Here is a 102,415-nt window from a genome sequence, read left to right on the forward strand (position 1 = left end):
ATTTTACGGGCCGGCGCACCGCCTTTCCCAGGGCGACAGGGCGCACGGGCAGGGAACCAACCGTCCGTCGCACCTTCGGCATATCCGCTTGAGTTCTTCCGCGGCGGGTCACCGGACCTACGGCGACCGCCTGAACGGGAGATCGGGGGTGCCACTCGTGCGGATCGGACTGGTCACGGAAGGTGGTTATCCGTATGCGGCGGGCGAGGCGAGGCTGTGGTGCGACCGGCTCGTGCGCGGGCTCCCGCAGCACGAGTTCGAGCTGTACGCGCTGAGCCTCAGCGCCGAGCAAGAGCGCGTACGGGTCCCGCTGCCCGACCACGTCACCCGGGTCCGCACGGCGTCGCTGTGGGCCCCGGCGGACGACGGGAGGACCTACTCACGGCGGGAGCGGCGGCGGTTCGCCGCCTGCTTCGGCGAACTGGTCCGGGGTATCTGCGCGGACGAGGCCGGGCCGTTCGCCGACGGACTCTACGGCCTGGCCGAACTGGCCTCGGGGCGCGGCGGGTTGCCCGCGGCGCTGCGGTCGGAGACCGCCGTCCGGGTGCTGGAGTCAGCCTGTCGGGCGCCGGGCGCGGGCCGCACCGTACAGGCCGCGCGGGTGGCGGACCTGCTGCACTGCGTGGACGGGCTGGAGCGCCTGCTGCGCCCGCTGTCCCTCGACTGGTACGAGGAGCTCGGCGGGGCCGACGTCTGCCACGCCGCGGCGGGCGGGGCGGCGGCGCTCCCCGGACTGCTGGCCAAACGCTTCTTCGGGGTGCCGCTGCTGGTCACCGAGTACGGGGTGCGGCTGCGGGCGCACTACCTCGCCGGCCAGGACGTAGGGCAGGAGGGGCCCGTGCGGCCCGCCGTACGGGCCCTGCTCGCGGCCTTCCACCACCGGCTGGCCGGCGAGACCTACGACCGGGCCGACCTCCTGACCCCCGGGAACGCGCACGCCCGGCGCTGGCAGGAGCGGTGCGGGGCCGCGCGGGAGCGGATCCGGACCGTCCACCCCGGGATGGAGGCGGACCGATTCGCCACCGTCGGGGAGGCCGGGGAATGCGGGGACCCCGACACCCTGGTGTGGGCCGGCCGGATAGAGCCCGCCAAGGACCTCATCGCCCTGCTGCACGCCTTCGCCGAGGTCCGCAGGGCCGCACCGCAGACGCGGCTGCGGATCTTCGCCAAGGGAGCCGAGCCGCGCTACCTCGCCGACTGCCGCTCCCTGGCCGCGCAGCTCTTCCCGGACGAGGCCGCCGACGCCGTCACCGCCGGGGAGAACCCGGTCACCTTCGAGGAGATCGGCGGACCCGAGGCCCCGTCCCCGGCCGAGGCCTACGGCGCCGGGCGGATCGTCGTGCTGTCCTCCGTGATCGAGGGCTTCCCGCTCACCCTGGCCGAGGCGATGTTCTGCGGCCGGGCCACCGTCTCCACCGACGTCGGCGCGGTGTGCGAGGTCATCGGCGGCACCGGGCTGGTCGTCCCGCCCCGCAATCCGAGGGCGCTGGCCGAGGCGTGCCTGTCGCTGCTGCGCGACCCCGAACGCGCGCAGCGCCTCGGAGCCGCCGCCCGGGCGCGGGCCCTGGAGCTCTTCACCGTCGAGCAGAACATCGCCGCCTTCCGGGAGATCTACCTCCAACTGCTCGCCCGCGGCTCCGCCCGGCCCGAGGGGGAGGTCCCCTTCGCCCGGCCCGCGGAGGCCCGCGTCCCCGGCCACTGGACCACTCCCACCTGGGCCCCCGTCCCCACCTCGGAGGCATCGGTATGACCGTCGACGAGGCCGCCCCGGCGGCTGGCGCCACCGCTCCCGCGGCCAGCGCCCCAGCCGCCCTGTCTGCGGGGCCCGCCGTACCTGCGGGGCCCGCCGCACCCGCCGGGCTCCGCCGCCGAGCCGGCGGGGATCCCGTCAAGGCACTGCTCCACCGCCACCGGGACCTGTGCGCCCGCGCCGTGGACCCGCTGGAGATCGCCGCCGGGCTGGAGGCGCACGGCCTCACCGACCGCACGGCCGCGCGGTTCAGGCACCGGGACGTCTTCTCCCTCGCCGAGGAGCTCTACGCGCGGACCCCCCGCGGGGAAGCCCCGGCCGTCCCGCCCGACGGCGGGCTGCTGCCAGGGGACGCGGGCTCCGGCCGCCGCGCCCTGCGCGGCTTCGGCTACGCGCTGCTGCCCGGAGCCCTCGCGTGCGGCGCGGAGGCCGCCGGGATCCCGTACGCGGGGGCGCTCGCCGCGCTCGTCACCGTCGCCGCCCTGGTGTGGCCCGGGCGAGCCGCCGCACGCCGCTTCCCCTGGCTCGTGCACCTGCTCGCCGCGGCCGCCGTCGGCTGGGCCGTCCACCGGCACGGAGCCACCCTCGGGACCGGCCTCGCGCTGGCCGTGGCCCCCGGGCACCTGGTCGCGGCCGCCTTCGCCGCCCGGGCGCGGCGCGGGCTCGCCCGGAGCCGGGCGCTCACGGACTTCGCGGAGCGGGCCCGGCCGCTGCTGCTCGGGGCCACCGCCCTGTTCACCGCCTGCGCCGCGGGGGCCACGGCCGTCGCCGGAGCGCCGCTCGCGGTGGCCGTACCGCTCGCCGTGGTGCTGTTCCTGACCCGGCTGCTGCTGCGGCACGGCGCCCGGCGCGGGCCCGCCGCCGCGGCCCTGGCCCTCGCCCTGGTCCCCATCCCGGCGGTGGTCCTGGCCACCGCGGCGGGACTGCTCGTACACGCCGTCCTCGCGCTGTCGCGCGCCTGCGCGCACGCGCGGCCCTGAAACGCCGGCCGGCTCCCGCCCGCTTCGCGCGGAGCCGTGTCCGCGGCGCCGCACCGTACCCCGCCCCATCCACTCACCCACAAGGAGAAACAGGACATGACCGGCCAGCCAACCGACCGAGGGGCCACGCGATGAGGGTGCTGCTGATCGGAGCCAACGGCTACCTCGGCCGCTACGTCGCCGACCGCCTGCTCGCGGACCCCGCCGTCCAGCTCACGGCGCTCGGCCGCGGTGACGACGCCGACGTCCGCTTCGACCTCGCCACCGGCAGTCCCGGCGCGCTCACCCGGTTCCTGGACGCCGTCCATCCGGGCGTCGTCATCAACTGCGCCGGCGCCACCCGGGGCGGGGCCCGGGAGCTCACCCGGCACAACACGGTCGCCGTGGCCACCATCTGCGAATCCCTGCGCCGCAGCGGCTGCGGCGCCCGGCTGGTCCAGCTCGGCTGCGCCGCGGAGTACGGGCCCAGCCAGCCCGGATCGTCGACGGCCGAGGACGCCGTGCCGAGACCGGGCGGGCCGTACGGAGTCAGCAAGCTGGCCGCCACCGAGCTCGTGCTCGGCTCGGGGCTGGACGCCGTCGTGCTGCGGATCTTCTCGCCCGTCGGCCCCGGCACGCCCGCCGGATCCCCCCTCGGCCGGCTCGCCGAGGCCATGCGCCGCGCGATGCAGTCCGGGGACGGCGAGCTCAAGCTCAGCGGGCTCGGCGTCCAGCGGGACTTCGTGGACGTACGGGACGTGGCGCGGGCCGTGCACGCCGCATCCCTCTCCGCCGCCCAGGGAGTCGTCAACATCGGCACCGGCCGCGCCGTCCGGCTGCGGGAGGCCGCCGCCGTGCTGGCCCGCGTCGCCGGGTACGGGGGCTCCCTGCACGAGCTCGACCTGCCCCAGCAGCCGCACGGGCACCCGGGCCGCCCGCCAGGCCTCGCCGCCATCGGCTCGCCCCGCGCCGAGGCCACGGCCGAACAGATCGCCGCCGCGGGCCCGCAGCCGTACCCCTACCCAGACGGCTGCGGAGCCTGGCAGCAGGCCGACGTCCGCACCGCCCGGGACCGGCTCGGCTGGCGGCCCCGCATCAACCTGGAGGAATCCCTCGCGGACATCTGGATGGAGGCGGCGTGTCGTATCTGACCACCCCGCCGGAGGTCTCGGCGGCCACGGAGGCCGACCGTCTCGGCCTCGGCATCCCGGGCTACGCGCATCCGCTGCTCGCGCCCGTCGAATGGGCCGAGCTGACCCGCCCCGGCACCCCGCTGCACTGGGCCGTGCTCAATGTCACGGACGGCCCCGGCGGGCGGCCGGACCCGCACTGCACGGAGGCCGCCGCGAGGCTGCGGGCCACGGGCGGCACCGTGCTCGGGCATCTCGCGATGCGAGACGGCGCCCGCTCATTCGGTGAACTGGTATCCGACGCCCACCGCTTCCGCGACTGGTACGGGGTGGGCGGCTTCTACCTCGCCGACGCCCCGGCCGACCGGGCGGACCTGCCCGCGGTGCGGCGGGTGGTGGAGACCCTGCGCGGCCTCGGCGAGGGCCTGCGGATCGTCCTCGGCCACGGCACCCACCCGTACGAGGGCTACGCCGAGACCGCCGACCAGCTGGTCACCTTCTCCGGGGCCTGGGCCGACTACCGTTGGTCACAGGTGGCGGAATGGACGGCCGATCATCCGGCGCGGCGGTTCTGCCACCTCGTCCACGGAGTGCCGCGCACGCACCTGGAGGAAGCGGTCCGGATCGCCCGCTGGCAGGGCGCCGGCACCATCTGGTTCACGGACCGGCTGGGGGCCGGGGACCGCGACCCGTGGGCGTCGATGCCCGGCTACTGGGACGAAATCGTCTCGCGCATCGGACCGGGTGTCTCGGAATGAAGAGGGGCGTGGCAGTGTTACGCGGAGAACCACCGTTTGAGACGTCACCATTACGGAGTCCCCGTGTCGCTGCCACCCCTGGTCGAGCCAGCTGCTGAGCTCACCGTTGACGAGGTCCGTCGGTACTCCCGCCACCTGATCATCCCGGATGTCGGGATGGACGGCCAGAAGCGCCTGAAGAACGCCAAGGTGCTGGCCGTGGGCGCGGGCGGCCTCGGCTCGCCCGCCCTCATGTACCTGGCCGCGGCCGGTGTCGGCACGCTCGGCATCGTGGAGTTCGACGAGGTGGACGAGTCGAACCTGCAGCGCCAGATCATCCACAGCCAGGCGGACATCGGCCGTTCCAAGGCCGAGTCGGCCCGCGACAGCGTGCTGGGCATCAACCCGTACGTGAACGTGGTCCTTCACGAAGAGCGGCTTGAGGCCGAGAACGTGATGGAGATCTTCAGCCAGTACGACCTCATCGTCGACGGCACGGACAACTTCGCCACGCGCTACCTGGTCAACGACGCCTGCGTGCTGCTGAACAAGCCGTACGTGTGGGGCTCGATCTACCGCTTCGACGGCCAGGCCTCGGTCTTCTGGTCCGAGCACGGCCCGTGCTACCGCTGCCTCTACCCGGAGCCCCCGCCGCCGGGCATGGTCCCGAGCTGCGCCGAGGGCGGCGTGCTGGGCGTGCTGTGCGCGTCCATCGGGTCCATCCAGGTCACCGAGGCCATCAAGGTCCTCACCGGCGTCGGCGAGCCGCTGGTCGGCCGCTTGATGATCTACGACGCCCTGGAGATGCAGTACCGCCAGGTCAAGGTCCGCAAGGACCCCGACTGCGCGGTCTGCGGTCCGAACGCGACCGTCACCGAGCTCATCGACTATGAGGCCTTCTGCGGCGTCGTGTCGGAGGAGGCCCAGGAGGCGGCGGCCGGTTCGACGATCACTCCCAAGCAGCTCAAGGAGTGGATCGACGAAGGCGAGAAGATCGAGATCATCGACGTCCGCGAGATCAACGAGTACGAGATCGTCTCGATCCCCGGCGCGAAGCTGATCCCGAAGGGGGAGTTCCTGATGGGTACCGCCCTCCAGGACCTCCCGCAGGACAAGCGGATCGTCTTGCACTGCAAGACGGGTGTCCGCAGTGCGGAAGTCCTGGCGGTCCTGAAGTCCGCGGGCTTCTCCGACGCGGTGCACCTCGGCGGCGGCGTGATCGGCTGGGTCCACCAGATCGAGCCCGGCAAGCCGGTCTACTAGCCGGCACCGGGCAGCGAACCGAAGGGGCCGTACCGCGCGAGCGGTACGGCCCCTTTCGCATGGCCCGCGGTGGCGGCGGGGTCACGTTGCGGTACAGACCGTGCCGCCGCCGGGCACCTTCCCGTCCAGCAGGTAGCCGTTCACCGCCTGCTGCACGCACGGGTCCCCGCTGTTGTAGGCGCCGTGCCCCTCGCCACGGTACGTGAGCTCCACGCCGACGCCGGGGCCGAGCCGCTCCACCATCCTGCGCGCGCCCTCGTACGGGGTCGCCGGGTCGCCCGTATTGCCGATCACCACGATCGGGGCGGCTCCCGGGGCGGACACGTCGGGGGTCTCCCACTGGCCCGGGACCGGCCAGTCGGTGCAGCTCATCATCGCCCAGCCGAGGAACTCCCCGAAGACGGGCGAGGCCGAACGGAAGGCGCCCAGCCTCGACTTGGTCTCCCGCAGGGTGTAACGCTCCTTGGAGTCGGCGCAGTTGATGGCCGTGTTGGCGGCGCCGATGTTGCTGTACCGGCCGTTGCGGTCCCGGCCGTTGAGCGCGTCGGACAAAGCCAGCAGCAGCTGCCCCTGGCCGCCCTCCGCCTCGTCGAGCCCCTGCTCCAGCAGCGGCCACAGCTCCTGCGAGTACAGCGCCTGCGCGATGCCGTTGGTCGCGGCGGTCTCGGTGAGCTGCCGGGGCCCGATACCGGCGATGGGTTTCGCGGCCAGCTGCTTCTGGAGGCTGATCACGTTCGCCTCGATCTCCTTGGGGGTACTGCCCTGGAGCTGGCAGGCGTCACCCCGCTCCACGCAGTCCTCGGCGAAGTTGCCGAGTGCGAGCTGGAAGCCCTTGGCCTGGCCGAGGGCGCCCTGCTCGGCGTTCTTGGTGGGGTCCACGACGGCGTCGAAGACGGCCCGGCCGACGTTCTTCGGGAAGAGGTGGGCGTAGACCCCGCCGAGTTCGGTGCCGTAGGAGATCCCGAAGTAGTGCAGCTTCTCGTCGCCCAGGGCCTGGCGGACGCGGTCGAGGTCGCGGGCCGCATTGGAGGTGCCGACGTGGGGGAGGAGCTTGCCGGAGTTCCGGCGGCAGGCCTGGTGGTAGTCCTTGATGTTCTCCAGGAACGCCTTCTCCTGCTCCGGGGTCGCCGGGGTCGCGTCCTGCGCGTAGTACGCGTCGAGCTCCTTGTCGCTCTCGCAGCGCACGGGCGCGCTGCGGCCCACCCCGCGGGGATCGAAGCTCACCAGGTCGTACCGGGCGCGCAGGGCCTCGTACTCCTTGGCGGCGCCGGGCAGGGTGGTCACGCCGGAACCGCCGGGGCCGCCGAAGTTGAAGACGAGGGATCCGATGCGCGCGTCCTGGTCGCGGGCCTTCGCGCGGATCAGGCCGAGCGGGAGGGTCTCGCCCTCCGGCTTCGCGTAGTCGAGCGGGACGTCGAGGGTGGCGCACTGCCAGTCCTTGCCGGGGGCTTGTCCGCCGCCCTCCAGGGGCGTGGGCGCCGGGCACTCGCGCCACTTGAGCGGCTTGACCCTGTCGGACTCGCCCGCCTTCGGCTCCTTCCCGCCGCCTTCGTCCGTACAGGCGCTCGTGGTGAGCAGCGCGGCGGCGAGTGCGGCGGCAGCGGTGACCCGCAGTGCGTTTCTCGGCATGCGTCCCATCCTGTGGGCGGTCGGACCGGGCCGCCCGCGCGATGACCCGAACGGGTGTCGCGCGTCCGGCGGCGTCACGTGTTCACCTGGTCTCATGAACGAGCGATTCGTCACGACCGGGGCGGCGGCCGCACTGACCGGAACCACTGCGCGCACCCTTCGCCACTACCACGAGGCCGGACTGCTGCCCGAGCCCGAGCGGGGCCCGGACGGGCACAGGCGCTACGCGTACGACGACATCGTGCGGATCCTGTGGGTACGGCGGATGGCGGAACTGGGGATGAGGACGCGGGACCTGGGGGAGGCGCTCGCGGGCAAGGGCGACCGCGGGGCGCTGCTCGCGGAGCTGGAGGCCTCGCTGGTGCGGCAGGAGGCCGAGGTACGGGCACGGCGCAACGCGGTGCGGCGGCTGCGGGAAGCGGGCGGTGACCTGCGGCTGCTCCCCCCGGAGGCGGCGCAGGCGCTGGCACCGGGCGCGCCGGGGCGGCGCGCGCTGGACTCCGTACTGGGCACCCAGCACGTGTCACTGCCGGGCACGCACACGGCGCCGGGCACGGAGACGGCCGCGCACGAGGGCTTCGGCGATCACGTGCTGGCGCTGCACCCGCGACTGCGGGCCGAGCAGGAACGGCTGGACCTGGAGATGGAGGCGCTGGCGGGCGTGGCGCCGCAGGATCCGCGGGTGGAGCGGCTGGCGCACGCGTACTTCGTCCACGTGCTGGCGATGGAGGCGGCGGAGCGTGCGGCCGGCTTCCCGGAGCCGGACTTCGACGAATCGGTCCCGGCCGAGCCGCCCGCCGCCGCGCCGGCCGGTGGGCGGGCCCCTGTCGGCCTCCCGGGGGACATCTCCCCGGCGCAGGCCCGCTGCGCCGCGCTGCTGGGGGAGATGTTCGCCGCCCAGTGGGAGCAGCAGAACGCCTAGCTAGGGCGGGTCTTTCGGATCTTGTCGGCCTGAGCCCCGCTCCGCAACACCGGGGCGGATGGCCGCGCCCGGCCGGGGGCCCGCCTCGTTCCGGATCGTTAGATGGCTTCCTTGCGCGTCAGGAAGTTGAACGAGATCCAGCCCGGCAGCACCGGCAGCCAGAACGTCATCAGGCGGAACAGCAGCACCGCCGAGATCGCGACCTCCTTCTCCAGGCCGGCCGCGATCAGGCCCAGGGTCAGGGTGGTCTCCACCGCGCCCATGCCGCCCGGCGTCGGCGCCGCCGACCCCAGCGCGTTGCCCGCGAGGAACACCACCGCGATGCTCGCGTAGCTGATGGCCTCGCCGCCCCCGAAGGCCCGGATCGAGGCGTCCAGGCACATCACGAAGCAGCCCGTCAGCAGCAGCATCCCGCCGATGCCGGTCACCAGCTTCTGCGGTCGCTGGAGCACGTCCAGCATGCGCGGCACGACGCCCGCGAACAGGGCCCGTACCCGCGTCACCACGAACTTCCGCATGAACGGGACGGCCGTCACCACCAGCACCAGCACCGCCACCGTCAGCAGACCGGCGATGACCGTCCTGGACGGGGTCATCTCCGGGGTCTTCTCGGTTCCGGTCAGATAGCCGAAGGAGAGCAGCAGCAGGATGTGGCTGGCCAGCCCGAACAGCTGGGAGGCGCCGACGCTCGCGACCGCGAGCCCCGGCCGGACCCCGGCCCGCTGGAGGAACCGCGTGTTCAGCGCGACACCGCCGACCGCCGCCGGAGCGACCAGCTTCACGAAGGAGCCGGCCACCTGCGCGCAGACGGTCCGCATGAAGGGCACCCGCTCCGGTACGAAGCCGAGCAGGCTCATCGCCGCCGCGAAGTAGCTGAGCGCCGAGAAGGCCAGGGCCGCGCCGACCCAGCCCCACTGGGCCTCGGCGATGATCGTCCCGAAGTCCACGTGGGCGAGCTGCGTGAGCAGGAAGTACGCGCCGAACGCGCCCGCGATGAAGGAGACGAGCGTGCGCGGCCGGATCCGCTCCAGCCGGGCCGGTTCCACCGGCGCCTGCGGGCGGATCAGCAGCACCTGCTGGCGGATCTGGCTCAGCAGATCCTCCTCGCGGGCCCCCTCCAGGGCGTCGTCCAGTGCCTTCTTCTCGGCCTTGCGGTCGGCGGCCGTGGCGGCGCTGGTCACGGGCGCGCCCGCGTCGGCGAGATCCCCTTCCGGAGCCGCCTTCGCCGACCGCGAGGACTCCAGTACGGCTTCCCGCTGCCGGTCGGCCCGCTCCCGGGCCAGCTTGCGCAGCGTCGCCCGCGTGGACCGGCTCAGCGCGATCGGCTGGAGCAGCGGCAGGCAGTCCGCCACCGCGTCCGGCCCGAGCACGGACACCGCCGAGGCCACCGCCCGCTGCGCGCCGACCCGCAGGCCGAGCGTGGTGAGCAGCTGCGCGATGTCCATCCGCAGGACGAGGTCGCCCGCGGCGATCTCACCGCCGCGCAGGTCGGTGAGGATGACGTTGCCGGAACGATCCACCACCAGGGCGTCCCCGGTCAGGCGGCGGTGCGCGATCCGGCGGGACTGCAGGGCCCGTACCTGCTCCCACGCGTTGCGGGTCAGCTGGTCGGTGATCTCCTCGTCGGACAGGGAGTCCAGGGTCCGGCCGCCCAGGTGCTCGTACACCAGCATCACGGCGTCCGGACCGAGCTCGGAAGTGGCGATCAGCTTCGGCGCGTTGGCCCCGGCCGCGATGGCGGCGTACGCGAGGAGCGCCTCCTGCTCCAGCGCCTGGCGCAGGGACTGCAGGCTGCGCCGGGTGGTGATCCCGCGCAGGGTGAGCCGGCGCCAGACCCGGTAGAAGAAGCCCTGCGCCTGCTGCTCGCGGTCGACGACGGTGACGTCGAGCGGTGGGCCGTCCTCCAGGGTGACGTAGTAGCGCCGCCCCCGGTCGCTGACCTCGGGCGCCTCGTGGCTCTCGGGACCTTCGGCGCGCCGCGCGCCGACCGGCTGGAAGCCGACCCGGCGCAGTCCGGCGAGGAGGGTCTGCACGGTGGGGCGCACGTTGGGCGAACCGACGGCGTACAGAGTGCCGTAGGCGACGCTCCACCCGATGAGGACGGTCAGGATGATCGAGAAGGGAGTGGTGTAGCCGCCGACCAGCATGGTGAAGGCGTCGAGCAGCAGAACCACCCAGAGGGCGACCCGCCAGCGCGGTCTGCGGGTCATCCCGACGGCGGTCATGTACGCGATGACGGGCGCGAGGTAGCCGTGCACCGGGTCGGTGAGGGGCCCGCCGGCGCCGGTGGAGCGGGTGAGGGCCTCCTGGATGGTCTGCGGCGCCGCCTGGGAGACCCACAGGTCGGTCGCGAGGGTCACGCCGTGCGCGAGGACGGCGGCGAGCACGCCGTCGGCGATGCGCAGCCCGTCACGCTTGATCAGCCGCTCGATGGCGAAGGCGACGGGAAGCAGCAGCACGGCGATGCTGGACACCAGGGCGGCGACCTTGATCAGCAGGTCCGGCGCCTGGCCGGTGCCCTTGCTGATGTCGGACTGCAGGCCCACGGTGGTGCCGTGGGCGAAGGCGGCGATGCCGAGCACGACGGCGATGCCGAGGAGGCCGACGAGGAGGCGTACGAGGTCGGACGGCCGGTGCACGCGGGCGGCGAGGAGCGGTTCGTCGGCCTCCACCTGGGCGGCGGCGCCGTTGCCCGTGCCGTCGGCGGTGCTCTGGCCCGTGCCGTCGGCGCCGTTGCCTGTGCCGTCGCCGTCTGGGCGTCGACGGTCCGGGAGCTGGGCGGGGCCGTCGTCCGGGCGGGGGGCGGGGCCGTCGTCTGGGCGCGCGCCGTCGTCGGCGGCCGCGCCGTCCGGAGGGCTCACACCCTGCTCCTTCGTCGTCACTTCCGTCTCTTCTTGATCACGTATCACCAGTCACCGCCCGGAAGATGGTGGCACGGACTGGCGGGCGGGGAGGGCAGCAGGGTGCGCGCCGGTGCGGAACACCGGTTTCCGTCGACCGGTGGCCGACGTGCTGCACCATGTCCTGAATGAGTGAGGAACTGCCCGCCTACGCGGAGCGCGTGCTGGAGGTCGCCGAGCGCATTCCGCCCGGCCGGGTGATGACGTACGGGGACGTCGCCGAATGGCTCGGCGAAGGCGGACCGCGCCAAGTCGGCCGTGTCATGGCCCTGTACGGGGCCGCCGTGCCCTGGTGGCGCGTGGTGCGGGCGGACGGCGTACCGCTGCCCGGCAGCGAGCCGCGCGCCCTGGCGCACTACCGGGCCGAGGCCACTCCGCTGCGGCTGACCGGCGGCGGCGAGCCGCGGCTGAACATGCGGCGGGCGCGCTGGGACGGGTCCGGGGCGGGCGACGGGGATCCCGGCGGGGGCGATGCGCGCGACGAGGCTCACACCTGACAGCTTCCGCCATGCGCGGCTTGAACGGGCGGTCGAGCGCCGGTGCGAAGGCCCGTACGGGGGACCTGGGGGAACTGCGAAGGGGCGTCGGGTTGCCGTAGCGTTGCCTCTTCGGCCTCGGCCTCCCCGGGCGCGGCCTGCCGTACGGCTCCGGCCGACGCGGCCCGATCCGTACCGTCCGTACGATCCGTACCGCTCGTACCACCCGCACGATCCGTACCGCTCGCACCACCCGCACACCTCGCAGACCCACCAGGACCGGCATTCCACGTGATCACCTCTTCCTCCGGCCGCTCCGAGCGGCGGCGTACGCGGACCCCTGACGCGTACCGCCTCGTACGCGGCGGACCGGTGCGGGTGGAGCCCCCTGTTCTGGACGCAGCGCAGCAGGCCGTGGTTGACCACACCGCCGGGCCCTTGCTGGTCCTGGCCGGACCGGGCACCGGAAAGACGACCACGCTGGTCGAGGCCGCCGCCGCCCGCGTCGAGGCGGGCACCGACCCGGCCCGGATCCTCATCCTCACCTTCAGCCGCAAGGCCGCGGTGGAACTCCGCGACCGCGCGGCCCTGCGCCTCGGCGGCGCGCGGGCTCCGCAGGCCACCACCTTCCACTCGTTCTGCTACGGACTGGTCCGCGCGCACCAGGACGCCGACCTGTTCACCGACCCGCTGCGGCTGCTGTCCGGGCCGGAGCAGGACGTGATGGTCCGCACCCTCCTGGAGGGGCAGCGGCGGCTGGGCTCCATCCGCTGGCCGGACGACCTGCGGGCCGCGCTGACCACGCGCGGCTTCGCGGACGAGGTACGGGCCGTGCTCGCCCGCGCCCGGGAACTCGGGCTCGGCCCGCAGGCCCTGGCCGACTTCGCCACGCGCATCGGCCGCCCGGACTGGAAGGCGGCGGCGGCCTTCCTCTCCGAGTACCTGGACGTCCTGGACCTGCAGGGCACGCTGGACTACGCGGAGCTCGTCCACCGCGCGGTGCTGCTGGCGGAGCGCACCCCGTCGCTCTCCGCCACGTACGACGTGATCTTCGTGGACGAGTACCAGGACACCGACGCCTCGCAGCTGCGGCTGCTGCGGGCGCTGACCGGCCCGGGCGGCACGCTTGTCGCCTTCGGCGACCCGGACCAGTCGATCTACGCCTTCCGCGGCGCCGACATCAACAACATCCTGGACTTCGAGTCGTCCTTCCCGGGGGCGCGGGTACGGGCCCTGACGGTCGGCCGCCGCTCCGGCGCCGCCCTGCTGGCCGCCACCCGGCTCCTCACGGCCCGCATGCCGGTGCCGCGCCTGCCCGCGGCGGCCGTACGAGCCCACCGCGACCTCGCCGCCACCCGGCCGGGAGGCAGCGTGGAGGTGTTCACGTACCCGACGGCGGGCGCGGAGCTGGACAACATCGCGGACATCCTGCGGCGGGCCCACCTGGAGGACGGCGTGCCCTGGCGGGACATGGCCGTCCTGGTCCGCTCCGGCGGGCGCACCCTTCCGGCGATGCGCCGCGCCCTGATCGCGGCGGGCGTCCCGGCGGAGACGGACGCCGCGGTCATCCCCCTCCGCCACGAACCGGCGGTGACCCCCCTCCTCACGGCCCTGCGCACCACGGCCACAGCGGCCGCCACCTCCCCCCCGACCGGCGCGACCGTGCCCGCCGAACTGGCCGATGCGGCCAAGCCCGCCGCAGCCGTCCCGGCAGACGCCGCCGCAGCCTCGGCCAAGCCCGGGGCAGCCACCGTGTCCGACCTGCCCGCCGACTCCGGCACCCGGGCTCATGCCGCCCAGCGCGGCGCGGCCGACGTGGCCGGTCCGGTCGCAGACTCGGCCGAGCCCGGCGCAGCCGGGGCGCCCGCCTCGGCGGATGTCGCCGCAGGCGACGGCCTGATCGACCCCGCCCCAGCCGCCCCGGCTGATGCCGCCGAGTCCGGCGAGCCGGGCGCAGCCCCGGCCGAGCTGCCCGAGCCCGGCGCAGCCGAGTCCGCCGAGCTGCCCCACCCCGCCGAGCCCGGCGCAGCCGAGTCCGCCGGAGGCGCCGGGTGGATCGGGGTGGAGGCGGCTCTCGCGTTGCTCGTGTCGCCGCTCGGGGGGATGGACTCCGCCGATCTGCGGCGGCTCGGCCGGGCGCTGCGCGACGAGGAGCGGGCCGCCGGCGTCAAGGTGCCCGCGCCCTCCGACGTCCTGCTCGCCCGCGCCCTCGCCGAGCCCGAGCGGCTCGTCGCGCACGATCCCGCCTACGCCCGCGGCGCGCAGCGCCTCGGCCTGCTCCTGCGCAAGGCCCGCGAGCTGCTCCAGGGCGGCGGCACTGCCGAAGAGGCCCTCTGGACGCTCTGGGACGGCACCCCCTGGCCCCAGCGGCTGGAGCGCAACGCCCGCCGCGGCGGCACGGCGGGCCGTAACGCCGACCGGGATCTCGATGCCGTCTGCGCCCTCTTCGACACCGCCGCCCGCGCCGAGGAACGTACCGGCGGCCGGGGCGCGCTGAACTTCCTCGAACAACTGGAGGCGGAGGACATCGCCGCCGACACGTTGACGACCCGGGCCGTCCGCACGGACGCCGTCCGGCTCATGACCGCCCACCGCTCCAAGGGCCTGGAGTGGTCCCTCGTCGTCGTCGCCGGGGTCCAGGAGGGCCTCTGGCCCGACCTGCGCCGCCGCGGATCCCTCCTGGAGGCCGACCGGATCGGCCGCGACGGCCTCGCCGAGCCCCTCACCCCCGGCGCGCTCCTGGCCGAGGAGAGAAGGCTCTTCTACGTCGCCGCCACCCGCGCCCGCGACCGCCTCGTCATCACCGCCGTGAAGGCTCCCGCCGAGGACGGCGACCAGCCCTCCCGCTTCCTCACCGAGCTCGGCGTCCCCCCGCGCGATGTCACCGGCCGCCCCCGCCGCCCCCTGGCCGTCCCCGCGCTGGTGGCCGAGCTGCGCGCCACCACCGTCGATCCGCAGGCACCACCGGCGCTGCGCGACGCCGCCGCCCGCCGCCTGGCCCGCCTCGCCGCGCTCACCGACGACGAGGACCGGCCGCTGGTTCCCGCCGCGCACCCGCAGCGCTGGTGGGGCCTGTACGAGCCCACCCGCAGCAGCGTCCCGCTGCGCGACCGGGAGCGGCCCGTCGCCCTGTCCGGCAGCGCCCTGGAGCAGCTCGCCAACACCTGCTCCCTCCAGTGGTTCCTGGGCCGTGAGGTCAAGGCCGACGCCCCCTCCACCGCCGCGCAGGGCTTCGGCAACGTCGTCCACGTCCTCGCCGACGAGGTCGCCTCCGGGCGCACCCCCGCCGACCTGGCCGTCCTGATGGAGCGCCTCGACTCCGTCTGGGACGCCCTCGCCTTCGACGCGCCCTGGAAGTCCCGCCAGGAGAAGGACAACGCCCGCGCCGCCCTGGAGCGCTTCCTGCGCTGGCACACCACCGACCGCGGTGGCCGGGCGGCCGTGGCCACGGAGCACGAATTCGACGTCACGCTCGAAGCGGGCGAGTACGCCGTGCGGATCCGGGGCTCCATGGACCGGGTCGAGGCGGACCCGCAGGGGCGTGCGTACGTCGTCGACTTCAAGACCGGCAAGGCCGCGCCCACGAAGGACGAGGTCGCACGCCACCCGCAGCTCGCCGTGTACCAGCTCGCCGTGCGCGAGGGCGCCGTCGACGCGGTCTTCGACGGTCTGCGCCCCCCGGCCGGCGGCGCCGAGCTCGTCCAGCTCCGCCAGGGCGCCGCCCAGCGTGACGGCGGCGACGTCGTGCCCAAGGTGCAGGCGCAGCAGCCGCTCGACGGGGAGTGGGTCGGCGACCTGCTCGCGACCGCCGCCGGCCGGGTCCTGGACGAACGGTTCGCGCCCGCCGCGGGCAAGCACTGCGACCACTGCTCCTTCCGCAGCTCGTGCAGCGCCCGCCCGGAGGGGCGCCAGACCGTGGAGTGAGCGGGTGAGCGGGTGAGCGGGTGAACGGGTGAGCGGGCCCCGGCCGGCAGACCGGCGGCGAGCGGAGGAGAGCGGGAAGCGTCACAGGCGGCCGCAGCCCGGTCCGGCCGGGACTGTCAGCGGGGGCGGCTAGCCTCTTCACGTGTCCGCGCGTCCGTCCGTCCTCACCGACCCCGAGCAGCTCAAAGAGCTCCTCGGCATCCCCTTCACGCCCGAACAGATGGCCTGCGTCACAGCGCCGCCCGCCCCCCAGGTCATCGTCGCCGGCGCCGGCTCCGGCAAGACCACGGTCATGGCCGCACGCGTCGTCTGGCTCGTCGGCACCGGAGCGGTCGCGCCCGAACAGGTCCTCGGTCTGACCTTCACCAACAAGGCCGCCGGGGAGCTGTCGGAGCGCGTGCGCAAGGCCCTCGCCCGGGCCGGCATCACCGACCCGGACCCCTCCCCGGCCGAGGCCGGCACGGGCGGCGGCGAGCCGCGCATCTCGACGTACCACGCCTTCGCGGGCCAGCTGCTGAAGGACCACGGCCTGCGCATCGGTCTGGAACCCAGCTCGCGCCTCCTCGCCGACGCCACCCGCTTCCAGCTCGCCGCGAAGGTGCTGCGGGAGGCCCCCGGCCCCTACCCGGCGCTCACCAAGTCGATCCCCGCTCTGGTCAGCGACCTGCTCGCGCTCGACGGTGAGCTCTCGGAGCACCTGGTCGATCCGGACGAGCTGCGTCAGTACGACACCGCCCTGCTGAACCTCCTCGGCGGCACCCGGCTCACCAATGACGACCTGCGCAAGGTCCCCGAAGCCGTCCGCGGCCGCCTCGAACTGCTGGAGCTGGTCGGCCGCTACCGCGCCGCCAAACGCTCCCGGGACCTCCTCGACTTCAGCGACCAGATAGCCCTCTCGGCGCGGCTCGCCACCACCCGGCCCGAGGTGGGGGCGCTGCTGCGCGAGGAGTTCGGGGTGGTCCTGCTGGACGAGTACCAGGACACCTCGGTGGCGCAGCGGCAGCTGCTGTCCGGCCTCTTCGGCGCGGGCAGCGGGCACGCGGTCACGGCCGTCGGCGACCCCTGCCAGGCGATCTACGGCTGGCGCGGTGCGTCCGTGGCCAACCTGGACGATTTCCCCGAGCACTTCCCGTACGCCGACGGCCGCCCGGCCACCCGCTACTCGCTCAGCGAGAACCGGCGCAGCGGCGGCCGCCTCCTGGACCTGGCCAACGGGCTCGCCGCCCCGCTGCGCGCCCTGCACGAGGGGGTGGAGGCACTGCGTCCGGCGCCCGGCGAGGAGCGGGCCGGCTGGGTGCGCTGCGCGCTGCTGCCGACGCACGCCGAGGAACTGCGGTGGATCGCCGACTCCGTCGCCCACCTGGTCCGCACCGGGACCGAACCGCGGGAAATCGCGGTGCTGTGCCGCTCCGCCGCGGACTTCGCGCAGATCCAGGCCGTTCTGGTGGACCGGGACGTGCCGGTGGAGGTCGTCGGGCTCTCGGGGCTGTTGCACCTGCCGGAGGTCGCGGACCTCGTCGCCGTCTGCGAGGTGCTCCAGGACCCGGGGGCCAATGCCGCCCTCGTCCGGCTCCTCATCGGCCCGCGCTGGCGCATCGGGGCGCGCGACCTGGCGCTGCTGGGCCGTCGCGCGCGGATGCTCGTCGGCCGCAGCGCCACCGGTGCGGCGGACGATCCGGACGAGCGGCTCGCGGCGGCGGTCGAAGGGGTCGACCCGGCCGAGATCGTTTCGCTCGCCGACGCCCTGGAGACCTTCCTCGACGGCGCGGGGCATGCCCAGGCCCCGGACGACCTGCCCTTCTCGGCGGAGGCCCGGGTCCGCTTCGCCCACCTCGCCCAGGAACTGCGCGACCTGCGCCGCTCGCTGGCGGACCCTCTGATGGACGTACTGCACCGCGTGCTGGCGGTGACCGGCCTGGAGGTGGAGCTGTCCGCGTCCCCGCACGCGCTGGCGGCCCGCCGCCGCGAGACGCTCTCCGCCTTCATGGACGTGGCGGCCGGCTTCGCGGCGCTCGACGGCGAAGCCTCGCTGCTGGCCTTCCTGGCCTTCCTGCGCACCGCCGCCCAGTACGAGAAGGGCCTCGACCACGCCCTGCCGGGCGGGGAGAACACGGTCAAGGTGCTCACGGCCCACAAGTCCAAGGGGCTGGAGTGGGACGTGGTGGTGGTCCCGGACCTGTGCGCGGGGGCCTTCCCGAAGGAGAAGGCGCCGGAGGCCTGGACCTCGTACGCGAAGGTGCTGCCCTACGCCCTGCGCGGCGACGCGCCCACCCTGCCCGCCGACCCGGAGTGGACCTCGGCCGGTCTGAAGGCCTTCAAGGCGGCGCTGAAGGACCACAAGGCCACGGAGGAACTGCGCCTGGGGTACGTGACCTTCACGCGCCCCCGTTCGCTCCTCCTGGCCTCGGGCCACTGGTGGGGTCCGAGCCAGAAGAAGCGCCGCGGCCCGTCCGCGTTCCTGACCGCCCTGTACGAGCACTGCGCGGCCGGTGCCGGCGAGATCGAGGCCTGGGCGGCCGAACCGGAGCCGTCCGACGAGAATCCCGTCCTCTCCACGGCCGAGGACACGGGCGATCACTCCTGGCCGCTCCCGCTGGATCCGGAATCCCTCGCGCTACGCCGGGCGGCGGCAGCCCTGGTGGAGTCCTACCTCGCGGCCCCGCCTCCGCCGGCAGCGGCAGCGGCACCAGCAGCGGCTGCGGTTTCGGCTCAGGATCCGGCGGAGGACGACCCCTACCTCTGGCCCCCGCACTGCGAGGAGCCGTCCGACGCCGAGGAGCCGTGGCCGTACGAGGCGCTGGCGGAGGAGCCGTCTCCCGTCCGCGCGGAGCCCCCGCGTCCCCTTGCTGATGCCGATGCCGATGCCGATGTCGATGCCGGTGCCGACGCCGATGCAGAGCCGGCGCCGCAGGCCCCGTACCCCGACGACCTCTGGCCGGAAGACCTCTGGGCCCCCGACGGGCTCCCTTCCGGCGACGGCGCCGCCGCCCCGGCGGTCGATTCCGGGGCCGGGGCCGGCCACAGCGGCCGCCCCAGCGGTGCGCCTGGCGATGGCGGCCTCACCCCCGAGGAGGCGCGGGCCGTCGCCTCCTGGGACCGGGACCTCGACGCCCTGGAGGGCGAGCTGCGCCGTGCCCGCGCGGCCGTCCGCGACGTCGAGCTCCCCGCCTCGCTGTCCGCCAGCCAGCTGCTCCGGCTCGCCGCCGACGAGCAGGGCTTCGTACGGGACCTCGCCCGCCCGATGCCCAAGCCGCCCCAGCCCGCGGCGCGCCAGGGGACCCGGTTCCACGCGTGGGTGGAGTCCCGATTCGACGAGCTCCCGCTTCCGCTGCTGGACGTCCTCGACCCCGCCACCGAGCTCCCCGGTTCCGACCAGGAGATCGCCGACGAGGCCGATCTCGACTTCCTCAAGGCCGCCTTCGAGCGGAGTCCGTACGCCGAGCGGACCCCGTACCGCATGGAGGCCCCGGTACAGCTCACGCTCGCCGGCCGGGTCGTCCGGGGGCGGATCGACGCCGTGTACAAGAACGACGACGGTTCGTACGAGGTCGTGGACTGGAAGACCGGCCGCACCACCGAGGCGGACCCCCTCCAGCTCGCCGTCTACCGCCTGGCCTGGGCGGAAGCCACCGGCACCCCCCTGGACCGGGTCACGGGCGCCTTCCTGCACGTCCGCAGCGGGCGCGTCATCCGCCCCCGCGACCTCCCGGGCCGTGCCCGTCTTGAGCGGATCCTCCAAGGGGAAACGGGCCGGGAGAGTGCCGCTCAGGCGGACGGATAGGCTCGTGGGCATGAGCGACAGCCAGCCGGACAGCGTCGTCCGCACGTACATCGAGACCCACCGCGCGGCCTTCCTCGACGACCTCGCCGAGTGGCTGCGGATCCCGTCCGTGTCGGCGCAGCCCGAGCACGCGGGTGACGTGCGCCGCAGCGCCGAATGGCTGGCCGCGAAGCTGAAGGAGACCGGTTTCCCGGTGGCCGAGGTGTGGGAGACGCCCGGCGCGCCCGCGGTCTTCGCCCACTGGCCGAGCGCGGACCCGGACGCTCCGACCGTCCTCGTGTACGGGCACCACGACGTGCAGCCCGCCGCCCTCGCCGACGGCTGGCACACCGACCCCTTCGAGCCGGTCGTCAAGGACGGCCGGATGTACGCGCGGGGCGCCGCCGACGACAAGGGGCAGGTCTTCTTCCACACCCTGGGCGTCCGGGCCCACCTGGCGGCCACCGGGGCCGCCGCCCCCGCCGTGCACCTCAAGCTCCTCATCGAGGGCGAGGAGGAGTCGGGCTCCACCCACTTCCGCCCGCTGGTCGAGGCGCGCGCCGCCGAGCTCGCCGCCGATGTCGTGATCGTCTCCGACACCGGCATGTGGTCCGGGACCACCCCCACCGTCTGTACGGGCATGCGCGGCGTCGCCGACTGCGAGATCGACTTCCACGGTCCGGACCAGGACATCCACTCCGGTGCCTTCGGCGGAGCCGTGCCCAATCCGGCCGCCGTAGCCGCGCGCCTGGTCGCGGCCCTGCACGACGCCGACGGCCGGGTCACCATCCCCGGCTTCTACGACGGCGTCGCCGAGCTCACGGACGAGGAGCGGGCGCTGATCGCCGAGCTCCCCTTCGACGAGGAGGAGTGGCTGCGTACGGCCAAGTCCCACGCGGCTTCCGGCGAGGCGGGCTACTCCACCCTGGAGCGGGTCTGGGCCCGGCCGACGGCCGAGGTCAACGGCATCGGAGGCGGCTACCAGGGCCCCGGCGGCAAGACCATCGTGCCCTCCTCCGCCCACCTGAAGCTGTCGTTCCGCCTGGTGTCCGGGCAGGATCCGTACGAGGTGGAGGCGGCCGTCAGGGAGTGGGTCAGCGCGCGCGTCCCGGCCGGAATCCGGCACTCCATCATCTTCGGCGCCCCGACCCGGCCCTGCTTGACGCCGCTGGACCACCCGGCCCTGCGGTCCGTCGTACGGGCCATGGGCCGCGCCTTCGGCCAGAAGATCCGTTTCACCCGGGAGGGCGGCTCCGGACCCGCCGCGGACCTCCAGGACGTCCTGGGGGCGCCTGTCCTCTTCCTCGGCATCTCCGTCCCGTCCGACGGCTGGCACGCGCCCAACGAGAAGGTCGAGCTGGACCTCCTGCTCAAGGGCGTCGAGGCGACCGCCTACCTCTGGAGCGACCTGGCCGCCACCGCCACGGCCACCCGCGGCCGGGGCGACACCACCTGATCCCAACGCCACACGCGGCATGCCAGGCCGCGAGCCCATCGAGCACCTGCCTTGTCCCACACCGGGGGAGTTGGAAGTACCTGTGAGCACCTACACCGAGCGCCCTGTCTCGCTCACCGCGCCCAGCGGAATCGACCGCGCCGCGCACCACCGCCTGGACGAGGCGTGGCTCGCCGCGGCCTGGAGCCACCCGACGACCCGTGTCTTCGTCGTCTCCGGCGGCCAGGTCCTGATCGACGACACCCCCGACGGAGGCACCGGGATCGTGATGACCCCGGCCTTCGAGGCCCCGGTGACCGAGACGCACCGCTACTTCCTGGGCACCGACGAGGACGGCGTACGGTACTTCGCCCTGCAGAAGGACTCGCTGCCGGGCCGGATGGACCAGTCGGCCCGCCCGGCCGGACTGCGCGAGGCCGGACTGCTGCTGCCCCCGCGCGACGCCGGGCTGATGGTGCACGCCGTGGCGCTGGAGAACTGGCAGCGGATGCACCGTTTCTGCTCCCGCTGCGGAGAGCGCACGGTGGTCGCGGCCGCCGGGCACATCCGCCGCTGCCCGGGCTGCGGCGCCGAGCACTACCCGCGTACCGACCCGGCCGTGATCATGCTGGTCACGGACGAGCAGGACCGCGCGCTGCTCGGGCGCCAGGTGCACTGGCCGGAGGGGCGCTTCTCGACGCTGGCCGGGTTCGTGGAGCCGGGCGAGTCGATCGAGCAGTCCGTCATCCGGGAGGTGTGGGAGGAGGCCGGCGTCAAGGTCGGCGAGGTCGAGTACGTCGCCAGCCAGCCGTGGCCCTTCCCGTACAGCCTGATGCTGGGCTTCACCGCCCGCGCCGTGACCTCCGAGATCACGGTGGACGGCGAGGAGATCGAGGAGGCCCGCTGGTTCTCCCGCGAGGACCTGCGCGCGGCGATCGAGGCGGGCGAGGTGCTGCCGCCCTCGGGCGGGATCTCCATCGCGGCCCGGCTGGTCGAGCGCTGGTACGGAAAGCCGCTGCCGCGGCCGAACGCGTGACGCGTCGCACACGAGCCGGCCGCCCGGGCCGCACGCCGGGTCACCAGGTCACGCGGATCACGCGAGCGTGAGCGCACGCCGGTCCCCGCGCCGGTCACAGCAGAAGGCCCCCTCGGCGGGGGCCTTTCTGTACGCGCGGCCGGCGCGTGCCGCGTCTGAAGACATCCGCGACATCCGGGACACCCCAGATGTCAGAGCCGCCGTCCGAGGGATCCGGACGACGTCCGGGATCAGACGGCGAGGGCCTGCTTGACCTGGGCCAGGCTCGGGTTCGTCATGACCGACTCGCTGCCGGCGGGGGAGACCACGAGGACGGTCGGAACCGTCTGGTTGCCGCCGTTCGCCTTCTCGACGAACGCCGCGGACTCGGCGTCCAGCTCGATGTTGATCTCGTTGTAGGCGATGCCTTCCCGGTCCAGCTGGGTCTTCAGCCGGCGGCAGTAGCCGCACCAGGTCGTGCTGTACATCGTCACGGAACCCGTGTCCTGCATGCTGCGGTCTCCTCTGTGAGGGGTCGAGTGAGGCGTCGAGTGAGGTCTCGGTCGTCCGAGTACCCGAACGTACGGGACCCCGCCGCCATTCCCGTACGGCCGGTGCCGCGGGTCCATCAGGTGTGGTGTGACAAGTACGACGGACAGGGGCGGTCTGTGGACAACTTTCCCGGCCGACCCACCAGACCTGGCAGCATGGCGGGGTGACAGCAGCAACGCACTCCTCATCCTTCCCCGCCGCCGCCGACTCGGCCGACGCGGTGCTCCTGGGCCTCGATCCGGAGCAGCGCGAGGTCGCGACGACCCTGCGCGGGCCGGTGTGCGTGCTGGCGGGCGCCGGCACCGGCAAGACCCGGGCGATCACCCACCGCATCGCCTACGGCGTCCAGTCCGGCCAGCTCATGCCGGCCAGCGTGCTGGCCGTCACCTTCACCAACCGGGCCGCCGGAGAGATGCGCGGCCGCCTGCGCTCCCTCGGCGCGGGCGGTGTCCAGGCGCGGACCTTCCACTCCGCCGCCCTGCGCCAGCTCCAGTACTTCTGGCCCAAGGCGGTCGGCGGGGAGGTGCCGCGGCTGCTGGAGCGCAAGATCCAGTTCGTCGCCGAGGCAGGCGCGCGGTGCCGGGTCCGCCTCGACCGCAATGAGCTGCGCGATGTCACCGGTGAGATCGAGTGGGCCAAGGTCACCCAGACCGTGCCCGCCGACTATCCGGCGGCCGCCCTCAAGTCGGGCCGCGAGGCCCCTCGGGATCTGGCGGAAATCGCTCAGATCTACGGCACGTACGAGCAGCTCAAGCGCGACCGCGGCATGATCGACTTCGAGGACGTGCTGCTCCTCACCGTCGGCATCCTCCAGGACCGCCACGACATCGCCGAGCAGATCCGCGCCCAGTACCAGCACTTCGTCGTGGACGAGTACCAGGACGTCAGCCCGCTCCAGCAGCGGCTGCTGGACCTGTGGCTCGGCGAGCGCGACAGCCTCTGCGTCGTCGGCGACGCCAGCCAGACCATCTACTCCTTCACCGGCGCCACCCCCGACCACCTGCTGAACTTCCGCGTCCGCTACCCGCAGGCCACGGTCGTCAAGCTGGTCCGCGACTACCGCTCCACCCCCCAGGTCGTGCACCTGGCCAACGGCCTCCTCAACCAGGCCAAAGGCCGGGCCGCCGAACACCGGCTGGAGCTGATCTCCCAGCGCGAGACCGGTCCCGACCCGGTCTATGCCGAGTACCCGGACGAGCCCGCCGAGGCCGAGGGCGTCGCCGGCCGGATCCGCGATCTGATCGCCGCCGGCGTCCCGGCCGGGGAGATCGCCGTCCTCTACCGCATCAACGCCCAGTCCGAGGTCTACGAGCAGGCACTCGCCGACGCGGGAGTCCCCTACCAGCTGCGCGGAGCCGAGCGGTTCTTCGAGCGCCAGGAGGTGCAGAAGGCGATCCTCGCGCTGCGCGGAGCCGCCCGGTCCGGCGGCAACGACCCGCTCCTGGACGACGTGGTCGAGCTCGGCTCCCAGGTGCGGGCCGTGCTCAGCTCCATCGGCTGGACCGGCGAGCCGCCCGCCGGCTCCGGCGCCGTCCGCGACCAGTGGGAATCGCTCGCCGCGCTGGTCCGCCTCGCCGAGGACTTCGCCAGGACCCGGCCGGGCGCCACCCTGGGGGACCTCACGGTCGAGCTGGAAGAGCGCAAGGCCGCACAGCACGCCCCGACCGTGCAGGGCGTCACCCTGGCCTCACTGCACGCGGCGAAGGGCCTGGAGTGGGACGCGGTCTTCCTCGTCGGGCTCACCGACGGCATGATGCCGATCACGTACGCCAAGACGGACGAGCAGGTCGAGGAGGAGCGCCGGCTGCTCTATGTCGGGGTCACCCGTGCGCGGCTGCACCTGACGCTCTCCTGGGCGCTCTCCCGTGCTCCGGGCGGCCGGGCCTCCCGACGCCCCAGCCGCTTCCTGAACGGCCTGCGGCCGGGCTCCGCGGCCCCGGGCAGCACGGCGGGCGGCGCGGCCGAGCGGGGGGCCCGCAAGCGCGGCCGCCGCGGACCGGTGCTGTGCCGGGTCTGCGGCAAGACGCTGACCGAGGCCGGCGAGCTGAAGCTGATGCGCTGCGAGGACTGCCCGTCCGACATGGACGAGGGGCTGTACGAGCGGCTGCGCGACTGGCGCTCGGCCCAGTCGAAGGAGCAGGGCCTGCCGGCGTACTGCGTCTTCACGGACAAGACGCTGATGGCGATCGCGGAGGCCGCGCCGTCCGAGGAGGGCGAGCTGTCGATGATCTCCGGCGTGGGAGGCCGGAAGCTTGAGCGGTACGGAGCCGACGTCCTGGCCATCTGCGCAGGTCAAGAGCCGGGCACCGAAGATTCTGACGACGCGTAGAAACTCGTCGGAAAAATAGTTTGCGCATGCCCGGCGAATCCCCATAGGTTCTTAGCAACGGAAACGGTGGCTTCTCCGAAGCCCTGGATCCGTGCTGTACTTATCCGAATACGCATGGGACAGGCCCCCGGGCCCGGTCCCCGAGACGCCGAGAGGAGGCGAGACCCCGTGACCAGCTTCATGACCATCACCAAAATGACCGATCACTCGGTTGCCGCCTCCTGCCCGCTCGGCTCCTCCTCGCTCCTGGCGATTCCGGGTACCGGTCTGTCCGCGCTGTGCGCTGACAGCTCCGCCCTGCTGGTCGCTCTTCCCGTGAGCGAGCGCAATGAGCGACCGACCCAGGCACCGGTGGCAGTACTGGAAGCCCAGGCGCATGGCGCCTATGGCTTCGCGGCCGCAGCCGGTGCCGGATCCCAGAAGCAGACGAAGAACCAGACGAAGCAGCAGCACCACCTGATGTGGGCCTTCCGCGGGCTCGAACCCTGGAGTGATCCAGCCTGATCGCATGATCAGGCCGGCGCCTTCAGGGCCGCGGAACCCCACCCGGGATCCGCGGCCCTTCTGTTTGTCCCCGTACGGGGACGACAGCGCGAAGGGGCCTCGGGACTGGCAGAACCAGTCGGTGTGAGAACGCAGCCCAGCCGACCCGGCCGACCGGCCGGAACGACTAGCCGACCAGACGAGGAAGAAACCACCGTGCAACTCGAAGCGCACGCCCCGTCCGTACCGCAGACCCAAAAGCTCTCCCCGCCCGCAGTCCCGGAGGACTCCGCCTTGACCCCGCTCACCGCGCTCACCGCGCTCGACGACGCCATCGAGAACCTCGGCGTACCCGTCCCCTGCCGCACCTACGACCCCGAGGTCTTCTTCGCCGAGTCCCCGGCCGACGTGGAGTACGCCAAGTCCCTCTGCCGGACCTGCCCGCTGGTCGAGGCCTGCCTCGCCGGGGCGGTCGAGCGCCGGGAGCCCTGGGGCGTCTGGGGTGGCGAGCTCTTCGTCCAGGGTGTGGTCGTCGCCCGCAAGCGGCCGCGTGGCCGCCCGCGCAAGAACCCGGTAGCGGTATGAACGCCATCGGAACCATCGACCGCCCCCTCACGCACGACCCCCTGAAGCAGGCCCTCATGACCCCGCACACCACGAGCGAGCAGCCGCACGGTGCCGCCACCGCAGACTTCATCACCGCCGGCGCGAACACCTCGCGTCAGAACAGGACCCGTGAAATGCAACTCATCCCAGAAGCCCTGGCTCGTGCCCATATGGACGACCGCATGCGTGAGGCCGACGCCGAGCGTCAGGCCCTGCGCCTGGTCGCCGCCCGCCGCATGCAGCGGCGAGCCGAGCGCGTCTCGCTGCGCGCCCGGCGGGCGCTGGCCATGGCCGTCATGCAGTAAGAACTGACGGCCGCCGAATAACACTCTCGGGGGGACCGGTCCGAACGGACCGGTCCCCCCGGTGCGTTGCGGAGCGCTGTCCGGCCCGGCGGCGATATCGTCGGGAGGTGGACCAGCCGACTCCCCACCCCGCCCACCCTCCGGGCAGCGAGGACCAGCCCGTCGTCTGCGCGCGCTGCGGCGCACGGGCCCCGGACGGTGCCCCGCCCACCTGGACCTGCTCCGTGGAGAACGGCAGCAGGCAGTACTTCTGCCACGACTGCGCCCGGGCCAACATCCGGGCGATCGAGGGCAGGCTCGACTCCTCCTGGTGGTGACGGGCCCGGCGCCCGGGGTCCGCTACTCCGCGGGCAGGAACCCCGGTAGCCAGGACTCCAGTTCCTCCCGCAGCCGCACCGTCGCGCCCAGCTGGCACAGCACCCCGATGGTGCTCAGCGTGACCCGGTGGATCAGCAGGTAGGAAGGGGGCAGGTTGATCTGCCGCCCCAACTGGTGCGCCGGGGAGCGTGGATCGGCTATCCGCGCCGCTTGGCCGCGCAGCCACGGACGGGTGAAGGTGAACTCCTCCGCCTCGGCGGGCTCGATGATGGGCTTGAGGTAGTCCAGCACGGCGTCGGGATCCAGTTCGATGGACTTCTTCACGAACCCCTCGGCGCACAGGTGCCCATAGACGCCGTCGGCGTCCCCGTCCAGCGTCAGCCGCAGCGACCTGCCGATGGGCTTGGGCCAGCCGCCCGGCAACCGGTCGACCGTGCCGAAGTCCAGTACGCCCAGCCGCATCCGTCCGTCCGGACCCGATATCAGCCTGAAGTTGCCGGGGTGCGGATCGGCATGCAGCAGTCCGGTGCGGGCCGGTCCGGAGAAGAGGAACCGGGCCAGCAACTGCCCGGCGCGGTCGCGTTCCTCCTGACTGCCGTCGGCTATCACCTCCGACAGCGGCGTCCCTTCCACCCACTCGGTCACCAGCACCTGGTCGCCCTGGTGCACGACATCCGGTACGACGACATCCGCATCGCCCTCGAACGCGTCCGCGTGCGTCCGCTGGGCCTCCGCCTCCAGCTCGTAGTCCAGCTCCTCCGAGACCCGGTCCCGCAACTCGCTGATCAGCGGCTTGATGTCCATGCCGGGGACCAGCGGTCCCAGCAGTCCCGCGAACCGGCCCAGCTGCTTGAGGTCCGACAACAGCGCCTCACCGGCCCCGGGGTACTGGACCTTGACCGCCACCTGCCGGCCGTCGTGCCACACCGCCCGGTGCACCTGCCCGATCGAGGCCGCCGCGGCCGGCTTGTCCTCGAACTCCTCGAACAGATCCCGCCAGTCCGCGCCCAGCCGCTCCGCCAGCACCTGGTGCACCGTCGCCGCCGGCAGGGGCGGGGCCGCTTCCTGAAGCTTGGTCAGCGCCGCCCGGTAGGGGCCCGCGACCTCCTCCGGCAGGGCGGATTCGAAGACCGACAGGGCCTGCCCGAACTTCATGGCTCCGCCCTTGAGCTCACCCAGGGTGCGGAAAAGGTGTTCGGCGGTGCGCTGTTGGAGCTCGCGTGCCACGATCTCCGCCGACTTGCCGCCGATCCGCTTGCCCAGCCCCCAAGTGGCCCGGCCCGCGATGCCGAGCGGCAGCGCGGCCAGCTTGACGGTACGGGTGACCGCCTTCCGGGGAAGATCAGACATACGCCCCTCCATTTCCCAGACAGCTGCGCCGCAAGCGGCGGTTCATGAGGGCAAGGTGCCTCTCGGACGAAACGCATCCTGTCATGGCCCCGCTCCGCCCCCGGAGCCCGATCCTCCCCCCGCCCGCTCCATGACCACTCGACGGCCCCCTTCCCGGGCGGTGGCGCCCCCGGCTTCGAGGTCCGCCTCCGGAAGAACGGCCGCGCCGCAGGGGCAGTCGGGGTGCGGGGAGACCGCGCAGGGCTCCCAGTGGAGTGCGGGCAGGGCCGCCTCCCAGCGGGAGCCGGCCGACGCGGGCAGCTCCCCGTCGAGGAAGGACAGCGCGTGGGCCGCGGCCAGCCCGGCCACCGCCGTGGACAGTCCCAGGTCGCAGGCCGCGCTCGCCCGGCGGCGGTGGGCCGATCGCCACTGGACGAGCATCCTGGGCCACGCCTGGTCCCGGTCCACGCGCTCGCGCTCCATGCACCCCGCGCACGCCGTGGCACCCGGCAGCACCAGCGGCCCGACCACCCCGGTAGCTTCCAGCACCCCCGCATACAGGTGGGGGACGCCAGTGGCCACCCAGTCGGCGGCCGTGTCCGGGTCGGGCGCCCACGCGTGCAGTCCGTCCCGCGGGGCGACGACCACCAGGGCCAGCCCCGCCTCCGGCCCCTCGCCCTCCCCGGCCCGCGGGGCCCGCACCGGGGCGGCCTCGCGCATCAGCCTGCCCGCGGCCTCCGCCCGCAGTCGGCCCACACTCCCGGGCCCCAGCCCGCCCGGCGCCACATCCGCCGGCTCCACCCGGCCGCCGTCGAGCACCTCCACCCGGCCGACGCCCGCTCCCGCCAGGACCGCCGCGATCACCCCGCCCACCCGGCCGCTGCCGCGCACCTGGACCCGTATCGCCCGGCGCGCGGCGACCGCCCGTAAGTCCCCGCCCGGCTCCCGGCGGACGAGGGAGAGCGAGCCCAGATCGGGCCCCAGCCGCTCCAGGGTCCCGGGACGGGCGCGCACGGCCTGCGCCCGCGGCCCGCCGGCCGTGGCGTCGTCGAGCAGCCCGGCCGAGGCCAGCCGCCGGACCAGTTCGTCCGCCAAGCCGGCCGGCAGTCCCATCCCGGCGGCTTCGGCCCGCAACAGCTCCATCCCCCTCGTCCCGTCGATCCGGTCGATGAGCGAACCGGTCGCCGTGTCAACCGGTCCGAGCACCACCGCGTGGGCGGGGGTCACCCCGAACTGCACGGTCTGCAGATCGCGCCAGGCCCGTGCCAGCGCGGGCTTCACCTTCGGATACATCGCCAGTCCCCCTCGATCCCCGTGCCTCTTCTTTCTCCCTCTCGCGCCACATTGCCCGCCCGTCGCGATCCGTGCGGAATTTTGTCCACAGGCGGGGCATATCCGTCATATGAGATGAGGAATGCGCGCCCGCTGGCAGCCCGTCGTTAACCGGTCACATTCGAAGCGTGGAGGGGCGCGACTTCCGCCACGGCTTGCGGGTACCGTCGTCGCGTGTCCGCCGACCCATCGCAACGCGCCGTCGAAGTCCGCCGGAGCGCACGCCGCCGCAGGACCGTATCCGCCTACCGCGAGGGTGACCGTACGGTCGTGCTCATCCCTGCCCGGATGTCCGAGGCCGAGGAGCAGCGCTGGATCGGGGTCATGCTGGACAAGCTGGCCGCGCAGGAGAGCAGACGCACCATCGGGGACGCGGAACTCACCGAGCGCGCCGAGCGTCTGTCCGAGCAGTACTTCAGTGGCCGCGCGCGCCCCCGCTCGGTCCGCTGGGTCACCAACCAAAACACCCGCTGGGGCTCCTGCACCCCGGCCGAAGGCAGCATCCGCCTCTCGCACCGCCTCCAGGGAATGCCCGAGTACGTCGTCGACTACGTGCTCCTGCACGAGCTGGCCCACCTCCTCGTGCCCGGCCACGGCGCCCGTTTCTGGCAGCTGCTGGAGGCGTATCCCCGGACCGAGCGGGCCCGCGGCTACCTGGAGGGAGTGGTCGCCGCCGAGCGCCTCCCGAAGGTCCCCGCCGCCCGCGACGAATGACGGTGCCGGGGCCCCCGGTCGCCGACCGCGGGGTCACGCACCGTGTTGTGTACCGGGTCGGTACCGACTTGGCCGGATGTCGGCAGTTGCCGTTAGCCTGAGCGGCACGGATTCACAGTCGGGATGGGGGACGGTCGTTACGTATGGCCAGGGAATTCCAACGCGGCCACAAGGCCAAGATCAGTGATCTGACGGCGGGCACCGATCTGTACGTAGGCGTCCAGATCGCCGGGCCCGGACTCGCCTTCGACATCAGCTGCTTCGGCCTCGACGCGAACGAGCAGCTGTCGGACGACCGCTACTTCATCTTCTTCAACCAGCCCAAATCGCCGGAGGAGTCGATCCAGCAGCTCGGCGCGCAAGCCGGTGACACCGAATCCTTCCGGGTGACCCTGGACCGCATCCCGGCGGGCATCCACAAGCTGTCCTTCACCGCCACCATCGACGGCGCCGGACAGATGTCGCAGATCGGTCCGGGTTACATCCGGATCGTGGCGGGTGGCGAGGAGGTCGTCCGGTACGCCTTCACCGGTGCGGAGTTCACCACCGAGCGCGCGGTGATGCTCGGTGACTTCTACCTCAAGGACGTATGGCGCTTCGCCGCCGTCGGCCAGGGCTTCGACGGCGGACTCGCCGCCCTGCTGAAGAACTTCGGCGGCGAGGTCGCCGAGGAAACGCAGCCTGAGCAGCAGCCCGCCGCTCAGGCCGGCGCTGCACCCGGGTTCGCTCCACCGCCCCAGGCCGCCGCCCCGCAGCTGCCCGCGCCGTCCTTCGGCGCCCCGGCACCCGCGCCCCCGGCCCCGCAGATGCCGGCGCCATCCTTCGGCGGCCCCGCACCCGCACCCGCACCCGCCCCCGCTCCAGTACCCGCACCCGCACCGGCGCCGGTCCCGCAACCCCAGCCGCAGGCGTACCAGCAGCCCGCCGCGGCGGCGCCGACGCACCCGGCGCCGATGCACGCCGCGCCCACCATGGCGGCGCCGTTCGCCCCGCCGGCCGCCGCGCCCTACGGCCAGCCGCAGCAGCCTCCGCAGCAGCCCGCGTACGGCCAGGTCCCCGGCCAGTACCCGGCCCAGGTCCCCCCGCACGCCCCCGCCCCGTACGGCCAGCAGCCCGGCTACGGCCAGGCGCCCGGCCAGCTTCCCGGCCAGCACGCCGGTTACGCCCCGCAGGCGGCCCCCGCCGCCGCCCCCGGGCTCGCCGCCGCGCTCCAGCCGTACAAGGAAGCCCCCACGGGCGCCCGCTGGACCCCGCAGAACCAGCAGCTCATGCGGGTCGACCTGGCCCTGGGCGGCCAGGCCGTCCTCGCCCGCCAGGGCAGCATGGTCCTCTACCAGGGCAAGGTCGACTTCAGCTACAAGGGCGCGGGCTTCGCCGGACGCGTCGTCGGCAACGCCACCGGCCAGGAGATGCAGCTGATGCGCTGCACCGGCCGCGGCCAGGTCTTCCTCGCGGAGAACAACGCCCACCTGCACGCCATCGAGCTCCAGGGCGACGGAATCTGCGTCTCCGCCGAGGCGGTCCTCGCCTTCGACGAGTCGCTCCAGCATGAGGTGCGCCGCATCGAGGGCCATGGAATCCCCGGCGGCGCCCTGTTCACCATGCAGTTCCAGGGCTCGGGCACGGTGATCGTGAAGACGCACGGCGTCCCGGTCGTCCTGCCCGTCACCCCGACCACCTTCGCGGACAGCAACGCCGTCGTCGCGTGGTCGTCCGCCTCGCAGGTGATCCTTTCCAGCCAGGTCCGGCTCCGGCGCAACGCCTACCCCGGTCACAGCGGGGAGACCGTGAACCTCCAATTCCGCGGTGCTCCCGGCAACTTCATCGTCGTCCAGCCGTACGAGGTCTGAGGGAGCCCGACATGAACGCAATGAACCAGCAGCTCGCGGGCTACGCCCCGACCCCCGTCACGGCCCGCATGGAGAACCACGGCCGGGCCATGCTCAAGGTCGCCATGCAGAGCGGCCAGGAGCTCTTCGCACGCACGGGCTCGATGGTCGCCTACGAGGGCTTCGTACAGTACGAACCCAATCCGCCGGCCGTGCGCCAGATGGCCTCGCAGTGGATCAGCGGCGAAGGCGCGCCCCTGATGAAGTGCACCGGCGACGGCCTTCTCTACCTCGCCGACTACGGCGCCGACGTCGTCGTCATCAACCTCAACAACGACTCGCTCTCGGTCAACGGCACCAACCTGCTCGCCTTCGACGCGCACCTCCAGTGGGGCGTCGAGCGGGTCAAGGGCCTCGCCAAGTTCGCCGGCCAGGGCCTGTTCAACGTCCAGATCTCCGGCAACGGCTGGGTGGCCCTCACCTCCCGGGGCACCCCGATCGTGGTGGACTGCGGCCGCGGCGAGGACGAGACGTACGTCGATCCGGATGCGCTCGTCGCCTGGTCGCCCAACCTGAAGGTCAAGGGCAAGCGCAGTTTCAAGGCCTCGTCGATGATCGGCCGGGGCAGCGGGGAGGCCTACCAGATGGCCTTCTCCGGCCAGGGCATCGTCGTCGTACAGCCCAGCGAGGACAGCACCGACCGGCTCCGGGCCCGGGGCTGAGGGGGAGCGGACACATCATGCAGAGCGCACTTTTCGCCCACACCGAGAGCCAGTCCCAGGACCGGTACACCGTGCAGAACCCGCAGCTGCTGCGGGTCTCGCTGACCGGCACCGACGACGTCCTCGCGCGCAAGGGCGCGATGGTCGCCTACCAGGGGCTCATCGACTTCGACGGCGAATACCAGACCACCGGGCAGCGCAACGCCCGACGCAACACGGGCGAGGGCCTGGACCTGATGCGCTGCTCCGGGCAGGGCACGGTCTACTTCGCCAACCTCGCCCAGTACGTGCACGTCGTGGACGTGGACCAGGAGGGACTGACCGTCGACAGCGGCTACGTCCTGGCTCTGGACTCCACCCTGCACACCGAGGTCATCGCGGTGGACAGCCAGTACGGAATCTCCGGATCCGGCAAGTACCAGCTCAACATCACAGGCCGCGGCAAGGTCGCCCTCATGACCTCCGGGCAGCCGCTGATGATGCACGTGACGCCCGACAAGTACGTCAACGCCGACGCGGACGCGATCGTCGCCTGGTCGACCTCGCTGCGCGTGCAGATGCAGGCGCAGACCCACTCCAGCGGCGTGTGGCGGCGCCGCGGGAACACCGGCGAGGGCTGGGAGCTGAGCTTCCTCGGCACCGGCTTCGCGCTGGTCCAGCCCAGCGAGGTGCTGCCCCCGCAGAACGCCCAGCTCGGGCAAGGGGTCGCTGCCCAGTTCGGCATGGGCCAGCAGGGCGCCCACGCCCAGAACCAGAACAACGCCTGGAACTGACCGAACCAGAAGAAGAACCCTGGAACTGACGCAAGGGGCGTCCCCCGGCCACCCGCGGTGGCCGGGGGACGCCCCTTGCCCTGCCGGTACGGTCAGATCCGCGCCCGGGTCGCCTCCACGAGCCGCACCACCGAGGTGTCGGCCACCGCCGCCACCTCCTCGTACGGGAACCAGCGCAGGTCGAGCGACTCATCGCTGATCTCCGCCACGGCGTCGGCCGGCGCGAGCGCCGCGTACTGCACGTCCAGGTGCCAGTTGCACGGCGCCGGAATGGGGTGCCGGTCCAGCCGCACCGGGCCACCGGGCAGGAGCGTCAGCCCGGCCGCGATGCCCGATTCCTCGCCGGCCTCGCGCAGCGCCGCCTGCGCGAGCGTGGCGTCACCCGGCTCGCAGTGGCCGCCCATCTGCAGCCACATGCCGAGCTTCTTGTGCAGGGTCAGCAGCACGCGCCCGCGCGCCGGGTCCACGACCAGCGCGCTCGCGGTGATGTGCCCGGCCGTGCACGGCTTGTAGACCCCGTCCGGATGCGCCGCCAGGTGCTCCAGGTAAAGATCACCCAGCTCGCTCTGGCCCGCCTCGCCGTTCCCCTCGTAGCCCTTCAGCACGAGGACCGCATCGTCGTACAGGCTCACTTCGGCTCGTCGCCGTCCTGGTCGTCACGCTTGCGGGCGGCCTCGCCGAGCATCTTGTCGATCTCGGAGAAATCGAGCTGCTCGCGGTGGACGAAGCCGTCCGGGTCGTCCAGGTCGGAGGCGGTCGGAAGCATGTCCGGGTGCTCCCACAGCCCGTCGCGGCCGTCCACACCACGCGCGTCGGTGAGCGAGGCCCACAGCCGCGAGGCGTCGCGCAGCCGGCGCGGGCGCAGCTCCAGGCCGATCAGCGTCGCGAAGGTCTGCTCCGCCGGGCCACCCGAGGCACGGCGCCGGCGCATGGTCTCGCGCATCGCGTCGGCCGAGGTCAGCCGGGGCTTGGCCGCCTCGTGCACCACCGCGTCGACCCAGCCCTCAACCAGGGCGAGCGCCGTCTCCAGGCGGGCCAGCGCCGCCTTCTGCTCGGGCGTGTCCTGCGGCTGGAACATGCCGCCCTGCAGAGCCTCCTGCAGCTGCTCCGGATTGGACGGGTCGAGCTGGCCGACGACGTCCTCCAGCTTGGAGGTGTCGACCTTGATGCCGCGGGCGTACCCCTCGACCGCGCCGAACAGGTGCGAGCGAAGCCACGGCACGTGCGCGAAGAGCCGGGCGTGCGCGGCCTCGCGCAGCGCCAGGTACAGCCGGACCTCCTCCGCGGGGACGCCGAGGTCCTTGCCGAAGCTCGCGATGTTCAGCGGCAGCAGGGCGGCCTTGCCGACCGGCCCCAGCGGCAGCCCGATGTCGGTCGAGCCGACGACCTCGCCGGCGAGCACGCCCACGGCCTGGCCGATCTGCTGGCCGAACATGGCCCCGCCCATGGAGCGCATCATGCCGAGCAGCGGGCCCGCCATAGCCTGCATCTCCTCGGGCAGCACCCCGCCCATGGCCGCGCCGACCCGCTCGGCGACCGGGTCCACGAGCTCCTTCCACACCGGAAGGGTCGCCTCCACCCACTCGGCCCGGCTCCAGGCCACCGCCGTGGCCGCTCCGGAGGGCAGCGAGGTGGCGCCGTCCAGCCACAGGTCCGCGAGCCGCAGCGCCTCCTCGACGGCGGACTTCTCGGCCACCCCGACGCTGATGTCCTTCACGCCGTCCGCCGTGCCCTGCGAGACGGTCTGGCGGGCGATGTCCTTGGCCATGTCCCAGTTCACGGGACCGCCCTCGTAGCTGAGCATCTGCCCGAGCTGCTGGAACGCCGCGCCGAGGTCGTTGGGGTTCATCGAGCCGAACATCGCGGCGAACGGATTCTCCGCGCCGCCCTGGCCGCCGGCGCCGCCCGGCAGGCCCATGCCGGAGAACCCGAACGGATTCGCCGGGCCGCCCTGACCGCCCTGATTGCCCTTCTTCTTGCCTTCGTCGCCGTCTTCCGGCTCCTCCGGCGGAAGGCCGAATCCGAATGGGGTGTCGCTCACGGGTTTCCTCGGCTCGTAGGGCCGCCGGCGGGTGCCGACGGGCAATGGTCCGACAACACCTCTCAGCGTAGACACCACACCCGCATACGGGCTCGGTGCTCCGCCGACTCCTGGGCTGCGGCAGGATGGACATCACCTGGTAGGTACGCGTCACGGCGCGTCCCTACTGAAGACAACCGCTGGAGACGCCCGGTGAGTTCCCCAGATCCGCAGGTTCGCCCGACGCCCGACCCCGAAGACCGCCCTGAATACGGTGACAGCGCCCACGGCGTTCGCCAGCCGCGAAACCCGGCCGTGCGAGGCCCGGTGATCGCCGTGACCGGCGCCGCGTCGGGTGTCGGCGCGGCATTGGCGGCCCGGCTGGCCGCCTCCGACGAGGTCAGGCAGGTCGTCGCGATCGACGAGCGGCGCGGGGACTGCGCAGCCGCCCAGTGGCACGTCCTGGACGTACGAGACCCGGCGATCGCCGAGAAGCTGCGCGGCGCCGACGTGGTGGTCCACCTCGCGCTGGACCTCGATCTGGAGACGGACCCGGCGGCGCGTACGGCGTACAACGTGCGCGGGACCCAGACCGTGCTGACGGCCGCCGCCGCGGCCGGCGTCCACCGGGTCGTGCTGTGCACCTCGGCGATGGTCTACGGAGCCCTGCCGGACAACGACATCCCGCTGTCGGAGGATTCCGAGCTGCGGGCCACCGCGGAGGCGACCGGCGTCGGCGACCTGCTGGAGATCGAGCGCCTCGGCCGCCGAGCCCCCCGGGCGCACCCCGGCCTGAACGTGACGGTGGTCCGCCCCGCCGTCCTCGTCGGCGGCACCGACACCGCGCTGACCCGGTACTTCGAGTCCCCCCGGCTCCTCGTCGTGGCCGGGTCCCGTCCCACCTGGCAGTTCTGTCACGTGGAGGACCTCGTCAGCGCCCTGGAGTACGCGGCGCTGGAGAAGGTCGAAGGCGAGCTGGCCGTGGGCTGCGAGGGCTGGCTGGAGCAGGAGGAGGTCGAGGAGCTGAGCGGCATCCGCCGCATGGAGCTCCCGTCGGCCGTGGCGCTGGGCGCGGCGGCCCGCCTGCACCGGATCGGCCTGACGCCGTCCCCGGCCGGGGACCTCGCGTACACGATGCACCCCTGGGTGGTCAGCGTCAGCCGGCTGCACACGGCGGGCTGGCGGCCCCGCTGGACCAACGAGGAGGTGCTGGCCGAGCTGCTCCAGGAGGTCGCCGGCCGGCACACGGTCGCGGGCCGCCGGCTGGGCCGCAAGGACGCGGCCACGGCCGCCGGAGCCGCCGGTGCGACGGTGGCCCTGCTGGGCGCCGCCGCCGCCGTCCGCCGTGCCCGCAAACGCCGCGGCATCTGACCGGTTCCGGCCGGGCGGCGGCGCGGCCCCCGCCCGGCCGCCCGCCGCCACCAGCGGTTTTCTGTAGGAGGCTCCCAAGGCGGTTGCCGGCGCCCGGGCGTTTCGGCTATTCCGCCGCGCCGGCGGCTAGGGCACGATGGACCGTATGGCACCGCACTTCGACCACCCCGGCGAGCAGGCCGCTCCGGACCCGATCCGGCTGCTCGAAATCCGCGAGACCCCGCTGTCGATCGACGAGGTCTTCCAGGCCGTCGGCGACGACGCGACGGGCGGCACGACGCTGTTCGTCGGCACGGTGCGCAACCACGACAGCGGGGCGGACGTCGACTCGCTCGGCTACTCCTGCCACCCGACGGCCGAGGCCGAGATGCGCCGCGTGGCCGAGCGCGTCGTGGCGAAGTACCCGGTCCGCGCCCTGGCCGCGGTGCACCGCGTGGGCGATCTGTCCGTGGGTGACCTGGCCGTCGTCGTCGCCGTGTCCTGTCCGCACCGCGGCGAGGCCTTCGAGGCCTGCCGGATGCTCATCGACGACCTCAAGCACGAGGTCCCCATCTGGAAGCACCAGACCTTCGCGGACGGCACGGACGAGTGGGTCGGCGCCTGCTGAGGCACGCTCGGCGCCTGTTGATCAGCCGGTCGAACGCCTGCCGGGAGGCGGTTGGACGCCGTCGAACCCCCGGGTCGGAGAGTCCCCTCGAAAGGGGGTAGCCTCGCACCCGTTCGGCCGCGCAAAACGCCCTCGATTTGCGTAACCCCTTCCCGGGCATGAGCGTTGAAGCCACCAACGGACATGTACATAGAGGGGTAGGGAGGCAGGCCCATGGCGTCTCTGGCGTGGTTGCTCATTCCACTGTTCGCGGCGATCGGAGCGGCGATATGGGGCAGCTGGGCGGCGCGCGACCGCACCCAAGGTGACATATCCGAGCTCGCGGGCTACGCGAGATTCCGTGAGGCCATGGGCAGGGCCGACGAGGCCAAGGTGAAGGCAGAGGCGCACTCCGGTTCCGACGCCGTCTGAGGCGTCCCGTGAGGATCCCCTGAGTCTCGGACTGAGGCGTCCCGCGAGGATCCCCTGAGCCTCGGACTTGTGAGAATCCCCTGAGACTTCCGCGTACGGGCCCGCACGGAGCGGCCCAGAGGGCCGCCCGCCGAGGCCGTCCCGTACTGTCGGATTCATGCCACGCCGCACTGCGACGATGCTCGCTTCCACCCTCGTGCTGTTCACTCTCCTCATCGCAGGGCTGTTCCTCCCGGTCCCGTATTCCGAGATGAGCCCCGGTCCGACCGTGAACACCCTCGGGGACTCGCGCGGCGAGCCCGTTCTCAGCATCTCGGGTCGCAAGACGTACCCGACCAGCGGCCACCTCAACATGACCACGGTGCGCGTCACGAGCGCGGACTACGACATGAACCTGCTGGAAGCCGTGTACGGGTGGCTGGCCGACGACAACATCGTCGTGCCGCACGAGAACCTCTACCCGGACGGCAAGACGGAGGAGCAGTCCACCCAGGAGAACGCCGAGGAATTCAGCCAGTCGCAGGAGACCGCGAAGGTGGCGGCGCTCAAGCAGCTCGGCATCCCGGTCTCCGCCCGCGTGATCGTATCCTCCGTGGTCAAGGCCAGCCCGGCCGACGGCAAGCTGCACGCCGGTGACGTCATCCGGGCCGTGGACGGCAACCCCGTCACCGCCCCGGAGGACGTGGCCAAGCTCGTCACCCGGCACAAGCCCGGCGAACCCGTCCGGTTCACCGTCGTACCGGCCGCGGAGGCGGCCGAGGCGGAGAAGGCGCAGCGCGAGCCCACCGACACCACTGAGGTCACGATCACCACGGCCAAGGCGGAGGGAGCCGGGCACGCCATCGTCGGCATCCGGGCGGGCACCGACCACACCTTCCCCTTCACCATCGACATCAAGCTCGCCGATGTCGGCGGCCCCAGCGCCGGGCTGATGTTCGCCCTCGGCATCGTGGACAAGCTCACCCCGCAGGACCTCACCGGCGGCAAGTTCGTCGCGGGCACCGGCACCATCGACGACGCGGGCAAGGTCGGACCGATCGGCGGCATCCCGATGAAGACGATCGCCGCCCGCGAGGCGGGCGCCGAGTACTTCCTGACGCCCGCCGAGAACTGCGCCGCCGCTGCCGCCGACGTGCCGGACGGGCTGACCCTGGTGAAGGTCTCCACCATGGACGACGCCATGCGGGCGCTGGAGAAGATCAGCAAGGGGGACACGGCCGGGCTGCCGCAGTGCCCCGCCAAGCCCTGACCGGTCCGCCTCCGGCCGAGGTCCTGCTCGGAAGACCTACGAGTAGGAGCTACGAGAAGGACCTACGAGCAGGACCTACGAGCAGGACCCACGAAGAAGACCTACGAGAAGGTCGCGGCCAGCGCCTCCGCCAGCCCGGGCACCAGCCCCCCGCCGGTGAGGACCTCGGTCGAGGAGTCCTTCTCCCGCAGCCGTACGGCCGACTCGCGCGAGCCGTCGCGCAGTACGGCCACGGTCAGCCGGACCTCCTGGCGCTCGGGGTGTCCGGCCACCCACTTCGCCAGCTGCTTGTCGTTCAGCCCCTCCGGTACGGAAGCCTCCGCGGACGGCGGCAGCATCAGCCGCTCCACCGTCAGCGCGCATCCGACGACCGCGTCGGGCCAGGCGATGGTGCCCAGGAACTTGTCGAGGGCGGTCCCGGCCGGCAGCTCCTCCTGCTCGACCGGGGTGAGGGAGGTCTTGCCGGCGTCGTCCTGGTCGAGGCCGAGCTGGCCGGCGAGGCGCGGCTCCTGCTTCTTCAGCTTGGCGGTGTCGACGAGGGCGAACAGCCGGGCGGGCTGGTCCCAGCCCAGGCCGGCCGCGTACTCGTCGATCTCAAGGCAGGCACGGGTCAGCGGGCTGGCCGCCATCGGCGTGCCGGGGGAAGGGGAAACGTTGGACATGGACAACATCCTGCCTCCTTTCTCCCCGATACCGGGAACTGACTAAAGCCTCAGTAAGTTGCATGAGTGGGCTCTACGATCGGGTCCCCCGTTCCATACAGACACAGCGACTTTCGAGGTGCGCACGTTGGCTTTCCAGATGCCGGACCGCGGCGGAGGCCCTTCCGGGCCACGGATGAGAGTCGGCCGCCCGTCCCGGCGGGCCCGCACTCTCCTTATGACCTTGGGCGTGCTGGCCGTCCTGGCCATGCTCTTCATCATGTTCGCGGGCTTCTGGACCGACTGGCTCTGGTTCCGCTCCGTGAAGTACTCGACCGTCTTCACCACCACCCTGTGGACCAAGATCGGGCTGTTCGCCGTCTTCGGTCTGCTGATGGCGGGTGCCGTCGGGCTGAACATCTGGCTGGCACACCGGCTGCGGCCGCCGCTCAGCGCGATGTCGCTGGAGCAGCAGAGCCTCGACCGCTACCGGATGAGCATCGCCCCGTACAAGAAGTGGCTGCTCCTGGGCATCGCCGTGCTCGTCGGCCTCATCGCGGGCGCCTCGGCGGCGGGCCAGTGGAAGACCTGGCTGATGTATGTGAACGGGGTGGCCTTCGGACAGAAGGACCCCCAGTTCAACCTGGACGTGTCGTTCTACACCTTCGACCTGCCCTGGTACCGCTTCCTGCTCGGCTTCGGCTTCGCAGCGGTCGTGCTGTCGGTGATCGCCGCGGCCGTCGTGCACTACCTGTACGGCGGACTGCGCGTGACCAGCCCGGGCGCCCGGGCCACCGCCGCGGCGACCGGGCACCTGTCGGTGCTGCTCGGCCTGTTCGTGACGCTCAAGGCCATCGCGTACTGGCTCGACCGGTACGGCCTGGCCGTGAAGTCCAGCGACTTCAAGGCGGCGGACAACTGGACCGGTCTGCGGTACGTCGACGCGAACGCGTACCTGCCGGCGAAGACGATCCTCGTCGCCATCGCCGCGATCTGCGCCCTGCTCTTCTTCGCGACGCTGTGGCGCCGCACCTGGCAGCTGCCGGTCATCGGCTTCGGCCTGATGGTGCTCTCGGCGATCCTGATCGGCGGGCTGTATCCGGCGATCGTGCAGAAGTTCCAGGTCCAGCCCAATGAGCAGGCCAAGGAATCGCCGTACGTCCAGAAGAACATCAAGGCGACGCGCGATGCCTACGGGATCTCCGGCGTGGAGGTCAAGGACTATCCGGGCGCCCCGCAGACGGAGGACCGCGCCAAGCTGCGGCCGGTGGTCGACGCCACCGCCAGCGTCCGGCTGCTCGACCCGAACATCGTCTCGCCGGCGTTCCAGCAGCTCCAGCAGGTCAAGGGCTACTACGCCTTCCCGTCGACGCTCGCCGTGGACCGCTACAGCGGCCAGGACACCGTGATAGGGCTCCGCGAGCTGAACATCGGCGGCATTCCGAAGAACAACTGGATCAACGACCACTTCAAGTACACCCACGGTTACGGTGTCGTCTCGGCCAAGGGCACGACGGTCGGCGACCAGGGTGCTCCGGACTTCACCCAGTCCGACCTCCCCTCCAAGGGGATGTTCGGCACGGACTTCGAGCAGCGGATCTACTACGGCGAGCAGACGAAGCAGTACTCGATCGTCGGCGGGCCGCAGAAGGAGCTCGACTACTCGGACGACAAGGGCGAGAAGGAGACCAGCTACGAGGGCGACTCCGGCGTCAACCTCGACAACCCGGTCAACCGGGCGGCGTACGCGCTGTCCTTCAGCGAGCCGCAGATCCTGTACTCCGGGGCCATCGGCGAGGGCTCGCGGATCCTCTACAACCGCACCCCCAAGGAGCGCGTCGAGGCCGTGGCCCCGTGGCTGACCATCGACGGCGCCCCCTACCCGGCGGTCATCGACGGCCGGGTCAAGTGGATCGTCGACGCCTACACGACGACCAACGGCTACCCGTACGCCTCGCGCACCACGCTGGGCCAGAGCACCGCGGACTCGCTGACCAACAGCCAGCGCGCGGTGGTGGCGCAGGAGAACCGGGTCAACTACATCCGGAACTCGGTGAAGGCCACCGTCGACGCGTACGACGGCACGGTCAGCCTCTACCAGTGGGACACCCAGGACCCGGTCCTGAAGACCTGGATGAAGGCGTTCCCGGGCACGGTGCAGCCCAAGAGCGAGATCTCCAAGCCGCTCATGGACCACCTGCGCTACCCGCAGGACCTCTTCAAGGTCCAGCGCGAGCTGCTGACCCGGTACCACGTCACGGACCCGCAGACCTTCCTCAGCGGCAGTGAGGCCTGGGCCGTCCCCGACGACCCGACGACCAAGGCCGGTACGGCGGTTCCGCCGTACTACCTGTCGATGAAGATGCCGGACCAGAAGGAGAAGGACCAGGTCTTCTCGCTCACGACGACCTTCACGCCGAACGAGCGGCCCAACCTGAGCGCCTTCATGGCGGTCAACGCGGATCCGGGCACCGCGGGCTACGGCAAGATCAGCATTCTGAAGATGCCGACCAGCAAGCCGCCGGACGGCCCCGGGCAGGTACAGAGCAAGTTCCAGTCCGAGCCGAAGATCGCGGAGACGATCCGCCTGCTGCGCGGTGGCGACTCCGAGATCGAGTACGGAAACCTGCTCGCCGTGCCGCTCGACGGCGGGATGCTCTACGTCGAGCCGGTGTACGTGCGCAGCTCCGGGCTGAAGTACCCGCTGCTGCGCAAGGTCCTGGTGACCTACGCCGGAGCGACCGCCTTCGAGGACACGCTGGAGAAGGCGCTGAACGTGGTCTTCGGGGCCGACGCCCCGACCGCGCCCGTCCCGCCGGCCCAGCCGCCGGGCGAGGGCACCACCACACCGCCCACCGGCCAGAACCCGACGGTGAAGGCGGCGCTGGCCGACGCTCAGAAGGCCATCGACGACGCCGAGAAGGCCCGGCAGGCGGGCGACTGGGCGGCCTTCGGCAAGGCACAGGAGGAGATCAAGGCAGCGCTGCAGCGGGCGATCGACGCGGAGGCGAAGCTGACCGCGCCCAGCCCCGGCGGCTAGCGCGGAGACCGTCGGTACGGCTCCGTCCCGCGTCCGTGATACTGTGGTTTCACCGACGCGGGGTGGAGCAGCTCGGTAGCTCGCTGGGCTCATAACCCAGAGGTCGCAGGTTCAAATCCTGTCCCCGCTACTGAAGATGAAGGCCCGGATCCATGGGATCCGGGCCTTCGTCATGTCCGGCCGTGTACACGAGGTAGCTGGTAGGGGTGAGTTGGGTCAGGAGGTGTTTGACTTGTCTCCCTGTGGGCATGTCGACAAAACGCTGTAGTGACCTCACAGGCTGCGACATACCAGGTGTACGCGGGTAGCAGGTGATGCGACGATGGGATTTATGGGGGACAGGTCAACTCTGCTGGAGACAGGGCGGTTTGTGAGGGCGGGGGCCGAATCGGGCACAGAAGCCAAGGGGGCGGCTCCAGCCGTGAACGCGCAGACCGCATTGACCGATGCGGATTTCGCGGAAGAGGTCTTCGCCGAGACGGACGCGGCGAGCGACGCCGAGCTAGAAGCACGCCACCGGGCGGCCGCGGACAAGGGCGACCCCGGTGCCATGAGCGTGCTCGGGGCGCTGCTGCTGCGCCGCGGTGACCTGGACCGGGCCGAGCCGTACCTGCGGGCGGCGACCGCCGAGGGGGACCGAGCCGCCGCGAACAACCTGGGCGTACTGCTGCACCAGCGGGGCTACCCGGAGGAGGCGGCGGGCTGGTGGCGGGTCGCCGCCGTGGCCGGATCCGCACCCGCCGCACACGCCCTGGGGCGCTACTTCCGCGAGCGCGGGGACGAGCCGGCCGCCGAGTACTGGCTCCGGCAGGCGGCGGAATCCGGCCATGCCCTGGGCGCGTACGCACTGGCCGACCTGCTGGAGCACCGCGGTGACAAGGGTGTGGAGCGGTGGCTGCGCGCCGCCGCGGAACAGGGCCACCGCGAAGCCGCGTACCGGCTGGCCCGGCACCTGAGGAAGGGCGACCCGGCCGAGGCCGAGCAGTGGTACCGCCAGGCCGCCGCCCGCGGGCACCGCCGCGCCGCGCTGCACCTGGGTGCGCTGCTGGAGGCCCGGGGGGAGCTCAAGGAGGCCGGGCGCTGGTACCTGACCTCCGCCAAGCAGGGCGAGGCCCGGGCCGCGTGCGCGCTCGGCTTCCTGCTGCGCGACGCCGGGGACGAGGACAGCGCGGCCGCGTGGTGGCACCGCGCCGCGCAGGACGGCGACGGCAACGCCGCGAACGCGCTCGGCGCGCTGCACGCGGCGCGGGGCGAGACGCAGACCGCGGAGCGCTGGTACCGGGCCGCCATGGACGCGGGCGATCAAAACGGGGCGTACAACCTTGCTCTGCTGTGCGTCGCACAGGACCGGACCGCTCAGGCCGAGCAGTGGTACCGCCGGGCGGCCTACGCCGGACACCGCGAGGCGGCCAACGCGCTCGCCATCCTGCTGCTCCAGGGCGGCGACGCCGAGGGCGCCGAGCCGTGGTTCTCGAAGGCCGCGGAGGCGGGGAGCGTCGACGCCGCCTTCAACCTCGGCATCCTCTACGCCAGCCGGGACGACGACCGCACCGCGCTGAAGTGGTACGAGCGGGCGGCGTCGGCCGGGCACACGGACGCGGCGCTCCAGGTGGGCATCGCCCTGGTACGGGACGGCGAGGAGCGGGCGGCCGAGCGCCACCTGCGCTGCGCGGCGGGAGGCGGCAGCGCGGAGGCGGCGTTCCGGCTGGCCGCGCTGCTGGAGTCGCTGGCTCCGCCGCCGGAGCCGGTGGCTCTGGGCGAGCCGCTGGGCGGCGCCGAGCGGACCGAGAGCGAGGAGTGGTACGAGCGGGCCGCCGAGCTGGGCCACCGGCGGGCGCAGGTACGGGTGGGCATGCTGGCCGCGGCCCGCGGGGACATGGAGGCCGCCGCGCGGTGGTACCGGGAGGCGGCGGAGGCCGGGTCCCGCAACGGCGCCTTCAACCTCGGGCTGCTGCTGGCCCGCGAGGGCAGCGAGCCGGAGGCGGCGCTGTGGTGGACGCGGGCGGCGGTGGCCGGCCACGGCCGTGCGGCGCTGCGGCTGGGGCTGCTGGCGGCGCGCCACGGCGATCTCGCGGAGGGCCAGAAGTGGTGCGTGCGGGCCATGGAGCTGGGCCCGGCGGAGGTCTCGGAGCGGGCGGCCCGCCTGCGCGAGGCGCTGGCCGAGGAACTCTCGGCCTGAGGCCTCCGGCGGGCGGGCGCGGGCGTGGGCCGTAGCCCGTTCAACGGATTTGCATGTGCCGGGCGGCTTCACGTAAAGTCAGGTTTACCGACGCGGGGTGGAGCAGCTCGGTAGCTCGCTGGGCTCATAACCCAGAGGTCGCAGGTTCAAATCCTGTCCCCGCTACTGAAAGTCTCAGGGCCCGGAACTGATGGATTATCCATCGGTTCCGGGCCCTGAGTCGTTTCCGGGTGCCAAGCTGTGGCCATGGCGCGAGCGGCGGATAGGGCGGAAGGCCCGGGAGCAGGGCTCCCGGGCCTTCCGGCTGTCCGTATCCGCGTCCGTATCGGCGTCGGCGGTCCCATGGGCCACCGCGTCGGCTTTCGCCTCCGCCGGTCAGGCGCCGGTGCAGTTGGGGCACACGCCGCGGTACGTCACCTCGACCGCCGACACCACGAAGCCGAAGCGCTCGCTGTCGGGCAGGTCGGCCAGCGGGTTGCCCGCCGGGTGGACGTCGCGGATCGCGCCGCACTGGGCGCAGACCAGGTGGTGGTGGGGGCGGTGGGCGTTCGGGTCGTACCGCTTGGCGCGGCGGTCCGTCGAGACTTCCAGGATCTCGCCGAGCGTGACGAGCTCGCCCAGCGTGTTGTAGACGGTCGCCCGGGAGATCTCCGGCAGTTTGGCCGCAGCGCGCGCGTGCACCTCGTCGGCCGTCAGGTGAACGTGGTCACCATCGAGCACCTCGGCCACGACACGCCGCTGCGCCGTCATGCGCCAGCCGCGTCCGCGAAGTCGTTCCAGCAGGTCACTCATAGACGCCAGCCTAACAGCGAGGGGATTCGGTGTAACTCCCGAACCGGTGTTGACTTAGATGTTTGCTTGACTTAGACAATGTCCATTGTAGGATCGAGTACGGCAAACGCCAAGGACAGGACATGCAGGAATGACGCAGGAGGCGCACGTGACGCAGGGACCGCTCACCACGGAGGCCGGGGCCCCGGTCGCCGACAACCAGAACAGCGAGACCGCTGGCGTCGGCGGTCCCGTGCTGGTCCAGGACCAGCTGCTGCTGGAGAAGCTCGCGCACTTCAACCGCGAGCGCATCCCGGAGCGCGTGGTCCACGCCCGCGGCGCCGGCGCGTACGGCACCTTCACGCTGACCCGTGACGTCTCGCAGTGGACCCGCGCCAAGTTCCTGTCCGAGGTGGGCAAGCAGACCGAGACCTTCCTGCGCTTCTCCACGGTGGCCGGCAGCCTCGGTTCCGCGGACGCGGTGCGCGACCCCCGCGGCTGGGCGCTGAAGTTCTACACCGAAGAGGGCAACTACGACCTCGTCGGCAACAACACCCCGGTGTTCTTCATCAAGGACGCCATCAAGTTCCCCGACTTCATCCACACCCAGAAGCGCGACCCGTACACGGGCTCGCAGGAGGCGGACAACGTCTGGGACTTCTGGGGTCTGTCGCCCGAGTCGACCCACCAGGTGACCTGGCTGTTCGGTGACCGCGGCATCCCGGCGTCCTACCGCCACATGAACGGGTACGGCTCCCACACCTACCAGTGGAACAACGAGGCCGGCGAAGTCTTCTGGGTCAAGTACCACTTCAAGACCGACCAGGGGATCAAGAACCTCACCCAGGCCGAGGCCAACCAGCTCGCCGGTGAGGACCCGGACTCCCACCAGCGCGACCTGCGCGAGGCCATCGAGCGCGGCGACTTCCCGAGCTGGACCCTCCAGGTCCAGATCATGCCGGCGGCCGAGGCGGCCGAGTACCGCTTCAACCCGTTCGACCTCACCAAGGTGTGGCCGCACGACGACTACCCGCCGATCGAGATCGGAAAGCTGGAGCTCAACCGGAACCCGGAGAACGTCTTCGCGGAGGTCGAGCAGTCGATCTTCTCCCCGGCGCACTTCGTCCCCGGCATCGGTCCGTCCCCGGACAAGATGCTCCAGGGCCGCCTCTTCGGCTACGGCGACGCCCACCGCTACCGCGTCGGCATCAACGCCGACCACCTGCCGGTGAACCGTCCGCGCGCCACCGAGGCCCGCACCCACTCCCGTGACGGCTACCTGTACGACGGCCGCCACAAGGGTGCGAAGAACTACGAGCCGAACAGCTTCGGCGGCCCGCACCAGATCGACCGCCCGCTGTGGCAGTCCACCTCGGTGACCGGGGGTACGGGCAACCACGCCGCGCCGATCCACCGCGAGGACAACGACTTCGTCCAGGCGGGCAACCTCTACCGCCTCTTCTCCGAGGACGAGAAGGCCCGTCTGATCGAGAACCTGTCCGGCTTCATCGCCAAGGTCTCCCGTGACGACATCGTCGAGCGGGCGATCAACAACTTCCGCCAGGCGGACGGCGACTTCGGCAAGCGGCTCGAAGCCGCGGTCCAGGCCCTGCGCGGCTGACGGACGCTTGTCGTGGCAAGACGACGGGCCGGCACCCCCACCGGGGCGCCGGCCCGTCGGCTTTGCGTGCCGCCACGCGCCCCTTAGGCGCTGACCGGGGCGCCGACCTGGGCCGGAACGGCGCCGCGGCGCGCCGGTACCCAGCAGCGGATGATGTCGCGTACGGAGACGATGCCCACCGGGCCGCCGTCCTCCAGCACGATCAGATGCCGGAAGCCGCCGTGGACCATGGCCTCGGCGGCTTCCTGCAAGGTGGCCTCCGGGGTGCAGAACACCACGTTGTTCGTGGTGTGCGCGCCCACGGACTCGCGGTCGGGATCCTGGCCGGCGCCTATCGAGTTGAGGATGTCGCGTTCGGTCAGGATGCCGATCCCGCTGTGGTCGGTGTCGAGGACGACGGCCGCGCCGACGCGCCGGGCGGACATCAGGCAGGCCGCCTGCCGGAGGGTGTGCGCGGGTCCTAGGGTGAGGATCACGGTACTCATGGCGTCACGGACGAGCATGAAGAGAGCCACCTCCTGGATGAGTCCCTCCGCTGGGCGGGTGCGCCCGTGGCCGCGGCACAAGAGAACGGCTTCACAAGCGCACAAGCGGAGGAGTCTCAGATTCCCACGGGCACGCGAGGCGAGCAAGAGGGTACGCAGCGGCGCGCGTTGGGCCCGCTCCGTGCGCAGGACGCGCCGGCGCCGGGGGACGCGCCGGCCCCGGACGCACCCGCCCGGCCCGCAGGCGCAGGACCCTCAGGCGCACGGGTGTCAGGCGCACGGCCCTCCAGACGCCGGAGGGTCAGGAGCGCGGGCGCAGGAAGTTCAGCATCTCCTCGTGCAGCAGCCCGTTCGACGCCGCCGCGTTCCCGCCGTGCACCCCGTCGACCCCGTCCAGGCTGGTGAAGCGGCCGCCCGCCTCCTCGACCACGACGGCGATCGCCGCCATGTCCCAGAGGTTCAGCTCCGGCTCCGCGCACAGGTCCACCGAGCCCTCCGCGACCATCATGTACGGCCAGAAGTCGCCGTAGCCCCGGGTGCGCCAGCACGCCCGGGTCAGGTCCAGGAACCCGGCCAGGCGGCCCTGCTCCTCCCAGCCGCTCAGTGAGGAGTACGCGAAGGAGGCGTCGCCCAGCGCGCCCACCTTCGACACGCCGATCCGGCCGGTCTCGCCCAGCGCACCGCCCGCATGGGCGCCGCCGCCGCGCACCGCCCACCAGCGCCGGCCCAGCGCGGGCGCGGAGACCACGCCCACCACGGGCCGGAAGACGCCGTCCGGATCCTGCGCCATCAGCGAGATCAGCGTCGCCCAGACGGGGACACCGCGCACGTAGTTCTTCGTACCGTCGATCGGGTCCACGACCCAGCGGCGCGGGCCGCTGCCCTTGAGCCCGTACTCCTCGCCCAGGATCGCGTCATCGGGCCGGGCGGCCTCGATGCCCGCCCGGATGACCTCCTCGGCGGCCTTGTCCGCCTCGCTCACCGGCGTCATGTCCGGCTTCGTCTCCACCACCAGATCGAGGGCGCGGAACCGCTGCATCGTGGCGGCGTCCGCGGCGTCGGCGAGTTCGAGGGCAAGGCGCAGGTCATCGTCATACTCGGGCATGGCCGAACAGTATCGAGACTCCCGCACCCCGGCCAACGACGTCCACCGTGCGGCCGGACGCGCCCTTGACCCAAGACCTGCCCTTGACCGGGACGCGCCCTTGACAGGACCTGTCACCCCGTCAACTCTGGCGGGGAAGCCCGGCCGGGACCCACAGGGGGAGGCGATGATGCCGGCAGCCCGCGAATCCTTGCTGGAAGCGGCGGGGGCGGCGCTCGCGGCGCGCCCCTGGCCCGCCGTGCGGATGGTGGAGGTGGCAGCCATCGCCGGAGTGTCGCGCCAGACCCTCTACAACGAGTTCGGCGGCAAGGCGGGTCTGGGCCGCGCCCTGGTCCGGCGCGAGGCCGACTGGTACCTCGACGGCGTGGACCGCGCCCTCGGCCACCCGGCCGCGAGCGCCGAGCGCCTCGCCGCGGTCGCGGAGTGGACCGTACGGGCGGCCCGCGCCCATCCCGTCGTACGCGCCCTGCTCACCGGCTGCTGGGACGCGGGCCTGCCCGCTCCGGGGCCGGCGCGGGGGCCGGGCGCCGGGCCGCCCGGGCCGGGCGCGCTGGCCCGCGCCGTCAGTGAGCGGGCCGCGGCCGCGCTGGCGCCGGGCGAGGGCGGCCAGCGGTGCGAGGGCGCGCTGCGGTGCGAGCTCGCCGTACGGCTCGCGCTCTCCTACGTGATAGCCCCCGCGGAGGATCCGGCGCAGCCCGCTCTGGCCGAGCTGCTGCGGCTGCTCAGTGCGCCGAGCCCGACAGCTGGAGTCCGATGACCCCCAGGATCACCAGCGAGATCGAGACGAGTTTGAGGGTGGAGACCACGTCGCCGAGGAAGACCATGCCGTAGATCGCCGTCCCGGCCGCCCCGATCCCCGTCCACACCGCGTACGCCGGGCCCACGTCCAGCTTCTTGAGCGCCAGCGTCAGAAGGCCGAAGCTGCCGAGTGCGAACACCGCGAAGCCGATGGTCGGCCACAGCCGGGTGAACCCGTGGGACAGCTTCAGACAGACCGCGAAACCGGTCTCCAGTAGGCCGGCGACCACGACCAGCAGCCACGCCATGTCGAATGCCTCCCCGCGTCACGTGACACGGTCTGGGCCTGAGCCTGGCCTGAACCCGCGCGCCACTCGGTGCGATTATGCATTTGTCCAGACGGGTCCCTCGGCAAACGCGGCCAGACGCGGCCGGACGAGCCGTGAGCGGTCGGATGAGCCGTGCGCGGCCGGACGGTCAGTCTCCCTCGCGGCGCTCCCGCGTTTCCAGCAGCCGCCGCAGCGAATACAGCCGCGCCGGGTCCGCGTGGCCGTCCTCCACCCACGTGTCGAGCGCGCAGTCCGGCTCGTCGTGGCTGCACGCGCGCGGGCAGCCCTCCGTACCGGGCACCAGGTCCGGGAAGGCGAGGATCACCCGGGACGGGTCCACGTGGTGCAGGCCGAAGGAGCGTACGCCCGGAGTGTCGATGACCCAGCCGTCGCCCGAGGGCAGCGGCAGCGCGAGCGCCGAGGTGGTGGTGTGGCGGCCGCGGCCGGTGACCGCGTTGACATGGCCGACCGCGCGCTGGCGGCCCTCCGCGACCAGCGAGTTGACCAGCGTGGTCTTGCCGACGCCCGAGTGGCCGACGAACGCCGTGATCCGGCCGTTCAACCGCTCCCGGACCCGGTCGGCCGCGTCGCCCGTCGCCAGCTCCTCGCGGTTGGTCACGACGTAGTTCACGCCGAGGGTGGAGTAGATCTCCAGGATCTTGTCGGGCGAGGTGAGGTCCGACTTGGTGAGCACCAGCAGCGGTTCCAGCCCGGCGTCGTACGCGGCCACCAGGCAGCGGTCGATCATCCGGGGGCGCGGCTCCGGGTCCGCGAGGGCCGTGACGATGGCCAGTTGGTCGGCATTGGCGACGACCACGCGCTCGTACGGATCGTCGTCGTCGGCGGTGCGCCGCAGGACGGACTTGCGCTCCTCGATCCGGACGATCCTGGCGAGGGTGTCCTTCTTGCCGGACAGGTCGCCCACGATCCAGACCCGGTCGCCGACCACCGCCGCCTTGCGGCCCAGCTCCCTGGACTTCATGGCGTGGACCGTGTGGTCACCGACCAGGCAGGTCAGCCGGCCGCGGTCGACCGTGAGGACGAAGCCCTCGGAGGCGTCCTCGTGCTTGGGCCGGATGTTCGTCCGCGGCCGGTTGCCCTTGGGGTTGGGGCGGGAGCGGATGTCGTCCTCATCGGTGTGCTTGCCGTACCTGCGCATGACGGCCCTACGCCCCCGCACCCGCTTCGGCGCCCGGCGCCGCGGAGCTCGCCGAGCCGCCCGACGCGCCGGAGAGCATGTCCGCCCACATCTGCGGGAAGTCCGGCAGGGTCTTGGCGGTGGTCGCCACGTTCTCGATGCGTACGCCCTCCACCGCCAGGCCGATCACCGCGCCAGCGGTGGCCATCCGGTGGTCGTCGTACGTGTGGAACACGCCGCCGTGCAGGGGGCGCGGGCGGATGTGCAGACCGTCCGCGGTCTCGGTGACATCGCCGCCCAGAGCGTTGATCTCCTTGGTCAGCGCGGCCAGCCGGTCCGTCTCGTGCATCCGCAGGTGCTGGACGCCGCGCAGGACCGACTCGGAGTCGGCCAGGGCCGCCACCGCGGCGATGCCCGGGGTGAGCTCGCCGACCTCGCCCAGGTCCACGTCGATGCCGTGGATCTTACCGGTGCCGGTGAAGACCAGTCCCGCGTCGGTCAGTTCGCAGGAACCGCCCATCTCGGTGAAGATCCGGCGCAGCGCGTCACCCGGCTGCGTAGTGCGGCGCGGCCAGTCGGGGATGGTGACCGTGCCGCCGGTGATCAGGGCCGCGGCCAGGAAGGGCTGGGCGTTGGAGAGGTCCGGTTCCACGACCATGTCGCGGCCGAGCATCGCGCCGGGGGAGACGCGCCACACGTTCTTCTCCCCGCCCGCCTCGGGGGTGTCGACCTGGGCGCCCGCCGCGCGCAGCATCTCCACGGTCATCCGGATGTGCGGCATCGACGGCAGGTTGGTGCCCACGTGCCGTACCTCGACGCCCTGGTTGAAGCGGGGGGCGGAGAGCAGCAGCGCGGAGACGAACTGCGAGGAGTTCGTGGCGTCGATCTCGACGACGCCGCCCTCCAGCGCCCCGCCGCCGTGGACGGTCATGGGCAGGGCGCCCCGGCCGTCGTCGTCGATGCGGGCGCCCAGCGTGCGCAGGGCGCTGATGACCTGGCCGAGCGGACGCTCGTAGGAGCGCGGGTCGCCGTCGAAGCGGATGTCGCCGTCGGCGAGGGTCGCGACGGGCGGCAGGAAGCGCATGACCGTGCCCGCGTTGCCGACGTCGACGGTGGCGGGGCCGTGCAGGGCGGCCGGGATGATCCGCCAGGCCTCGCCGCTCTCGCCCTGCCCGGCGGAGCTGGAGGAGACCGTCTCCTCGATGCCAACGCCCAGGGCGCGCAGGGCGTCGGACATCAGCTGGGAGTCGCGCGAGCGCAGCGGGCGGCGTACCCAGCCGGGCTCGGAGGCGAGCGCGGCGAGCACGAGGGCCCGGTTGGTGACCGACTTGGACCCCGGCACGGTGACCGTGGCGTGGACGGTGCCGTCGGCGACGGGGGCGGGCCAGAGGGCGGGGAGCGCGGGGGTCTCGGTCATGGCCACCACTTTAATGGCTTCCCCCGGCCTCAGATCTTGATCGCGGCCCCAGTCTCAGAGGTCGAGCAGCCAGCGCGCGCCACCGGTGAGCGAGCACAGTGCGACGACGTGGAAGAGGAGGAGCCACACCACCGGAGGGACGTGGGTGAGCCGGCCCAGCTGGTCCGCGTCGGAATCCGGCGCTCCGCCGTTCCTGCGCTTGGCCCCCAGTTCGAAGACGGGCCGCACCCCGCCGAGGAGGAGGAACCACACCACGCCGTACGCGAAGACCGCCTGCACGTCGGCCGGGGAGAGCCAGGACACCAGCACGAACGTCCCGCCGGTCAGTACGACCGTCACGGCCCCGTACGCGTTGCGGATCATCACCAGCATCGCCAGCAGCAGGGCGGTGGCCGCCCACAGCAGCAGGGTGATCCGGTGCGCCGACAGCAGGACCGCCCCGCCGAGCCCGAGCAGCGAGGGCGCCGTATATCCGGCGGCGGCGGTGAGGACCATCCCCAGGCCGGTCGGGCGGCCCCGGCTGACGGTGACGCCGCTGGTGTCGGAGTGCAGCCGTATCCCGTCGAGGCGCCGCCCGGTGAGCAATGCCAGCAGGCCGTGCCCGCCCTCGTGCGCGATGGTGACGGCGTTGCGCGACAGCCGCCACAGCGGGCGTGGGCCGACGGCGGTCAGCGCGACCAGGCCGGTCGCTATCACCAGCCACCGGTCGGGCGCGGTCTGTATGCCGGTGAGCCGGTCCCACAGGGCGGCCGTGGTGCTGGTGTCCATGAAGTGACGGGCTCCTAGCGGTGGTGGTCCGGGGGTACCTCCCGGCGGTGGCCGGGCGGCGCCATGGCAGTCTGACAGCCATGTGCGGAAGGTATGCGGCGGGTCGTCGGGCAGAGGACCTGGTGGAGGCGTTCGGGATCGAGAAGTGGGAGCCGGAGGAGTCTTTGGCACCCGACTGGAACGTCGCGCCGACGAAGGAGGTCCACGTCGTCCTCGACCGTCCTCTGAAGGACGCCGCCGATCCCCGTCCGGTTCGCCAGCTGCGCGTCCTGAAGTGGGGGCTCGTCCCCGCCTGGGCCCAGAACCCCGACGGCGCCGCCCGGATGATCAACGCCCGGTCCGAGACCCTGCACGAGAAGCCGTCCTTCCGGCGGCCCTTCGCACAGCGCCGCTGCATCGTCCCCGCCGACGGCTACTACGAATGGGTCACCGCCCACGACGAACGGCAGCTGGAGGTGGAGGGGAAGAAGAAGCGGGCCCGCAAGCAGCCGTACTTCGTGCTCCCCGCCGACGGCTCCTTCCTCGCCATAGCCGGGATATACGAGTTCTGGCGCGACCGGACGCTGCCCGACGGGCACCCGCACGCCTGGTGGGCCACCTGTTCGGTGATCACCACGGAGGCCGAGACGGGCCCGCTGGCCGTGGCTCCGGAGGAGGGGCCGCGCTCCCTCGCCGACATCCACCCCCGGATGCCGCTCATGCTCACCCCGGACCGCTGGGACGCCTGGCTCGACCCCGCCCGGACCGATACCGAGGGCGAGCTGCGGGAACTGCTTTCACCCCCGCCGGGCGGGCTGATGCGGGCCTACGCCGTGTCCACCGCGGTGAGCAACGTGCGCAACAACGGGCCGGAGCTGCTGGAGGAGCTCGCCGCGCCGGAGGAGTCGACCCTCTTCTAGGCCGCGCGCATCCGCTCGCCGGCCCCTCCCAGACCAGCCGGTCGGCGCTTCAGGCGCCCCTTCGACGGCAACGCCGGGCGCGCGCCGGCCCGCCCCGCGCGCCCCGCGTGCACGATGGGGGCATGACCACGTGTACCGACAGTGTCGACACCCCGGCCGGCGAAGCCCGTATCACCTGGCACCCCGCCCGCCGCGCGAAGCTCGTGCTGGCCCTCGGCCACGGCGCGGGCGGCGGAATCGAGGCCCGGGACCTCCAGGCGCTGGCCGCCGCCCTGCCCGCCCGCGGGACCACCGTCGCGCTGGTGGAGCAGCCCTGGCGGGTCGCCGGGAAGAAGGTCGCCGCCGCGCCGAAGGTGCTGGACGAGGGCTGGCGCGGGCTGTGGCCGGCCCTCGCGAAGCCCGGGCTGCCGGTGGTCGCCGGCGGACGCAGCGCCGGGGCCCGCGTGGCCTGCCGGACCGCGGCCGCTCTGGACGCCGCCGGGGTGCTCGCGCTGGCGTTCCCGCTGCACCCGCCGGGCCGGCCGGAGAAGTCCCGCGCCGAGGAGCTCACCGGGGCCGGGCGGCCCACCCTGGTGGTGCAGGGCGCCCGCGACCCCTTCGGGCGTCCGCAGGAGTTCCCGCCGCCGGGCGCGGGGAATCCGTACGAGCTCGTGGAGGTTCCGTACGGGGACCACGGCTTCGCGGTGCCCAAGAAGGCGGAGCTCCCTCAGGAGGACGCCCTGGCGCTGATCACCCGGTCGGTGGGGGAGTGGCTGGCGCGCCTCGCCGTATGACCGGCCGTACGGCTCCCCGTACGGCTCCACATGCGCCCGCGACCTGACAGAGTCCGACCGCCTTCCGGCGACGGTCGCGGCCGGGGCCGCGCGGGAGCGGGCCGCCCGCTGGCCGCCCGCGGCCAGCCGAGCCGAAAACCCCTCCCTGCCGGGGAATGTGCCGCACGGCCCTTCTGTTGTCCCGGATGTCGGAACGTACGGAACTTCGTCGGAGGAGAGGCAGCGCATGACCCAGGTCATCAGCCATAACCGCCCGCAGGCCGCTGACCTGGACTGGACGGTGCTGCCCGGGCCCAAGCGCGGCCCGCTTCGGGCGGCGGAGGGCCGTGAGGGTCGACTATTCTCCGATTCGAGCGGGTCCGCTTTCGGAGTCGCCACGCAGTCGGAGGAGGTGGGTCCTGTCGCTGGGACCGACGAAGGCCACGCGGAGGAGACGACCCCGGAGCGCAACGCGCGCTTCGAGAGGGACGCCCTCGGCTACCTCGACCAGATGTACTCGGCCGCGCTGCGCATGACGCGCAACCCGGCCGACGCCGAGGACCTGGTCCAGGAGACGTACGCGAAGGCATACGCGTCCTTCCACCAGTTCCGCGAGGGCACCAACCTGAAGGCGTGGCTGTACCGCATTCTGACCAACACCTTCATCAACTCCTACCGCAAGAAGCAGCGCGAGCCCCAGCGCAGTGCGGCGGAGGAGATCGAGGACTGGCAGCTGGCGCGCGCCGAGTCGCACATGTCGACCGGACTGCGGTCGGCCGAGTCGCAGGCGCTCGACCACCTGCCCGATTCGGATGTGAAGGAGGCGCTCCAGGCCATTCCGGAGGAGTTCCGCATCGCGGTCTACCTTGCCGACGTAGAGGGCTTTGCGTACAAGGAGATCGCGGACATCATGGGTACACCCATCGGTACGGTCATGTCGCGACTGCACCGTGGCCGCCGTCAACTCCGCGGAATGCTGGAGGACTATGCCCGTGAGCGCGGGCTGGTGCCCGCCGGCGCGGGAGAGTCGAACGACCGGAAAGGCTCGGGCTCATGAGTTGCGGAGAGCCGCACGAGACGGAGTGCTCTGAGGTCCTGGACCACCTTTACGAGTTCCTCGACCATGAGATGCCCGACAGCGACTGCACGAAGTTCGAGACCCACTTCGGCGAGTGCAGCCCCTGTCTGGAGAAGTACGGTCTGGAACAGGCCGTGAAGAAGCTGGTGAAGCGGTGCTGCGGCTCGGACGACGTGCCGAGCGACCTGCGGTCGAAGGTGATGGGGCGCATCGAGCTGATCCGGTCGGGCCAGGCCGTACCTGACCACGACGTCACCGCCGACCACCCCGCCCCGGCCGACCATCCCGCCCCCGGCTGACACCGGACGGAAACCGCTTGAACGACCGCCCCCGGAACGGCACTTCCTTCACCCGAAGGTGCTAATCCGGGGGCGTCCGCATGCCGCGATGTGAAATTGCGGCCCGCGCCGACTGGCACCCCACCTATCCTCCCCATTCGGTACTGGTTTCCTGCGGTACCGGCTTGCACAGCACAGGGGAGGAGAGCGCCATGCGGGCACTTCCGCCGGTGGCGCGGGGATACATCCTGTGCGCCGTCCTCGCCGCGTCCGCGTGCGCCGCCCCGGCCTTCCGGGATCCGGACACACCCCGGACGGCCGTGGCCCTGCTCGCCGCCCTCTACCTCGGTTGCGAACTCCTCAGGGCCCGCCCGCTTCCGGGCCGCCGGGCGCCCGAGGACATCGGGTCCTTCTTCCCCGTGCTGCTCGCCGCCGTCTTCCTGCTGCCTCCCGCCGCCGCCGCGCTCGTGGCGGTGCCCGGAGGCCTCGCCGGCGCCGTGGCGCAGTCGCCAGCCCTGGTCCGCCGGGTCTGGCACGGCGCGCAGCAGGCGATAGCCGCCTGGGCCGCGGGGCAGGCGTACGCGGCCCTGCGCGGCCCGGCCGCGCTCGGCGGGGGCGCCTTTGCCGGTTCCGGGCCCCCCGGCTGGGTGGCCGACTTCCCGTACGCACTGCTCCCCGCGGTCCTCGCGGCCACCGTCTTCTGCCTGGTGCTCACCGCCCTCGACGGGGGAGTCCTGGCCGCCGCCGAACGCCGGCCCGCCGCCACGGCCTGGAGCGGACTGCTCACCCGGTCCCTCGCCCCGCACTGCCTGCACGGCCTCGCCGGCCTGATGATGGCCGTCATGTGGCGCAGCCCCTACGGGCTCCCGGCCGCGCTGCTGGTGCTGCTTCCGATGTACATCTCCTGCTGGCTCTTCGCCCAGTACCACCGCGAGCGCACCGCCCACCGGGCCACCATCCGCGCCCTCGTGCAGGCCGTCGACATCAAGGACCGCTACACGCGCGGCCACAGCGAACGCGTCGGGCAGGCCTCCGCGATGATCGCCCGCGAGCTGGGCATGGCCGAGGACCGGCTGGAAGTCGTCCGCATCGCCGGGATCCTGCACGACGTGGGCAAACTCGGCGTCCCCACCCGGCTGCTGCGCAAGGACGGGCCGCTCACCCCCGACGAGCGCCGGATCGTCGAACTGCACCCCGAGTACGGGCACGAGATCGTCCGCGGCATCGGCTTCCTGGGGGAGGCCCGCTCCGCGATCCTGCACCACCACGAGCGGGTCGACGGCTGCGGCTACCCGTACGGGCTGACCGGTGAGCAGATCCCGGTGCTCGCCCGGGTGGTGGCCGTGGCCGACGCCTTCGACGCGATGACCTCGACCCGTTCGTACAGCCGCGCCCGGCCGGTGGGGACGGCCCTCGCCGAGCTGGAGCGCTGCGCCGGGGCCCAGTTCGACCCGGGCATGGTCGGCGCGCTGGTCCGGGCCGTCAGGCGGCACGGCTGGCACCCCGTGGTCACCTCCGACGAAGACCTCCAGGTGATCAGCGGTTCCGCTCCCGCCGGGGGCGGGCCTGGACTGCCGTCCGCGACCGGGCTGCCCGCGCGGGGCACGCAGCCGGTGGAAGGCCCGGTGGAGGGCCCGGCGGCCGGGCCGAGCGGGCGGGCCCCGGCCCGGGCCGGGCAGGCCGGGCCCGGCGGGGGCGCCACCGCCCCGCCCGGCAACAGGCCCGGGGAGGAGGGCCCGTGAGGGGCGAGGCCGTGTGGGCGGTGCGGGGCGCCGCCGCGGCGCTCACCGCGGCCGGGCTCGGGCACACCCTGTGGAACGGCCTCGTCGCACCCGGCACCGCCCTGGTCTTCGGAGCCCTGATCGCCGTCGGCGAGCTCGCCCGCCGGGACCCCCCGGACGCGGGCGGCCACCTCCAGGCCGAGGAGCGCCAGCCCGCACCGCTCGGCTCCGCCGGAGCCCTCGCCTACGCCCTCCTCGGCCAGAACGCGGGACAGCCCACGCACCACGGGGTGCTCCAGATCGTCGCCGTCGTCGTCGCGGCCGCCCTCGCCGGGATCGTCCCCCACGTCGCCCGGGGCCGCGGCCCCGCCCTCGACCACCTCGCTCGCCGGGTCCTCACCGTCGCCTTCGCCGCGGTCTGCTTCCAGCCGCTCTACAACTCCGGCCGCCTGGAGCACTGGGTCGGCCAGGGCCCGTACCTCGTGCTCTTCCTGATCCTCCTGCTCGGCCTGACCGCCCTGTGCGACGCTGTGCTCGCGGCGGCGCTCGCCGGGGCCCGCACCGGCTGGCCGTACGGTCCCCTGCTGCGCGACGAGCTGCGGGCGCAGGCCGGGATCGGCTCGGCCATCTGCGCCACCGGGGCCGTGATGGCCCTGGGCGTGGCCGTCGCCGGCCTGTGGGCCCTGCCCGTCTTCAGCGTGCCCCTGCTGTTGACCCAGCTGTCCTTCCACCGCATCGCCGCGATCCGCACCACCTACCGCCAGACCATCACCTCCCTGGCCCGGGCCACGGAGATCGCCGGTTACACCGCGCCGGGCCACGCCCGCCGGGTGGCCGCCCTCAGCTGCTCGGTGGGCCGGGAGCTGGGGCTCTCGGAGCGGGAGCTCACGGTGCTGGAGTACGCCGCCCTCATGCACGACATCGGCCAGCTCGCCCTGGTCGATCCGGTCCCGGCCGGGGCCACCGCCGAGCTGCCCGCCGCCGAAGCGCGCCGGATCGCCGAGCTGGGCGGGGAGGTGGCCCGGCGGACGGGGGTGCCCGCGGAGGTCGCCGTGGTGGTGGAGCGGCAGGCGGACCCGTACCGGGAGCAGCCCGTCACCGCCCGCATCGTGCGCGCGGTGAACGCGTACGAAGACCTCGTCGGCGGGAGCCGTCACCCGGGTGGCTCACTGGCGGCTCTGGAGCAGCTGCGCCTGGGAACCGGCCACGACTACCAGCCGGAGGTGGTGGAATGCCTCGCGAGGGTTCTGGGCAGGGGCGGACGTGACAGAGTTGTTCCCGCCCGACGTGGGTAACCCATGGGTAATGAGCGGCCGTCCGAGTGGACATGGTTGGATGCCAGTAAGAGTGTCGTGAGAGTGTCCGCAAGGCTGCACCGTTGTCCCAGCCACCGCTGGGAGGTGCCCCCAGGCAGGCGGGAATCGTGAGGATCTTCGGGAAGGTACGGCATCGGCCCTCCGCCTCGTGGCGGCAGGCCACCGACCGCGCGTTCACGCTGATCGGCGACGGTCGGTACGAGGACGCGGGCGCACTCCTGACCAGAGCCGCGGACCTGGAGCCATGGCTGTCGGAGTCCTGGTTCAACTTGGCGCTGCTGCACAAGTTCCGGCACGACTGGGAGCAGGCGCGGGCCGCGGGGCTGCGGGCCGTCGCCCTGCTGGACCGGGAGACCGGCGCCCCGGACTGGTGGAACGTCGGGATCGCCGCCACCGCGCTGCAGGACTGGCCGCTGGCCCGGCGGGCCTGGCAGGCGTACGGGCTGAAGGTGCCCGGAGACCCCCACGGCGGGGGCGCGGGCGGCAAGTCCAACGGCGAACCGGTCGGTATGGAGCTCGGCAGCGCCGCCGTCCGGCTGTCGCCCGAGGGGGAGGCGGAGGTGGTCTGGGGCCGCCGGCTGGACCCGGCCCGCATGGAGGTGCTGTCCATCCCGCTGCCCTCCTCGGGGCGGCGCTGGGGCGAGGTCGTCCTGCACGACGGCGTACCGCACGGCGAGCGGGTCACCGCGGCCGGGCCCTCGTACCCCGTCTTCGACGAGATCGAGCTGTGGGCGCCGTCGCCGGTGCCGACCTGGGTGGTGCTGCTGGAGGCGGCCACCGAGGCGGACCGCGACGCGCTGGAGCAGCTGGCCTCGGACGCGGGCTTCGCCGCCGAGGACTGGTCTTCCTCGGTGCGGCTGCTGTGCCGGACCTGCTCGGAGAGCGAGATGCCGAGCGACGAGGGCGACGGGGAGCACCTGGATCCGCACGACCACAGCGAACCGGGGCATCCCGGGCCGCTGGGGCACCGTACGGCCGGTTCCGGTTCCCTGTGGGTGGCCGAGCGCGAATGCGGCATCGCGGCGCCGGCGGGTCTGGTGCGCGGGCTGCTCGACGGCTGGGTGGCCGACAGCCCCGACAGCCGTGAGTGGCGGGATCTCGAAGAAGTCTGCTGAGCCCGGGCCGTAGGCTGTACGGGCACATCGGTGGCCGTCGGCAGTCATCGATGACCGGGACTTACGGAAGGCGTACGGCGGACATGGCGCAGCAGGAGAACGAGGTGGCCGAGGTCGAGACCCGGACCGGGGTGAGCGACGACGGGTACGTCGTGGACACCGAGGACTGTGCGGAGCGCGAGCTCGCCCACCGCCAGCGCGGCACCGCCCGCCCCATCACGGTGGTCGGCAACCCGGTCCTGCACCGGGAGTGCAAGGACGTCACCGAGTTCGGCGACGAGCTGGCGCGGCTGATCGACGACATGTTCGCCAGCCAGAAGGCCGCCGAGGGCGTGGGCCTGGCCGCGAACCAGATCGGCGTGGACGCCAAGGTCTTCGTCTACGACTGCCCGGACGACGACGGCAAGCGGCACACCGGTGTCGTGGTCAACCCGAAGCTCGTGGAACTGCCGGCGGCCGCGCGGGTGCTGGACGACTCCAACGAGGGCTGCCTGTCCGTGCCGACCGCGTACGCCTCGCTGGCCCGCCCGGACTACGCCGAGGTCGAGGGCCAGGACGCGCAGGGCAACCCGATCAAGGTGCGCGGCACCGGCTACTTCGCGCGCTGCCTCCAGCACGAGACGGACCACCTGTACGGGTACCTGTACATCGACCGGCTCTCGAAGCGGGACCGCAAGGACGCCCTGCGCCAGATGGCGGAGGGCACCCCGCGCTACGAGACGGTCCCGAACGACTGACCCGGCCGGCCCGCTCGACGCGGTGGCCCGGCCGGCCTCGCGCACCACGCGCAAAGGCCCCGCTCCACAACCGGAGCGGGGCCTTCGCGCGTGCCCGGAGGCTACGGCCGGCTGCCGTCGGCCGGCGCGGTGTCCGACTCGCTGCCGCCGGTGGTGGCAGGAGCGGTGTTCCGGCCGTTGTCGGCCGGCGGGGCACCCCATCCGCTGTCCGCGGAAGCGGTGGCGCCGGCGCCGCCGACGAGCAGGGCGGCGAACGCGGCGGCGGTGATGATACGGGCGGTACGGGACATACAGGCTCCCCTGGGCTGGTGAGAGGTGCGCGACCCGAGCGTCGTGCGGTGCGGTCGGGGCGAACCCCATCACGGTACGACACCAACCGGTTACGCAGGGGGTTGGTTTGGGACAAGTGTTCTACGGTTCTCGGCCAATGGCGGGGCACCGGGGCAACGGCTCGACGCACAGGTCGGGCCGCTGCCCCCGGCGGTCATCGGCAACCGGAGTCAGAAGTCCTCGTCCAGGTCGACCGTGCCCTCGACGGCGACCTGGTAGGCCGACGGGCGGCGCTCGAAGAAGTTGGTCAGCTCCTGGACCCCCTGCAGCTCCATGAAGGAGAACGGGTTCTGCGAGCCGTACACCGGCGGGAAGCCGAGCCGGATCAGGCGCTGGTCCGCGACGCACTCCAGGTACTCGCGCATCGACTCGGTGTTCATGCCCGGCAGGCCCTCACCGCACAGGTCGCGGCCGAACTGCAGCTCCGCCTCGACGGCCTCCCTCAGCATGTCGGTGACCTGCTGCTGGAGGGCGTCGTCGAAGAGCTCCGGCTGCTCCTTGCGGACCGTGTCCACGACCTCGAAGGCGAAGTTCATGTGCATGGTCTCGTCGCGGAAGACCCAGTTGGTGCCGGTGGCCAGGCCGTGCAGGAGCCCGCGGGAGCGGAACCAGTACACGTACGCGAAGGCGCCGTAGAAGAACAGCCCCTCGATGCAGGCGGCGAAGCAGATCAGGTTCAGCAGGAAGCGGCGACGGTCCGCGGCCGTCTCCAGGCGCTCGATCTTCTCGACCGAGTCCATCCACTTGAAGCAGAACTGCGCCTTCTCACGGATGGAGGGGATCTCCTCGACGGCGTCGAAGGCGGCCGCGCGGTCGGCCGGGTCGGGCAGGTAGGTGTCGAGCAGCGTCAGATAGAACTGGACGTGCACGGCCTCCTCGAACAGCTGGCGCGACAGGTACAGGCGCGCCTCCGGGGAGTTGATGTGCTTGTAGAGCGTCAGCACCAGGTTGTTGGAGACGATCGAGTCGCCCGTCGCGAAGAAGGCGACCAGCCGGCCGATCATGTGCTGCTCGGAAGGCGTCAGCTTCGCCAGGTCGGCGACGTCCGAGTGGAGGTCGACCTCCTCCACCGTCCACGTGTTCTTGATCGCGTCCCGGTAGCGCTCGTAGAAATCGGGGTAGCGCATCGGACGCAGCGTCAGTTCGAAGCCCGGGTCGAGCAGGTTCTTGGTGATGCCGGGGTCGGTGGTGCTCATTACTGGCAGGCCTCGCAGGACTCGGGGTTCTCAAGGGAGCAGGCGAGCGCGTCCGCGTCGGCGACAGCCTGCGGGAGCGCTACGGGGGCAGAGGTCGCGGCGGCGGTGGTGGTGCCGCCCTGCGCGGCGCGGGCGATCTTCGTCGCCGGGCGGGAGCGCAGGTAGTAGGTGGTCTTCAGGCCCTGCTTCCAGGCGTACGCGTACATCGAGCTCAGCTTGCCGATGGTCGGCGTCTCCAGGAACAGGTTCAGCGACTGCGACTGGTCGAGGTACGGCGTACGGGCCGCCGCCATGTCGATCAGTCCGCGCTGCGGGATCTCCCACGCCGTGCGGTACAGCTCGCGGACCTCGGCCGGGATCCAGCCGAAGCCCTGGACCGAGCCGCTGGCGTCGCGCAGCGCCTCGCGGGTCTGGGCGTCCCACACGCCGAGCTTCTTCAACTCGTCCACCAGATAGGCGTTGACCTGGAGGAACTCACCGCTCAGCGTCTCGCGCTTGAACAGGTTGGAGACCTGCGGCTCGATGCACTCGTACACGCCCGCGATCGAGGCGATCGTCGCGGTCGGGGCGATGGCCAGCAGCAGCGAATTGCGCATGCCGGTCTTCGCGATGCGGGCGCGCAGCGCGTCCCAGCGCTCGGGCCAGTGCTGCTCGGCGCCCTCGTAGTGGTCGGGGTGCAGGACGCCGCGTGCGGTACGGGTACGCTCCCACGCCGGAAGCGGGCCGCTGCGCTCGGCGAGTTCCGCGGAGGCCTCGTAGGCGGCGAGCATGATGCGCTCGGCGATCTTCGTGGACAGGGCCTTCGCCTCGGCGGAGTCGAAGGGCAGCCGCAGCTTGAAGAAGACGTCCTGCAGGCCCATCGCGCCCAGGCCCACCGGGCGCCAGCGGGCGTTGGAGCGGCCGGCCTGCTCGGTCGGGTAGAAGTTGATGTCCACGACCCGGTCGAGGAAGGTCACGGCGGTGCGGACGGTCTCGTCCAGGCGCTCCCAGTCCATCACCTCCCGCCCGTCCCCGGCTCCCGTCAGCACGAAGGCCCCGAGATTGACCGAGCCGAGGTTGCATACGGCCGTCTCGCCGTCGTCGGTGACCTCCAGGATCTCGGTGCAGAGGTTCGAGGAGTGCACGACCGCGCCCGGCTCGGCGGTCTGGTTCGCCGTACGGTTGGAGGCGTCCTTGAAGGTCATCCAGCCCTGGCCGGTCTGCGCGAGGGTGCGCATCATCCGGCCGTACAGGTCGCGGGCGGGCATGGTCTTGCGGGCCAGTCCGGCGGCCTCGGCCTTGCGGTAGGCGGCGTCGAACTCGTCACCCCACAGGTCGACCAGCTCGGGCACGTCGGCCGGGGAGAAGAGCGACCACTGGGCGTCGGCGTTGACGCGGCGCATGAACTCGTCCGGCACCCAGTGGGCCAGGTTGAGGTTGTGCGTACGGCGCTGGTCCTCACCCGTGTTGTCGCGGAGCTCCAGGAACTCCTCGATGTCCGCGTGCCACGTCTCCAGGTAGACGGCGGCGGCGCCCTTGCGGCGGCCGCCCTGGTTCACGGCGGCCACGGAGGCGTCGAGGGTCTTCAGGAACGGCACGATGCCGTTGGAGTGGCCGTTGGTGCCGCGGATCAGCGAACCGCGGGCGCGGATGCGGGAGTACGAGAGGCCGATGCCGCCCGCGTGCTTGGAGAGGCGCGCGACCTGGTGGTAGCGGTCGTAGATCGAGTCGAGCTCGTCCAGCGGGGAGTCCAGCAGGTAGCAGGAGGACATCTGCGGGTGCCGGGTACCGGAGTTGAAGAGCGTGGGGGAGGACGGCAGATAGTCCAGGCGGCTCATCAGCCGGTACAGCGAGGCAACTTCCTCCACGGCGGCCACGCTGTCGTCCGCGGCGAGGCCGCAGGCCACGCGCAGCATGAAGTACTGCGGGGTCTCGATGACCTGACGGGTCAGGGGGTGGCGCAGCAGGTAGCGGCTGTGCAGGGTGCGCAGGCCGAAGAAGCCGAAGCGGTCGTCGGCGCCCTCGGCGAGGGTGTGCTCGACCAGGGAGTCGAGGCGGCCGGCATGGGTCCGTACGAACGCGGCCGTGCGGTCGGCGATGAGCCCCTCGCGGTGGCCGACCGCGACCGAGGCCGAGAAGGAGGTGGCGCCCTGGCCGACGGCCTCGTCGGCGACGGCCAGCGTCAGCAGGCGGGCGGCGAGCCGGGAATAGGCCGGGTCCTCGGAGATCAGGCCAGCGGCGGCCTCGGTGGCCAGAGCGCGCAGTTCGGCCTCGTCGGCGACGGAGCTGCGGCCCCGCAGCGCGGCGGCGGCGACGCGGCCCGGGTCGGTGTCGGGGAGGTCGGCCGTCAGCTCGGTGAGGGTGCGCAGCAGCGCGGCCCCGGGACCTTGCGGCGCGGACGGGTCGGACTCGGCGCGCGGTGCGGTGGGCGCGATGGTCACGGGGGAGCTCTCCCTCACTCGGCCCGGTCATCGGCGGGGCGGGGCGGGGCGCAGCGCATGCGGGCGTGCCGGATACGCGCACACCGCACGGCGTCCACCGGCCCAACCGCGAGGCCCGGACGTATCGGCACCCGGTTCGGTCGAGCCGGGCGCGCTGTCGGCAGGTCCTCGGACTTGCGGTGCACGAACGAGTGCACTTCATACCGTTGCGGGACAGTTCCGGATTCGCACCGGATTCCCCTGCGGCGACAGCAGCCCTGAGCATACATGTGGGGGCGGCCCCCGGCGGTAGCCCCCACATGTTGTGTCGTGTGCGACGCGCCGTCCCTGTGGCGTACCTCTCCGCTATCGTCGGAGAGAGCACCGTCGAGGAAGGCGAGCGAGGCATGACCGTGATGACTGACCGTCCCCTGATGCTGCCCGAAGAGTTCGAGGCCCTGGCGCGCATAGGCGCCCGCGAGATCGAGGGGCTGAGACTGGAATTCATCGACGGGAAGCTGGGGGCCAAGGCCGTGCCGGACGGGGACCATGACCGGATCGTTCTGTGGCTGGCCCGCCTGTGCATGCAGCACCGGCCGGAGCTGTGGCTTCATGTCGAGCGGGGGCTGAAGGTCCAGGAATATCGCTCGGGCAGAGTCCGGCCCGACGGGTGCTTGGCCCCGGATGACGCGTTTGTCGGCCAGGGAGAGTGGGCCGATCCCGCCCCTGTTCTCATGGTGGTCGAGGTCACCTCGTACGACTCCGACACGGATTCGCGTGACAGGAACGAGAAGCCCCGCGCGTATGCCGAAACCGCTATCCCCGTCTACTTGCTGATCGACCGGGACGCGTGCGAGGTCGTGGTACACAGCGAGCCCAATGGGCGGCGGTACGAGATGGTCCACACCGTTCACTTCGGCAAGGACGTCGAGCTTCCCGAGCCCGTCGGTATCACCCTCCCGACCGAGCCCCTCAAGGACTGGGTGCGCTGAACGCGAGGAAGGGCCCGCCGAATACGGCGGGCCCCCCGTACGTGTTCAGCAGCAGCGGAAGCCCTCGCGGGGGTCCGCCTCGCGGGCGTCCGTGCGGGCGCGTTCGAAGGCGCGGCGGGTCATGACCTCCGCGTCCGGGTCGTGGGAGCGGGCGTGGGTGACGTACCGGTCGTAGGCCGCCTCGCCCGAGAACTCCCGTACGTAGAACCGCACCCGCGCCAGCGTGCCGCGCAGGCTCATGACGCCGCGGGCTCCTTGACGCGGCCGCCGTTCGAGTCGAGCCCCGCGGCGGCGAGTTCCGCCTTCTCCTCGGCGGTCGCGATCAGCCCCGCCGGTGCGATGATCTTCGACTCGGTCCACGGCGCCTCGGAGAGCTTCACGGACTCCGGAGCGCTGATGGCCTTGAAGCAGGTCCGGGCCGCCTCCACCAGCACGACGATGATCAGGACCGCGAACAGCACCGACAGCACGCCGTCCACGGTGGCGTTGGTGACCACGGTGTGCATCTCGTCCATGGTCTTCGCCGGCGCCAGGACCTTGCCAGCCTCGATGCCCTCCTGGTACTTGTCGCGCTGCGCGAAGAAGCCGACCCGCACGTCCTGCGAGAAGATCTTCTGGTAGCTGGCGGTGAGGGTGACGGCCACGTCCCACGCGAGTGGAACACCCGTCACCCAGGCCCACTTCAGGCGCCCCGACTTGATCAGCAGCGTGGTGCAGACGGCCAGGGCGACCGCCGCGAGCAGCTGGTTCGCGATGCCGAACAGCGGGAAGAGCTGGTTGATGCCACCCAGCGGGTCCTTGACGCCGACCCACAGGAAGTAACCCCAGCCGCCGACGACGATGGCACTCGCGAGCCACACGCCCGGCTTCCAGCTGACGTCCTTGAAGGACTTGTGCACGTTGCCCAGGGTGTCCTGGAGCATGAACCGGCCGACCCGGGTGCCCGCGTCGACCGTCGTCAGGATGAACAGGGCCTCGAACATGATGGCGAAGTGGTACCAGAAGGCCTTCATCCCGGCGCCGCCGATCACGGCCGAAAAGATTTCCGCCATTCCGAGTGCGAAGGTCGGCGCGCCGCCCGTACGGGAGAGCAGGCTCGTCTCCTCGATGTCCTTCGCGGCCTGCGCGAGGGCCTCCGGGCTGATGGCGAAGCCGAAGTTCGTCACCGCCTGCGAGGCGCTCTCGACGGTGGTGCCGACGACGCCGCCGGGGGAGTTGACCGCGAAGAACAGGCCGGGCTCGATGATGCAGGCGGCGATCATCGCCATGACGGCGACGAAGGACTCGGTCAGCATCGCGCCGTAGCCGATGACCCGGACCTGGGTCTCCTTCTGGATCATCTTCGGGGTGGTGCCCGAGGAGACCAGCGAGTGGAAGCCGGACAGGGCTCCGCAGGCGATGGTGATGAAGACGAAGGGGAACATGGAGCCCGCGAAGACGGGGCCGTCGCCGCGGGTCGCGAAGTCGGTGACCGCGGGCATCTTCAGGGTCGGCATGGCGACGACCACGCCCACCGCGAGCAGCGCGATGGTGCCGACCTTCATGAAGGTGGAGAGGTAGTCGCGGGGCGCGAGCAGCATCCACACCGGCAGCACCGACGCGACGAAGCCGTACACGATCATCCATATGACCAGCGTCTCCTTCTCCAGCGTGAAGGTGCCGGCCAGCGAGGACTCGGCGACCCAGCCGCCCGCCACGATCGCGAGGAGCAGCAGCGCGACGCCGATGGCCGAGACCTCGGTGACCCGGCCGGGACGCAGCACGCGGAGGTAGAAGCCCATGAAGAGGGCGATCGGGATGGTCATCGCGATGGAGAAGACACCCCAGGGGGAGTGCGCCAGCGCGTTGACGATGACCAGGGCCAGCACCGCCAGCAGGATGATCATGATGGCGAACACGGCGATCAGGGCGGCGGCTCCGCCGACGGGTCCGATCTCGTCACGGGCCATCTGACCGAGGGAACGCCCGTCGCGGCGGGTGGAGAAGAACAGCGTGACCATGTCCTGGACGGCGCCGGCGAAGATGACGCCCACGACGATCCAGATGGTGCCCGGCAGGTAGCCCATCTGAGCGGCGAGCACGGGGCCCACGAGCGGGCCGGCGCCGGCGACGGCGGCGAAGTGGTGGCCGAAGAGCACCCGCCGGTCGGTGGGGTGGAAGTCGACACCGTTGTCGAGGCGTTCCGCGGGGGTGGCGCGGGTGCGGTCCACCTTCAGGACGCGGTGCGCGATGAAGCGGGCGTAGAAGCGGTAGCCGATCGCGTACGTGCCCAGCGCGGCGGCGAGCAGCCAGGCGGCCGAGACCTCCTCGCCGCGCGAGAGGGCCAGTACGCCCCAGCCGGCGGCGCCGATGAGGCCCACGAGCACCCACACGGCGACCGACTGCGGGGAAAGCCTCCCCGACGGGCGCGGGGAAGGCGAGTCCGGGCCCGTACCCGGACTCGCCGCGGCCCGTTCTGTTCCAGTTGCTTCCGGTTCCGGCATGGTCCTCGTCCCCTCGTCGATCACCTGCGTAAGCGCAGGGAATCTACGGGGGGTTGCCCGCTGAACGTAAGCCCCCGTCCGTATACCGGTACGAAACTGCGATGCGTGGTTCCGGTAGGGGGACCGGCTCCGGCCGCGCGGTGCGGGGCGCGGGGCGGGCGGGCCGGGCGGGCTGAGGCGGGGCGAAGGCCGGGCGCCGGGGGCCGGTTGGCGGGATCAGACGGCGGGGCGCTTGAGGCGGGCGACGAACTTGTAGCGGTCCCCCCGGTACACCGAGCGCACCCACTCGACCGGTTCCCCGTCGGCGTCCAGGGAGTGCCGCGAGAGCATCAGCATCGGCAGGCCCACGTCGGTGCCGAGCAGACCGGCTTCGCGCGGGCTCGCCAGCGAGGTCTCGATGGTCTCCTCGGCCTCGGCGAGGTGGACGTTGTACACCTCGGCGAGGGCGGTGTAGAGAGAGGTGTACTTGACGAGCGAGCGGCGCAGGGCGGGGAAGCGCTTCGCCGAGAGGTGAGTGGTCTCGATGGCCATCGGCTCACCGCTGGCCAGACGCAGCCGCTCGATGCGCAGGACGCGTCCGCCCGTGGTGATCTTGAGCAGTCCGGCGAGGGTGTCGTCGGCCGTCACGTACCCGATGTCCAGGAGCTGGGACGTCGGTTCCAGCCCCTGGGCCCGCATGTCCTCGGTGTAAGAGGTCAGTTGGAGCGCTTGCGAGACCTTGGGCTTGGCGACGAAGGTGCCCTTGCCCTGGATCCGTTCGAGCCGGCCCTCGACGACGAGCTCCTGGAGTGCCTGGCGGACGGTGGTCCGAGAGGTGTCGAATTCGGCAGCGAGCGTGCGCTCCGGGGGGACGGGCGTGCCGGGCGGCAGCGTCTCGGTCATGTCGAGCAAGTGCCGCTTGAGTCGGTAGTACTTGGGTACACGCGCCGTGCGGGTGGCTGGCCCGCCTTCCGGCTCCGTGATCGCCCCTTCGGTGGCCATCGCCGCCCGCCTTCCCGACTCCAGTTTCGCTGCCGTCACCGGCTCCTCCGATATGTGCGGTCACATCGTGACACGTATGGGGGGACAGGCCTTCTCTCTCCCCAGGTGTCGGTCCGATAACGGACCGATCACCCGCTCATTAGACCCTTGACACCCCTAAAGGTCTAGGCCAAGCTCCGGTTACTGGTCTAAACCAATATGGATCAGATCCCGGCCCCACGGGCAGTACTTGGTACGTACGTCACCGCGGTGGGCGAGGGAAGTTGCAGGCAGCATCCCTGAGGAGGGTGGCGTGAAGCGCAAGCTCATCGCGGCGGTCAGTGTCGCAGGCATGATGGCCGCAGTCGCGGCGTGCGGCAACGGCGGCGACGACAAGGGTAAGACCGACGCGGGCGGCGCCAAGGAGATCACCGTCTGGGTGATGGACGGCTCCGCGCCCAAGGCCTGGATCGACGAGGTCAACAAGGAGTTCTCGGCCAAGCACCCCGGTGTCACGGTCAAGGTCGAGGAGCAGAAGTGGACCGGCATCCAGGAGAAGGTCACCACCGCCCTCTCCGAGGACACCCCGCCCGACGTCCTTGAGCTCGGCAACACCCAGACCGCCGGCTACGCGGTCACCGGCGGTCTCGCCGACCTGACCGGCGACAAGGCCAAGCTCGGTGCCGACGCCTGGCAGAAGAGCATGCTCGCCTCGGCCGAGGTCGACGGCAAGCTCTACTCCGCCCCCTGGTACGCCGCCAACCGCGTCGTCATCTACGACAAGAAGGCCTTCGAGAAGGCCGGCGTCACCCCGCCGAAGACCCGCGACGAGTGGATCGCCGGGCTGGAGAAGCTGAAGGCGGCCGACCCGGCCTCGCAGCCGATCTACCTGCCCGGCCAGAGCTGGTACGTCCTCGCCGGCTTCATATGGGACGAGGGCGGCGACCTGGCCGTCAAGGACGGCGGCAAGTGGAAGGGCGGGCTGGGCACGCCGCAGGCCGCCTCCGCCATGGACTTCTACAAGAAGCTCCAGTCCTTCTCCACCGCCCCCAAGGACAAGGACGAGGCCAACCCGCAGCAGTCCACCGACGTCATCCCCAAGGGCGGCGTCGCCTCCTGGATCGGACTCGGCTGGGAGGCCGGCGGTGCGGAGAAGGCGCTGAAGGACGCGGGCAAGGAAGCCGACTTCGGCTACTTCCCGATCCCGGGTAAGACGGCCGACAAGACCAGCACCGTCTTCCTCGGCGGCTCGAACCTCGCGGTCGCCGAGCGCTCCAAGAACAAGGAGCTCGCCAAGGAGTGGCTGGCCCTCGCCGCCGGCAAGGACCAGATGACCAAGTACGCCGCCGAGACCAAGGGCGCGCTGCTCCCGAACCAGGCGGGTGCCAACTTCACCCCCGCCGCGGGCTCGTTCGCCGAGGCCATGGGCAAGGCCGGGGTCAACGGCAGGATCACCCCCGTCACCGCGGGCTGGGCGAACGTCGAGACCGAGCCGAACCCCATCAAGGAGTTCATGACCAAGGTCCTGAAGGGTGAGGACGCCGCCAAGGCGGGCGCGGACGCGGACAAGGAAATCGCGAACCGCATCAACAAGTAACCCCGCCCCGGGGGAGCACGCCCCGGGGGAGCACGCCCCGGGTCAGCACGGTGCGGGGAACCGCACACCGCAGTACCCGCACGACCCAGCAGTGTGAACGCACCGGGGGGTGCGGCAGGCACCCGGACGCCTGCCGCGCCCCCGGTCGCGCATTTGACTCCACAGTCAACCGCGAGGAAGCCAAGCCATGACCGTGCACTCCCAGGGAGCGACGACCCGCGCTCCACAGGACGCACCACACCAGTCCGCCGGACGGCCCCCGACGAAGGAGCCCGCCTCCGCGACCGGCCCCGAGCGGGGCCGTACGTCTCCTCGCGGCGGCAGAAGGCCGCTCCCCTCGGGGTGGCTGCCCTACCTGCTGGTCGGGCCCGCGGTGCTCAGCCTCGCGGTCCTGCTGCTGTACCCGCTGATCAAAAACGTGATCCTGTCCTTCCAGGACATCAACAAGATCGAGTTCATCCAGCGGAAGTACCCCTTCGCGGGATTCGGCAACTACACCCAGCTGCTGGGGGATCCGGACTTCTGGACCGTCGTCGTCCGCAGCTTCGCCTTCACCCTGGCCAACGTCGCGCTGATCATGGTGCTGGGCAGCCTGATCGGCATCCTGCTGAACCGGCTCGGCACGTGGATGCGCCTGGTCCTGTCCATGGCGCTCGTGATGGCCTGGGCCATGCCGATCGTCGCCTCGGTGCAGGTCTTCCACTGGCTGTTCGACGAGCAGTTCGGCGTCATGAACTGGGTGATGCGCACCGCCGGTTTCACCGGCTACGAGCAGCACAACTGGTTCGAGACCGGCCTCTCCACCCTGACGATCGTCACGGTCCTGGTGACCTGGGGCTCCATCCCCTTCGTCGCCCTCAACATGTACGCCGGCCTCACCACGGTCGGCGCCGAGCTGTACGAGGCCGCCCGGATGGACGGGGCCAACGGCTGGCAGACCTTCTGGAAGGTCGTCTTCCCCAGCCTGAAGCCCTTCTTCCTCGTCACCACCTTCCTTGAGGTGATCTGGGTCTTCAAGGCCTTCACCCAGGTCTACGCGATGAACAAGGGCGGCCCCGACCGCGCCTCCGAGATCCTGCCGGTGTTCGCGTACGTCGAGGGCCAGAGCCAGGCCCACTACGGCCTCGCCGCCGCCATCTCCGTCCTGACGATCCTCATCCTCGTGATCGTCATGTCCTTCTACTTCCGCCTGATCCTGAAGCAGGAGGAGGAGCAGTGAGCACGAGCACCGCCCCGAAGGCAGCGCCGCCCGCGCCGCCCGCCCCGTCCTCGAAGCCCGCGCAGCGGCTGCGCACCCGCCGGCCCGTCCGCCCCGCAGCGGTCGCCAAGAACCTCGGCGCGCTCCTCTTGGCCGTCCTCTTCGTCTTCCCCGTGTACTGGATGTTCTCCTCGGCCCTCAAGCCGTCGAGCGAGATCCTCGCCAAGGATCCCGTCTTCGCCTTCACCCCGACCCTGGACAACTTCACCAAGGCCACCGGGGTCGACCACTTCTGGACGTACGTCACCAACAGCGTCCTGGTCACCGTCGGCGCCGTGCTGCTGGCCCTGCTCGTCGCCCTCGCCGCGAGCTTCGCCATCGCCCGCATGAGGTTCAAGGGCCGCAAGGGCCTCGTCCTCGCCGTGATGATGGCCCAGATGGCGCCGTGGGAGGTCATGGTCATCGCGATGTACATGATCGCCCGCGACGGCGAGATGCTGAACAGCCTCCCGCTGCTCACCGCCATCTACTTCGTGATGGTCCTCCCCTTCACCATATGGACCCTGCGCGGCTTCATCGCCGCCGTCCCGGTGACGCTGGAGGAGGCCGCCCAGATCGACGGCTGCACCCGCGGCCAGGCCTTCCGCAAGGTGATCTTCCCCCTGCTGGCGCCCGGCCTGATGTCCACCTCGCTCTTCGGCTTCATCACGGCCTGGAACGAGTTCGCGATGGTCCTGATCCTGAACAAGGAGAAGACCGCGCAGACCCTGCCGCTCTGGCTGACCCAGTTCATGTCGGCCTTCGGCAACGACTGGGGCGCCACCATGGCCGCGTCCTCGCTCTTCGCGCTCCCGGTCCTGCTGATCTTCATCTTCCTCCAGCGCAAGGCCGTCGGCGGCATGACCGCCGGCGCCGTGAAGGGATAACGGCCGCCATGACTGTCCTTGCGCACCGCACCGACACCCTCACCAGGGACGCCCTCGCGGTCCTCCAGCCCGGCTTCGAAGGCACCACCGCCCCCGCCTGGCTGCTGCGCCGGGTCGGCGAAGGCCTCACCGCCGTCGGCCTCTTCGGCCGCAACATCGCCTCCCCCGGGCAGCTCGCCGCGCTCACCGCGCAGCTGCGCGCCGAGCGGGACGACGTACTGGTCGCCATCGACGAGGAGGGCGGCGACGTGACCCGCCTGGAGGTGCGGGGCGGTTCCTCCTTCCCCGGCAACCTCGCCCTGGGCGCCGTCGACGACACCGCCCTGACCCGGGACGTCGCCCGCGAGCTGGGCCGGCGCCTCGCCGACTGCGGGGTCAACCTCAACTGGGCCCCGTCCGCGGACGTCAATTCCAACCCGGACAATCCGGTGATCGGCGTACGGTCCTTCGGCGCGGACACCCGCCTCGCCGCCCGGCACACCGCCGCGTACGTCGAAGGCCTCCAGGCAGCCGGCGTCGCGGCGTGCACCAAGCACTTCCCGGGCCACGGCGACACCAACGTGGACTCGCACCACGCGATGCCGCGCATCGACGTGGACCTGGAGACGCTCCGCGCCCGCGAGTTCATCCCCTTCAAGGCGGCCATCGAGGCCGGCACCAAGGCCGTGATGAGCGCGCACATCCTGGTGCCCGCCCTCGATGCGACCCGGCCGGCCACCCTCAGCCCGCGGATCCTGACCGGTCTGCTGCGCGAGGAGCTCGGCTACCAGGGCCTGATCGTCACCGACGGCATGGAGATGAACGCCATCGCCGGAACGTACGGCATCGAGCGCGGCTCGGTCCTGGCCATCGCGGCCGGCGCCGACGCGATCTGCGTCGGCGGCGGACTCGCCGACGAGGCCACCGTGGTGCGGCTGCGCGACGCGCTGGTCGGGGCCGTACGCGAGGGCGCCCTCCCCGAGGAGCGGCTCGCCGACGCGGCGGCCCGGGTGCGGGCGCTGGCCGAGTGGACCCACCGGGCCGGCCGGGCCCGCCGGCCGCTGCCGGACGCTTCGGCGGGGGCGGGCGGCGCCGGCGGCATCGGGCTGACGGCGGCCCGCCGCGCGGTGGCCGTGACCGGCACCGCGTCGCCGGTCCCCCGCCCGTACGTGGCCACCCTGACCCCGGTCGCGAACATCGCGGTGGGCGACGAGACCCCCTGGGGCGTGGCCGGTGAACTGGCCGCGCTGGTGCCCGGCACCACCGCGGGCGATTACCCCGAGGGCGCCTCGGCCGCGGACATCCTGGCGGCCGCGGGGGACCGTACCGTCGTCGCGGTGGTACGCGACGCGCACCGGCACCCCTGGATGACGCGGGCCCTGGCGGCCTTGGTCTCGGCCCGGCCGGACACGGTCGTGGTCGAGATGGGCCTGCCGCGCGCGGAGCCGCGGGGGGCGTTGCACATCGCGACGCACGGCGCGTCCCGCGTGTGCGGCCGGGCGGCGGCGGAGGTCATCGCCGGGGTGTGAGCCCCGGGCCGCCGTCCACCGGCTCCGCCCGGCGCGGACATGCGAGAGGCCGGGCCTCCCCAGCGGGGGAGCGCCCGGCCTTTCGCCGTACGGGGTGAGGGCCTACAGGCCCTGCCAGGCCGGCTTGTTGGCGTAGGTGTGGCGGAAGTAGTCGGCCAGCTTCAGCTTCGAGGCGGCCGCCTCGTCCACGACCACGGTCGCGTGCGGGTGCAGTTGCAGCGCGGAGGCAGGCACCAGGGCGGACAGCGGGCCCTCGACGGTCTGCGCGACGGCATCGGCCTTGCCCTCGCCGGTGGCCAGCAGGACCAGGTGGCGGGCGTCGAGGATGGTGCCGATGCCCTGGGTGATGACGTGGTGCGGAACCTGGTCCATGTCGTTGTCGAAGAAGCGCGCGTTGTCCACGCGGGTCCGCTGCGTCAGCGTCTTGATGCGGGTGCGGGAGGCGAGGGAGGAGCAGGGCTCGTTGAAGCCGATGTGGCCGTCCGTACCGATGCCCAGCAGCTGGAGGTCGACGCCGCCGGCCATGGCGAGGGCCTGGTCGTACGCCTCGCACGCGCCCACGATGTCCTCGGCGCAGCCGTCCGGGCCGATGAAGGAGGCCTCGGAGAGGCCGAGGGGCTCGACGACCTCGCGCAGGACGACGGCGCGGTAGGACTCGGGGTGGCCGGGCGGCAGGCCGACGTACTCGTCCAGCTGGCATATCCGGGCCCGGGAGGCGTCCACCTGGCCGGACCTGACCTTGGCGGCGAGGGCCTCGTAGACGGGCAGCGGGGTAGAGCCGGTCGCCACGCCGAGCAGGGCGTCGGGCTTGCGGCGGACCAGGGCGGCCATGGCCTCCGCGATGAGCTCGCCGCCTGCCTTGGCGTCCGGGACGATGACAACTTCCACGGGGGCCTGCCGATCTGAGAGGGCGTTGTGGTATAGACCAATCTAGCAGAGCCCTTGTCTGTGGGCGGGGGTCTCTCCCCTGTCCATGGTGATCCGTTTTCCGGCGCCCGGCCTCCCGTCGGGGCGGCCGTTCCGGCCCGTAGGCGGGAGATGTGCGGGGGTCGCGGCATGGGGTTCGGGCGGCGCCAGGCAGTCAGCCAGGGGGTGGCCATTCTTGAAGGCCCACAAGACCGCCGGGGAATGCCGCGAGGGCTCCGCTCGGGCAGATCCGGCCCGGTGGCTCCGCCCAAAATTCCGCCCCGAAAATTCCTCTGGGCCACGGTGCAGGACGGGACCCTCAGCCCGCCCGGCACCGTAGCCCGGAGTACTTACGGCCGACGGGTGTGCGGTTCCCGGCGGCCGGTGGGAGGGGCCTGCGCGGTCAGGGCAGAGCGCGCGGCTTCCTCGATCCGTCCTCCTGTGCGGGGAGGGCGGAAGCTTAAGTCAATTCTGGACTAGACCAATCTGTTCTGTCCATCCATGAGGGACACTGCGGTCCCGTCACTTCCTCCAACAGTACGCGGCCATCGGCCCTCCTGGATACTCCTGAGTACCCCGGTGCGCAAAGTGATGAGCCGTACCCGGGGTACGCTCGCCACGTGCCCTCCATGAACGACCTCGTACGCCAGCACACCGCTCTCAGTGAAACCGACCTGGAGTGGCTGCACCTGCTGGTCTCGGAGTGGCAGCTGCTCTCCGACCTCTCCTTCGCCGACCTCGTGCTGTGGGTGCCCACCCTGGACGGCTCCCGGTACGTCTCGGTCGCGCAGATGCGGCCCAACACCGGGCCCACCTCCTACCAGGACGACATGGTCGGCCACCTGATTCCGCGCGGCCGCCGCCCGCTGCTCGACGCCGCCCTGGACGAGGGCCGGATCGTACGCGAGGGGGACCCGGAGTGGCGCGAGGAGGTCCCCGTCCGCGTCGAGTCGATCCCCGTGCGCCGCGAGGGACGGGTCCTGGGCGTCATCGCCCGCAACACCAACCTGCTGACCGTGCGGACACCGAGCCGGCTGGAGCTGACCTACCTCCAGTCCGCCTCCGACCTCGCCCAGATGATCGCGGCGGGTTCCTTCCCCTTCCCCGGCCAGCAGGTCGACATGGACGCCTCGCCGCGCGTCGGGGACGGCCTGATCCGGCTCGATGCCGAAGGCGTGGTGACGTACGCCTCGCCCAACGCGCTTTCCGCGTACCACCGGCTGGGCCTCGCCTCCGACCTGGTGGGCCAGCACCTGGGCGACACCACCACCGAACTGGCCCCCTCCCGCGGCCCGGTCGACGAGGCCCTGGTCAAACTCGCCAGTGGCTGGGCCCCCCGCGAGACGGAGGTCGAGGGCAACGGCGGAGTCATCCAGCTGCGCGCCATTCCCCTCAAGCCGAAGGGGACCCGGATCGGTTCCCTCGTGCTGTGCCGCGACGTCACCGAACTGCGCCGTCGCGAACGGGAGTTGATCACCAAGGACGCGACCATCCGGGAGATCCACCACCGGGTGAAGAACAACCTCCAGACCGTGGCCGCGCTCTTGCGGCTCCAGGCCCGCCGGATGGATTCCGAGAACGGCCGCGAGGCACTCAACGAGGCCGTCCGCCGGGTCGGTTCGATCGCCATCGTGCACGAGACGCTGTCTCAGAACCTGGACGAGCGGGTCGAGTTCGACGAGATCGCCGACCGGGTGATCGCGATGGTCTCGGAGATCTCGCCGGGCAAGGTCGACTGCCGCCGCACCGGCCGGTTCGGCATCCTGGACGCCGAGGTCGCCACCCCGCTGTCGATGGTCCTGACCGAAGTCCTGCAGAACGCCCTGGAGCACGCCTTCACCCAGGGGGAGGGCGGCACGGTCGAGGTCTACGCCACGCGCACCGGCAGCGGCCGCGCCGATGCCCGCCTGCTGATCACGGTGCTGGACGACGGGAGCGGTCTGCCCGAGGGATTCGATCCGCAGCGGGCCGGCAATCTCGGGCTGCAGATCGTACGGACCCTCGTGGAAGGCGAGCTCGGCGGCACCTTCGACATGGTGCGGATGGAGCCGCGCGGAACCAAGGTCGTCCTCGACGTTCCGTCCAGCCCCCAGAAGTAGCCGGGAAGCGGGTGCGGGGGTGCCGGGACGCCAGGCTGGGCCCCGGCCCGTCACCCAGCGTGACCGGACAGCACCGGACCCCGACCGGACAGCACTGAACCCCGGACCCGGGGCGCCTCCAGCGTGAGCTGGGGGCGATCCCCGGACCGGGGTTCAAGAGCACATTGCCAGGCGCTTCTCTGGGGTACTGCGCGCTGCGTCGAGGCTCGAAAGTCGTTGTCAGGCGCTGGCGTTGCGCGCCCGGTTGCGGGCGGCGCGGCGCTTCATCGCGCGGCGCTCGTCCTCGCTGAGACCGCCCCAGACACCCGAGTCCTGGCCGGACTCAAGCGCCCACTGCAGGCACTGCTCCATGACGGGGCAGCGGCGGCAGACGGCCTTGGCTTCCTCGATCTGCAGCAGCGCAGGACCGGTGTTGCCGATGGGGAAGAAGAGTTCCGGGTCTTCCTCGCGGCAAACGGCGTTGTGACGCCAGTCCATGGCTGCTCCATCTCCTTGTATTACCAGCTGGTTGCTTGTGAATGTGAACGCTTTCACGAATCCCCCCGTGAGGGAAGGGCGAACGCCCAGTTTCCCGGGTGCGGTCCTGATTCGTGGAGGGGTTCTGGCGGTCTGTGTGGGTGCCGGGTGCTGCGGGCTGTCCCGATCGCCATGTAGAGATTCGCAAACCTCGGACGGGGATACAACCCCTTCCGGCAAGTTTTTTTGGATTCGTCGGTGTCTACTAGGTCACAGCCCTAGTTCCTAGGGGTGGACCGGCGTGTAAACGTTCGAGTGAAAGGCCTTTCGACCCTTCCACTCACACAATCACACGCAGTGCACGGCGTACGCCTGTGAACTGAACGCTGGTCCGCAGGCCCAGGTGGTCTCCGTCCATCTGGAACGGCAGCGGAACCTTGGAATGCAAGGTGAAGTCGGTCAGATCGTGTAGAGACACTGCGTGCTTGCCGTGTGGGCCACGCTCAGGAGTCGAGGTCAGGAGCTGTGTGGCATATCGGGCGACCGCCGAAGTTGACAAACGGTTCAATGCCAGTACGTCAAGCGCGGTATCGAACGATGCCTGTGGGGACGCGTAAAGCGGCCGGTTGCCCAGGTACGTCCACGGCGAGGTGTTGCAGACTATGGACAGCACCAGGTTCGTCACCGGGTCCGCGCCCGGCCGCTCCAGCGTGACCGTGCCGTGCCGGCGGTTCGGTTCCTCCAGGAACTGGCGCAGCAGCTGTCGTACGTACAGCGCGTGCGTCGAACGCTTGCCCCGCTCCCGCTGCTGTTCGACCCGCCCCACCACACCCGCGTCGAAACCGAAGCCCGCGCAGAAGGTGAACCAGCGCGCCGGAACCGCTTCGTCCTCCGTGCCGGGGGTACCGGCCGCCAGACCCAGGCCCACCGTCCGCTCGCGCCGCTCCCGCAGCGCGTCCAGCAGGGCGCCCGTCGCCTCGACCGCGTCGTTGGGCAGTCCGAGGGCCCGCGCGAAGACATTGGTGGAGCCGCCGGGAACCACCGCCAGCCTGGGCAGCCGCTCCGGATCGGGCCCGTCGTGCAGCAGCCCGTTGACGACCTCGTTGACGGTGCCGTCGCCGCCCAGGGCCACGACGAGGTCCAGGCCCTCCCGCGCGGCCCGGCGGCCCAGGTCCCGGGCGTGACCCCGGTACTCGGTGGTCACCGCCTCCAGCTTCATCTCGCTGGCCAGGGCGTGGGTCAGGACGTCGCGCGTGCGCGCACTGGTGGTCGTCGCTGCTGGGTTGGCCACGAGAAGTGCACGCATGAGCGCCACACTACCCACCCCTGAGCGGGCCGACCCTACTGCCCGTCCGCTATCCGTCAGCGCCGCCGCGGCTACCCTGCTGGGGTGAGTACGAAGCCCCCCTCGAATGCCCCCGGCCCCGACCCCGACGCCGCCCCGGCCGCCGCTCTCCCCGGCCGGCTGACCGCCGCCGCCGCGCTCACCGCCCTGGAGGGCCTGGCGCTCGCGGGCCTCGGCGTCTACATGCTGTTCGTGGGCGTCGCCGGGGACCCCGACTCCGCGCAGCAGGCCGAGACCGGCGGGATCACCCTGCTCGCGCTGGCCGCCCTGCCGCTGGTCGCGGCCCGAGGGCTGCGCCTGGGCCGCCGCTGGAGCCGCGGCCCCGCGGTGATCACCCAGCTGATGGCGATGCCGGTGGCCTGGACGCTCTGGACCGCGGGCGGCGCGATGACCGCAGCCGCGGTGGCGCTGGCGGTGGCCGCGGTGGCCGTCGTGGCCCTGCTCCTGAGCCCGGCGGCGACCGAAGCCCTGGGTATCGGGCCCGGCGAGCAGACCCGATAACCCGGACGTTCCCTCTCGCGGTACCTGCGCGGGACCTACTCCTCGACCAGGAGCTTTTCGCGCAGCTGGGCCAGGGTGCGGGCCAGCAGGCGGGAGACGTGCATCTGGGAGATGCCGACCTCCTGGGCGATCTGCGACTGCGTCATGTTGCCGAAGAAGCGCAGCAGCAAGATCCGCTTCTCCCGTGGCGGCAGCCCCTCCAGTAGCGGTTTGAGCGACTCCCGGTACTCGACGCCCTCCAGGGCCTCGTCCTCCGCGCCCAGGGTGTCCGCGACCGCCGGCGACTCGTCGTCGGTGTCGGGGACGTCCAGCGAGAGGGTGCTGTAGGCATTGGCCGATTCCAGCCCCTCCAAGACCTCCTCCTCGGAGATCCCCAGCCGCTCGGCCAGTTCGTGGACCGTCGGGGAGCGGCCGTGCTGCTGGGACAGCTCCGCCGTGGCCGTCGTCAGGGACAGCCGCAGCTCCTGGAGGCGGCGCGGCACCCGTACCGCCCAGCCCTTGTCACGGAAGTGGCGCTTGATCTCACCGACCACCGTGGGCGTGGCGTACGTGGAGAACTCGACCCCGCGGTCCGGGTCGAACCGGTCCACGGACTTGATGAGGCCGATCGTGGCGACCTGCGTCAGGTCGTCCAGCGGCTCTCCGCGGTTGCGGAACCGCCGTGCCAGGTGCTCGACCAGCGGCAGGTGCATCCGGACCAGGCGGTTGCGCAGCTCCGCCCGCTCCAACGAGCCCTCGGGCATCGCCCGCAGCTCGATGAACAGGGACCGCGCGCCACTGCGGTCGCGCGGATCCGGCAGCGCCGCCGTCACCGGGAACACCGGTGCCGACTGGACCATCGGTTCCGCAGGGGCCGCCGGGGCCGCTGCCGCGCCCTGAGGTGGCTGTGGTCCGTCGTGCTGGTTCTCGCTCATAGGGCCCGCCCGTCGCTCCGCCGAGTCCAAAAAGCCGTCTTCCGCATCCGCGTCAGCCGGGTGCGGCCGGGCCTGGTGCTGCTCCGGGATGCCGCCGTCGACCTCGTGCCGTACCCGGGGCCGATCCCCACCCCGCACCGGGACCTCCCCGCCGCTCACGCCGGGCCTGGCCCCACGCCGCGCTGTTTGTAAAGGCTGATGCTCACCGTCCGGTCCTCCTCGACCGTGGCCTCGACCTTGCCGGCCAGCGCCGACAGGACGGTCCAGGCGAACGTGTCGCGCTCCGGCGCGCGCCCGTCCGTGGTCGGCGCCGAGACGGTCACCTCCAGCGAATCGTCCACCAGCCGGAAGACGCAGCTGAGGACGGAGCCGGGCACGGCCTGCTGGAGCAGGATCGCGCAAGCCTCGTCCACCGCGATGCGCAGGTCCTCGATCTCGTCGAGGGTGAAGTCCAAACGTGCCGCGAGGCCGGCCGTGGCCGTCCGCAGCACCGACAGGTAGGCACCCTCAGCGGGCAGCCGGACTTCCACGAAGTCCTGGGTCCCGGGCTCGCCTGCGATCTGGGACACCCTCACCTCCAAGGTGGTACGAGCTCTGTTCGCCGGTGACGCTATCGCGATCCGGGCGATCGTGTCGCGGCACCCCTCTTGAAGCCCACGGGGGCGGCCCGTCAGCCGTGCGGCGCCCCGTGACTGATGGTAAGCCCACGGGTACGGACAGTGGCTAGGGGTCTGCAAGGGCCAAATGAGGGGGAACCGGCGGAGGGTTGACCTACCCCGCCTCAGACGATCGAACCGTCGACAAAACACCACCGCCAGGTCTCGCCCGGTTCGAAGCTGCGCATCACCGGATGGCCGGTGTCGTGGTAGTGCTGCGTGGCGTGGCGGTGCGGCGAGGAGTCGCAGCACCCCACGTACCCGCACCACAGGCACATCCGCAGCTGTACGGGATGGCTGCCGGTCGCCAGACATTCCGGGCAGCTCTGGGCAAGCGGCACCGGCTCGGGGCGCGGCAGTTCGGGAACGTGGACGCACTCGCTCATGATGGCCAGCGTACGACGCGGGCGCGGGCCGACGACGGGTGAGGACGCGGGCCGACGACGGGTGAGGATTGGTCTTCGATGGACGTATTGCCGCTGGTGGCGCTGGTGGCGGGCAGCGCGGCCGTCGCGGGGCTGGCCCGCCGGACACCCGTGCCCGCGCCCCTGCTGCTGGTCGCGGCCGGACTGATCGCTGCGTACGTCCCGGGCGTGCCCTCCTACGCCCTCGACCCGCACATCGTGCTGCCGCTGCTGCTCCCGCCCCTGCTGCACACGGCCGCCGTGGACAGCTCGTACCTGGACCTGCGGGCGAACGTCCGGCCCATCGCGATGCTGTCGGTGGGGTACGTGCTCTTCGCGACGCTCGCCGTCGGCTACGCGGCGTACCTGGTGGTGCCGGGGCTGTCCCTGCCCGTGGCGCTGGTGCTGGGCGCGGTGATCGCGCCGCCCGACGCGGTCGCGGCCACCGCCATCGCCCGCAAACTCGGCCTGCCGAGCCGTATGACTACCATCCTGCAGGGCGAGTCCCTGGTGAATGACGCCACCGCCATCACCGCGTACAAGGTGGCACTGGCGGCGGCGGTCGGGGTCGGCTCGGGCTGGGCGGGCGGGATCGCGGAGTTCCTGCTGGCCTCGGTGGGCGGGGTCGGCGTGGGCCTGCTGCTGATGGTCCCGATCCACCAGCTGCGCAAGCGGCTGCGGGAGCCCCTGCTCCAGAACACCCTGTCGCTGATGATCCCCTTCGTGGCGTACGCGGCGGCCGAACGGGTGCACGCCTCCGGTGTGCTCGCCGTGGTCGTCGTCGCCCTGTACCTCGGGCACCGGAACTGGCAGGTCGACTTCGCCACCCGGCTCCAGGAGGAGGCGGTGTGGAGGGTGGTCGCCTTCGTCCTGGAGTCCGTGGTCTTCGCCCTGATCGGGCTTCAGCTGCCGCTCGTCCTCAAGGGCTTGGGCGAGTACGAGGGGCTGCACGCGGCCTGGTACGCGACCGCCGTCTTCCTCGCGGTGGTGGTGGCGCGCTTCGTGTGGGTGTTCCCGGCGACCTTCGTCCCGCGCCGGCTGTCGGCCCGGATCCGCACCCGGGAGCCCGACACCACCTGGAAGGCGCCGGTGATCGTCGGCTGGGCGGGGATGCGCGGCGTGGTCTCGCTCGCCATGGCGTTCTCCGTGCCCATGTCCGTGCCGCACCGGGACCTCATCCTCTTCCTGACCTTCACCACGGTCATCGGGACCCTGGTGCTGCAGGGCCTGACGCTGCCACCGCTGATCCGGCTGCTGAAGCTGCCGCCACGCGATCCGCACACCGAGACCCTGGCGGAGGCGCAGGCGCAGAGCGAGGCCTCACGGGCGGCGGAGGACCGGCTGACGGAGCTGCTGGAGCAGCCGGGCAACAGCCTGCCGCCGCCGCTGGCGAACCGGCTCCGCACCGTGCTGGAGCGGCGCCGCAACGCGGTGTGGGAGCGGCTGGGCGAGGTCGACGCGATCACCGGAGAGTCGGCGGACGACGTCTACCGGCGCCTGGCACGCGAGATGATCGCCGCTGAGCGGGAGGTCTTCGTCTCGCTGCGCGACCGCCGCCGCATCGACGACGAAATGCTGCGGGCGCTGCTGCGCAGGCTGGACCTGGAGGAGGCGGCGGCCTACCGCGAGGCGGCCTGACCCCAGGCGGGGAGCGGTGCGGTTGTGGCCCGGTGGATGGTGCCCGGGCCGCGGCGGGTTTCCCGTACCGGGCGGGCCCTGGTTTCCGCGTCCGCTGTCGCCCGCGCGCCGCAGCGCCCGTCGCGACCGGGGTCGGCGGTGCGGCGGTGGCCGCGGTCGGGCGGCGCCGGCTGACTCCGGCCGGCTGCGGGCCCTCTTCCGCTCCCGCCCGGTGGAGGGCGGAGTCGGGGTCCCGGCCGGCAGGGGGCTACGGCCGGCCGGTGATGACCGCGGCCAGGGTGGTGCCCCGGGGGAAGGCGCCGGAGGCGGTGAGGTCGGTCAGGGCCCAGAGCAGCTTGGCGACGTAGAGGCGCTCGACCGGGAGCCCGTGGCGGGCCTCGAAGTCGGCGGCGAAGCGGTCGAGGGCCGGCGGGACACGGCCGTAGCCGCCGTGGTGGTAGCCCTCGGCCAGGGCCCAGTCGCCCGCCGGGCCGCCGAAAGCGGCGAGCTGGAGGGAACGTATCTCCGCGGCCAGGAAACCGCCCGCCAGCACCGGTACGCCGAGCGCCCGCTGCCCCGGAGCCAGCCCGGCCGCCAGTCCCGCCAGGGTGCCGCCCGTCCCGCAGGCCACCGCGACCACGTCGGCCGCGGCGCGCAGCTCGCGGCCCAGCTCGGCGCAGCCCCGCAGCGCGAGGCTGTTGCTGCCGCCCTCCGGGACGGCGTACGCCCCCTGCGCGCCGGCCCCCTCCAGCAGCCGGGCCAGCGTCTGCGGCTCGGCCTTGCGGCGGTAGTCGGCGCGGCAGACGAAGTGCAGGCGCATGCCGTCCGCGGCGCACCGGGCGAGGGAGGCGTTGAGCGGGCGGCCGGCCAGTTCGTCGCCGCGCACCAGTCCGATGGTCTCCAGCCCCAGTAGCCGCCCGGCCGCGGCGGTGGCGCGCAGGTGGTTCGAATACGCCCCGCCGAAGGTCACCAGGCTCCGGTGCCCGGCCGCCACCGCGGCCCGCAGATTCGGTGCGAGCTTGCGCCACTTGTTGCCGGGCAGCTCCGGATGGACGAGATCGTCCCGCTTGAGCAGCAACCGCACCCCGCCCGCGGCGAACCGCTCATCGCGGACCTCCTGCACCGGGGACGGCGGACGCGCCCGCAGTGCCTCGGCGTCGGTCTCGGGGTGGCTCACCCGTCCATTGTCCCCGGCGGAGCCCGCCCCGCCCCGGCTGCCCCCCGCCCCGGCTGCCCCCCCCCCGCGCCGGTGGTTCTCGGAGGCGACGGGCGTCCTGTGCTTTCGGGGGGGCGTTACTTCAGGCGTTCCGCGACTCGGTCGCGGAGCGAGGCCATCGTGAAGCCTCTGGGGTCGATCTTGCCCGGCTGCCATTCCAGGTGGCCGATCACCGAGCGTGCGGTCCAGGCGTGGACGCGGCAGACGGCGGCTGCCGCGCGGCTGATCGCGTCCAGCTGGACCGCCGGCCAGGGGTCCTCGCCGTCGCCGAGGTTCTCGCACTCGAAGCCGTAGAAGTGCCGGTTGCCGTCGGTGTCCGTCTGGTTGTCCGGCGGGAGCCGCCGTTCCGCGATCACCGCCGCCAGGACGTCCGAGTCGCCGGAGCCGGCGTGGTTGGCGCGGCCGTAGCCGACCAGGTGGACGCGGCCGTCCTTGGCGATGACCCCGTGGCACAGGGGGCCGGGGAGGCGGTCGTGGCCCTCGCGGCAGAGCTGGACGGTGCGGGCGGTGCCGCTCGTCACGGTGTGGTGGATCATCACCCCGTGCACCGGCCCCCAGGGGCCCTTGTGGTTGCGGTTGTGGGTGCGCCAGGCGCCGACCTCCACGACGGTCAGGCCCTCCTTCCGCAAGGCGTCGATGAACCGGTTCGCGGACATGGGTGCGGCCATGACCGCCTCCTTCACGGTGGCTCGGCGGTCACCTCGCGTGACCGCCCTGTTCTCCCACGGGTGTAGCGGAGGCACTCCTTCCGCGGCTAGTGCGTTCGTACACCAAGCGAGCCGATCCGGACAGCGGCCGGATCGGCTCAGACGCAACAGCCGGAGCTCAGGTCCCGTCCCGTCACGTCCCATCAGGTCCTGTCACGTCACGCCGGGGCGAGCCACAGGTCGGGGCCGAACACCTCGTAGTGGATGTCGGCGGCCGCTACGCCCTTGGCGATGAGCTGCTCGCGCACGGACCTCATGAAGGGAAGCGGCCCGCACAGGTACGCCGTGGTGCCGGGGAGCACCGGGACGTCCGAGAGGTCGAGACGGCCCTCGCGGTCGCCCGGCTCCGCCGCCTCCTCGTACCAGAAGGCGGCCGAGGCGTCGGGGAGCTTGTAGGTCAGGGCCCGGTGGTCGGCCCGCAGGGGGTGGTCACCGGGGGAGCGGTCGGCGTGCAGGACGGTCACCGGGGCCGTGTGCCCGATGTCGGCCAGGTGCTCCAGCATCGCGAGCATCGGGGTGCAGCCGATGCCCGCCGAGGCGAGCAGGACCGGGGTGTCCGAATCCCGCAGGACCAGGTCGCCGTAGGGGGCGGAGACGCGGATCCGGTCCCCCGCCGCGACGTTGGCGTGAAGGTGGTTGGAGACCTCGCCCTCGGGCCCCGCGGCGGCCGGGCCGTGGACCCGCTTGACGGTGATCGCGCGGACCGGGGAGCCGGGGGAGGTGATGAGGCTGTACTGACGGATCTGGCGGGCGCCGTCCGGGAGCTCCACCTGGACCGAGACGTACTGGCCGGGCTTGCAGCCGGGCGCGGGGGCGCCGTCGGCGGGGGCGATCCGGAAGGTCGTGCAGTCGGGCGTCTCCTCGACGCGTCCCGTGACCGTCCACTCCCGCCACACGTCGCCGGCGATGACCTGCCGCTCGGCGTAGAGGCGCTCCTCGATGGTGGCCAGGGCATGGGCCATCAGCCAGTAGACCTCGTCCCAGGCCTGCGCGACCTCGGGGGTGACGGCCTCGCCGAGTATCTCGGCGATGGCCTCGAAGAGGTACCGGTGGACGACGGGGTACTGATCGCGGGTGACGCCGAGCGAGGCGTGCTTGTGGGCGATGCGGCCGAGCATCACGTCGGGACGGGTGTCCGGGTGCTCGACGAGGTGGGTCGCGAAGGCCGCGATGGAACCGGCTAGGGCCTGCTTCTGGAGTCCGGCGTTCTGGTTGCCCCGGTTGAAGAGGTCGCGCAGCAGCTCCGGGTGGGCCGCGAACAGCTTCGCGTAGAAGAGCTCCGTGATGTCGCCGATGGCCGCCCCGATGGCGGGCAGGGTGGCTCGTACGGTCGCGGTGGACTTCTCGGAGAGCATGGGGGACTCCTCGCGTAAGGGGCATCTGGGACAACGCGGCTGTGGAAGGCGGGGATCTGCAAGCACAGCAGAGAGCCGGCGCGATGCGAACTTCCGTTCGATCTTCCCGTCAGGTTGAGTTCGGGCAGCGCGGCGGCCGGTGGTAACCGGCCATCCGGCCTCCGGTCAGCGCCGGTCGCCCCGGGCCCGGCCGGGCCTGAAATGCAGGGGAGGGACGGCCGCGTCGCGGTGGCCGCCAGGCCTCACGTCCCGCTCTCGTGGAAAGCGGGCAGCCCCGTGCCGATCAACCCAGGGTGGCCGAAAGCCGCGGGTCGGCAGGGGCGCCCGGCGGGCGGGCTGAACCCCACAGATTGCCCCTTCCTCGGACGGAGTAGTCCCATCCTTTTGTGTAATGGTTCCACCGCGTTCCGTACTGGAAGGCTGGTCCCGCAGATTCATGGAGTGATCGAAAGGCAAATACATGTCGGTCCAGGCAAGTTCCGAAACCGAAACCGAGAACCAGGCACCGCGGCGCAGTCTGGGGACATCGGCCGCCCGGAACTTGGCAACCACGACCAAGTCCGCCCCGCAGATGCAGGAGATCACCTCCCGGTGGCTCCTGAAGATGCTCCCGTGGGTGTCCGTGCAGGGCGGTACCTACCGCGTGAACCGCCGACTGACCTACTCGGTCGGCGACGGGCGCGTGGAATTCATCAAGACCGGGACCCAGGTCCAGGTGATCCCGGCGGAGCTCGGTGAACTGCCGCTGCTGCGCGAGTACGAGGACATGGAGGTCCTCGGGGAGCTCTCCCAGCGCTGCCGGCAGGTCGACTTCGAGGCCGGCCAGGAGCTGACCTCCTTCGGCAACGCCTCCGACCAGGTCTTCCTGCTCGCCCACGGCCGCATCGACCACGTCGGCCCGGGACCCTACGGCGACGACGCCGTCCTGCGGACCGTCGCCGACGGCGCCTACTTCGGCGAGGACTCCCTCGTCGACGAGGAGGCGATCTGGGAGTACACCGCCCGCGCCGCGACCTCCGGCACCGCGCTCGTGCTGTCGCGCCAGGACTTCCAACTGCTCGCGGACCGGGTCGACTCGCTGCGCCAGCACGTGGAACGCGTACGGTCGCTGCCCGCCCAGCGCACCAACAAGTACGGCGAAGCCGCGATCGACCTCTCCGCCGGCCACCAGGGCGAGGCCGTCCTCCCCGGCACCTTCGTGGACTACGAGGCCCGACCGCGCGAGTACGAGCTCTCCATTGCACAAACGGTCCTGCGGGTGCACACGCGCGTCGCCGACCTGTACAACCAGCCGATGAACCAGACCGAGCAGCAGTTGCGGCTCACGGTCGAGGCGCTCCGCGAGCGCCAGGAGCACGAGATGCTCAACAACCCCGGATTCGGGCTCCTCCACAACGCCGAATACGACCAGCGCATCCAGCCGCACGACGGCGTGCCCGGCCCGGACGACATGGACCAGCTGCTCAGCATGCGGCGCGGCTCTAAGTTCTTCCTCGCGCACCCCAAGGCGATCGCCGCCTTCGGCCGCGAGTGCAACCGGCGCGGGCTGTACCCGGAGTCGGTGGACTTCGGCGGCCACCGGGTGCCGTCCTGGCGCGGGGTGCCGATCTTCCCGAGCAACAAGATCCCGATCAGTGACGCCCGGACCACCTCCATCCTCTGCATGCGTACCGGCGAGGACGAGCAGGGTGTGATCGGGCTGCACCAGCCCGGCATCCCGGACGAGATCGAGCCGAGCCTGTCGGTCCGCTTCATGGGGATCAGCGAGCAGGCGATCATCTCGTACCTGGTCACCGCCTACTTCTCCGCCGCGGTCCTGGTGCCCGACGCGCTCGGCGTACTGGAGAACGTCGAAATCGGCCGCTGGCACTGAGCCCGCCGGCCGAAGGACATCGGGAGCGTGCGGCAGCATGCGGAAGCATCGGGGAAACGCCATGGCGACCACTGAGGCGATCACCACCGGCGAGGGCCAGGAGGCCGCGGCCCTCCTCGAACGGACGAGAGAAACGGTTGACCCGGAGCTGCGCCGGGCGGTGGAGAGCCTGCCCGGATCGATGCGGCGCGTGGCGATGTACCACTTCGGCTGGGAGCAGGCGGACGGCACGCCCGCCGCGGGCCACGCGGGCAAGGCCATCCGGCCCGCCCTGGTGCTCGCCGCGGCCCAGGCCGTGAACGGCGGCGCCGAGGACGCGGTACGGCCGGCGGTGGCCGTGGAACTGGCGCACAACTTCACGCTGCTGCACGACGACGTCATCGACAAGGACGCCCGCAGGCGCGGCAGGGCCACGGCCTGGACGGTGTTCGGAAGCGCGGACGCGATCATCACGGGCGACGCCATGGTGGCGCTGGCGCTGCGGCTGCTCGCACAGGATCCGCATCCGGCCGCGGCGGCGGCCTGCGCCCGGCTCGCGACCTGTGTCATCGAGCTGTGCGCGGGACAGCAGGCGGACTGCGCCTTCGAGCAGCGCGCGTACGTCTCGCTCGACGAGTGCCTGACCATGGCCACGGCCAAGACCGGCGCCCTGCTGGGCTGCGCCTGCGCGCTCGGCGCGCTGTACGCGGGAGCCGCGCCGGACGAGGTCGACGCGATGGACGCCTTCGGGCGGGAGGCCGGCCTGGCCTTCCAGCTGATCGACGACCTGATCGGCATCTGGGGGGATCCGGGGCATACGGGCAAGCCCGCCGGAGCCGATCTGCTCGCCCGCAAGAAGTCCCTCCCCGTCGTGGCCGCCCTCACCTCGGGGACCGCGGCCGGGGAGGAGCTGGCCGCCCTGTACGCGGGCCCCATGAGCGGGGACGACTTACGCCGGGCCGCCGACGCGGTGGACCGGGCCGGCGGGCGCGACTGGGCGCAGGCCCATGCCGCGGACCGCATGGGCCGGGCGGTGCAGCAGCTGTCCAGGGCCGTACCCGACCTGGGCGCGGCGGGCGGGCTGCTGGCGCTGGCGGAGTTCGTCACGCGGCGTACGAGGTGAGCCGCCGGTAGGCCCACGGGCGGGAAGGCCCCCCGGAAGGCGGCGGAATGCCCGGAGGCAAGGGAAAGGCCCGGGAAGGCAGGTGAGGGCCGGGGAAGGCAGGTGGAGGCCCGGGAAGGCAGGGGAAACGCCCGGGAGGCATGGGAAGGGCCTGTTCCGGCACCGGATGTGTGCCGGAACAGGCCTTTCCGCGTACGGGCGCCAACTCTACGATCACTCAAGGTGATTGACACATGAGCGAAGGGTGTACCAGTGGGGCTGGAAATACGTCAGGCGGATCAGTCGGACCGGGACGCGGTCGCCCGGCTGCTCGACGAGGCCTTCCGCACCGACCCCGTCAGCAGCTGGGTCTTCCCGGACCCGGAGCACCGGGCCGCCGTACACGGGAAGTTCCTGGGCGTCTTCGTGGACGTGGCGCTGGCCGAGGGCCGCATCGACTACGCGGCGGACGGCTCGGCGGCCGCGCTGTGGCTGCGGATCCCCGCGGGTGTGCCGGAGGGGGAGGACGAGATTCCGGCGAAGATGCGCGCCGCCGCGGACCCGGACAACGAGCGGTGCGAGCTGGTCGGCAGGCTGACGGCGGCGGTGCACCCCACGGCGGAGGAGCACGAGTACCTGCTGATGATCGCGGTCGCCCCGGACCGGCAGGGGGAGGGGCTCGGCAGCGAGCTGATCCGGCCGGTGCTGGAGCGCTGCGACCGCGAGGGCGTGCCGGCGTACCTGGAGGCGAGCAGCGAACGCAGCATGCGGCTCTACGAGCGGCTCGGCTGGGAGTTCACCGGAACGGCGGTGCGGCTGCCGGATGGCCCGCTGATGTGGCCCATGTGGCGTAAGCCGCAGGGGTGACCACCGTACTCGACCAGGCTCCGTACGCCTTGCCTAACCACTCCGGGTGAAGTACTTTACGTGACGTCCTCGGCTGCCGGAGGACCTGTCGAACGGAAGAGACTCGCTTGCGCAAGCTCACGTACTTCATCGCCACGTCGCTCGACGGCTACATCGCCGCCCCGGACGGTGGCGGTGACTATTTCAACCAGTACCTGGACCCGGAGTTCATCGAGTACCTGACGACGGAGTGGGCGGAGACCATCCCCACGCACGGGCAGGCGATGCTGGGCCTGGCCACCTTCGAAGCCAAGCACTTCGACGCCGTCCTGATGGGGCGTGCGACCTACGACATCGGGCTGAAACTGGGCCTGAGCAGCCCGTACGCACACCTCAGGCAGTACGTGGCCAGCCGCTCGCTCGCCACATCGCCGGACCCGGCCGTCGAGCTCGTCTCGGGGGACCTCGTGCAACGGGTGCGCGAGCTCAAGGCGCAGGACGGCCTCGGCATCTGGCTCTGCGGGGGGTCGGGGCTGGCGGGTGAGCTGGTGGACGAGATCGACGAGTTCGTCGTCAAGACGTACCCCGTCTTCGCGGGCGCCGGCATGCCCATGGCCCGGGCGGGCTTCGAGCCCCGCGCCCTGCGGCTGACCGAGGTGAGGGGCTTCGGCGGCGGCCAGGTCGTGACCCGGTACGCGCGCGAGCGCTGAGCGGAGGCGCTGACCGCCAGCGGCGACCGCTGACCGCGAGCTGCGCCGGTACGGGCTGCCCCCGGGCCGCCCCTGGGGGCTGAAAACGCGGGCACCGGCCCCGCGGAACGGACAAAACCGTCCTACCGTGGAGGTATGGCCGGTGAAGAGCAGCAGCACGCGCACGAGAGGGTCACCCCGCAGGCCGGGCGCGGGCAGAAGACCTGCCCGACCTGCGGGAGCCCCGTCGACACGGTGGTCAGGCGGCGCAAGTCACTCGGGATCTTCATCCCCGAGTGGGGGCCGGGTCCCTGCCGGAACCCGAAGTGCCCTGCGTACGTCCCGGAGGTCCGCGTCCGTCCGCAGGCGTAGGACGGGTCAGCCCTTCGCGTCCAGACCGGAGGCGACGAGGCCGTTGGCCCACAGCTGGTTGACGCGTGCCCGCTCGGTGCTGTTCGGGGTGGCGTTCGTGCAGGAGGTGCCCGGCCCGCCGCCCGACATGAGCTCGCTGCACGGACCCGAGTAGTGGTCCGGCAGACCCAGCACGTGGCCGGTCTCGTGCGAGGTCACCCGGGTGGAGTTGTAGATCTGGTTCTGCCGGTAGTCCAGGAAGATGTAGCCCCGGCCGTGCCCGTCCGTGCTGGCGTACGAGCCGCGTGAGTCGTTGCCCTCGCGGTACGAGAAGTTCCCGCCGGAGGACACCTCCTGCAGTTTGACGTTGCTGACCGAGCTGTTCCAGATCCGGGTCGAGCTGGCTATCTGGCTGCGGAAGCTCGGCGCGTTGCGGGTGTTGTAGGTGACGGTCACGGCGAGGGCGCCCGGGTTGGCGGCGCGCTGCTCGGCGACCGCGTGCCGCACGGCGTCGAAGAAGGCGCGGTTGGCGGCCGCGTTCTCCTGCGAGCGCTCGTACGCGGCATAGCTGGCGGGGCTGCCGGCGCGGTTGGCGGCGGGCGCGGCGCTGGCGGCGGGGACGGCGCCCAGGGCGGTCGCGATGGCGATGCCGACGGTAGCGGCCAGCGTGACCTTACGGGAGTGGCGCATGGGGAGTGCTCCTGCTCATCCGGTGTGGGGGGTGGGTCGTTCGGTACCGGAGTCTGGGGGAGCGGATGGGCCGGGCGGATGATGTCACTCCCCGATAGCACCGAGCTATCGGGAAGTTTTCGGCTAACCAACTAGCGTGAAAATGGCGGGATTTGGGGTCTCTTGGATGGCTGGTGCGGTCAACCGGTCGCGGCCTACCCTCTGGGCCATGGAGCTTGAGGTGAGGCACCTGCGCGCACTGTGCGCCATCGCCGACGCCGGCAGCCTGCACAAGGCCGCCCGGCAGCTCGGCGTGAGCCAGCCCTCACTGACCACCCAGCTGCGCCGCATCGAACGCGCCCTGGACGGCGAGCTGTTCCTGCGCGAGCGGACCGGCTGCCGGCCCACCCCCTTCGGCCGCACCGTGCTGGGGCGCGCCCGACCGCTCCTCGCGGAGATGGCCGCACTGGTGGCGGAGGCCCGGGCGGTGGCCCAGGGGCCACGGCTGCGCATCGGCTCCACGGCCAGCCGCGCGCTGCCCGGTTGGCTGCGGCGGCTGCACCGGCGGCTGCCCGGGACCGAGACCTCCCTCGTGGTGGACGTCTCCGCCAACGCGCTGCTGCGGATGGCGGCCGCGGGCCAGCTGGACGTGGCATTCGTACACGAGGTGGAGGGCAGTCCGCTGCGGGTCCCGGCCGGGCTGCAACTGCACGTGCTGATGGAGCGGGAGCCGCAGTTCGTGTCCATGTCCCGGGACCATCCGGCGGCCGGGCAGGCGGTGGTGTCGTTACGGGACCTCGCCGCCGACCGGTGGACGGTGGACCCCTCGGTGGACGGTGAATGGGACGGCCTGCGCCGGGTCCTCGCCGGGGCCGGGCTCGATCCGCCGGTGCTCCACGCCGACTACCACACGGCGGCCTCGCTGATCGTCTCCGGCGAGGCCGTCGCGCCCTGCCAGCCCACATCCGGGCCCCGGGAAGACATGGCGATCCGGCCGCTGTCGGGCGACCCGCTGGCCGTACGGCTCCTGCTGGCCACCCGGCCGGGCGCGCACGCGGAGGTGTACGAGGACCTCCGCGCCGCCTATCGCGAAGCGGCCCTGCGCACACCCCCGTACCGGGCCTGGCTGCACCGCACGGGCAGCCCCCTCGTCCAGGCCCCGGCGGAGGCGGCCTGACGCACCCGCCGCCACGGGGGCCCGGCGTCCGCCGGGCCCCGTGGCGCCCCCACCGGGCTCGGGCTGACGCTGGGCGATCCGGCGAAGCGGAACCCGGCCGTGGTGCCGCCGTGGCCCGTTGGCGCCGCGTCCAGCCGACTGCCGCCCCGGCGCCGCGCCGTGCGGTCCGCAGAGCCGGCTGCTTCTCCGACCCTGTCCCCCCGGCCCCGCTGTCGCGCCCGGCCGCCCGGGAGTACGCAAACCCGCGCTTCCGTGACGCCTTGACTTCCCCCGACCGCGATATATCGTGAAGAAGAAGACGCGATATGTTGCGTGCGTCGAGGACCGTCCGTGTACGCACGAGGAGGACCAGCATCATGGAAGACCAGACGCACCAGACGCCTCGGAAGACCTGGTCGGTCGCCGAACCGCAGAAACTCACCTTCGAGGGGCCGGTGAGCGACCTCCGCGTCCGCACCGTGAGCGGCACGGTCAACGTCGTGGCCGCCGACAGCGCCGACAGCGCCGGCAGCATCCACGCGGGTCCGGCGCGCCTGGAGGTCACCACGGTCGACGGGCCGCCCCTGCACGTGGTGCTGGAGGGCGGCGTCCTCACCGTCTCTTACGAGGACCTGCCCTGGAACGGCTTCCAGGGCTTGAAGGAGTGGTTCGAGTCCAAGCCCTGGAAGGCTTGGTCGCATTCCGGCTCCGGACGCAAGGCCTGGGAGCGCAGCGCCACCGTCACCCTCGCCGTCCCCGCCGCGACCCGCGTCCAGCTGGCGACCGTCGACGCCACGGTCTTCGTCTCCGGCATCGCGGGCGGTACCGACGTCAACGGCATCTCCGGTGACGCGACGCTGGTCGGGCTGTCCGGCAAGGTCAAGGCGCACACCGTCTCCGGCGGCGTCGAGGCCCAGTCCGTCACCGGCGACCTCGCCTTCCACTCGCTGTCCGGCGATCTGACGGTGGTCGACGGTGCGGGCGGGAACGTACGGGCCGACTCCGTCAGTGGTGACATGCTCATCGACCTGGACCCCGACCCGGACGCGTCGCGTCCGGTGGACATCGCGCTGAAGTCCGTGTCCGGCCAGGTCGCGATCCGGCTGCCGCACCCCGCCGATGCCCGCGTCGAGGCCAACACCGCCACCGGGGGCGTCTCCAACGCCTTCGAGGACCTGCGCGTTTCCGGGCAGCTGGGCGCCAAGCGGATCACCGGTACCCTCGGCGCCGGGACGGGCACCCTGCGGGCCACCACGGTGTCGGGCGCGATCGCGCTGCTGCGCCGCCCGGCCGCGGAGGCCCCGGCCGCCGCGGAGCCGCCGGCCGCCGCGGAGCCGTCGGCCGCCCCAGAGCCCTCGCCCGAAGCCGCCGAAGCCGCCGGAGCGCCGGAAACCCCCTCCACGTCCGACAAGAAGGTGCTCTGACATGCCGCCCGTCTTCGCCCACGGCCGCCTCCGCCTCTACCTGCTCAAGCTGCTGGACGAGGCCCCGCGCCACGGGTACGAGGTGATCCGTCTGCTGGAGGAGCGCTTCCAGGGGCTGTACGCGCCCTCCGCCGGCACGGTCTACCCGCGCCTGGCGAAGCTGGAGGCCGAGGGCCTGGTCACGCACGCCACCGAAGGCGGCCGCAAGGTGTACTCCATCACCGGGGCGGGCCGAGCCGAACTGGCCGGCCGCGGCGGTGAACTAGCCGACCTGGAGCTGGAGATCCGCGACTCCGTCTCCGAACTGGCCGCCGAGATCCGCGACGACGTGCGGGGTGCGGCGGGTGACCTGCGGCGCGAGATGCGTGCGGCGGCCTCCGCGACGGCGACCGAGGCGGAGGACGAGTCCTGGAAGGCGGCGAAGGAGGAGCTGCGCAAGGCCAGGCAGGAGTGGAAGGAGCAGGCGCGCCGAGCGAAGGACGAGAGCCGCCGGGCCCGTGAGGAGGCCCAGCAGGCGCGCCGCCAGGCCAAGGAGGCCCAGGAGCGGGCCCGTGAGGAGGTCCAGCGCATCGCGGGCCAGCTCCAGGAGCAGTTCGCGAAGTCGGGCGGGGTGCTGGGCAGTCTGGCAGGGGCCTGGCTCGGCGGGGGCGGCGCCACGTCCACCGCGCCCCCGGCCGCGGATACGGCGGCGGGCGCGGCGGCCGGTGGCACCCCTGCGGCGGCGGATGTCACGCAGGACGTGACGCAGGACGTGACGCAGGACGTCACGCAGGGCCGGGAGGGGGGCGTGACGCCGGACGCGGACTGGGCCGCGGACCTCACGCCCACCGCAGACCCGGCCCGTGACCTGGACCGCCTGCTGGACCGCTTCCGCGACGAGGTGCGCGACGCGGCCCGCGATCACGGGCTGACACCGGCTCAACTGGCCGGGGCCCGTGCCCGCCTCGCCACGGCGGCAACCCACCTCAAGGCGGTCCTGCGCCCCGCCCCCTGAGCCTCAGGCGGCCAGGCCCGCTTCCGCCGCGGCGTAGGTGACGCCGTGGTCCGTCAGGACCTCGGAGACCGAGCCCGGGCGGGACAGCAGGGCGAGCAGCAGGTGCAGGGTGCCGATGCGGTTGTCGCGGCGGCCCAGGGCGATGCGGAGGGACTGCTCCAAGGCCCTCTTCGACTCCCGGGTGAAGGGCACGTGGTAGCTGCCGGTACGGTCGTTCCCTTCGGCGCGCCCGAGGGCCGAGCGGAGCGAGGCGCCCAGGGTGCGCCTCCTCCGGGCGGGGGCCGAGAGCGCGCCCTCGCCGTGGGTCTCCTCGACGCGGGAGACGATCTCGGTGAGGTCGATGCCGAGGCCGGCCAGCGCCTCCTCGTCCGCCCTCGACATGCCGCCCCGGCGGCGGGCCCCGGCGAGGTCCGCCGCGACGGCCGTGCGGTCGACGCCCAGGGGATCGAGTACGCCCCGGGACATCAGAGCGAGCAGCAGGTGCTCCTCGGTGACCGTGGCGGCTCCGGACCGCCGGGCCTCGGTCATCGCGTCCGTCACGGCGGACCGGGCGTCGCGGGTGAAACGTTCGAACATCAGAGCCTCCCGTACTTCTTGTGCACGGCCTGCCGGCTGACGCCCAGCTCGGCCGCGATCTCCTGCCAGGACCAGCCCTGCGCGCGGGCGCTGCGTACCTGTACGGCCTCCAGCTGCTCCAGCAGCCTTCGCAAGGCGGCCACGGCACGCAGGCCCACGCGCGGGTCACGGTCACCGGCCCGCTCGGCGAGATCGGTAGCTTCCGTCATGCATGTCAATGTAGGTTGACAAGGGAGGAGGTGTCAACCCCAGTTGACATTTTGCGGTGAGTACCCGGCCCCGCCCGCCCCGCCCCCGCTACGGCTTGAGGACGATCTTGCCGAAGAGGTCGCCCGACTCCAGCTTGGCGAACCCCTCCCGCGCCCGGTCCAGCGGCAGCACCTCGTCGATTACCGGGCGTACCCCCGTCGTGGCGCAGAACGACAGCAGGTCCTCCAGCTCGTCCTTCGAGCCCATCGTGGAGCCGACCACCTTGAGCTCCAGGAAGAAGATCCGGGTCAGCTCCGCGTGCGCCGGCCGGTCGCCGCTCGTCGCGCCGGAGATCACCAGCGTGCCGCCCGGGCGCAGCGACTTCACCGAGTGGGACCAGGTGGCCGCGCCGACCGTCTCGATCACCGCGTCCACCCGCTGCGGCAGCCGGGCGCCCGGCTCGTACGCCTCCACCGCGCCCAGCTCCACCGCCCGCTTGCGCTTGGCCTCGTCCCGGCTGGTCGCGAAGACCCGCAGGCCCGCCGCTTTGCCCAGGACGATCGCGGCGGTGGCGACCCCGCCGCCCGCGCCCTGGACCAGGACCGAGTCGCCGGGGCGGACGCCGGCGTTGGTGAACAGCATCCGGTACGCCGTCAGCCAGGCCGTCGGCAGGCACGCGGCCTCCTCGAAGGACAGCTCGGCGGGCTTGCGCAGGACGTTCCATGCGGGGACGGTCACCTGCTCGGCGAAGGTCCCCTGGTAGCGCTCGGTCAGGATGGAGCGCGGCTCGTCGGGGCCGACCCCGTGGCCGCTCTGGCCGATCACGGAGTGCAGGACGACCTCGTTGCCGTCCTGGTCGGTTCCGGCCGCGTCGCAGCCGAGGATCATCGGGAGTTTGTCCTCGCCGAGGCCGACCCCGCGCAGCGACCACAGGTCGTGGTGGTTGAGCGAGGCGGCCTTGACGTTCACGGTCACCCAGCCGGGGCGGGCCTCGGGGGCCGGGCGGTCGCCCAGCTCAAGGCCGTTCAGCGGCTGGTCACGGTCGATTCGGGCGGCGTAGGCAGCGAACATGCGCAGACGTTACCGCCGGGTAGGCGCCCGTTTCCAGCCCCACTTTCCGGCCGGACCCCCGCCCGCCGCCTCCGCGCACGCGACGAGGCCCGGCCGGAGAGGTCCGCCACCCGGACGCGACGAGGCCCGGCCGGATCGCTTGGATCACTCCGGCCGGGCCTCGTATCCCGTACTGCTCGTATCCCGTACCGCTCGGCGCGGGATCAGACCAGGCGGGCCACGCCGTCGGCCTTCGCCGCAGCGGCGACGGCCGTGGCCACGGCCGTGGCGACGCGCTCGTCGAACGGCGAGGGGATCACGTAGTCGGCGGCGAGCTCGTCACCCACGACACCGGCGATGGCGTCGGCGGCGGCGATCTTCATGCCCTCGGTGATCCGGGTGGCGCGCACCTTGAGGGCGCCCGCGAAGATGCCCGGGAACGCCAGCACGTTGTTGATCTGGTTCGGGAAGTCCGAACGCCCCGTGGCCACGACCGCCGCGTACTTGTGCGCGACGTCCGGGTGGACCTCCGGGTTCGGGTTGGCCATGGCGAAGACGAAGGCGTCCTTCGCCATCGACGCCACCGCGGCCTCGGGAACCGTACCGCCGGAGACGCCGATGAAGACGTCCGCGCCCACGAGGGCCGTTTCCAGCGAGCCGGTCCGGCCCGTCTTGTTGGTCAGCCCCGCGATCTCCGCCTTGACGTCCGTCAGGTCGGAGCGGTCGGCGGAGACGACGCCCTTGCGGTCGGTGACGCAGACGTCGCCGATGCCCGCGTCCACGAGGATCTTGGCGATGGCGATACCCGCCGCGCCCGAGCCCGAGATGACGGCGCGCAGGTCGCCCAGGGTGCGCCCGGTCAGCTTCGCGGCGTTGCGCAGCGCGGCCAGCGTCACGATGGCGGTGCCGTGCTGGTCGTCGTGGAAGATCGGGATGTCCAGCGCCTCCTGGAGGCGGCGCTCGATCTCGAAGCAGCGGGGCGCCGAGATGTCCTCCAGGTTCACCCCGCCGAAGGACGGAGCGAGACGGATGACCGTCTCGATGATCTCCTCCGTGTCCTTGGTGGCGAGCGCGATCGGAACCGCGTCCACCCCGCCGAACTGCTTGAACAGGATGGCCTTGCCCTCCATCACGGGGAGGGAGGCCTCGGGACCGATGTCGCCGAGTCCGAGCACGGCCGTGCCGTCGGTGACGACGGCGACCACGTTCGACTTCCAGGTGTACTCGTTCACGAGCTCGGGTTGTTCCGCGATGGCGCTGCAGACCTTCGCCACGCCCGGCGTGTACGCGAGGGACAGGTCGTCCTTGTTCTGGACCGGCACCGTGGCCTGGATGGCCATCTTGCCGCCCCGGTGCAGTGCGAACACCGCGTCCGGGTTGTTGTCCGTCACGCTGTCGCTGCGAGGATTGACGATCTCCGCTGCCACTTTCTTGGCCCCTTAAGTCTTTGAATCGTTGAGGGTGACCACTCCTGGTTAAGGGGTGGGCGGGCACCGCGTCCGTACTCCGCGTCGACGGTTGGCCCGTCTCCGCGGAGGGGAGGTTCGTACGCGCGGGCGCGCCGCACGCGCGCCCTGAGCCCCGGATGAGGGGTGTAAGGATCTGTTCTACCGGAAGAACGCTCGCCCAGACGAGTCGATTCCTACTCGACCATAGGCGGCTTGTCCTGGTTTTGGAGAAAAGTCCAAGAGTCTGTGTCCGGTAGCCGAGACGTACCGCAAATAGTGAGTCAAAAGAGCCTGTTCACGGGGGATCATGCGGCGCCAGGCCGTCCTGCCCGCAGGCATGTTGGGTGGAGGGGGTCACCCGTTATCTGATTTTGACCTGGCGGGCGACCTGAATGCGTCAGTCCGAATGGCAAGATGCCCCTCATCACACAAGTTCGCGACACTCGATGGTGTGTGCCACGACCACTCTCGGATGCTTTTCCACCTGCCGGAGGAACCGCTCATGACCGCAAGCACCACCCGTCGTACGACCGCCGCTCGGTCCCGGATCGCCGCGGCCGGTGCGATCGCGGTCGCCGGCGCCCTGATCCTGACCGGTTGTGGAGACCAGACCGACAACGGTTCCGCGACCAAGGGCAAGACCAGCGACGCCCCGCTGTTCGACAAGCTCCCGAAGAAGATCCAGGACGCCGGCGTCATCAAGGTCGGCACGGACGCCGCCTACGCCCCGATGGAGTTCACGGAGGGCGGCAAGATCGTCGGTGTCGACCCCGACATCGCCGCGGAACTGGGCAAGAAGCTCGGTGTGCGCTTCGAGTTCACCTCGGGCACCTTCGACGGCCTGATCACCTCGCTGGAGACCGGCCGCCAGGACATCGCGATGTCCTCGATCACCGACAACAAGCGGCGCCAGGAAGGCCTGGACGAGAACGGCGCGAAGATCGGCAAGGGCGTCGACTTCGTCGACTACTTCTCCTCCGGCGTCTCGCTCATCGTCAAGAAGGGCAACCCGGAGAACATCAAGTCCCTCGACGACCTGTGCGGCAAGACGGTCGCCGTGCAGCGCGGCACGATCTACGAGGACACCTTCAAGACGCAGGCCGAGAAGTGCGGTGACAACAAGCTGACCATCGAGGCCTTCGACACCGACGCCGAGGCGCAGACCCGCGTCAAGGCCGGCGGCGCCGTGGCCGACATGAACGACTACCCGGTGGCCGCGTACATCGCGAAGACCTCCGGCGGCGGCAACGACTTCGAGGTCGCCGGCCAGCAGGCCGACGTCGGCCTCTTCGGCATCGCGGTCTCCAAGGAGAACGCCCAGCTCCGCGACGCCGTCAAGGAAGCGCTCGACGCCATCATCAAGGACGGCTCCTACACGAAGGTCCTGGAGAAGTGGAACGTCAAGGACAGCGCCGTGCAGTCCGCGACGATCAACGCAGGCAAGTGACCGAGCGCTCCACTGAAGGGCAGTCGTAGTGACTGACAAGATCGACAAGGGTTCGGCCGCCACTCCGCCGGCCGGACCCGCAGCCTCGGGATCCCCCTACGAGGCCATCAAGGCAATCCCCGTACGGCATTACGGCCGCTGGGTCAGCGCCGCGGTCGTGGCCGTGCTCCTGGGCTGGCTCGTCTACGCCTTCTCCGAGGGCGACGTCATCTGGGGCACGGTCGGCGACAAGCTGTTCGACCCCTCGGTGATCACCGGTCTCGGCAACACCATCATCATCAGCGTCTCGGCGATGGCGCTGGGCCTCGTACTCGGCGTCCTGTTCGCCGTGATGCGGCTCTCGCACAATCCGGTCACGAGCTTCGTCTCCTGGCTCTACATCTGGTTCTTCCGCGGCACCCCCGTCTACGTCCAGCTGCTGGTCTGGTTCAACCTGTCGCTGATCTTCCAGTACATCGACCTCGGGCCGATCTACAAGGACGAGACCGTCGACGTCATGACGCCGTTCATGGTCGCCCTGCTGGGCCTCGGCCTGAACGAGGGCGCCTACATGGCGGAGATCGTCCGCTCCGGCATCCAGTCCGTGGACGAGGGCCAGAGCGAGGCCGCGCACGCGCTCGGCATGACCCGCACGCAGACCATGCGCCGCGTCGTGCTGCCGCAGGCCATGCGCGTGATCATCCCGCCCACGGGCAACGAGTTCATCAACATGCTGAAGACCTCGTCGCTCGTCTCGGCGGTGCAGTACACCGAGCTCCTGCGGGCCAGCACCAACATCGGCAGCACGGCCGGCGCCATCATGGAGATGCTCTTCGTGGCCTCCATCTGGTACCTCACGCTGACCAGCATCTTCAGCGTCGGTCAGTACTACCTGGAGCGCCGCTACGCCCGCGGTTCGCTGCGCAGCCTGCCCCCCACACCGCTGCAGCGGCTCAAGGCCAACCTGAACATGTTCCGCCGTACGGAGGTGACCAAGTGACCGCCCAGCCGATGGTCAAGGCAGAAGGCGTCCACAAGTCGTACGGCGCCGCCCACATCCTCCGGGGCATCGACCTGGAGGTCGCGCCGCGGGAGGTCTTCTGCCTGGTCGGCCCCTCGGGCTCCGGCAAGTCGACGTTCCTGCGGTGCATCAACCACCTGGAGCGCATCAACGCCGGCCGGCTCTCGGTCGACGGCCAGCTGGTGGGCTACCGCCAGAAGGGCGACAAGCTCTACGAGCTGAAGGACAGTGAGGTCGCGGCCCAGCGCCGGGACATCGGCATGGTCTTCCAGCGCTTCAACCTCTTCCCGCACATGACGGCCCTCGAAAACGTCATGGAAGCCCCGGTCATGGTCAAGGGCGAGAGCAAGGCGGTGGCCCGCGAGCGGGCCGTACGCCTCCTCGACCGGGTCGGCCTCGGCGACAAGGGCGGGAACTACCCCACCCAGCTCTCCGGCGGCCAGCAGCAGCGCGTGGCGATCGCCCGCGCGCTGGCCATGGAACCGAAGCTGATGCTCTTCGACGAGCCCACCTCGGCGCTCGACCCGGAGCTGGTGGGTGACGTCCTGGACGTCATGCGGGACCTGGCCGAGTCGGGCATGACCATGATCGTGGTCACGCACGAGATGGGCTTCGCCCGCGAGGTCGGCGACAACCTCGTCTTCATGGACGGCGGCGTGGTGGTCGAATCCGGCCACCCGCGCGAGGTCCTCGGCAACCCGCAGCACGACCGGACGAAGGCGTTCCTGTCGAAGGTGCTGTAGGCGCGCGCGGCTGGTGAACGCGGGAGGGGCGGTACGGGATGCTTGGGTTCTAGGAGTCGTTGCAACATCCCAGTTCAGGGGATGCGATGGACTTCGAGATCCGTAGGGACCGGACGCCTCAGGGCCCTCGGAAGCT

At 72.0% G+C, this 102,415-nt stretch carries 90 protein-coding genes, 2 tRNA genes and 1 riboswitch; of the genes, 57 read left to right on the top strand and 35 right to left on the bottom strand.

From position 1 onward, the window contains the following. The first annotated feature begins 157 nt into the window (after window positions 1-157). The 5 genes from pelF (at window position 158) to moeZ (ending at window position 5,839) form a co-directional block, all read left to right on the top strand. A complete protein-coding gene (gene pelF / locus ACWDX7_RS21640) occupies window positions 158-1,750 on the top strand; it encodes a GT4 family glycosyltransferase PelF (protein ID WP_451490375.1) in 1,593 nt (530 codons plus the stop codon). After that, window positions 1,747-2,730: a hypothetical protein gene (locus ACWDX7_RS21645; protein WP_451490376.1), complete on the top strand. Its 984-nt coding sequence runs from the start codon at window positions 1,747-1,749 to the stop codon at window positions 2,728-2,730. The genes pelF and ACWDX7_RS21645 overlap by 4 nt, the downstream gene beginning before the upstream one ends. A 131-nt stretch (window positions 2,731-2,861) precedes the next feature. Then, window positions 2,862-3,860 (top strand): NAD-dependent epimerase/dehydratase, encoded by a 999-nt coding sequence (locus ACWDX7_RS21650; protein ID WP_451490377.1) that lies wholly within the window; start codon window positions 2,862-2,864, stop codon window positions 3,858-3,860. Then, window positions 3,848-4,597, top strand: coding sequence for a spherulation-specific family 4 protein (locus ACWDX7_RS21655; RefSeq protein ID WP_451490378.1), 750 nt, complete (start codon window positions 3,848-3,850; stop codon window positions 4,595-4,597). Before ACWDX7_RS21650 ends, ACWDX7_RS21655 begins: the two co-directional genes overlap by 13 nt. A 63-nt stretch (window positions 4,598-4,660) precedes the next feature. Beyond that, a complete protein-coding gene (moeZ, locus tag ACWDX7_RS21660) occupies window positions 4,661-5,839 on the top strand; it encodes an adenylyltransferase/sulfurtransferase MoeZ (RefSeq protein ID WP_451490379.1) in 1,179 nt (392 codons plus the stop codon). 81 nt (window positions 5,840-5,920) lie between these two features. Here the strand turns inward: moeZ and ACWDX7_RS21665 are convergent, their stop codons facing one another. Then, entirely contained in the window at window positions 5,921-7,468 is a 1,548-nt protein-coding gene (locus ACWDX7_RS21665) for an alpha/beta hydrolase (RefSeq protein ID WP_451490380.1), read from the bottom strand. 94 nt (window positions 7,469-7,562) lie between these two features. Between ACWDX7_RS21665 and ACWDX7_RS21670 the strand changes: the two genes are divergently transcribed. Beyond that, window positions 7,563-8,390, top strand: a complete 828-nt coding sequence (locus ACWDX7_RS21670) for a MerR family transcriptional regulator (RefSeq protein ID WP_451490381.1) — start codon at window positions 7,563-7,565, stop codon at window positions 8,388-8,390. Window positions 8,391-8,488: 98 nt separating this feature from the next. Here the strand turns inward: ACWDX7_RS21670 and ACWDX7_RS21675 are convergent, their stop codons facing one another. Further along, window positions 8,489-11,251 (bottom strand): lysylphosphatidylglycerol synthase domain-containing protein, encoded by a 2,763-nt coding sequence (locus tag ACWDX7_RS21675; protein WP_451490382.1) that lies wholly within the window; start codon window positions 11,249-11,251, stop codon window positions 8,489-8,491. Between the two features lie 167 nt (window positions 11,252-11,418). Between ACWDX7_RS21675 and ACWDX7_RS21680 the strand changes: the two genes are divergently transcribed. The 5 genes from ACWDX7_RS21680 (at window position 11,419) to nudC (ending at window position 21,921) form a co-directional block, all read left to right on the top strand. Further along, window positions 11,419-11,787 carry an MGMT family protein gene (locus tag ACWDX7_RS21680; RefSeq protein WP_451490383.1) on the top strand — a complete coding sequence of 123 codons (369 nt, stop codon included), beginning with the start codon at window positions 11,419-11,421 and terminating at the stop codon, window positions 11,785-11,787. A 270-nt stretch (window positions 11,788-12,057) separates the two neighbouring features. After that, window positions 12,058-15,690: an ATP-dependent helicase gene (locus tag ACWDX7_RS21685; RefSeq protein WP_451490384.1), complete on the top strand. Its 3,633-nt coding sequence runs from the start codon at window positions 12,058-12,060 to the stop codon at window positions 15,688-15,690. 142 nt (window positions 15,691-15,832) lie between these two features. Continuing rightward, window positions 15,833-19,471, top strand: a complete 3,639-nt coding sequence (locus tag ACWDX7_RS21690; protein WP_451490385.1) for a UvrD-helicase domain-containing protein — start codon at window positions 15,833-15,835, stop codon at window positions 19,469-19,471. Between the two features lie 10 nt (window positions 19,472-19,481). Beyond that, window positions 19,482-20,906, top strand: coding sequence for a dipeptidase (locus ACWDX7_RS21695; protein WP_451490386.1), 1,425 nt, complete (start codon window positions 19,482-19,484; stop codon window positions 20,904-20,906). A gap of 70 nt (window positions 20,907-20,976) precedes the next feature. After that, a complete protein-coding gene (gene nudC, locus ACWDX7_RS21700; RefSeq protein ID WP_451490387.1) occupies window positions 20,977-21,921 on the top strand; it encodes an NAD(+) diphosphatase in 945 nt (314 codons plus the stop codon). A 230-nt stretch (window positions 21,922-22,151) separates the two neighbouring features. Here nudC and ACWDX7_RS21705 read toward each other — a convergent pair whose 3' ends face one another. Beyond that, complete coding sequence (locus ACWDX7_RS21705; RefSeq protein WP_451490388.1) at window positions 22,152-22,412, bottom strand: mycoredoxin; 261 nt, start codon at window positions 22,410-22,412, stop codon at window positions 22,152-22,154. A 203-nt stretch (window positions 22,413-22,615) separates the two neighbouring features. Here ACWDX7_RS21705 and ACWDX7_RS21710 point away from each other — a divergent pair, with 203 nt between their 5' ends. The 5 genes from ACWDX7_RS21710 to ACWDX7_RS21730 all read left to right on the top strand — a co-directional run bounded on the left by ACWDX7_RS21710 (window position 22,616) and on the right by ACWDX7_RS21730 (window position 26,492). Continuing rightward, window positions 22,616-24,781, top strand: a complete 2,166-nt coding sequence (locus tag ACWDX7_RS21710; RefSeq protein WP_451490389.1) for an ATP-dependent DNA helicase UvrD2 — start codon at window positions 22,616-22,618, stop codon at window positions 24,779-24,781. A 180-nt stretch (window positions 24,782-24,961) separates the two neighbouring features. Then, the gene (locus ACWDX7_RS21715; protein ID WP_451490403.1) at window positions 24,962-25,285 is read left to right on the top strand and encodes a hypothetical protein; all 324 of its coding nucleotides are present in this window, start codon (window positions 24,962-24,964) and stop codon (window positions 25,283-25,285) included. A 195-nt stretch (window positions 25,286-25,480) separates the two neighbouring features. Next, on the top strand, window positions 25,481-25,849 hold the full coding sequence (locus tag ACWDX7_RS21720) for a WhiB family transcriptional regulator (protein WP_451490390.1): 369 nt from the start codon (window positions 25,481-25,483) through the stop codon (window positions 25,847-25,849). After that, window positions 25,846-26,175 (top strand): hypothetical protein, encoded by a 330-nt coding sequence (locus ACWDX7_RS21725; protein WP_451490391.1) that lies wholly within the window; start codon window positions 25,846-25,848, stop codon window positions 26,173-26,175. The genes ACWDX7_RS21720 and ACWDX7_RS21725 overlap by 4 nt, the downstream gene beginning before the upstream one ends. A gap of 107 nt (window positions 26,176-26,282) precedes the next feature. Then, a complete protein-coding gene (locus tag ACWDX7_RS21730; RefSeq protein ID WP_451490392.1) occupies window positions 26,283-26,492 on the top strand; it encodes a hypothetical protein in 210 nt (69 codons plus the stop codon). Window positions 26,493-26,514: 22 nt separating this feature from the next. Here ACWDX7_RS21730 and ACWDX7_RS21735 read toward each other — a convergent pair whose 3' ends face one another. Both ACWDX7_RS21735 and ACWDX7_RS21740 read right to left on the bottom strand, forming a co-directional pair. Then, entirely contained in the window at window positions 26,515-27,843 is a 1,329-nt protein-coding gene (locus ACWDX7_RS21735; protein ID WP_451490393.1) for an ABC1 kinase family protein, read from the bottom strand. An 81-nt stretch (window positions 27,844-27,924) separates the two neighbouring features. Beyond that, window positions 27,925-29,115, bottom strand: coding sequence for a ThiF family adenylyltransferase (locus ACWDX7_RS21740; RefSeq protein WP_451490394.1), 1,191 nt, complete (start codon window positions 29,113-29,115; stop codon window positions 27,925-27,927). Between the two features lie 213 nt (window positions 29,116-29,328). Here ACWDX7_RS21740 and ACWDX7_RS21745 point away from each other — a divergent pair, with 213 nt between their 5' ends. From ACWDX7_RS21745 to ACWDX7_RS21760, 4 genes are all read left to right on the top strand, one after another. Further along, the gene (locus ACWDX7_RS21745; RefSeq protein WP_451490395.1) at window positions 29,329-29,868 is read left to right on the top strand and encodes a M48 metallopeptidase family protein; all 540 of its coding nucleotides are present in this window, start codon (window positions 29,329-29,331) and stop codon (window positions 29,866-29,868) included. 143 nt (window positions 29,869-30,011) lie between these two features. Next, window positions 30,012-31,718, top strand: coding sequence for a TerD family protein (locus tag ACWDX7_RS21750; RefSeq protein ID WP_451490396.1), 1,707 nt, complete (start codon window positions 30,012-30,014; stop codon window positions 31,716-31,718). A 20-nt stretch (window positions 31,719-31,738) separates the two neighbouring features. Then, complete coding sequence (locus ACWDX7_RS21755; protein ID WP_451490404.1) at window positions 31,739-32,419, top strand: AIM24 family protein; 681 nt, start codon at window positions 31,739-31,741, stop codon at window positions 32,417-32,419. A gap of 17 nt (window positions 32,420-32,436) precedes the next feature. Further along, window positions 32,437-33,192, top strand: a complete 756-nt coding sequence (locus ACWDX7_RS21760; protein ID WP_451490397.1) for an AIM24 family protein — start codon at window positions 32,437-32,439, stop codon at window positions 33,190-33,192. A gap of 92 nt (window positions 33,193-33,284) precedes the next feature. Here ACWDX7_RS21760 and ACWDX7_RS21765 read toward each other — a convergent pair whose 3' ends face one another. Both ACWDX7_RS21765 and ACWDX7_RS21770 read right to left on the bottom strand, forming a co-directional pair. After that, window positions 33,285-33,824 carry an NUDIX hydrolase gene (locus ACWDX7_RS21765; protein WP_451751359.1) on the bottom strand — a complete coding sequence of 180 codons (540 nt, stop codon included), beginning with the start codon at window positions 33,822-33,824 and terminating at the stop codon, window positions 33,285-33,287. After that, the gene (locus ACWDX7_RS21770; RefSeq protein WP_451493348.1) at window positions 33,821-35,233 is read right to left on the bottom strand and encodes a zinc-dependent metalloprotease; all 1,413 of its coding nucleotides are present in this window, start codon (window positions 35,231-35,233) and stop codon (window positions 33,821-33,823) included. Before ACWDX7_RS21770 ends, ACWDX7_RS21765 begins: the two co-directional genes overlap by 4 nt. Before the next feature lie 192 nt (window positions 35,234-35,425). Here ACWDX7_RS21770 and ACWDX7_RS21775 point away from each other — a divergent pair, with 192 nt between their 5' ends. The 4 genes from ACWDX7_RS21775 (at window position 35,426) to ACWDX7_RS21790 (ending at window position 38,850) form a co-directional block, all read left to right on the top strand. Continuing rightward, window positions 35,426-36,583 carry an SDR family oxidoreductase gene (locus ACWDX7_RS21775; protein ID WP_451493347.1) on the top strand — a complete coding sequence of 386 codons (1,158 nt, stop codon included), beginning with the start codon at window positions 35,426-35,428 and terminating at the stop codon, window positions 36,581-36,583. A 145-nt stretch (window positions 36,584-36,728) separates the two neighbouring features. Continuing rightward, a complete protein-coding gene (locus tag ACWDX7_RS21780) occupies window positions 36,729-37,190 on the top strand; it encodes a molybdenum cofactor biosynthesis protein MoaE (RefSeq protein ID WP_451493346.1) in 462 nt (153 codons plus the stop codon). A gap of 213 nt (window positions 37,191-37,403) precedes the next feature. Then, entirely contained in the window at window positions 37,404-37,601 is a 198-nt protein-coding gene (locus ACWDX7_RS21785) for a hypothetical protein (RefSeq protein WP_451493345.1), read from the top strand. A 157-nt stretch (window positions 37,602-37,758) separates the two neighbouring features. Further along, complete coding sequence (locus ACWDX7_RS21790; protein WP_451493344.1) at window positions 37,759-38,850, top strand: YlbL family protein; 1,092 nt, start codon at window positions 37,759-37,761, stop codon at window positions 38,848-38,850. Window positions 38,851-38,951: 101 nt separating this feature from the next. Here the strand turns inward: ACWDX7_RS21790 and ACWDX7_RS21795 are convergent, their stop codons facing one another. Next, window positions 38,952-39,521 (bottom strand): PPA1309 family protein, encoded by a 570-nt coding sequence (locus tag ACWDX7_RS21795; RefSeq protein ID WP_451493343.1) that lies wholly within the window; start codon window positions 39,519-39,521, stop codon window positions 38,952-38,954. Between the two features lie 130 nt (window positions 39,522-39,651). Here ACWDX7_RS21795 and ACWDX7_RS21800 point away from each other — a divergent pair, with 130 nt between their 5' ends. The 4 genes from ACWDX7_RS21800 (at window position 39,652) to ACWDX7_RS21815 (ending at window position 44,875) form a co-directional block, all read left to right on the top strand. Beyond that, window positions 39,652-42,531: a UPF0182 family membrane protein gene (locus tag ACWDX7_RS21800; protein ID WP_451493350.1), complete on the top strand. Its 2,880-nt coding sequence runs from the start codon at window positions 39,652-39,654 to the stop codon at window positions 42,529-42,531. Between the two features lie 56 nt (window positions 42,532-42,587). Continuing rightward, window positions 42,588-42,661 (top strand) — tRNA-Met (locus ACWDX7_RS21805). Between the two features lie 192 nt (window positions 42,662-42,853). Beyond that, on the top strand, window positions 42,854-44,710 hold the full coding sequence (locus tag ACWDX7_RS21810; RefSeq protein ID WP_451493342.1) for a tetratricopeptide repeat protein: 1,857 nt from the start codon (window positions 42,854-42,856) through the stop codon (window positions 44,708-44,710). Between the two features lie 91 nt (window positions 44,711-44,801). Next, window positions 44,802-44,875, top strand: a tRNA-Met gene (locus tag ACWDX7_RS21815). Between the two features lie 210 nt (window positions 44,876-45,085). Here the strand turns inward: ACWDX7_RS21815 and ACWDX7_RS21820 are convergent. Beyond that, complete coding sequence (locus ACWDX7_RS21820) at window positions 45,086-45,502, bottom strand: Fur family transcriptional regulator (protein ID WP_451492702.1); 417 nt, start codon at window positions 45,500-45,502, stop codon at window positions 45,086-45,088. 130 nt (window positions 45,503-45,632) lie between these two features. On the opposite strand from ACWDX7_RS21820, the gene ACWDX7_RS21825 reads away from it, so the two are divergent. Continuing rightward, complete coding sequence (locus ACWDX7_RS21825; RefSeq protein ID WP_451492701.1) at window positions 45,633-47,102, top strand: catalase; 1,470 nt, start codon at window positions 45,633-45,635, stop codon at window positions 47,100-47,102. A gap of 83 nt (window positions 47,103-47,185) precedes the next feature. Here ACWDX7_RS21825 and ACWDX7_RS21830 read toward each other — a convergent pair whose 3' ends face one another. Then, window positions 47,186-47,605 (bottom strand): CBS domain-containing protein, encoded by a 420-nt coding sequence (locus tag ACWDX7_RS21830; RefSeq protein ID WP_451492700.1) that lies wholly within the window; start codon window positions 47,603-47,605, stop codon window positions 47,186-47,188. Window positions 47,606-47,888: 283 nt separating this feature from the next. Then, window positions 47,889-48,692 (bottom strand): histidinol-phosphatase, encoded by an 804-nt coding sequence (gene hisN / locus ACWDX7_RS21835; RefSeq protein ID WP_451492699.1) that lies wholly within the window; start codon window positions 48,690-48,692, stop codon window positions 47,889-47,891. A gap of 166 nt (window positions 48,693-48,858) precedes the next feature. On the opposite strand from hisN, the gene ACWDX7_RS21840 reads away from it, so the two are divergent. Next, entirely contained in the window at window positions 48,859-49,449 is a 591-nt protein-coding gene (locus tag ACWDX7_RS21840) for a TetR/AcrR family transcriptional regulator (RefSeq protein WP_451492698.1), read from the top strand. On the opposite strand, the gene ACWDX7_RS21845 is transcribed toward ACWDX7_RS21840, so the two are convergent. From ACWDX7_RS21845 to ACWDX7_RS21860, 4 genes are all read right to left on the bottom strand, one after another. Next, window positions 49,415-49,738 carry a DMT family transporter gene (locus ACWDX7_RS21845; RefSeq protein WP_451492697.1) on the bottom strand — a complete coding sequence of 108 codons (324 nt, stop codon included), beginning with the start codon at window positions 49,736-49,738 and terminating at the stop codon, window positions 49,415-49,417. The two genes, ACWDX7_RS21840 and ACWDX7_RS21845, sit on opposite strands and share 35 nt — an antisense overlap. 169 nt (window positions 49,739-49,907) lie before the next feature. Beyond that, window positions 49,908-50,918 carry a ribosome small subunit-dependent GTPase A gene (gene rsgA / locus ACWDX7_RS21850; protein ID WP_451492696.1) on the bottom strand — a complete coding sequence of 337 codons (1,011 nt, stop codon included), beginning with the start codon at window positions 50,916-50,918 and terminating at the stop codon, window positions 49,908-49,910. A 7-nt stretch (window positions 50,919-50,925) separates the two neighbouring features. Further along, entirely contained in the window at window positions 50,926-52,314 is a 1,389-nt protein-coding gene (gene aroA, locus ACWDX7_RS21855) for a 3-phosphoshikimate 1-carboxyvinyltransferase (protein WP_451492695.1), read from the bottom strand. Between the two features lie 54 nt (window positions 52,315-52,368). Next, window positions 52,369-53,082, bottom strand: coding sequence for a M50 family metallopeptidase (locus ACWDX7_RS21860; RefSeq protein ID WP_451492694.1), 714 nt, complete (start codon window positions 53,080-53,082; stop codon window positions 52,369-52,371). Window positions 53,083-53,162: 80 nt separating this feature from the next. On the opposite strand from ACWDX7_RS21860, the gene ACWDX7_RS21865 reads away from it, so the two are divergent. The 8 genes from ACWDX7_RS21865 (at window position 53,163) to def (ending at window position 60,978) form a co-directional block, all read left to right on the top strand. Continuing rightward, window positions 53,163-53,981 carry an SOS response-associated peptidase gene (locus ACWDX7_RS21865; RefSeq protein WP_451492693.1) on the top strand — a complete coding sequence of 273 codons (819 nt, stop codon included), beginning with the start codon at window positions 53,163-53,165 and terminating at the stop codon, window positions 53,979-53,981. A 122-nt stretch (window positions 53,982-54,103) separates the two neighbouring features. Then, the gene (locus ACWDX7_RS21870) at window positions 54,104-54,754 is read left to right on the top strand and encodes an alpha/beta hydrolase family protein (RefSeq protein WP_451492692.1); all 651 of its coding nucleotides are present in this window, start codon (window positions 54,104-54,106) and stop codon (window positions 54,752-54,754) included. A gap of 391 nt (window positions 54,755-55,145) precedes the next feature. Then, the gene (locus ACWDX7_RS21875; protein ID WP_030709911.1) at window positions 55,146-55,790 is read left to right on the top strand and encodes a sigma-70 family RNA polymerase sigma factor; all 645 of its coding nucleotides are present in this window, start codon (window positions 55,146-55,148) and stop codon (window positions 55,788-55,790) included. Further along, a complete protein-coding gene (rsrA, locus tag ACWDX7_RS21880) occupies window positions 55,787-56,110 on the top strand; it encodes a mycothiol system anti-sigma-R factor (RefSeq protein ID WP_451492691.1) in 324 nt (107 codons plus the stop codon). The genes ACWDX7_RS21875 and rsrA overlap by 4 nt, the downstream gene beginning before the upstream one ends. A 191-nt stretch (window positions 56,111-56,301) precedes the next feature. Continuing rightward, window positions 56,302-57,831, top strand: coding sequence for an HD-GYP domain-containing protein (locus ACWDX7_RS21885; protein WP_451492690.1), 1,530 nt, complete (start codon window positions 56,302-56,304; stop codon window positions 57,829-57,831). Continuing rightward, the gene (locus ACWDX7_RS21890; protein WP_451492689.1) at window positions 57,828-59,105 is read left to right on the top strand and encodes an HD-GYP domain-containing protein; all 1,278 of its coding nucleotides are present in this window, start codon (window positions 57,828-57,830) and stop codon (window positions 59,103-59,105) included. Before ACWDX7_RS21885 ends, ACWDX7_RS21890 begins: the two co-directional genes overlap by 4 nt. A 128-nt stretch (window positions 59,106-59,233) precedes the next feature. Continuing rightward, window positions 59,234-60,241, top strand: a complete 1,008-nt coding sequence (locus ACWDX7_RS21895; protein WP_451492688.1) for a tetratricopeptide repeat protein — start codon at window positions 59,234-59,236, stop codon at window positions 60,239-60,241. A gap of 83 nt (window positions 60,242-60,324) precedes the next feature. Further along, entirely contained in the window at window positions 60,325-60,978 is a 654-nt protein-coding gene (gene def, locus ACWDX7_RS21900) for a peptide deformylase (protein WP_451492708.1), read from the top strand. A 101-nt stretch (window positions 60,979-61,079) separates the two neighbouring features. On the opposite strand, the gene ACWDX7_RS21905 is transcribed toward def, so the two are convergent. From ACWDX7_RS21905 to ACWDX7_RS21915, 3 genes are all read right to left on the bottom strand, one after another. Beyond that, window positions 61,080-61,268 carry a hypothetical protein gene (locus ACWDX7_RS21905; RefSeq protein WP_451492687.1) on the bottom strand — a complete coding sequence of 63 codons (189 nt, stop codon included), beginning with the start codon at window positions 61,266-61,268 and terminating at the stop codon, window positions 61,080-61,082. A gap of 210 nt (window positions 61,269-61,478) precedes the next feature. After that, window positions 61,479-62,504 carry a ribonucleotide-diphosphate reductase subunit beta gene (locus ACWDX7_RS21910; RefSeq protein ID WP_451492686.1) on the bottom strand — a complete coding sequence of 342 codons (1,026 nt, stop codon included), beginning with the start codon at window positions 62,502-62,504 and terminating at the stop codon, window positions 61,479-61,481. Next, window positions 62,504-64,924: a ribonucleoside-diphosphate reductase subunit alpha gene (locus ACWDX7_RS21915; RefSeq protein WP_451492685.1), complete on the bottom strand. Its 2,421-nt coding sequence runs from the start codon at window positions 64,922-64,924 to the stop codon at window positions 62,504-62,506. Before ACWDX7_RS21915 ends, ACWDX7_RS21910 begins: the two co-directional genes overlap by 1 nt. A gap of 142 nt (window positions 64,925-65,066) precedes the next feature. Continuing rightward, a riboswitch (cobalamin riboswitch) is annotated at window positions 65,067-65,199 on the bottom strand. A gap of 111 nt (window positions 65,200-65,310) precedes the next feature. Here ACWDX7_RS21915 and ACWDX7_RS21920 point away from each other — a divergent pair. Beyond that, window positions 65,311-65,895: a Uma2 family endonuclease gene (locus tag ACWDX7_RS21920; protein ID WP_451492707.1), complete on the top strand. Its 585-nt coding sequence runs from the start codon at window positions 65,311-65,313 to the stop codon at window positions 65,893-65,895. Between the two features lie 45 nt (window positions 65,896-65,940). On the opposite strand, the gene ACWDX7_RS21925 is transcribed toward ACWDX7_RS21920, so the two are convergent. The 3 genes from ACWDX7_RS21925 to ACWDX7_RS21935 form a co-directional block, all read right to left on the bottom strand. Then, window positions 65,941-66,135, bottom strand: coding sequence for a YbdD/YjiX family protein (locus ACWDX7_RS21925; protein WP_451492684.1), 195 nt, complete (start codon window positions 66,133-66,135; stop codon window positions 65,941-65,943). Further along, complete coding sequence (locus ACWDX7_RS21930) at window positions 66,132-68,378, bottom strand: carbon starvation CstA family protein (protein ID WP_451492683.1); 2,247 nt, start codon at window positions 68,376-68,378, stop codon at window positions 66,132-66,134. Before ACWDX7_RS21930 ends, ACWDX7_RS21925 begins: the two co-directional genes overlap by 4 nt. Before the next feature lie 216 nt (window positions 68,379-68,594). Then, window positions 68,595-69,359 (bottom strand): GntR family transcriptional regulator, encoded by a 765-nt coding sequence (locus ACWDX7_RS21935; RefSeq protein ID WP_451492706.1) that lies wholly within the window; start codon window positions 69,357-69,359, stop codon window positions 68,595-68,597. A gap of 292 nt (window positions 69,360-69,651) precedes the next feature. Here ACWDX7_RS21935 and ACWDX7_RS21940 point away from each other — a divergent pair, with 292 nt between their 5' ends. The 4 genes from ACWDX7_RS21940 to ACWDX7_RS21955 all read left to right on the top strand — a co-directional run bounded on the left by ACWDX7_RS21940 (window position 69,652) and on the right by ACWDX7_RS21955 (window position 74,567). After that, window positions 69,652-70,935 (top strand): extracellular solute-binding protein, encoded by a 1,284-nt coding sequence (locus ACWDX7_RS21940; protein WP_451492682.1) that lies wholly within the window; start codon window positions 69,652-69,654, stop codon window positions 70,933-70,935. Between the two features lie 187 nt (window positions 70,936-71,122). Then, window positions 71,123-72,154 carry a carbohydrate ABC transporter permease gene (locus ACWDX7_RS21945; protein WP_451492681.1) on the top strand — a complete coding sequence of 344 codons (1,032 nt, stop codon included), beginning with the start codon at window positions 71,123-71,125 and terminating at the stop codon, window positions 72,152-72,154. Window positions 72,155-72,222: 68 nt separating this feature from the next. Beyond that, window positions 72,223-73,059: a carbohydrate ABC transporter permease gene (locus tag ACWDX7_RS21950; RefSeq protein ID WP_451492705.1), complete on the top strand. Its 837-nt coding sequence runs from the start codon at window positions 72,223-72,225 to the stop codon at window positions 73,057-73,059. A gap of 8 nt (window positions 73,060-73,067) precedes the next feature. Then, window positions 73,068-74,567, top strand: a complete 1,500-nt coding sequence (locus ACWDX7_RS21955) for a glycoside hydrolase family 3 protein (protein ID WP_451492680.1) — start codon at window positions 73,068-73,070, stop codon at window positions 74,565-74,567. Window positions 74,568-74,669: 102 nt separating this feature from the next. Here ACWDX7_RS21955 and nagB read toward each other — a convergent pair whose 3' ends face one another. Further along, window positions 74,670-75,455 (bottom strand): glucosamine-6-phosphate deaminase, encoded by a 786-nt coding sequence (gene nagB, locus ACWDX7_RS21960; protein ID WP_451492679.1) that lies wholly within the window; start codon window positions 75,453-75,455, stop codon window positions 74,670-74,672. Window positions 75,456-76,102: 647 nt separating this feature from the next. Between nagB and ACWDX7_RS21965 the strand changes: the two genes are divergently transcribed. Further along, window positions 76,103-77,572 carry a sensor histidine kinase gene (locus tag ACWDX7_RS21965; protein WP_451492704.1) on the top strand — a complete coding sequence of 490 codons (1,470 nt, stop codon included), beginning with the start codon at window positions 76,103-76,105 and terminating at the stop codon, window positions 77,570-77,572. A gap of 219 nt (window positions 77,573-77,791) precedes the next feature. Here ACWDX7_RS21965 and ACWDX7_RS21970 read toward each other — a convergent pair whose 3' ends face one another. Continuing rightward, window positions 77,792-78,049: a WhiB family transcriptional regulator gene (locus ACWDX7_RS21970; RefSeq protein WP_003953983.1), complete on the bottom strand. Its 258-nt coding sequence runs from the start codon at window positions 78,047-78,049 to the stop codon at window positions 77,792-77,794. 319 nt (window positions 78,050-78,368) lie between these two features. After that, window positions 78,369-79,334, bottom strand: a complete 966-nt coding sequence (locus tag ACWDX7_RS21975) for a diacylglycerol/lipid kinase family protein (RefSeq protein ID WP_451492678.1) — start codon at window positions 79,332-79,334, stop codon at window positions 78,369-78,371. Window positions 79,335-79,418: 84 nt separating this feature from the next. On the opposite strand from ACWDX7_RS21975, the gene ACWDX7_RS21980 reads away from it, so the two are divergent. Next, window positions 79,419-79,874: a hypothetical protein gene (locus ACWDX7_RS21980; RefSeq protein WP_451492677.1), complete on the top strand. Its 456-nt coding sequence runs from the start codon at window positions 79,419-79,421 to the stop codon at window positions 79,872-79,874. A 35-nt stretch (window positions 79,875-79,909) separates the two neighbouring features. Here the strand turns inward: ACWDX7_RS21980 and ACWDX7_RS21985 are convergent, their stop codons facing one another. The 3 genes from ACWDX7_RS21985 to ACWDX7_RS21995 form a co-directional block, all read right to left on the bottom strand. Further along, entirely contained in the window at window positions 79,910-80,926 is a 1,017-nt protein-coding gene (locus tag ACWDX7_RS21985) for an RNA polymerase sigma factor SigF (RefSeq protein ID WP_451492676.1), read from the bottom strand. Between the two features lie 17 nt (window positions 80,927-80,943). Then, window positions 80,944-81,357 (bottom strand): anti-sigma regulatory factor, encoded by a 414-nt coding sequence (locus ACWDX7_RS21990; RefSeq protein WP_451492675.1) that lies wholly within the window; start codon window positions 81,355-81,357, stop codon window positions 80,944-80,946. A 212-nt stretch (window positions 81,358-81,569) separates the two neighbouring features. Beyond that, complete coding sequence (locus tag ACWDX7_RS21995; protein WP_451492674.1) at window positions 81,570-81,830, bottom strand: UBP-type zinc finger domain-containing protein; 261 nt, start codon at window positions 81,828-81,830, stop codon at window positions 81,570-81,572. 78 nt (window positions 81,831-81,908) lie between these two features. Here ACWDX7_RS21995 and ACWDX7_RS22000 point away from each other — a divergent pair, with 78 nt between their 5' ends. Then, window positions 81,909-83,486, top strand: coding sequence for a Na+/H+ antiporter (locus ACWDX7_RS22000; RefSeq protein ID WP_451492673.1), 1,578 nt, complete (start codon window positions 81,909-81,911; stop codon window positions 83,484-83,486). Window positions 83,487-83,733: 247 nt separating this feature from the next. Here ACWDX7_RS22000 and ACWDX7_RS22005 read toward each other — a convergent pair whose 3' ends face one another. The 3 genes from ACWDX7_RS22005 to ACWDX7_RS22015 all read right to left on the bottom strand — a co-directional run bounded on the left by ACWDX7_RS22005 (window position 83,734) and on the right by ACWDX7_RS22015 (window position 86,743). Continuing rightward, window positions 83,734-84,642, bottom strand: a complete 909-nt coding sequence (locus tag ACWDX7_RS22005; RefSeq protein WP_451492672.1) for a 1-aminocyclopropane-1-carboxylate deaminase/D-cysteine desulfhydrase — start codon at window positions 84,640-84,642, stop codon at window positions 83,734-83,736. 116 nt (window positions 84,643-84,758) lie between these two features. Further along, the gene (locus ACWDX7_RS22010; RefSeq protein ID WP_451492671.1) at window positions 84,759-85,349 is read right to left on the bottom strand and encodes an N-acetylmuramoyl-L-alanine amidase; all 591 of its coding nucleotides are present in this window, start codon (window positions 85,347-85,349) and stop codon (window positions 84,759-84,761) included. 197 nt (window positions 85,350-85,546) lie between these two features. Next, a complete protein-coding gene (locus ACWDX7_RS22015; RefSeq protein ID WP_451492670.1) occupies window positions 85,547-86,743 on the bottom strand; it encodes a globin domain-containing protein in 1,197 nt (398 codons plus the stop codon). Window positions 86,744-87,203: 460 nt separating this feature from the next. Here ACWDX7_RS22015 and ACWDX7_RS22020 point away from each other — a divergent pair, with 460 nt between their 5' ends. The 5 genes from ACWDX7_RS22020 (at window position 87,204) to ACWDX7_RS22040 (ending at window position 91,604) form a co-directional block, all read left to right on the top strand. After that, window positions 87,204-88,616, top strand: a complete 1,413-nt coding sequence (locus ACWDX7_RS22020; protein WP_451492669.1) for a family 2B encapsulin nanocompartment shell protein — start codon at window positions 87,204-87,206, stop codon at window positions 88,614-88,616. A 61-nt stretch (window positions 88,617-88,677) separates the two neighbouring features. Continuing rightward, the gene (locus tag ACWDX7_RS22025) at window positions 88,678-89,718 is read left to right on the top strand and encodes a family 2 encapsulin nanocompartment cargo protein polyprenyl transferase (RefSeq protein ID WP_451492668.1); all 1,041 of its coding nucleotides are present in this window, start codon (window positions 88,678-88,680) and stop codon (window positions 89,716-89,718) included. Window positions 89,719-89,970: 252 nt separating this feature from the next. Beyond that, window positions 89,971-90,564, top strand: a complete 594-nt coding sequence (locus tag ACWDX7_RS22030; protein ID WP_451492667.1) for a GNAT family N-acetyltransferase — start codon at window positions 89,971-89,973, stop codon at window positions 90,562-90,564. A gap of 107 nt (window positions 90,565-90,671) precedes the next feature. Beyond that, entirely contained in the window at window positions 90,672-91,253 is a 582-nt protein-coding gene (locus tag ACWDX7_RS22035) for a dihydrofolate reductase family protein (protein ID WP_451492666.1), read from the top strand. Window positions 91,254-91,388: 135 nt separating this feature from the next. Continuing rightward, entirely contained in the window at window positions 91,389-91,604 is a 216-nt protein-coding gene (locus ACWDX7_RS22040) for a hypothetical protein (protein ID WP_451492665.1), read from the top strand. Between the two features lie 6 nt (window positions 91,605-91,610). Here the strand turns inward: ACWDX7_RS22040 and snpA are convergent, their stop codons facing one another. Continuing rightward, entirely contained in the window at window positions 91,611-92,273 is a 663-nt protein-coding gene (gene snpA / locus ACWDX7_RS22045) for a snapalysin (RefSeq protein WP_451492664.1), read from the bottom strand. Between the two features lie 208 nt (window positions 92,274-92,481). Here snpA and ACWDX7_RS22050 point away from each other — a divergent pair, with 208 nt between their 5' ends. The 3 genes from ACWDX7_RS22050 to ACWDX7_RS22060 all read left to right on the top strand — a co-directional run bounded on the left by ACWDX7_RS22050 (window position 92,482) and on the right by ACWDX7_RS22060 (window position 95,826). After that, window positions 92,482-93,429, top strand: coding sequence for a LysR family transcriptional regulator (locus tag ACWDX7_RS22050; protein ID WP_451492663.1), 948 nt, complete (start codon window positions 92,482-92,484; stop codon window positions 93,427-93,429). A gap of 356 nt (window positions 93,430-93,785) precedes the next feature. Beyond that, window positions 93,786-94,832, top strand: a complete 1,047-nt coding sequence (locus ACWDX7_RS22055) for a DUF4097 family beta strand repeat-containing protein (protein ID WP_451492662.1) — start codon at window positions 93,786-93,788, stop codon at window positions 94,830-94,832. A 1-nt stretch (window position 94,833) separates the two neighbouring features. Further along, a complete protein-coding gene (locus tag ACWDX7_RS22060) occupies window positions 94,834-95,826 on the top strand; it encodes a helix-turn-helix transcriptional regulator (protein WP_451492661.1) in 993 nt (330 codons plus the stop codon). A gap of 3 nt (window positions 95,827-95,829) precedes the next feature. On the opposite strand, the gene ACWDX7_RS22065 is transcribed toward ACWDX7_RS22060, so the two are convergent. The 4 genes from ACWDX7_RS22065 to ACWDX7_RS22080 all read right to left on the bottom strand — a co-directional run bounded on the left by ACWDX7_RS22065 (window position 95,830) and on the right by ACWDX7_RS22080 (window position 99,068). Further along, window positions 95,830-96,402: a Clp protease N-terminal domain-containing protein gene (locus tag ACWDX7_RS22065; protein WP_451492660.1), complete on the bottom strand. Its 573-nt coding sequence runs from the start codon at window positions 96,400-96,402 to the stop codon at window positions 95,830-95,832. Next, the gene (locus ACWDX7_RS22070) at window positions 96,402-96,611 is read right to left on the bottom strand and encodes a helix-turn-helix domain-containing protein (RefSeq protein WP_030013034.1); all 210 of its coding nucleotides are present in this window, start codon (window positions 96,609-96,611) and stop codon (window positions 96,402-96,404) included. The genes ACWDX7_RS22065 and ACWDX7_RS22070 overlap by 1 nt, the downstream gene beginning before the upstream one ends. An 88-nt stretch (window positions 96,612-96,699) precedes the next feature. Beyond that, window positions 96,700-97,662 (bottom strand): zinc-binding dehydrogenase, encoded by a 963-nt coding sequence (locus ACWDX7_RS22075; protein ID WP_451492659.1) that lies wholly within the window; start codon window positions 97,660-97,662, stop codon window positions 96,700-96,702. Window positions 97,663-97,865: 203 nt separating this feature from the next. Then, entirely contained in the window at window positions 97,866-99,068 is a 1,203-nt protein-coding gene (locus tag ACWDX7_RS22080; protein WP_451492658.1) for an NAD(P)-dependent malic enzyme, read from the bottom strand. Between the two features lie 523 nt (window positions 99,069-99,591). Between ACWDX7_RS22080 and ACWDX7_RS22085 the strand changes: the two genes are divergently transcribed. From ACWDX7_RS22085 to ACWDX7_RS22095, 3 genes are read left to right on the top strand one after another with little or no spacing between them, the layout of a single operon-like run. Further along, window positions 99,592-100,536 carry an ABC transporter substrate-binding protein gene (locus ACWDX7_RS22085; protein WP_451492657.1) on the top strand — a complete coding sequence of 315 codons (945 nt, stop codon included), beginning with the start codon at window positions 99,592-99,594 and terminating at the stop codon, window positions 100,534-100,536. Between the two features lie 28 nt (window positions 100,537-100,564). Further along, on the top strand, window positions 100,565-101,515 hold the full coding sequence (locus tag ACWDX7_RS22090; protein WP_451492656.1) for an amino acid ABC transporter permease: 951 nt from the start codon (window positions 100,565-100,567) through the stop codon (window positions 101,513-101,515). Window positions 101,516-101,526: 11 nt separating this feature from the next. Then, on the top strand, window positions 101,527-102,279 hold the full coding sequence (locus tag ACWDX7_RS22095) for an amino acid ABC transporter ATP-binding protein (RefSeq protein WP_451492703.1): 753 nt from the start codon (window positions 101,527-101,529) through the stop codon (window positions 102,277-102,279). Window positions 102,280-102,415 lie beyond the last annotated feature (136 nt).

It is taken from the genome of Streptomyces sp. NPDC003034 (assembly GCF_053591375.1).

Bases quoted from the DNA above. Each gene is read 5' to 3' on its own strand.
- ACWDX7_RS21645 (WP_451490376.1), top strand. From the start codon at position 1,747: ATGACCGTCGACGAGGCCGCCCCGGCGGCTGGCGCCACCGCTCCCGCG.
- ACWDX7_RS21650 (WP_451490377.1), top strand. From the start codon at position 2,862: ATGAGGGTGCTGCTGATCGGAGCCAACGGCTACCTCGGCCGCTACGTC.
- ACWDX7_RS21665 (WP_451490380.1), bottom strand. From the start codon at position 7,468: ATGCCGAGAAACGCACTGCGGGTCACCGCTGCCGCCGCACTCGCCGCC.
- ACWDX7_RS21670 (WP_451490381.1), top strand. From the start codon at position 7,563: ATGAACGAGCGATTCGTCACGACCGGGGCGGCGGCCGCACTGACCGGA.
- ACWDX7_RS21680 (WP_451490383.1), top strand. From the start codon at position 11,419: ATGAGTGAGGAACTGCCCGCCTACGCGGAGCGCGTGCTGGAGGTCGCC.
- ACWDX7_RS21695 (WP_451490386.1), top strand. From the start codon at position 19,482: ATGAGCGACAGCCAGCCGGACAGCGTCGTCCGCACGTACATCGAGACC.
- ACWDX7_RS21705 (WP_451490388.1), bottom strand. From the start codon at position 22,412: ATGCAGGACACGGGTTCCGTGACGATGTACAGCACGACCTGGTGCGGC.
- ACWDX7_RS21715 (WP_451490403.1), top strand. From the start codon at position 24,962: ATGACCATCACCAAAATGACCGATCACTCGGTTGCCGCCTCCTGCCCG.
- ACWDX7_RS21725 (WP_451490391.1), top strand. From the start codon at position 25,846: ATGAACGCCATCGGAACCATCGACCGCCCCCTCACGCACGACCCCCTG.
- ACWDX7_RS21735 (WP_451490393.1), bottom strand. From the start codon at position 27,843: ATGTCTGATCTTCCCCGGAAGGCGGTCACCCGTACCGTCAAGCTGGCC.
- ACWDX7_RS21740 (WP_451490394.1), bottom strand. From the start codon at position 29,115: ATGTATCCGAAGGTGAAGCCCGCGCTGGCACGGGCCTGGCGCGATCTG.
- ACWDX7_RS21750 (WP_451490396.1), top strand. From the start codon at position 30,012: ATGGCCAGGGAATTCCAACGCGGCCACAAGGCCAAGATCAGTGATCTG.
- ACWDX7_RS21755 (WP_451490404.1), top strand. From the start codon at position 31,739: ATGAACCAGCAGCTCGCGGGCTACGCCCCGACCCCCGTCACGGCCCGC.
- ACWDX7_RS21760 (WP_451490397.1), top strand. From the start codon at position 32,437: ATGCAGAGCGCACTTTTCGCCCACACCGAGAGCCAGTCCCAGGACCGG.
- ACWDX7_RS21780 (WP_451493346.1), top strand. From the start codon at position 36,729: ATGGCACCGCACTTCGACCACCCCGGCGAGCAGGCCGCTCCGGACCCG.
- ACWDX7_RS21785 (WP_451493345.1), top strand. From the start codon at position 37,404: ATGGCGTCTCTGGCGTGGTTGCTCATTCCACTGTTCGCGGCGATCGGA.
- ACWDX7_RS21790 (WP_451493344.1), top strand. From the start codon at position 37,759: ATGCCACGCCGCACTGCGACGATGCTCGCTTCCACCCTCGTGCTGTTC.
- ACWDX7_RS21795 (WP_451493343.1), bottom strand. From the start codon at position 39,521: ATGTTGTCCATGTCCAACGTTTCCCCTTCCCCCGGCACGCCGATGGCG.
- ACWDX7_RS21800 (WP_451493350.1), top strand. From the start codon at position 39,652: ATGCCGGACCGCGGCGGAGGCCCTTCCGGGCCACGGATGAGAGTCGGC.
- ACWDX7_RS21810 (WP_451493342.1), top strand. From the start codon at position 42,854: ATGGGATTTATGGGGGACAGGTCAACTCTGCTGGAGACAGGGCGGTTT.
- ACWDX7_RS21820 (WP_451492702.1), bottom strand. From the start codon at position 45,502: ATGAGTGACCTGCTGGAACGACTTCGCGGACGCGGCTGGCGCATGACG.
- ACWDX7_RS21825 (WP_451492701.1), top strand. From the start codon at position 45,633: ATGACGCAGGAGGCGCACGTGACGCAGGGACCGCTCACCACGGAGGCC.
- ACWDX7_RS21830 (WP_451492700.1), bottom strand. From the start codon at position 47,605: ATGCTCGTCCGTGACGCCATGAGTACCGTGATCCTCACCCTAGGACCC.
- hisN (WP_451492699.1), bottom strand. From the start codon at position 48,692: ATGCCCGAGTATGACGATGACCTGCGCCTTGCCCTCGAACTCGCCGAC.
- ACWDX7_RS21840 (WP_451492698.1), top strand. From the start codon at position 48,859: ATGATGCCGGCAGCCCGCGAATCCTTGCTGGAAGCGGCGGGGGCGGCG.
- ACWDX7_RS21845 (WP_451492697.1), bottom strand. From the start codon at position 49,738: ATGGCGTGGCTGCTGGTCGTGGTCGCCGGCCTACTGGAGACCGGTTTC.
- rsgA (WP_451492696.1), bottom strand. From the start codon at position 50,918: ATGCGCAGGTACGGCAAGCACACCGATGAGGACGACATCCGCTCCCGC.
- aroA (WP_451492695.1), bottom strand. From the start codon at position 52,314: ATGACCGAGACCCCCGCGCTCCCCGCCCTCTGGCCCGCCCCCGTCGCC.
- ACWDX7_RS21860 (WP_451492694.1), bottom strand. From the start codon at position 53,082: ATGGACACCAGCACCACGGCCGCCCTGTGGGACCGGCTCACCGGCATA.
- ACWDX7_RS21865 (WP_451492693.1), top strand. From the start codon at position 53,163: ATGTGCGGAAGGTATGCGGCGGGTCGTCGGGCAGAGGACCTGGTGGAG.
- ACWDX7_RS21870 (WP_451492692.1), top strand. From the start codon at position 54,104: ATGACCACGTGTACCGACAGTGTCGACACCCCGGCCGGCGAAGCCCGT.
- rsrA (WP_451492691.1), top strand. From the start codon at position 55,787: ATGAGTTGCGGAGAGCCGCACGAGACGGAGTGCTCTGAGGTCCTGGAC.
- ACWDX7_RS21885 (WP_451492690.1), top strand. From the start codon at position 56,302: ATGCGGGCACTTCCGCCGGTGGCGCGGGGATACATCCTGTGCGCCGTC.
- def (WP_451492708.1), top strand. From the start codon at position 60,325: ATGGCGCAGCAGGAGAACGAGGTGGCCGAGGTCGAGACCCGGACCGGG.
- ACWDX7_RS21905 (WP_451492687.1), bottom strand. From the start codon at position 61,268: ATGTCCCGTACCGCCCGTATCATCACCGCCGCCGCGTTCGCCGCCCTG.
- ACWDX7_RS21910 (WP_451492686.1), bottom strand. From the start codon at position 62,504: ATGAGCACCACCGACCCCGGCATCACCAAGAACCTGCTCGACCCGGGC.
- ACWDX7_RS21920 (WP_451492707.1), top strand. From the start codon at position 65,311: ATGACCGTGATGACTGACCGTCCCCTGATGCTGCCCGAAGAGTTCGAG.
- ACWDX7_RS21925 (WP_451492684.1), bottom strand. From the start codon at position 66,135: ATGAGCCTGCGCGGCACGCTGGCGCGGGTGCGGTTCTACGTACGGGAG.
- ACWDX7_RS21930 (WP_451492683.1), bottom strand. From the start codon at position 68,378: ATGCCGGAACCGGAAGCAACTGGAACAGAACGGGCCGCGGCGAGTCCG.
- ACWDX7_RS21935 (WP_451492706.1), bottom strand. From the start codon at position 69,359: ATGGCCACCGAAGGGGCGATCACGGAGCCGGAAGGCGGGCCAGCCACC.
- ACWDX7_RS21945 (WP_451492681.1), top strand. From the start codon at position 71,123: ATGACCGTGCACTCCCAGGGAGCGACGACCCGCGCTCCACAGGACGCA.
- ACWDX7_RS21955 (WP_451492680.1), top strand. From the start codon at position 73,068: ATGACTGTCCTTGCGCACCGCACCGACACCCTCACCAGGGACGCCCTC.
- ACWDX7_RS21965 (WP_451492704.1), top strand. From the start codon at position 76,103: ATGAACGACCTCGTACGCCAGCACACCGCTCTCAGTGAAACCGACCTG.
- ACWDX7_RS21970 (WP_003953983.1), bottom strand. From the start codon at position 78,049: ATGGACTGGCGTCACAACGCCGTTTGCCGCGAGGAAGACCCGGAACTC.
- ACWDX7_RS21975 (WP_451492678.1), bottom strand. From the start codon at position 79,334: ATGCGTGCACTTCTCGTGGCCAACCCAGCAGCGACGACCACCAGTGCG.
- ACWDX7_RS21995 (WP_451492674.1), bottom strand. From the start codon at position 81,830: ATGAGCGAGTGCGTCCACGTTCCCGAACTGCCGCGCCCCGAGCCGGTG.
- ACWDX7_RS22000 (WP_451492673.1), top strand. From the start codon at position 81,909: ATGGACGTATTGCCGCTGGTGGCGCTGGTGGCGGGCAGCGCGGCCGTC.
- ACWDX7_RS22010 (WP_451492671.1), bottom strand. From the start codon at position 85,349: ATGGCCGCACCCATGTCCGCGAACCGGTTCATCGACGCCTTGCGGAAG.
- ACWDX7_RS22015 (WP_451492670.1), bottom strand. From the start codon at position 86,743: ATGCTCTCCGAGAAGTCCACCGCGACCGTACGAGCCACCCTGCCCGCC.
- ACWDX7_RS22020 (WP_451492669.1), top strand. From the start codon at position 87,204: ATGTCGGTCCAGGCAAGTTCCGAAACCGAAACCGAGAACCAGGCACCG.
- ACWDX7_RS22025 (WP_451492668.1), top strand. From the start codon at position 88,678: ATGGCGACCACTGAGGCGATCACCACCGGCGAGGGCCAGGAGGCCGCG.
- ACWDX7_RS22040 (WP_451492665.1), top strand. From the start codon at position 91,389: ATGGCCGGTGAAGAGCAGCAGCACGCGCACGAGAGGGTCACCCCGCAG.
- snpA (WP_451492664.1), bottom strand. From the start codon at position 92,273: ATGCGCCACTCCCGTAAGGTCACGCTGGCCGCTACCGTCGGCATCGCC.
- ACWDX7_RS22050 (WP_451492663.1), top strand. From the start codon at position 92,482: ATGGAGCTTGAGGTGAGGCACCTGCGCGCACTGTGCGCCATCGCCGAC.
- ACWDX7_RS22055 (WP_451492662.1), top strand. From the start codon at position 93,786: ATGGAAGACCAGACGCACCAGACGCCTCGGAAGACCTGGTCGGTCGCC.
- ACWDX7_RS22060 (WP_451492661.1), top strand. From the start codon at position 94,834: ATGCCGCCCGTCTTCGCCCACGGCCGCCTCCGCCTCTACCTGCTCAAG.
- ACWDX7_RS22065 (WP_451492660.1), bottom strand. From the start codon at position 96,402: ATGTTCGAACGTTTCACCCGCGACGCCCGGTCCGCCGTGACGGACGCG.
- ACWDX7_RS22070 (WP_030013034.1), bottom strand. From the start codon at position 96,611: ATGACGGAAGCTACCGATCTCGCCGAGCGGGCCGGTGACCGTGACCCG.
- ACWDX7_RS22075 (WP_451492659.1), bottom strand. From the start codon at position 97,662: ATGTTCGCTGCCTACGCCGCCCGAATCGACCGTGACCAGCCGCTGAAC.
- ACWDX7_RS22085 (WP_451492657.1), top strand. From the start codon at position 99,592: ATGACCGCAAGCACCACCCGTCGTACGACCGCCGCTCGGTCCCGGATC.
- ACWDX7_RS22095 (WP_451492703.1), top strand. From the start codon at position 101,527: ATGGTCAAGGCAGAAGGCGTCCACAAGTCGTACGGCGCCGCCCACATC.